Origin of the sequence: Actinomadura spongiicola (assembly GCF_003432485.1) — a bacterium.
GTDB lineage: Bacteria > Actinomycetota > Actinomycetes > Streptosporangiales > Streptosporangiaceae > Spirillospora > Spirillospora spongiicola.
This window is the reverse complement of record NZ_QVNQ01000005.1, coordinates 391,284-506,626: the sequence shown is the minus strand read 5'-3', so window position 1 is coordinate 506,626 and position 115,343 is coordinate 391,284. Positions and strand designations below refer to the sequence as shown.

General features: G+C 68.9%; 90 protein-coding genes and 4 tRNA genes (2 of these 94 cut by a window edge). 26 read left to right on the top strand and 68 right to left on the bottom strand.

From position 1 onward, the window contains the following. The 3 genes from D0T12_RS18730 to D0T12_RS18720 all read right to left on the bottom strand — a co-directional run. Positions 1-608 carry the 5' end (the start) of an NAD-dependent succinate-semialdehyde dehydrogenase gene (locus D0T12_RS18730; protein WP_117400871.1) on the bottom strand. 751 nt of this gene lie to the left of the window's left edge, so the window shows 608 of its 1,359 coding nt (coding positions 1-608); the start codon lies at positions 606-608; its stop codon lies beyond the left edge, outside the window. Positions 609-1,016: 408 nt separating this feature from the next. Next, positions 1,017-3,053 (bottom strand): RiPP maturation radical SAM C-methyltransferase, encoded by a 2,037-nt coding sequence (locus D0T12_RS18725; RefSeq protein WP_158581538.1) that lies wholly within the window; start codon positions 3,051-3,053, stop codon positions 1,017-1,019. A 79-nt stretch (positions 3,054-3,132) separates the two neighbouring features. Continuing rightward, complete coding sequence (locus tag D0T12_RS18720; protein ID WP_117401110.1) at positions 3,133-3,372, bottom strand: ferredoxin; 240 nt, start codon at positions 3,370-3,372, stop codon at positions 3,133-3,135. A gap of 365 nt (positions 3,373-3,737) precedes the next feature. On the opposite strand from D0T12_RS18720, the gene D0T12_RS18715 reads away from it, so the two are divergent. The 7 genes from D0T12_RS18715 (at position 3,738) to D0T12_RS18685 (ending at position 32,831) form a co-directional block, all read left to right on the top strand. Further along, the gene (locus D0T12_RS18715; protein WP_158581537.1) at positions 3,738-9,812 is read left to right on the top strand and encodes a non-ribosomal peptide synthetase; all 6,075 of its coding nucleotides are present in this window, start codon (positions 3,738-3,740) and stop codon (positions 9,810-9,812) included. A gap of 5 nt (positions 9,813-9,817) precedes the next feature. Further along, positions 9,818-10,600 carry a thioesterase II family protein gene (locus D0T12_RS18710; protein WP_117400868.1) on the top strand — a complete coding sequence of 261 codons (783 nt, stop codon included), beginning with the start codon at positions 9,818-9,820 and terminating at the stop codon, positions 10,598-10,600. Further along, positions 10,597-14,445, top strand: a complete 3,849-nt coding sequence (locus D0T12_RS18705; RefSeq protein WP_117400867.1) for an SDR family NAD(P)-dependent oxidoreductase — start codon at positions 10,597-10,599, stop codon at positions 14,443-14,445. Before D0T12_RS18710 ends, D0T12_RS18705 begins: the two co-directional genes overlap by 4 nt. 98 nt (positions 14,446-14,543) lie before the next feature. Then, a complete protein-coding gene (locus D0T12_RS18700) occupies positions 14,544-30,062 on the top strand; it encodes a non-ribosomal peptide synthetase (RefSeq protein ID WP_117400866.1) in 15,519 nt (5,172 codons plus the stop codon). A gap of 21 nt (positions 30,063-30,083) precedes the next feature. Further along, positions 30,084-31,376, top strand: a complete 1,293-nt coding sequence (locus D0T12_RS18695) for a lysine N(6)-hydroxylase/L-ornithine N(5)-oxygenase family protein (RefSeq protein WP_199487530.1) — start codon at positions 30,084-30,086, stop codon at positions 31,374-31,376. A gap of 10 nt (positions 31,377-31,386) precedes the next feature. Beyond that, entirely contained in the window at positions 31,387-31,632 is a 246-nt protein-coding gene (locus D0T12_RS18690) for an MbtH family protein (RefSeq protein WP_117400865.1), read from the top strand. After that, positions 31,629-32,831, top strand: a complete 1,203-nt coding sequence (locus tag D0T12_RS18685) for a cytochrome P450 (protein WP_117400864.1) — start codon at positions 31,629-31,631, stop codon at positions 32,829-32,831. Before D0T12_RS18690 ends, D0T12_RS18685 begins: the two co-directional genes overlap by 4 nt. A 66-nt stretch (positions 32,832-32,897) precedes the next feature. Here the strand turns inward: D0T12_RS18685 and D0T12_RS18680 are convergent, their stop codons facing one another. After that, positions 32,898-34,496: a tryptophan halogenase family protein gene (locus D0T12_RS18680; protein ID WP_117400863.1), complete on the bottom strand. Its 1,599-nt coding sequence runs from the start codon at positions 34,494-34,496 to the stop codon at positions 32,898-32,900. A 222-nt stretch (positions 34,497-34,718) separates the two neighbouring features. Between D0T12_RS18680 and D0T12_RS18675 the strand changes: the two genes are divergently transcribed. Beyond that, positions 34,719-35,246 (top strand): flavin reductase family protein, encoded by a 528-nt coding sequence (locus D0T12_RS18675; protein WP_117400862.1) that lies wholly within the window; start codon positions 34,719-34,721, stop codon positions 35,244-35,246. Positions 35,247-35,260: 14 nt separating this feature from the next. Here the strand turns inward: D0T12_RS18675 and D0T12_RS18670 are convergent, their stop codons facing one another. The 13 genes from D0T12_RS18670 to D0T12_RS18610 form a co-directional block, all read right to left on the bottom strand. Further along, positions 35,261-36,034 (bottom strand): AfsR/SARP family transcriptional regulator, encoded by a 774-nt coding sequence (locus D0T12_RS18670; protein ID WP_199487529.1) that lies wholly within the window; start codon positions 36,032-36,034, stop codon positions 35,261-35,263. 30 nt (positions 36,035-36,064) lie between these two features. Then, positions 36,065-37,087 (bottom strand): methyltransferase, encoded by a 1,023-nt coding sequence (locus D0T12_RS18665; protein WP_117400861.1) that lies wholly within the window; start codon positions 37,085-37,087, stop codon positions 36,065-36,067. Positions 37,088-37,101: 14 nt separating this feature from the next. Further along, entirely contained in the window at positions 37,102-38,292 is a 1,191-nt protein-coding gene (locus tag D0T12_RS18660; protein ID WP_117400860.1) for a cytochrome P450, read from the bottom strand. Positions 38,293-38,316: 24 nt separating this feature from the next. Then, positions 38,317-39,504 carry a cytochrome P450 gene (locus tag D0T12_RS18655; RefSeq protein ID WP_117400859.1) on the bottom strand — a complete coding sequence of 396 codons (1,188 nt, stop codon included), beginning with the start codon at positions 39,502-39,504 and terminating at the stop codon, positions 38,317-38,319. Between the two features lie 75 nt (positions 39,505-39,579). Beyond that, positions 39,580-42,537, bottom strand: a complete 2,958-nt coding sequence (locus D0T12_RS18650) for a non-ribosomal peptide synthetase (RefSeq protein ID WP_117400858.1) — start codon at positions 42,535-42,537, stop codon at positions 39,580-39,582. Positions 42,538-42,572: 35 nt separating this feature from the next. Continuing rightward, positions 42,573-43,403, bottom strand: a complete 831-nt coding sequence (locus D0T12_RS18645; RefSeq protein ID WP_117400857.1) for an SDR family oxidoreductase — start codon at positions 43,401-43,403, stop codon at positions 42,573-42,575. Positions 43,404-43,421: 18 nt separating this feature from the next. Next, a complete protein-coding gene (locus tag D0T12_RS18640; protein ID WP_117400856.1) occupies positions 43,422-44,120 on the bottom strand; it encodes a thioesterase II family protein in 699 nt (232 codons plus the stop codon). 9 nt (positions 44,121-44,129) lie between these two features. Beyond that, positions 44,130-44,837 carry an FMN-binding negative transcriptional regulator gene (locus tag D0T12_RS18635; protein ID WP_117400855.1) on the bottom strand — a complete coding sequence of 236 codons (708 nt, stop codon included), beginning with the start codon at positions 44,835-44,837 and terminating at the stop codon, positions 44,130-44,132. Between the two features lie 257 nt (positions 44,838-45,094). After that, positions 45,095-45,709, bottom strand: coding sequence for a response regulator transcription factor (locus D0T12_RS18630; RefSeq protein WP_117400854.1), 615 nt, complete (start codon positions 45,707-45,709; stop codon positions 45,095-45,097). A gap of 511 nt (positions 45,710-46,220) precedes the next feature. Further along, a complete protein-coding gene (locus tag D0T12_RS18625; RefSeq protein ID WP_117400853.1) occupies positions 46,221-47,066 on the bottom strand; it encodes an ABC transporter permease in 846 nt (281 codons plus the stop codon). Then, positions 47,063-47,992: an ABC transporter ATP-binding protein gene (locus D0T12_RS18620; protein ID WP_117401107.1), complete on the bottom strand. Its 930-nt coding sequence runs from the start codon at positions 47,990-47,992 to the stop codon at positions 47,063-47,065. Before D0T12_RS18620 ends, D0T12_RS18625 begins: the two co-directional genes overlap by 4 nt. Before the next feature lie 68 nt (positions 47,993-48,060). Further along, the gene (locus tag D0T12_RS18615) at positions 48,061-48,549 is read right to left on the bottom strand and encodes a Clp protease N-terminal domain-containing protein (RefSeq protein ID WP_117400852.1); all 489 of its coding nucleotides are present in this window, start codon (positions 48,547-48,549) and stop codon (positions 48,061-48,063) included. Continuing rightward, positions 48,546-48,782 carry a hypothetical protein gene (locus tag D0T12_RS18610; protein WP_117400851.1) on the bottom strand — a complete coding sequence of 79 codons (237 nt, stop codon included), beginning with the start codon at positions 48,780-48,782 and terminating at the stop codon, positions 48,546-48,548. The genes D0T12_RS18615 and D0T12_RS18610 overlap by 4 nt, the downstream gene beginning before the upstream one ends. A gap of 593 nt (positions 48,783-49,375) precedes the next feature. Between D0T12_RS18610 and D0T12_RS18605 the strand changes: the two genes are divergently transcribed. After that, positions 49,376-49,903 carry an LmbU family transcriptional regulator gene (locus D0T12_RS18605; protein WP_233526154.1) on the top strand — a complete coding sequence of 176 codons (528 nt, stop codon included), beginning with the start codon at positions 49,376-49,378 and terminating at the stop codon, positions 49,901-49,903. 129 nt (positions 49,904-50,032) lie between these two features. Here the strand turns inward: D0T12_RS18605 and D0T12_RS18600 are convergent. The 3 genes from D0T12_RS18600 to D0T12_RS18590 form a co-directional block, all read right to left on the bottom strand. Beyond that, positions 50,033-50,107 (bottom strand) — tRNA-Val (locus D0T12_RS18600). A 5-nt stretch (positions 50,108-50,112) separates the two neighbouring features. Further along, positions 50,113-50,183, bottom strand: a tRNA-Cys gene (locus D0T12_RS18595). 40 nt (positions 50,184-50,223) lie between these two features. Continuing rightward, a tRNA-Gly gene (locus D0T12_RS18590) sits at positions 50,224-50,295 on the bottom strand. A 114-nt stretch (positions 50,296-50,409) separates the two neighbouring features. On the opposite strand from D0T12_RS18590, the gene D0T12_RS18585 reads away from it, so the two are divergent. From D0T12_RS18585 to D0T12_RS18565, 5 genes are read left to right on the top strand one after another with little or no spacing between them, the layout of a single operon-like run. After that, positions 50,410-51,114 carry an ArsR/SmtB family transcription factor gene (locus D0T12_RS18585; protein WP_117400850.1) on the top strand — a complete coding sequence of 235 codons (705 nt, stop codon included), beginning with the start codon at positions 50,410-50,412 and terminating at the stop codon, positions 51,112-51,114. After that, on the top strand, positions 51,111-52,130 hold the full coding sequence (locus D0T12_RS18580) for a chorismate-binding protein (RefSeq protein WP_233526153.1): 1,020 nt from the start codon (positions 51,111-51,113) through the stop codon (positions 52,128-52,130). Before D0T12_RS18585 ends, D0T12_RS18580 begins: the two co-directional genes overlap by 4 nt. 7 nt (positions 52,131-52,137) lie before the next feature. Then, positions 52,138-52,917, top strand: a complete 780-nt coding sequence (locus tag D0T12_RS18575) for an aminotransferase class IV (RefSeq protein WP_117401104.1) — start codon at positions 52,138-52,140, stop codon at positions 52,915-52,917. A gap of 55 nt (positions 52,918-52,972) precedes the next feature. Further along, complete coding sequence (locus tag D0T12_RS18570; RefSeq protein ID WP_117400849.1) at positions 52,973-54,181, top strand: CehA/McbA family metallohydrolase; 1,209 nt, start codon at positions 52,973-52,975, stop codon at positions 54,179-54,181. Beyond that, the gene (locus D0T12_RS18565; RefSeq protein ID WP_117400848.1) at positions 54,172-56,940 is read left to right on the top strand and encodes a glycoside hydrolase family 38 N-terminal domain-containing protein; all 2,769 of its coding nucleotides are present in this window, start codon (positions 54,172-54,174) and stop codon (positions 56,938-56,940) included. The genes D0T12_RS18570 and D0T12_RS18565 overlap by 10 nt, the downstream gene beginning before the upstream one ends. Here the strand turns inward: D0T12_RS18565 and ppgK are convergent. The 3 genes from ppgK to D0T12_RS18550 are packed head-to-tail and all read right to left on the bottom strand — an operon-like array spanning position 56,927 to position 58,808. After that, positions 56,927-57,715, bottom strand: a complete 789-nt coding sequence (gene ppgK / locus D0T12_RS18560; protein WP_117400847.1) for a polyphosphate--glucose phosphotransferase — start codon at positions 57,713-57,715, stop codon at positions 56,927-56,929. The genes D0T12_RS18565 and ppgK overlap by 14 nt on opposite strands. 29 nt (positions 57,716-57,744) lie before the next feature. Further along, positions 57,745-58,065: a DMT family transporter gene (locus D0T12_RS18555; RefSeq protein ID WP_117400846.1), complete on the bottom strand. Its 321-nt coding sequence runs from the start codon at positions 58,063-58,065 to the stop codon at positions 57,745-57,747. Then, positions 58,065-58,808 (bottom strand): SDR family oxidoreductase, encoded by a 744-nt coding sequence (locus D0T12_RS18550; RefSeq protein WP_117400845.1) that lies wholly within the window; start codon positions 58,806-58,808, stop codon positions 58,065-58,067. The genes D0T12_RS18555 and D0T12_RS18550 overlap by 1 nt, the downstream gene beginning before the upstream one ends. Positions 58,809-58,891: 83 nt before the next feature. On the opposite strand from D0T12_RS18550, the gene D0T12_RS18545 reads away from it, so the two are divergent. After that, a complete protein-coding gene (locus tag D0T12_RS18545) occupies positions 58,892-59,497 on the top strand; it encodes a TetR/AcrR family transcriptional regulator (protein ID WP_233526152.1) in 606 nt (201 codons plus the stop codon). A gap of 32 nt (positions 59,498-59,529) precedes the next feature. Next, the gene (sthA, locus tag D0T12_RS18540) at positions 59,530-60,933 is read left to right on the top strand and encodes a Si-specific NAD(P)(+) transhydrogenase (RefSeq protein ID WP_117400843.1); all 1,404 of its coding nucleotides are present in this window, start codon (positions 59,530-59,532) and stop codon (positions 60,931-60,933) included. Here sthA and D0T12_RS18535 read toward each other — a convergent pair. After that, positions 60,930-61,337: an SsgA family sporulation/cell division regulator gene (locus D0T12_RS18535; RefSeq protein WP_117400842.1), complete on the bottom strand. Its 408-nt coding sequence runs from the start codon at positions 61,335-61,337 to the stop codon at positions 60,930-60,932. The genes sthA and D0T12_RS18535 overlap by 4 nt on opposite strands. Positions 61,338-61,576: 239 nt before the next feature. Here D0T12_RS18535 and D0T12_RS18530 point away from each other — a divergent pair, with 239 nt between their 5' ends. After that, positions 61,577-62,002, top strand: coding sequence for a TIGR02611 family protein (locus D0T12_RS18530; protein WP_117400841.1), 426 nt, complete (start codon positions 61,577-61,579; stop codon positions 62,000-62,002). A 59-nt stretch (positions 62,003-62,061) separates the two neighbouring features. Continuing rightward, positions 62,062-62,136, top strand: a tRNA-Val gene (locus D0T12_RS18525). Here the strand turns inward: D0T12_RS18525 and D0T12_RS37405 are convergent. The 11 genes from D0T12_RS37405 to D0T12_RS18470 all read right to left on the bottom strand — a co-directional run bounded on the left by D0T12_RS37405 (position 62,093) and on the right by D0T12_RS18470 (position 72,410). Further along, the gene (locus tag D0T12_RS37405; protein WP_407642096.1) at positions 62,093-63,904 is read right to left on the bottom strand and encodes a recombinase family protein; all 1,812 of its coding nucleotides are present in this window, start codon (positions 63,902-63,904) and stop codon (positions 62,093-62,095) included. The genes D0T12_RS18525 and D0T12_RS37405 overlap by 44 nt on opposite strands. Before the next feature lie 173 nt (positions 63,905-64,077). Next, positions 64,078-64,899 carry a replication-relaxation family protein gene (locus D0T12_RS18510; RefSeq protein WP_117400839.1) on the bottom strand — a complete coding sequence of 274 codons (822 nt, stop codon included), beginning with the start codon at positions 64,897-64,899 and terminating at the stop codon, positions 64,078-64,080. A 465-nt stretch (positions 64,900-65,364) separates the two neighbouring features. Then, complete coding sequence (locus tag D0T12_RS18505) at positions 65,365-67,269, bottom strand: type IV secretory system conjugative DNA transfer family protein (protein ID WP_199487528.1); 1,905 nt, start codon at positions 67,267-67,269, stop codon at positions 65,365-65,367. Further along, positions 67,250-67,498, bottom strand: a complete 249-nt coding sequence (locus D0T12_RS34910; protein WP_147339550.1) for a hypothetical protein — start codon at positions 67,496-67,498, stop codon at positions 67,250-67,252. The genes D0T12_RS18505 and D0T12_RS34910 overlap by 20 nt, the downstream gene beginning before the upstream one ends. A 131-nt stretch (positions 67,499-67,629) precedes the next feature. Further along, positions 67,630-68,223: an MT-A70 family methyltransferase gene (locus tag D0T12_RS18500; RefSeq protein WP_117400838.1), complete on the bottom strand. Its 594-nt coding sequence runs from the start codon at positions 68,221-68,223 to the stop codon at positions 67,630-67,632. A 220-nt stretch (positions 68,224-68,443) separates the two neighbouring features. Continuing rightward, on the bottom strand, positions 68,444-69,142 hold the full coding sequence (locus tag D0T12_RS18495; RefSeq protein WP_147339549.1) for a hypothetical protein: 699 nt from the start codon (positions 69,140-69,142) through the stop codon (positions 68,444-68,446). After that, positions 69,139-70,230 (bottom strand): hypothetical protein, encoded by a 1,092-nt coding sequence (locus D0T12_RS18490; protein ID WP_117400836.1) that lies wholly within the window; start codon positions 70,228-70,230, stop codon positions 69,139-69,141. Before D0T12_RS18490 ends, D0T12_RS18495 begins: the two co-directional genes overlap by 4 nt. Before the next feature lie 4 nt (positions 70,231-70,234). Continuing rightward, positions 70,235-71,074 (bottom strand): vWA domain-containing protein, encoded by an 840-nt coding sequence (locus D0T12_RS18485; RefSeq protein WP_147339548.1) that lies wholly within the window; start codon positions 71,072-71,074, stop codon positions 70,235-70,237. A 113-nt stretch (positions 71,075-71,187) separates the two neighbouring features. Beyond that, positions 71,188-71,403: a hypothetical protein gene (locus D0T12_RS34905; RefSeq protein ID WP_147339547.1), complete on the bottom strand. Its 216-nt coding sequence runs from the start codon at positions 71,401-71,403 to the stop codon at positions 71,188-71,190. Positions 71,404-71,843: 440 nt separating this feature from the next. Beyond that, positions 71,844-72,089 carry a hypothetical protein gene (locus D0T12_RS18475; RefSeq protein WP_117400833.1) on the bottom strand — a complete coding sequence of 82 codons (246 nt, stop codon included), beginning with the start codon at positions 72,087-72,089 and terminating at the stop codon, positions 71,844-71,846. 90 nt (positions 72,090-72,179) lie between these two features. Further along, positions 72,180-72,410 carry a hypothetical protein gene (locus tag D0T12_RS18470; RefSeq protein WP_117400832.1) on the bottom strand — a complete coding sequence of 77 codons (231 nt, stop codon included), beginning with the start codon at positions 72,408-72,410 and terminating at the stop codon, positions 72,180-72,182. Between the two features lie 214 nt (positions 72,411-72,624). Here D0T12_RS18470 and D0T12_RS34900 point away from each other — a divergent pair, with 214 nt between their 5' ends. Both D0T12_RS34900 and D0T12_RS18465 read left to right on the top strand, forming a co-directional pair. Continuing rightward, complete coding sequence (locus D0T12_RS34900; RefSeq protein ID WP_147339546.1) at positions 72,625-73,110, top strand: hypothetical protein; 486 nt, start codon at positions 72,625-72,627, stop codon at positions 73,108-73,110. 66 nt (positions 73,111-73,176) lie between these two features. Next, positions 73,177-75,801 carry a tetratricopeptide repeat protein gene (locus D0T12_RS18465; RefSeq protein WP_117400831.1) on the top strand — a complete coding sequence of 875 codons (2,625 nt, stop codon included), beginning with the start codon at positions 73,177-73,179 and terminating at the stop codon, positions 75,799-75,801. 108 nt (positions 75,802-75,909) lie between these two features. On the opposite strand, the gene D0T12_RS18460 is transcribed toward D0T12_RS18465, so the two are convergent. Together D0T12_RS18460 and D0T12_RS18455 are read right to left on the bottom strand one after the other, a co-directional pair. Further along, positions 75,910-77,010 (bottom strand): hypothetical protein, encoded by a 1,101-nt coding sequence (locus D0T12_RS18460; RefSeq protein ID WP_117400830.1) that lies wholly within the window; start codon positions 77,008-77,010, stop codon positions 75,910-75,912. 261 nt (positions 77,011-77,271) lie between these two features. Beyond that, positions 77,272-77,760 carry an ATP-binding protein gene (locus D0T12_RS18455; RefSeq protein WP_158581536.1) on the bottom strand — a complete coding sequence of 163 codons (489 nt, stop codon included), beginning with the start codon at positions 77,758-77,760 and terminating at the stop codon, positions 77,272-77,274. Between the two features lie 343 nt (positions 77,761-78,103). Here D0T12_RS18455 and D0T12_RS18450 point away from each other — a divergent pair, with 343 nt between their 5' ends. Beyond that, on the top strand, positions 78,104-79,546 hold the full coding sequence (locus tag D0T12_RS18450) for a helix-turn-helix transcriptional regulator (protein WP_147339545.1): 1,443 nt from the start codon (positions 78,104-78,106) through the stop codon (positions 79,544-79,546). Between the two features lie 12 nt (positions 79,547-79,558). After that, positions 79,559-80,092, top strand: a complete 534-nt coding sequence (locus tag D0T12_RS18445) for an NUDIX domain-containing protein (protein WP_117400827.1) — start codon at positions 79,559-79,561, stop codon at positions 80,090-80,092. Positions 80,093-80,154: 62 nt separating this feature from the next. Here the strand turns inward: D0T12_RS18445 and D0T12_RS18440 are convergent, their stop codons facing one another. From D0T12_RS18440 to D0T12_RS18330, 27 genes are all read right to left on the bottom strand, one after another. Next, complete coding sequence (locus D0T12_RS18440; protein ID WP_117400826.1) at positions 80,155-81,189, bottom strand: UvrD-helicase domain-containing protein; 1,035 nt, start codon at positions 81,187-81,189, stop codon at positions 80,155-80,157. Next, the gene (locus tag D0T12_RS18435) at positions 81,176-82,771 is read right to left on the bottom strand and encodes an ATP-dependent nuclease (RefSeq protein ID WP_117400825.1); all 1,596 of its coding nucleotides are present in this window, start codon (positions 82,769-82,771) and stop codon (positions 81,176-81,178) included. The genes D0T12_RS18440 and D0T12_RS18435 overlap by 14 nt, the downstream gene beginning before the upstream one ends. A 275-nt stretch (positions 82,772-83,046) precedes the next feature. After that, on the bottom strand, positions 83,047-83,418 hold the full coding sequence (locus tag D0T12_RS34895) for a hypothetical protein (RefSeq protein WP_147339544.1): 372 nt from the start codon (positions 83,416-83,418) through the stop codon (positions 83,047-83,049). Between the two features lie 217 nt (positions 83,419-83,635). Then, on the bottom strand, positions 83,636-84,082 hold the full coding sequence (locus D0T12_RS36635) for a helix-turn-helix domain-containing protein (RefSeq protein ID WP_233526151.1): 447 nt from the start codon (positions 84,080-84,082) through the stop codon (positions 83,636-83,638). A gap of 217 nt (positions 84,083-84,299) precedes the next feature. Next, entirely contained in the window at positions 84,300-85,661 is a 1,362-nt protein-coding gene (locus tag D0T12_RS18425; protein ID WP_117400824.1) for a site-specific integrase, read from the bottom strand. Next, positions 85,661-85,882, bottom strand: coding sequence for a helix-turn-helix domain-containing protein (locus D0T12_RS18420; RefSeq protein WP_117400823.1), 222 nt, complete (start codon positions 85,880-85,882; stop codon positions 85,661-85,663). The genes D0T12_RS18425 and D0T12_RS18420 overlap by 1 nt, the downstream gene beginning before the upstream one ends. Before the next feature lie 263 nt (positions 85,883-86,145). After that, a complete protein-coding gene (locus D0T12_RS18415; protein ID WP_117400822.1) occupies positions 86,146-88,140 on the bottom strand; it encodes a DUF3987 domain-containing protein in 1,995 nt (664 codons plus the stop codon). A gap of 125 nt (positions 88,141-88,265) precedes the next feature. Continuing rightward, the gene (locus D0T12_RS18410) at positions 88,266-88,613 is read right to left on the bottom strand and encodes a hypothetical protein (RefSeq protein WP_117400821.1); all 348 of its coding nucleotides are present in this window, start codon (positions 88,611-88,613) and stop codon (positions 88,266-88,268) included. Positions 88,614-88,898: 285 nt separating this feature from the next. Next, positions 88,899-89,465 (bottom strand): C40 family peptidase, encoded by a 567-nt coding sequence (locus tag D0T12_RS18405; protein ID WP_158581535.1) that lies wholly within the window; start codon positions 89,463-89,465, stop codon positions 88,899-88,901. A 97-nt stretch (positions 89,466-89,562) separates the two neighbouring features. After that, on the bottom strand, positions 89,563-91,557 hold the full coding sequence (locus tag D0T12_RS18400; protein ID WP_233526150.1) for a DNA translocase FtsK: 1,995 nt from the start codon (positions 91,555-91,557) through the stop codon (positions 89,563-89,565). After that, positions 91,558-91,947 carry a lytic murein transglycosylase gene (locus tag D0T12_RS37170; RefSeq protein ID WP_325050823.1) on the bottom strand — a complete coding sequence of 130 codons (390 nt, stop codon included), beginning with the start codon at positions 91,945-91,947 and terminating at the stop codon, positions 91,558-91,560. 80 nt (positions 91,948-92,027) lie between these two features. Beyond that, positions 92,028-92,642 (bottom strand): hypothetical protein, encoded by a 615-nt coding sequence (locus D0T12_RS18390; protein ID WP_117400818.1) that lies wholly within the window; start codon positions 92,640-92,642, stop codon positions 92,028-92,030. A gap of 49 nt (positions 92,643-92,691) precedes the next feature. After that, positions 92,692-93,162 carry a hypothetical protein gene (locus D0T12_RS18385; RefSeq protein WP_117400817.1) on the bottom strand — a complete coding sequence of 157 codons (471 nt, stop codon included), beginning with the start codon at positions 93,160-93,162 and terminating at the stop codon, positions 92,692-92,694. Continuing rightward, positions 93,162-93,320 (bottom strand): hypothetical protein, encoded by a 159-nt coding sequence (locus D0T12_RS35410; RefSeq protein ID WP_158581534.1) that lies wholly within the window; start codon positions 93,318-93,320, stop codon positions 93,162-93,164. Before D0T12_RS35410 ends, D0T12_RS18385 begins: the two co-directional genes overlap by 1 nt. 216 nt (positions 93,321-93,536) lie before the next feature. Then, positions 93,537-93,725 carry a hypothetical protein gene (locus D0T12_RS18380; protein ID WP_117400816.1) on the bottom strand — a complete coding sequence of 63 codons (189 nt, stop codon included), beginning with the start codon at positions 93,723-93,725 and terminating at the stop codon, positions 93,537-93,539. Between the two features lie 75 nt (positions 93,726-93,800). Further along, complete coding sequence (locus D0T12_RS18375; protein ID WP_117400815.1) at positions 93,801-95,039, bottom strand: hypothetical protein; 1,239 nt, start codon at positions 95,037-95,039, stop codon at positions 93,801-93,803. Beyond that, complete coding sequence (locus D0T12_RS34890) at positions 95,023-95,271, bottom strand: hypothetical protein (protein WP_147339543.1); 249 nt, start codon at positions 95,269-95,271, stop codon at positions 95,023-95,025. The genes D0T12_RS18375 and D0T12_RS34890 overlap by 17 nt, the downstream gene beginning before the upstream one ends. Positions 95,272-95,335: 64 nt before the next feature. Further along, complete coding sequence (locus tag D0T12_RS18370) at positions 95,336-95,545, bottom strand: hypothetical protein (protein WP_117400814.1); 210 nt, start codon at positions 95,543-95,545, stop codon at positions 95,336-95,338. A 56-nt stretch (positions 95,546-95,601) separates the two neighbouring features. Next, positions 95,602-96,864, bottom strand: coding sequence for a DNA polymerase III subunit beta (locus tag D0T12_RS18365; protein WP_147339542.1), 1,263 nt, complete (start codon positions 96,862-96,864; stop codon positions 95,602-95,604). A 5-nt stretch (positions 96,865-96,869) separates the two neighbouring features. Beyond that, positions 96,870-97,079: a hypothetical protein gene (locus D0T12_RS18360; RefSeq protein WP_117400812.1), complete on the bottom strand. Its 210-nt coding sequence runs from the start codon at positions 97,077-97,079 to the stop codon at positions 96,870-96,872. 365 nt (positions 97,080-97,444) lie between these two features. Further along, positions 97,445-97,870, bottom strand: a complete 426-nt coding sequence (locus D0T12_RS18355) for a hypothetical protein (protein ID WP_117400811.1) — start codon at positions 97,868-97,870, stop codon at positions 97,445-97,447. Between the two features lie 39 nt (positions 97,871-97,909). Then, on the bottom strand, positions 97,910-98,215 hold the full coding sequence (locus D0T12_RS18350; protein WP_117400810.1) for a hypothetical protein: 306 nt from the start codon (positions 98,213-98,215) through the stop codon (positions 97,910-97,912). Between the two features lie 2 nt (positions 98,216-98,217). Next, positions 98,218-98,364: a hypothetical protein gene (locus tag D0T12_RS35405; RefSeq protein ID WP_158581533.1), complete on the bottom strand. Its 147-nt coding sequence runs from the start codon at positions 98,362-98,364 to the stop codon at positions 98,218-98,220. Between the two features lie 1,117 nt (positions 98,365-99,481). Further along, positions 99,482-99,805, bottom strand: a complete 324-nt coding sequence (locus D0T12_RS18345; RefSeq protein ID WP_117400809.1) for a hypothetical protein — start codon at positions 99,803-99,805, stop codon at positions 99,482-99,484. Then, positions 99,802-100,086: a hypothetical protein gene (locus tag D0T12_RS18340; protein WP_117400808.1), complete on the bottom strand. Its 285-nt coding sequence runs from the start codon at positions 100,084-100,086 to the stop codon at positions 99,802-99,804. The genes D0T12_RS18345 and D0T12_RS18340 overlap by 4 nt, the downstream gene beginning before the upstream one ends. 335 nt (positions 100,087-100,421) lie before the next feature. Then, entirely contained in the window at positions 100,422-101,417 is a 996-nt protein-coding gene (locus tag D0T12_RS18335; RefSeq protein ID WP_147339541.1) for a hypothetical protein, read from the bottom strand. Between the two features lies 1 nt (position 101,418). Continuing rightward, positions 101,419-102,192, bottom strand: a complete 774-nt coding sequence (locus D0T12_RS18330; protein ID WP_117400806.1) for a ParB/RepB/Spo0J family partition protein — start codon at positions 102,190-102,192, stop codon at positions 101,419-101,421. Positions 102,193-103,047: 855 nt separating this feature from the next. Here D0T12_RS18330 and D0T12_RS18325 point away from each other — a divergent pair. Together D0T12_RS18325 and D0T12_RS18320 are read left to right on the top strand one after the other, a co-directional pair. Further along, the gene (locus D0T12_RS18325) at positions 103,048-103,851 is read left to right on the top strand and encodes a GntR family transcriptional regulator (RefSeq protein ID WP_117400805.1); all 804 of its coding nucleotides are present in this window, start codon (positions 103,048-103,050) and stop codon (positions 103,849-103,851) included. A 6-nt stretch (positions 103,852-103,857) separates the two neighbouring features. Beyond that, positions 103,858-104,598: a PP2C family protein-serine/threonine phosphatase gene (locus D0T12_RS18320; protein ID WP_117400804.1), complete on the top strand. Its 741-nt coding sequence runs from the start codon at positions 103,858-103,860 to the stop codon at positions 104,596-104,598. Positions 104,599-105,129: 531 nt separating this feature from the next. Here D0T12_RS18320 and D0T12_RS18315 read toward each other — a convergent pair. Both D0T12_RS18315 and dnaE read right to left on the bottom strand, forming a co-directional pair. Beyond that, entirely contained in the window at positions 105,130-105,933 is an 804-nt protein-coding gene (locus tag D0T12_RS18315; protein ID WP_147339540.1) for a hypothetical protein, read from the bottom strand. A 952-nt stretch (positions 105,934-106,885) separates the two neighbouring features. Continuing rightward, a complete protein-coding gene (dnaE, locus tag D0T12_RS18310; RefSeq protein WP_117400802.1) occupies positions 106,886-110,476 on the bottom strand; it encodes a DNA polymerase III subunit alpha in 3,591 nt (1,196 codons plus the stop codon). An 89-nt stretch (positions 110,477-110,565) separates the two neighbouring features. Here dnaE and D0T12_RS18305 point away from each other — a divergent pair, with 89 nt between their 5' ends. Then, positions 110,566-111,483: a LysR family transcriptional regulator gene (locus tag D0T12_RS18305; RefSeq protein ID WP_117401101.1), complete on the top strand. Its 918-nt coding sequence runs from the start codon at positions 110,566-110,568 to the stop codon at positions 111,481-111,483. 35 nt (positions 111,484-111,518) lie between these two features. Here the strand turns inward: D0T12_RS18305 and D0T12_RS18300 are convergent, their stop codons facing one another. Further along, entirely contained in the window at positions 111,519-112,625 is a 1,107-nt protein-coding gene (locus D0T12_RS18300; protein ID WP_158581532.1) for an outer membrane protein assembly factor BamB family protein, read from the bottom strand. 705 nt (positions 112,626-113,330) lie between these two features. On the opposite strand from D0T12_RS18300, the gene D0T12_RS18295 reads away from it, so the two are divergent. Beyond that, positions 113,331-114,872 (top strand): MFS transporter, encoded by a 1,542-nt coding sequence (locus tag D0T12_RS18295; RefSeq protein ID WP_117400800.1) that lies wholly within the window; start codon positions 113,331-113,333, stop codon positions 114,870-114,872. Between the two features lie 275 nt (positions 114,873-115,147). Here the strand turns inward: D0T12_RS18295 and D0T12_RS18290 are convergent, their stop codons facing one another. Continuing rightward, positions 115,148-115,343, bottom strand: partial view of a hypothetical protein gene (locus tag D0T12_RS18290; RefSeq protein WP_117400799.1) — the final stretch only. The gene runs 341 nt beyond the window's last position; the window shows 196 of its 537 coding nt (coding positions 342-537); the start codon falls outside the window, past its right edge; its stop codon occupies positions 115,148-115,150.

Genomic DNA, 115,343 nt, shown 5'->3' with positions numbered 1-115,343 from the left:
ACGCGTGGGTCGGCGATGATCGTCTCGATCTGCTCGTGCGTCGCGAAGACGTTGGTGTACGCGCCCTCGGGCACACCGGCGTCCCTGAGCAGCCGCTCGACCGCGAGCGCCGAACGCGGTACCGACTCCGCGTGCTTCAGGAGGACGGTGTTGCCCAGCATCAGGTTCGGGGCCGCGAAGCGCGCGATCTGGTAGTAGGGGAAGTTCCACGGCATGATCCCCAGCAGCACGCCGATCGGCCGCCGCTGGACGACCGCCGTGCCGCCCTCGAACGTCTTGATCGGCTGGTCCGCCGCGAGCGACGGACCCTCGGTGGCGAAGTACTCGAAGATCGCCTGACAGAACTCGGCCTCCTCCACACCCTGGGCCGGAAGTTTGCCCATCTCGCTCCGGGCGATCGCCGCGAGCTCGTCCTTGCGTTCGCCGAACAGCTCACCGGCCCTCCTGACGATCGCGGCGCGTTCCGCCATCGGCACGTCCCGCCATGTCGCATACGCGGCGTGGGCGCCGGTGAGCGCCGCCTCGATCTCGGCGTCCGTCGCGGTGGCGAAGGTCTCCAGCACCTCGCCCGTCGCGGGGTCGGTCGTGCGATAGCTCAACCCGGTCATGTCACTGCCACCTCTCATTCGCCGCCGACCTCGCTGCTGCCAGGCAACAGACAATCCTCGCAGCCGCCCCCAAGATCATGTTTTTGGGGGCGAGGCGGGCACGTGGGCTCGGCCCTGCGCCGCCTCGACGGTCATGCCGCGTCCGCCCCGCTCGAAGGGCCGGCGAAGACCGGGCTGCTGAGAGCGATCTGCATCCGTCGCGGACCTCAGAGGGCCGGCCGCAGAGGTGGCCGCCGGCCGTCCGCACGGCATCTCGACCAATTCGAACGGCTAACGAGCTGAGCCCTGACCGTTCGCCTGAATCGGCTCGCCCCGTTCGTCGTGGCCCAGCGCATTCCGCTCGGCATATGGTCCGCGTCCGATCGTTAGATACGAGCCCACTCTTGTCCGGGCTGTTCGGTGGGTGGGCTAGCTGGCGCAGTCCGAGGGTGGAGTTCCTGTCGTGGGTGACGCGCCGGCAGGGGAAAGGAGCGGTAGGTGAATGCGCGGCTGTTCCGTGGAGGTGTCCTCCGGGTCTTCGTCGTTCTCCGTCTCTATCGTGACCAGGCTGATGACGGTGCCGTTCTCCTCGAAGAGGAACTTGCGGTGTCGGAGTTCGGCCAGTTGCGCGTGCACCTGGTCGATCGGCAGGTCCAGTTGCGACGCGAGCTTGTCGGGACGGGCCGGGGAGGTCAGTCGGCGCAGCATCGCTTCCGTCTCGGAGTCGATCGGTGACCAGCGGCGCGTGCCTGATCTGGTGTCCAGGACGCCCGACCTCCCTTCGTTCTCGGTGAGCACCAGCCGGGGCGGCGGTCCGTTCCTCCAGGCGGCGCGCCAGGCGTCGGTCAGCCGCCGCAGCTCGGTGATCCATTCGATCGACTGGACCTGGTACGGCGCGAGGTTCTCGTCGACGAAGAAGTAGGCGAGGTCCTGGAGTTGATCGTCCGGCACGACGGGATAGGCGAGCCGGTAGAAGTCCAGCGGACGCAGGTCGAGGCCGTATTCCTCGCTCTTCGTGAAGTACGGGCTGTACCGGTCGAAACGCACCAGGAACGTGCCGTCGGGCGGTGGTAGATGGACCAGGTGGGAAAGCTCCCGAGCGTATTTACGGTAGACGTCCTCTTCCTCGCCCGGAAAGCCGATGAGGAGATTCCACACCGGCACGATGTCGTACTTCAAGCACTTCTGCAGAAATTGCAGATTGAGGAAAGACGTGGTGCCCTTGCCCATGAGTTTGAGCGTCGACGTCGCCAGCGCCTCGATGCCGGGCTGGACCTCGCGCACCCCGGCCTGGGCCATCGTTTGGAAGTCGCGGTCCGCGATCGGCACCTTCACCTCGTAGAACAGGGTCACGTTCGGCGGCGGGGCCAGCCGCGGCAGCACGTCGCGCAGGTAGTTGCGCGGCATGATGTTGTCCGTCCCGTGGAACGACGTGCACCAGGGGGCGAACTCGAAGAGCCAGTTGAGCTGCTCCAGCGCCTTGTCGGGGGCCATGGCGCGGAACCCCATGCCCATGCCGTTGAGGCCGCAGAACGTGCAGTGCGACCGCTGGCCCCACCAGCAGCCTCGCGACGTCTCGAAGTAGAGGGTCGGCCGGTCCGTGCCGCCGCTCTCACGCAGCGCGTCCTCGGAGTGCTTGAACTTGTCCACGAAGCTCTGGTATTCGGGCTGCACGTAGTCGTCGATGTCCCGGTCCCGGCCGATGGCGCCGCGGAACCGGTCGGTGGCAACGTTCCGCCGGCTCATGATCCCCGGAATGTTCTCGGCCAGCTCCGGCTTGCCGTCCAGGACGCACCGCACGAACTCGGGGAAGGTGTGCAGAGCGGGCCCGGAGAAGATGAAGTCCAGGGCGGTGACGTTCTCGGCCAGCACCGCTCCCATGGGGGCCTCGCAGTTCGCCCCGCCCATGATCGTAAGGGTGTCCGGGCCGCGCTGTTTGATCAACTGGGCCAGCGCGATGCTCGGGATGCTCTGGGAGAACATCGAGGTGAACCCGACGACATCGGCATCGGTCAGCCGGTAGTCGGTGATGACGCCGTCACAGAACTCCGCGAGCCGGCTCCGGATCCGTAGCAGGTGGGCCCGGAAATCGGCGGACCTGTCCTCGGCGAAGTATCGCTGGAAATAGGCCGAGGCGTTGTCGGCGGCGTCCGGGAAGGCCAGCTGCCGGAAGAGCCACTCGCCGATCCCGGTGGTCAGATTGTTGTATTCATTGGCAAGCCGATTGTACTCGCCGGCTCCGAAGAAAAGCGCAAAGTCGATGTTGACGTAGCAGATGTCCACCTGCACCGAATCGCCGAACTCGCGCCGTGTGTGCGCGGCGAGCTGGCTTAACGCGACCGATGGCCGGTACCAGTCCGCGAAAGGCATGTTGATCAGGGCGATCCGCATCGTGCCCTCCTTCTCCCTGCCGAGCCGGAGTCGGCGCTCCGAGGCTCGCAGATGTAAAATCGACATGCAAGACATGAATGTGCGATTGAGCGGAGTTCGTTGCTGCTCTTTTCTGACGCGGCCGGTTCGGGGCTCTGTTCCGGCGGCACCCGCCTCAGTGCTCGCGGGGTGCGAGGACGGTGCCGGTGCGCTCGTCATGGACGAGGATCGCCTCGACGGGGCAGTTCTCGCTCGCTTCGAGCACGAGGTCGTCGTCGACATGGCTTCGCATCGGCCGCGAGATCCGTCCGTCGAGCCTGAAGTGGTCGGGGGCGATGCCCGCGCACATGCCGGAACCGATACAGGCGGACGCGTCCACTTCGACCCGCCAGGGGCGATTGCTTGTCTCTGCCATGAGCGTCTCTCCTCATGTTCGCGGCGCCTCGGACCGGCGGTGGAGAAAAACCGTTCTGCCGCCGCGACGGCTCTGGACGCATGTTCCGCCGCCGACGGTATGCCATGGCCCGAGTCGGTGGAATAGCCGCGATGTCCTGGCGACGGGACAGCGGCCGGATGTCTCGGCGGGCGCGTGCCAGGTGATCCGTGCTTGACCTCAAAGCGCGGGCACTGGACAGTGGGAATTCAAGAGAGACCGGGTGTTCCCCGCACGGATAACGCTTTTACCGCCGCCCGATGATGGTTTTCCGGTTCGACCGGGGCGAGGTCCGGTCGAGCCCGTGCTGCTTTTCTTTCTTCTCCGTTGCATTTCACGGTGAGGTGATGGACGTGCGACGACCGTTGCATCCGGGTCCCACGCGGGAGGTGAGCGGCCCGGAGGCCGTGCCCGGCCACCGCACGAGCGTGCCGGCGCTCGTCGAACGCTGGGCGTCGGCGACGCCGGACGCGGTCGCCGTGACGTTCGGCGCGGAGTCGGTCACCTACCGGGAACTCGACGAGCGGGCCGAGGGCCTCGCACGGGCGCTGGCCCGCCGCGGGGCAGGACCGGAGTCGATCATCGCCGTGGTGCTTCCCCCGTCCGCGGACATGGTGGTGGCGCTGCTGGCGGTGCTGAAGGCCGGCGCCGCGTACCTGCCGATCGACCCGCACTACCCCGCGGAACGGATCGCGTTCATGCTGCGCGACGCGGCGCCGGTGCTGCTGCTGACCACACCGCGGGCCGCTGCCGACCTTCCCCACACGTGCCCGCACGTGACGCTGGAGGACCTCACGGCCGAGGCTGCCGCCGATGACCGGTCGGCGCCCGTCCCGGCGGCGCATCCGGACCGGCTGGTCTACGTCATCTACACGTCCGGCTCAAGCGGGAGACCCAAGGGCGTGGCCGTCACCCACCGGGATCTGGCCGCGTTCGCCACCGACCCGCTATGGCGCCGGGAGACTCAGGCGAGCGTGCTGCTGCACCTGCCACTGGCCTTCGACGCTTCCGTCTACCCGCTGTGGGTGCCGCTGATCAACGGACGCCGGCTCGTCGTCAGTACGGCGGCCGAGCTGACGCCGGGGTCGCTGGCCGCGATGGTGGCCGAACACTCGGTCACCGCGGTCATGCTGATCAGCTCGGTGTTCAACCTGCTCGTCGAGGAGGACGTGCGCTGCCTCGCGGGAATCCGGGACGTCGTCCTCGGCGGGGAGCGGGTCTCGCCGCCGTTCGTCCGGCGCGCCCGGGAGGCCTGCCCCGGAACGGCGTTCGTGAACGCCTACGGCCCGACGGAGAGCACGGTGTTCGCCACGGCCCACATCCTGGAGCCGGCATCGCCGACCGACCCGGAAACCGGCACGGCGCCCACGGACATCGAGACGAGTGGGGAGATCCCCATCGGGCGCCCCTTCGACGGGATGCGCGTCGAGGTGCTCGACGCGAAGTTGCGTCCGGTCCCGGCGGGAACGTCCGGCGAGCTCTACATCGCGGGCGTCCAGCTCGCGCGGGGCTACCTGAACCGGCCGGCGCTCACCGCCGGGAGGTTCGTCGCGTGCCCGTCCGGGCCTCCCGGGGAACGGATGTACCGCACGGGCGACGTGGGGTTCCGTACGCCTGCCGGCGTCCTCGTGTACCAGGGGCGGGCCGACGACCAGGTGAAGCTGCGGGGATTCCGCATCGAACCGGGCGAGATCGAGGCGGCCCTGCTGGCGCACCCCGCGGTGGCGCACGCGGCGGTGGCCGTCCGTTCCGTGGGAGGCTCGGGCACGCACCTGGTGGGCTACGTCGTCCCGGCGGACCCCGAGACCGACACCTGCGACGCCGGGCCGTTGCGGGGGTTCCTGACACGCCGGCTGCCGGAGTACATGGTGCCGACGGCGGTCATGACGCTGGACCGGCTGCCCCTGACCCCGAACGGGAAGCTGGACCGGGCGGCGCTGCCGGAGCCGGACTTCGGCCCCACGACCGGTTACCGCGCGCCCCGCGCCGCACGCGAGCGGGTGCTCGCGGAGCTCTTCGCCGAAGTGCTGGGGCTCGACCGGGTGGGTGCCGACGACGACTTCCTCGCCCTGGGCGGCGACAGCATCCAGGCGATCCAGGTGGCGGCCCGGGCCCGGTCGCGGGGTCTCGTCTTCGGCGCACGGGAGGTCTTCCAGCAGGGAACGCCCGCTGCTCTGGCGCGGGAGGCGGAAGCCATCGGCCAGGGCGGGGCCGGCGAGGTCCTGAAGGAGCCGGCCGGCGGCGGCACCGGGTGGATGCCGCTGCCACCGGCGGCGCGGTGGATCAAGGAGGCCGGCGCCGGGTTCGAGCGGCTGGCGCAGGCGATCGTGCTGGAACTGCCCGCCGGGATCGACCGGGACGGGCTGGTGACGACGCTCGACGCCGTCCTTGACCGGCACGACCTGCTCCGCGCCCGCCTTGAGCCGACCGGAGTCGTCGTGGAACCGCCTGGCCGGGTCCGGGCCGACGGTCTGCTCCGAAGGATCCAATGCGCGGGGCGGTGGGACGAGGAGTCCTGGCACCGAATGCTGGAGGCCGAGCTGCGCGCGGCGGCAGAGGGCATGGACCCCGAAAGGGGCCTGACGGCGCGGTTCGTGTGGTTCGACCCCGGACCCGGAGCCGGCCCGGGTCGGCTGCTCGTGGTGGTGCACCATCTGGCGGTCGATGGAGTGTCCTGGCGGATCCTGACGCCGGACCTCGCGGCGGCCTGGCGGGAGGCGCGGGCGGGAAGGGCGCCGTCTCTTCCTCCCGTGGTCACGTCGGCCCGGGGCTGGGCCTACGCCTTGGAGGACGCGGCCGCCGGCGAGGAGCGCATGGCCGAGCTTCCGTACTGGCGCTCGGTCGTGGACGGCCCGGACCCGCTGCTCGGATCGCGCCGGCTGGAACCGGCCGTGGACGTCATGGACACCGTCGAAACGGTCCGGGTCGTGCCGCCGTCCGACGTGACGCGGGCGCTGCTGACCGCGCTTCCCGTGGCGTTCCACGGCGGCGCCGCCGACCTCCTGCTGGCCGCGCTCGGCCTGACGGTCCTGCGATGGCGCCGCGGGCGCGGGGAGGACGAGCGCTCGGTGCTGCTGAGGCTGGAGGGCCACGGCCGAGAGGAGGAGATCGCACCCGGGGCGGACCTGTCGCGCACCTCGGGCTGGTTGTCGAGCGTCTTCCCGATCCGCCTGGACCTGGCCGACGTCGATGTGGACGGGGCGTTCACCGGGGGACCGGCCGCGGGCGTCGCGATCAGGACGGTGAAGGAGCAGGTGCGCGCCGTCCCCGGCAAGGGCATCGGCTATGGGCTGCTGCGCTACCTGAACCAGACGACCGCCCGGGAACTGCGGAAGTACTCACAAGGTCAGATCGGGTTCAACTATCTGGGCCGCTTCACCACCTCCGATGCGCACGGGCAGGGCTGGGCGCCCACCGGCGACATCGTCGAGGCGGAGACGCTGGCTGCGCTCGACGCCGGCCGCAACCCCGCGATGCCCGCCCTGTCGGAGCTCACCGTCACCGCGCTCGTGACCGAAGGCGCGGAAGGGCCACGGCTCGTCGCGACGTTCACCGCGCCCCGCGGCGTCCTGTCCCCGACGGAGTTGCAGGAGCTGGCGGATCTGTGGAACGTCGCCGTGGAGCGCCTGGCCGGGCACGCGTGCGAGCCTGGCGCGGGCGGGTTGACGCCGTCGAGCGTGCCGCTGGTGGCGGTGGAGCAGGACGAGCTCGACGCCTGGCGCAAGCGCTGGCCTGGCCTGACGGACGTGTGGCCGCTGACCCCGTTGCAGTCCGGGATGCTCCACCACACGATGCTCGCCGGAGACGACGACGTCTACCGGGTGCAACTGGTGATCGACCTGGACGGTCCGGTCGACGTCGCGCGGATGCGGGCGGCGGCGCGGTCCCTGCTGGACCGGCATGCCGCCCTGCGCACCGCGTTCGTGCTCACCGACGCCGGGGACTGGGTCCAACTCGTCGTCGCGAACGCCGACGTGCCATGGAGAGAGGTTCGCCTGGCCGGCGGTGAGGTGTTCGACCGCTTCCTGGCCGAGGACCGGCTCGAGCCGTTCGACCTGGCGGAGCCGCCGTTGCTGCGGCTGACCCTCGCTCACGTCGGAGACGGCGGGGCCGCGCTGGTCCTCTGCGCGCATCACGTGCTGTTCGACGGGTGGTCGGAGTCCCTCCTCGTGCGCGACCTGCTGCGGCTGTACGGCGGGGATGCCGCTGCTCCAGCACCGGGCTCGTTCAAGGACTTCCTCTCCTGGCTCGGCGGGCAGGACCGGAAGGGCGCGGCCCAGGCATACGGGCGGGCGCTCGCCGGCCTGCGCGAGCCCACGCTGTTGGCGCCCTGGGCCGCCGAGGCGAACGGGCCCGCGGGCTTCGGGGAGGTCGCCGTCCCGCTGACCGGCGATGAGGCGGACGCCGTCGCCCGCGAGGCCGCCGCGGCGGGCTGCACCCTGAACACCGTCGTCCAGGCCGCGTGGGCAGTCGTGCTCGGCCGCTTCACCGCGAGCACCGACGTGGTCTTCGGCGCCGCGGTGTCCGGCAGGCCGCCCGCCGTGAACGGGGTCGAGTCGACGGTCGGGCTGTTCCTCAACACCGTGCCCGTCAGGGTCCGCTGCGGACCGTGGGACACGCTCGCCGGGGTCGCGGCGGAACTCCGGACAGCCCAGACCGCCCTCCTCGACCACCACCACTGCGGTCTTTCGGCCGTGCACGAGGCGACCGGGTTCGATGTGTTCTTCGACACCCTCGTGGCGTTCCAGCCGCACCCGGGTGGCGGCGCCGAGATCGCCGCCGCGGCGGGCCTCTCCGTCACCGGATTCCGCTCCATCGGCGGGTCGCACTACCCGATGGTGGTGTTCGCCGAGAACGAGGGGCGGCTCCGGCTGCGGATCCAGTACCGGAACAGCGCGTTCGACCGGGCGGTGGCCGCCCGCGTCGCCGAAGCGTTCGGTCGCGTGTTGCGGGCGTACGCCGACGACCCGGACCGGCGGGTCGGCGCCGTGGACGTCGAGGCGAGCGGGCCCGGTGAGGCGTCCGCCGCCGGGACGGACGGCACCGCGCTCGCGGAGCTGGTCGAGCGCCGCGCGGCCGCGGCCCCCGGCGGGGTGGTGCTCACCGCCGAAGACGGCCCCGTCACCGCGCGGGAGCTGTGCACCAGGGCCGGGCGACTCGCGCGGGAGCTCGCCGGACGCGGCCTGGGACCCGGCTCCGTGGTGGCCGTCCGCTGCGCCGGCGTGGCGGACGGCGTGGTGGCGCTGCTCGCCGCGCTCAAGGTCGGCGCCTGCCTGCTGCCGATCGGACCGGGCGATCCGCCCGCGTGGACGGACCGGGTCCTGGCGGACGCACGCCCGGACGCGGTGATCGCCGGCAGCGGCGGCACGGGCGGCGACCGGGCGGTCGCGCGTGTCGCCCGTCCGGTCCGTCCCGGCGACCTGGCCTACCTGTGCTATCTGCCGGACGAGGCGGGCGAGCCCTACTGCGTCGCGATCACGCATGGCGGGATGGCGGCCGGGATGCCGCCGCCCGCGCCGAAGGCGGACGGGCGGGTGGTCCTCGGCCCCGGCGCGGACCCGCGGGAGGCGCTGCTGGTCCTCTGCGCCGGGCGTGACGTCCACGTGCGGTCGGACGCGCCCGCGGCCGTCGAAGCGGTGCGGCCGCGGGCGCGCCTGCTCGGCCCCACCCTCGCCCCGGCCGGGCCGGGCGCCGTGGGGGAGCTGTACACGATCGGGGAGTTCGCCCGCGGCGTCCTCGCGCGTCCCGGCCCCAGCGCCGTGCGGTTCGTCGCCGATCCCTACGGCCCGCCGGGCGACCGCATGTTCCGCACCGGAGTGCGCGCACGGCACGGCACGGACGGACGGCTCGAACGGCTCGACGGCGCCGGGACGGGAACGGCCGAGAAGGCGGCCGAGACCGTCCTGCGGTCCCACCGCCATGTGGCCGAGGCGCTCGTCGTGACCGGAGAGGGCGGCCTCACCGGATACGTGATGCCGGCCGGCGGCCACGAACCCGACGTCGAGGAGCTGCGGGACCACGTCGCCGCGCGCCTGCCCGCGCATCTCGTTCCCGCCGCCCTGCTGTCGCTGGACCGCCTGCCGGTGTCCGCCGCCCCCGGTCACCGCCGGGACGCCCCCGGAGCCGGCCGACGGGAACCGCGGGACGAGCGCGAGGGCGTGCTGGTCCGGCTGTTCGCCGAGGCCCTCGAAAGGGAGTCGCTCGACGTCGACGACGACTTCTTCGCCTGCGGAGGCAACTCCCTGCGGGCGACCAGATTGATCGGCCGGATTCGCAGCGAGCTGGGCGCGCGGGTGTCGATCCGCTCGGTCTTCGAGTACCCGACGCCCGCGGGGCTGGCCGCGCGCTGGGACGACGTCGCCACGGCGGGCGGCCCCCGGCCGCGCCCGATCACCAGGACCGCCGCGGCGAGCGAGGAGTGACGGCGATGGACATCGAGACCGCGGAACTGGTCCCGGAGAGCCCGTACGTGTGGCGGGCGCCCCGGCCGGGGCATGCGAGACGGCTGATCTGCTTCCCCCACGCCGGCGCCGGCGCCGCCGCCTACGCGGACTGGGTCAGATGGCTTCCGCCCGGCGTCGAACTGGCCGCCGTGCAGTTGCCCGGCCGCCAGAACCGGATCGCCGAGGAGCCGTTCGCCGAGGTCGCCCCGCTCGTCAACGTGCTCGTCCACGCTCTTCGGCCCGTCCTGGACGGCCCGTTCGCCTTCTTCGGCCATTCCTGCGGCGCCGCGCTGGCCTACGAGCTGGCCCAGGCGCTGCGATCGCGCGGGCGGCGAGGGCCGGAGCGGCTGTTCCTGTCGGCGCAGCCGGCACCCGGCCGGCCGGGGATCCGGCGGCTTCACGACCTTCCGGACGAGGAGTTCCGCGCCGAGATGATCCGGCTCGGCGGCATCGCCCCCGAGATCGCCGCCGACGAGGACGTGATGGGGTCGCTCCTCGCGGTCCTGCGGGCGGACTTCGCCCTGTGGGAACGGCACCGGATGGAGCCCGGCCCGCCGCTGGACTGCCCGATCACGGTGCTCGCCGGCACGTCGGACCCGCGGGCGCCCGTCGAGACCCTCGGGGCGTGGCGGGCGTTCACCACCGCCGGGTTCGGCATGCGGCGGTACGAGGGCGGCCACTTCTACTTCCTGGAGTCGGTCGCCGACGTGGTCGCCTTCATCGGCGAGCGGACATTGAGCGAGGCCATGGACGGGAGAGCGCGATGACGGCCCGCGGTGCGATCGACCAGGACGTCCGGGACCGGGAACCGGTGGGCGACGACATGCTCCACGGCATCGCGACCGCCGTCGGCCGGGTCCCCGGTGTCGTCGACGCGGCCGCGGTCGTCCGGAGGCGGGTCCGGCGCGTCGCGGCGCCGAAGCCGGTCCCACCCGCCCCCGCACGCGTGGACGGCGCGCCCAGGCCGCCGGCCGAGCTCGACGGCGGCCCGCTCACCGTCCCGGACGGCGCGCCCGCGACACTCCAGGCGGCATTGCGAAGGGCCGCCGAGACGGCCCCCGACAAGGGCACGGTCTTCATCAGGCGGGACCGTGAGGACGAGACGCAGACCTACCCGGAGCTGCTCGCCGAAGCCGAACGCGCGCTCGCCGGGCTGCGCGCCGCGGGGCTGCGCCCCGGTGACTCGGCCCTGTTCGTCTTCGGCGACAACCGGGCCTACCTCACGGCCTTCTGGGCGTGTGTGCTCGGCGGATTCATCCCCGCGCCCGTCGCAGTCGCGCCGACGTACCGGTCCGCCAACGAGCCCAACCGCAAGCTGCGCAACGCCTGGCGGCTGCTCGGACGTCCGGTGGTCCTCACCGACGCGGCGACCGCGGCCGGGCTTGTCGGCGTCCGGCGGCTGTGGGACGAGCCGGACGTGCGCGTCCTCACCGTCGAGGAACTGCTCCGGTGCCCGCCGGACCACGCCTGGTTTCCGGCGACGCCGCACGACCCCGTCCTCGACCTGCTCACCTCCGGCAGCACCGGCGTGCCCAAGTGCGTCCGGCACACCAACGCGAGCGTCGCGGCCCGGACGCACGCCGTCGCCGAACACTGCGCACTGACCGGTGACGATGTCAGCCTCATCTGGATGCCGCTCGACCATGTCACGGTCGCGATGTACAACGTGCGGGACGTCTTCCTCGGGGCGCGGCACATCAACGCCAGGACCGACCACTTCCTCGGTGATCCGCTCCTCTGGCTCGACTGGATGGACCGCCACCGGGTGACCAACACCTGGGCCCCGAACTTCGCCTTCTCGATGGTGAACGAGCGCGCCGCGGACATGGCCGGACGGTCCTGGGACCTGTCGTGCGTGCGGGAGCTCGTCAACGCCGGCGAGCCGGTCATCGCCTCGACCAGCCACCGGTTCCTCCAACTGCTGGCGCAGCACGGGCTGCGGCCGGACGCGATCGTGCCGTGCTGGGGCATGTCGGAGACGTGCTCGGGGGTCACCTACACCCGGCAGAGCCGGGACGATCACTCCGCGGGCACCGTCACGCTCGACCCCGCGTCGCTCGGCGGCCCCGTCCGGCGGCTGCGCCCCGGCGACGCCGGTGCGGTCGTGCTGTCCACGGTGGGACGGCCGATCCCCGGCGTCCGCCTGTGCGTCGTGGGAGAGGACGGCACCGTGCTGCCCGAAAGGCGCATCGGCGAACTGCGCATCGACGGCCCCACGATGATGCGCGGATACTTCCGCAACGACGAGGCCAACAGCGGGTCCTACGACGAGAACGGCTGGTTCCGCACCGGCGACCTCGCGTTCGTCGACGACGGCGAGGTCGTCATCGCGGGACGGGTCAAGGACCAGATCATCGTGCGGGGGATCAACTACCTGGCGCACGAGCTGGAAAGCGTCGCCGGCCGGGTCGACGGGGTACGGGCCACGTTCGTCGCGGCCGCCGGGGTGCGCGAGCCCGGCGCCGAATCGGACCAGGTCGTGATCTTCTTCGTGCCGGATGAGGGGAGCGAGGGAGCGCTGCCGCGGATCGCCGAGGACGTGCGGAGCGTCCTCGGCCGGGAGGCGGGGCTGGCTCCGGACCTGCTGGTGCCGCTCGGCGAAGCCGAGTTCCCCAAGACCGCCAGCGGGAAGATCCAGCGGTCCGCGCTCGTCGACCGGCTGCGCTCCGGCGCGTTCGCGGACCGGACGATCACGGCGGCCGATGACCCGGCCGGTCCGGGCGTCGCCCGGCGGCAGTGGGCGGAACTGCCGGCGTCCACGGCGACGGCCGACGACGGCGGGGTGCGGCTGGTACTGGCCGAGGACGAGGATCTGCGGTGGCTGGGCGTCGACGGACCTTTCGTCGCGGCGCGCCGGGGCGGGGAGTTCGCGGAGGAGGAACCGGACCGGTACCGCGTCAGCGCCGCCGACCGCACGGACCTGCGCCGGCTTCTGGGGTCGGTGGCGGCGCGGCACGGCCGCATCTCCACGATCGTGTCCGCGCTGCCGCTGTCGTGTGGCGGGGACCATCTGGCCCGGCTGACGGCGGCGACCGCCGAACTGACCGCCCTGATCGGCGCGCTCGGCGAACACACCGGCGATGCGCGCGGCGGCGGCGAGGACGGGTGGCCGCTCGTGCTCGTGCTCACCGCCGGGGCCCTGCACGTCCGCGACGGCGACCGGATCGACCTGGGCGTCTGCGCCCTGCCGGGCCTGGTCAGGACGGCCGCCCGCGAGTCCGTGGGGCCGAGGGTCCGGCACGTCGACCTTCCCGCCGACCGCGGCGGGTGGGCGGACGGGCTGCGGGCGGAGCTCGCCGACCGGGACCGCACGGGAGTCGTCGCCGCGCGTGGACGGCGTCGCTGGCGTCCCGTGCTGGTACCCGTCGCCGAGAGCGGCGGCACCACGGCCCCCGTCGTCGTCGGCGGCCGGTACCTGATCACCGGCGGGCTCGGCGGAATCGCCCACGGCCTGGCCGCTCACCTGGTGGCCGCGTACGGTGCCCGGCTCCTCCTGGTGGGACGGTCGCCCGCCGAGGGGGAGCGCGGCCGGCGGCTCGCCGAACTCGCGGGCCTCGGCGAGGTCCGCTACCACCGGGCCGACGTCGCCGACCCCGGCGCGCTCGAAGCCGCGGTCGCCTCGGCCGAAGCGGACTGGGGCGGTCCCATCGACGGGGTGCTGCATCTGGCCGCCGCCGACCCGACCGGGCAGTGGGCGGACCTGGAACGGCACACCCTCGCCCGCGAGGAGGCGGCCACGTTCGCCGAGCAGTACCGCGCCAAGGTCGCCGGGACGCTCGCCGTGGCGCGGGTGCTCGAATCCCGGCCCGGCGCCTCGCTCGTCCTCTTCGGTTCGGTGAACGGCGAATTCGGCGGCCACTCGTTCGGCGCCTATTCCACGGCGAACGCCTTCGTCACCGGATTCGCCGACCATTGGCACTTCGAACGCCGCCGCGAGGTCCGCTGCCTGGCCTGGAGCATGTGGACGGGCGCGGGAATGAACCGCGGGCGCCCGGCCGAACCCGCGCGGCGCCGCGGGTTCCGTGACATCGACCCGGACGAGGGACTGCGCCTGTTCCTGGGCGCGCTGTCCTCACCCCATCATCATCTTCTGCTCGGTCTCGATCTCTCCCATCCGGAGATCGTCGAGGAATCGGCGCCGGACGGGTTGAGCGCCGGCGAGGTCGTCGTCGCCTACACCGCCGACGGCGTCCGCCCGGAGACGGTGCGCACGGCCCTCGACCCGCATGTCCGCGGCTGCCCGCTACCGGTCAGGCTGGTCGAGTTGCCGCGCATCCCGAGGGACGCCGGAGGCGCCGTCGACGCCGCCCGGCTCCTCCTCGACGCCGCGCCGCACGGGGGGAGACGGACGCTCGCCGCGCCCGTGACCGATCTCGAACGCAGGCTCGTCCGCATCTGGTCCGACGCGCTCGACCGACCGAAGGTGGGCAGAGACGACTCGTTCTTCGAACTCGGCGGCGACTCGCTGCGCGCGGCCCGGCTGCTCGCGCTGGTGGACGACCGGGTCGCGGTCCGCGTGACGACACAGGAGCTCTACGAGAGCCCCACGGTCGCCGGAATGGCGGCGGCGATCGAGCGGCACCGCTCCACCGTACGGCGGCGGCCGACCTGAGAAAGGTGTCAATGGACTGTTCGGCCGCGAAATCCATCAACGATGTTCGGCATTTCCGGGTCGGTGTGCGTGGAATGAAGAAGCAAGGAGCAGAGGCGATGATCCCCATCTCTTTCGCGCAGCGGCGGCTGTGGTTCGTCGACCGGCTCGAAGGGCCTTCGGCGACCTACAACGTGCCGTTCGTGGTGAGGTTCCATGGCGATCTGGACGTCGCCGCGCTGAAATCGGCGTTACTGGACGTCGTCGTCCGTCACGAGAGTCTGCGGACGGTGTTCGCCGAGGACGAGGACGGGCTGCCCGGCCAGCGGATCATCCCGCCCGACGACCTGCGGCTGCCCGTCCCGCTGCTGGAGGTCCCGCCCGATGACGTGGACGCCGTGGTGGCCGAGGAGGCGTCCCACCGGTTCGACCTGTCCGCCGACGTTCCCGTGCATGCGTGCCTGCTGCGCTGCGCGCCCGGCGAGCACGTGCTGGTGTTGGTGATCCACCATGTGGCCGTCGACGGCGAGTCGACCGCACCGCTGGCCCGCGATCTCTCCGAGGCGTACACCGCCCGCGTGGGAGATCACGAGCCGCGCTGGCCGGACCTGCCGGTGCAGTACCGCGACTACACGCTGTGGCAGCGGGAGCTGCTGGGCGACGAGGACGATCCCGGAAGCGTCATCGCGACACAGCTCCGGTACTGGCGGGACGAGCTGGCGAGCGCGCCGGAGCGACTCCGGCTGCCGACCGACCGGCCGCGCCCCCCGCAGGCCAGCCACCGCGGAGAGCTGACGGAGTTCGTGATCGAGCCCGCGTTGGCCGCGGCGGTGGAGGACATGGCGCGGGCCAGGGGCGTGACGGTGCCCATGGTTCTTCAGTCCGCGCTGGCGATCCTCCTGTACCACCTCGGCGCGGGCGAGGACGTCACGATGGGCGCCACCATCGCCGGCCGCACCGACGACTCGCTGGCCGACCTGGTCGGGTTCTTCGTCAACACCTGGGTTCTGCGAGTCGACCTGACGGGGAACCCCTCGGTCGGACGGGTGCTCGACCGGGTGCGGGACAAGGCGCTGAGCGCCTACGACAACCAGGACGCTCCGTTCGAGCGCCTGGTCGAGGCACTGAACCCGGAGCGCTCCACCGCGGACCACCCGCTGTTCCAGGTCATGTTCAGCTGGCAGAACGACGCCCTGGTGGAGCTCGACCTGCCGAAGGTGGCGGCGTCCATGCGCACCGTCCCGACCCCGACCGCCAAGTTCGACCTGGAGTTCAACTTCGCCGCCGACCCGGCGGGGCGGGGCATGGCCTGCAACCTGGAGTACGCGACCGACCTGTTCGACCGGGCCACCGCCGTGACCATCGGAAAGCGGTTCGTGCGCGTGCTGCGCGGGCTGACCGGCGACCCCGGCACGCCGATCGGCGCGGTGGACGTGCTGGCGCCCGCCGAACGGGACCTGCTGACCCGCTGGAACGACACCGCGGCGCCCATCCCGGACGCCACCGTCGCCGGACTGGTCGAGCGCCGGGCGGCACTGTCGCCGGGGGCGCCGGCCGTCGTCTGCGACGGGCGGGAACTGACCTACCGGGAGGTGGACGCCCGGGCCACCCGCCTGGCGAACGCGCTGGTCCGGCGGGGCGCGGCGCCCGAACGCCTGGTCGGCCTGGCGCTGCCCCGGTCGGCGGACCTCGTGGTCGCGCTGCTGGCGATCCTCAAGTCCGGGGCCGGCTACCTGCCGATCGACCCGCGGTATCCGAGCGCCCGGCTGGAGCACGTGCTCTCGGAGGCCCGGCCCGTGTTCGTCCTCACCGATCGGGAGACGGAGGGCCTGCTGCCGGAGGTCGGCGTCCCGCGCCTGTACCTCGGCGACCTGGCGGACGAGGAAGGCGAACAGGGCGGACCGGACGGCAGGTGGCCGGCGCCGCGCCCCGACGACCTGGCCTACGTCCTGTACACCTCGGGCTCCACGGGCACGCCGAAGGGCGTCGCGATCACCCACCGAGGCGTGGTGAACGGGGTGACCCGGCTCGCCGGCACGGTGGGGCTGCGGCCGGGGAGCCGGATGCTGGCCGGAACGTCGGTCGGCTTCGACGTGTCGGTCTTCGAGATCATCACCACGCTGGCCTGCGGCGGGACCGTCGAAGTCGTCCGGGACGCGCTCGAACTCGGCGAGCGCGGCGGCTGGTCGGGCGGCGTGATCAGTACGGTGCCGTCCGTCTTCGCCGAGCTCGTCGAGCAGATCGCCCCCCGGACCACCGTGGACAGCGTGGTGTTCGCCGGCGAAGCGCTGCCGACCTCGCTGGTACGGCGCGTCCAGGAGGCCTTCCCTGGGGTCCGGGTGGTGAACGCCTACGGCCAGAGCGAGAGCTTTTACGCGACCGCCCATGTCGTCGAGGGCCCCCTCCCCGCCGATGCCCCAGGCAGCGCCCCCATCGGGGAGCCGCTCGGCAACATGCGCGCGTACGTGCTGGGCCCGGGACTCGCCCTCGCCGCGCCGGGCGTCGTCGGGGAGCTGTACGTCGCGGGCGAGGTCGGGCGGGGCTACCACCGCCGGGCCGGCCTGACCGCCGAGCGGTTCGTGGCCGACCCGTTCGGGCCGCCGGGGCAGCGCATGTACCGCACCGGCGACCTCGCGCGCCGGGACGCGGGCGGGCGGCTGGAGTTCGTCGGACGGGCCGACGGCCAGATGAAGGTCCGCGGCTTCCGTATCGAGCCCGGCGAGGTCGAGGCGGTGCTGACCGCGCATCCCGGGGTCGCGCACGCGGCGGTGACCGTGCACGACATGCCCGGCGGCCGGCACCTCGTGGGCCATGTCGTCCCGGCGGGGCGCGGCGCCGCCGAGCAGGAGGGCGGCCGGCACGAGAACGTCGACCTGACCGCCGGGGTCTCGACGGCGGAGCTGCGCGCCTTCGTGTCGGCCCGGCTGCCGGAGTACATGGTGCCGTCGGCCTTCACGCTCCTGGACCGGTTGCCGCTGACGCCGACCGGGAAACTGGACCGTGCGGCCCTGCCCGCCCCCGACTTCGCCGGCGGCGACCACCGGGCTCCGCGCTCGCCGGTGGAGGAGGCGCTGGCCTCGGTGTACGCCGGCGTGCTGGGCGTGGAGCGGGTCGGGATCGACGACGACTTCTTCGCCCGCGGCGGCGACAGCATCCGGTCGATCCAGGTGGTGACGCGGGCGCGGGCGCACGGCATCGAGATCACCCCGCGCGAGGTGTTCCAGCGCCGCACGGTGGCGCGGCTCGCGGCGCTGGCCGCCTCGCGGTCCGGCGCCGACCGGGGCCTGGCCGAGCTGGACGGCGGCGGGGTCGGCCTCCTGCCGCTGCCGCCGGCGGGCGAATTCCTGGTGGAACTGGGCGGCGGGCACGACCGCTTCTCGATGTCGATGGTGCTCGACCTGCCCGCCGGGATCGACGAGGCCGGGCTGCTCGCGACACTGACCGCGGTGCTGGACCGGCACGACGCGCTCCGCTCCCGGCTCGTCTCCGGCGGGTTGCTGATCGGGCCCCCCGGCTCGGTGGACGCGGGCGCCCTGCTGCGCCGCGTCGGGTGGGCGGGGCACTGGGAGGACGTCGCCGCCGCGGAACTGGACGCGGCCACCGGTCGGCTGGACCCCGCGGCGGGGGTCATGGCGCAGTTCGTGTGGTTCGATCCGGGCCGGCTCCTGATCGTCCTGCACCATCTCGTGGTGGACGGCGTGTCGTGGAGGATCCTGCTGCCCGACCTCGCGGCGGCGTGGGAGCAGGTTCGCTCCGGCCGGACGCCGAGCCTCCCGGACGTGGGCACCTCCCTGCGCCGGTGGACGCACGCGTTGGCGGAGGCGGCACCGGAGCGGGCCGCCGAGATGCCCCTGTGGCGCCGGATCACGGACGGCCCGGACCCGGTGCTGGGAGCGCGCCGCCTTGACCCCGCGGTCGACGTCATGTCCACGGTCGAGCACCTGTGGGTCCGCATGTCCGCGCGGGTCACCGAGGCCGTGCTGACGGAGGTCCCGAGGGCGTTCCACGGAGGGGTGAACGACGGGCTGCTGGCCGCGCTGGCACTGGCGGTCGCGCGCTGGCGGGGTGCCCGAGGCGTGGACGCGGACTCGTTGCTGATCCGGCTGGAAGGGCACGGCCGCGAGGAGGACGTGGTGCCGGGCGCGGACCTGTCCCGCACCGTGGGCTGGTTCACCAGCATGTTCCCCATCCGCCTGGAGGTCGCCGACGTCGACGGCGCGTTCGCCGCGGGCCCGGCCGCCGGCGCCGCCGTCAAGGCGGTCAAGGAGCAGCTGCTGCGCATCCCCGACAAGGGACTCGGCTACGGCCTGCTGCGGTACATGAACGAGGGCACCGCGGCGGAACTCGCCGCCCGGCCGTCCCCCCAGATCGCGTTCAACTACGTCGGCCGCTACTCCGAGGCCGACCTGCCGGAGGATCTGCGCGGCCTCGGCTGGAACCGGACACCGGGCACGGCCGAGCTGCTCGCCGACCTCGACCCCGACATGCCGGCGTTGTCGGCGCTCGACGTCAACGCCTTCGTCACCGACACCGCCGCGGGGCCCGAGCTGACGGCCCGGTTCAGCTTCCCCCGCGGCGTGCTGACCGCCGACGAGGCGCGCGAGATCGCCGGTCTGTGGCGTGACGCGCTCGGGGCGCTGGCACGCCACGTCGCCGAACCGGAGGCCGGCGGCCTCACCCCCTCGGACGTGCCGCTGGTGTCGGTGCGGCAAGCCCAGATCGAGGAGTGGGAGCGGCGCTACCCGGGCCTGGCCGACATCTGGCCCCTGACTCCGCTGCAGTCCGGACTGCTGTTCCACGCGATGCTGGCCGGCTCCGGCTTCGACCCCTACCACGTGCAGCTCGTCCTGCACCTGTCCGGCGCGGTCGACCCCGAACGGATGCGGGCGGCCGGGCAGGCGCTGCTCGACCGCCATCCGAACCTCGGGGCCGCGTTCGTCCCCAACGGCGACGGCGACTACGTCCAGGTCATCCCGGGCCGGGTCGAGCTGCCCTGGCGGCATCTCGACCTCACCGACCGGGAGGCGGAGCTGGACCGGTTCCTGGAGGAGGACCGCAACACCCATTTCAACCTGGCCTCCCCGCCGCTGCTGCGGCTGTCGCTGGTGATCACCGGGCCGGAGCGGGCCGAGCTGGTCTTCACCGCCCACCACGTCCTGTTCGACGGATGGTCGGTGCCGCTGCTGCTGCGGGACCTGCTGACGCTCTACGGGACGGAGGGAGACGCGGCGGCCCTGCCGCCCATGGGCGGTTACCGCGAGTTCCTCGAATGGCGGGCGGGGCAGGACCACGAGGCGGCGGCCCGGGCCTGGGCCGCCGAGCTGGAGGACGTGGACGATCCCACCCTCCTGGCCCCGCACGCGTCCGCGGCCGGCGCGGCCGGCGGGGCCGACGTCGGCCAGGTCGGCGTGCCCCTGCCCGCGGATCTGGCCCGCGACCTGTCGCAGGTCTCGGCGGAACTCGGGATCACCCTGAACACGCTGGTCCAAGGCGCCTGGGCGGTCCTGCTGGGCCGGCTGACCGGCCGGGACGACGTGGTGTTCGGCGCGACGGTGTCGGGCCGTCCGCCCGCGATCGCCGACGTCGACTCGATGGTGGGCGTGTTCATCAACACCCTGCCGGTCCGGGTGCGTTGCCCGTCCACCGACACCTTCGCCGAACTGCTGACGCGGCAGCAGGACCGGCAGGCGGCGCTGCTCGACCACCATCACCGCGGCCTGGCCGAGATCCAGCGGGCCGCCGGGCTGACCCCGCTGTTCGACACGTTCGTGGTCTTCGAGTCGTATCCGATCGACCATGTAGGGCTGAGCGAGGCCTACGCCGGCACAGGGGTGACCGTCACCGGGCTGACGCCGTACGGAGGATCCCACTACCCGCTCGCGGTGGTGGCCGACGCCGACCCCCATCTCCGGCTCGTCCTGCAGTACCAGCGGCACGTGTTCGAACACGATGCCGTCGTGGACATCGCGGATCGGTTCCACCGGGTCCTGCGGCAGTTCGCGGCGGACCCGCGCCTGCACGTCGGCAGGATCGACGTGCTCGACGCCGCCGAACGCGAACTGGTCCTGACGCGGTGGAACGACACCGCGCACCCGGTGCGACCCACCACGCTCGCGGACCTGGTCGAGGAACAGATACGCCGTTCGCCCGCGGCGACCGCGGTGGTCTGCGGGGACGCCGAGGTCGACTACGCGGAGCTCGGCCGCCGCGCCGACCCGCTGGCACGCCGCCTGGCCGCCCTCGGCGCCGGGCCGGAGACCGTCGTCGCGGTCGCGTTGCCCCGGTCGGTCGAGATGGTGGTCGCGCTGCTGGCGATCCTCAAGACCGGCGCCGCCTACCTGCCGGTGGACCTCGACCACCCCGCCGACCGGATCGCGTCCACCTACGAGGACGCCCGTCCGTTGCTCACGGTCGCGGCGCCGGACGCGCCGATCCCCGACGGTGCGGCCCGCGTCGGGCCGGACGACGCGGCCTCCGGTCTCGACGAGCCCGCCGCCGCCCCCGCCGCCGTGGCGGGCCCACTGCCCGGTAACACGGCGTACGTGATCTACACCTCGGGGTCGACGGGGCGGCCGAAGGGCGTGGCCGTCGAGCACGGCGCGATCGTGAACCGGCTGCTCTGGATGCGCGAGCACTACGGTGTCGACCCGGCGGACCGGATCCTCCAGAAGACCCCGCTCACGTTCGACGTGTCCGTCTGGGAACTGTTCCTGCCTCTCATCTCCGGCGCGACGCTGGTGCTGGCGCGGCCGGACGGCCATCGCGACCCCGCCTACCTGGCCGCGCTGATCCGGCGCGCCGAGGTCACGATCACCCACTTCGTGCCGTCGATGCTGCAGGACTTCCTGCGGGAGCCCGCGGCGGGCGACTGCGGGAGCCTGCGCGAGGTCGTCTGCAGCGGCGAGGCCCTGACCCCGCGGTTGCGCGACCAGTACCACGCGGTGCTCGGTGCACGGCTGAACAACCTGTACGGCCCGACCGAGGCGGCGGTCGACGTCACCGCAGGGCCGTGCCCGCCGGAGCCCGGCGCCGTCACGCTCGGCCGCCCCGTCTGGAACACGCGGCTCTACGTCCTGGACGAGCGCCTGGTCCCCGTCCCGCCGGGGGTGACGGGCGAGCTGTACCTCGCCGGAGCCCAGCTGGCCCGCGGCTACAAGGACCGTCCCGCGATGACCGCCGAACGGTTCGTCGCCGACCCCTTCGGGGAACCGGCCGACCGGATGTACCGCACCGGCGACGTCGTCCGGTGGGACCGGTCGGGACGGCTGGAGTACCTGGGCCGGGCCGACCACCAGGTGAAGATACGGGGCTGGCGCGTCGAGCCCGGTGAGATCGAGAGCGTGCTCGCCGATCATCCGGGCGTCGAACGCGCCGTGGTGATCGCACGCGAGGCCGCCGACGGCCCCCGCCTCGTGGGATACCTGGTGCCGGACGGGACCGCCGCGCCGGCGGTGGCGAACCTGTGCCGGCTGCGCAGGGAAGGGCGGCTCGACGGGCTGGAACTGCACGAACTGCCCAACGGCATGACGGTCCACGCCCGCAACCGCTCGACCACCGCGTTCCTGTACGACGAGATCTTCGAGAGGAACGCGTACTTCAAGGCCGGCATCACGCTGCCCGAAGGCGCCCGCGTGGTGGACGTCGGCGGCCACGTCGGCCTGTTCTCGCTGCTGGTGAAGGCCCGGCGCCCGGACAGCCGGATCTACGCGTTCGAACCCGTCCCCGAACTGGCCGAGATGTTCCGACTGAACGCCGAGCTGCACGACATCGACGTGATCGTGACCCCCTGCGGCCTCGGCCGTGAGCCGGGCGTCGCGGAGTTCACCTACTACCCGGACCTGTCCCTGCTGTCCGGGCGCTTCGCCGACGAGCGCGCGGAGCGCGACATGCTGCGGCAGGTCGTCGGCGCCGAGGGCGAGCACGCCGGACTGGAGGAGGGGGACCTCACCGAGCTGCTGACCGAGAGGCTGCACGGCGAGCGGATGGAGGTCGAGCTGCGGACGCTCTCGCAGATGATCCGGGAGCACGACCTCCCGGTGATCGACCTGCTGAAGATCGACGTGGAGAAGAGCGAGCTGGACGTGCTGCTGGGCATCGAGCCCGACCACTGGCCGATCATCCGGCAGGTGGCGGCCGAGGTCCACGACATCGACGGGCGCCTGGACACCGTCTCCCGGCTGCTGCGCGACCAGGGCTTCCAGGTCGTCGCCGAGGCGGCCGACGAGCTGGCCGGCACCGGGATGTACTCCGTCCACGCCACCCGCTCCGGGGAGGCTCCACCGCCGGACTCCCCGGCCGGGGCCGAGGGCGAACAGCGCTGGTACACCGCCGAGCGGCTCGGCGCGGACCTGCGCGCGTACGCGGCGGCCCGGCTGCCGGACCAACTCGTCCCGGCGATGCTGGTGGTCGTGGACGCGTTGCCACTGACCGCGAGCGGCAAGCTGGACCGGGCGGCGCTGCCCGCCCCCGTGTTCGGCGCCGGCGCCGGGCAGGGTCGTGGACCGCGCACCCGGCGCGAGGAGCTGCTGTGCCTGCTCTTCGCCGAGGTGTTGGGGCTGGAACGGGTCGGCATCGACGACGACTTCGCGGCCCTCGGCGGGCATTCGCTGCTGGCCACGCGGCTCGTCAGCCGGATCCGCTCGGCCCTCGGCGTGGACGTCCCGATCCGGGTCGTCTTCGACGCGCCGACCGTCGCGGAGCTGGTCGAGCACCTCCCCACCGGGCCGTCGGAGCGCCCGGTGCTGCGGCGCGCGGAGCCGCGCCCCGACCGGGTGCCGCTGTCGTCGGCGCAGCATCGCCTGTGGTTCGCGCACCGGTTCGACGGCGCGTCGGCGACCTACAACGTCCCGATCGTGCTGCGGCTGGCCGGCGCGCTGGACGTCCCGGCGCTGCGGGCGGCGCTGCGCGACGTGGCGTCGCGGCACGAGAGCCTGCGCACGCTGGTGGGTGAGGACGAGAACGCCGTGCCCTACCAGCGGATCCTCCCGGCCGACGAGATGCCGCCGGAGATGCCCGTCGCCGAGGTCGCCCCGCCCGAGCTCGACGCCGCCGTGGCGGCGGCGGCGGTCCATCCCTTCGACCTGGCCGCGGAGCCGCCGGTACGCGCCCGGCTCTTCCGGTGCGCTCCCGAGGACCACACCCTCCTGCTGCTGATCCACCACATCGCCGGGGACGGCGAGTCGGTCGCCCCGCTCATGCGCGACCTGAGCACGGCCTACGGAGCCCGGAGCCGGGGCACGGCACCGGACTGGTCGGAGCTCCCGGTGCAGTACGCGGACTACACCCTCTGGCAGCGGGAACTGCTCGGCGACGGCGACGATCCCGACGGGGTACTGGCCGTGCAGACCGGCTACTGGCGGGCGGAGCTCGACGGCGCGCCGCAGCCGCTGCCGTTGCCGACCGACCGCGCCCGGCCCGCTGTGGCGGGACACGAGGGCGACCTGGTGACGTTCCCGCTCGACCGGGAACTGATGGCCGGGGCCGAGGAACTGGCGGCGGTCCATGGCGCGACGCCGTCCATCGTCCTCCAGACCGTGCTGGCGGTGCTGCTGCGCGACCTCGGCTGCGGCGACGACCTCACCATCGGGTCCCCGATCGCCGGCCGCACCGAGGAGGCGCTGACCGACCTGGTCGGCTTCTTCGTCAACACGTGGGTGCTGCGGGTGAGGACGCCGGAGAACCCCACGTTCGCCGAGGTCCTGGAGGAGGTGCGGCGCCGCGCGCTCGCCGCCTACGACCATCAGGACGTCCCGTTCGAGCGGCTGGTGGAGCTGCTGAACCCCGAGCGGTCCACCGCCTACCATCCGTTGTTCCAGGTCCTGTTCTCCTGGCAGAACGTCACCGACGACGACTTCGAGATGCGCGGGCTCCGGGCGGTCGTGGACACGGTCGACACCGCCACCGCCAAGCTCGACCTGTCGTTCATCATGGTCGACATTCCCGGGCGTGGCGTGGTGGGCCACGTCGAGTACGCCACCGACCTGTTCGACCGCGCCACGGTCGAGGGCCTCGCGCACCGGTTCGTGGAGACGCTGCGCCGCGCCGTGGCCGATCCGGACGCGCCGCTCGGCCTCGTCCAGGGGCCGGCGCGCGCCACCGCGAAGCCCGCCCCGGCCACCGCCGGTCACCGGGAGCCGCGGACGGCGACAGAGTTGGTCCTGGCCGGTGTGGTGGCCGAAGTCCTCGGGCTCGAACGGGTCGGCGCCGACGACGACTACTTCCTCGTCGGCGGTGACAGCATCCGGTCGATCCAGGTGGTCTCGCGGGCCAGGGCGGCGGGCGTGGAGATCACCCCCCGCGAGATGTTCGAGCTGCGCACCGTCGCCCGGTTGGCGGCCAGAGCCGACGAGCGCACCGGTCTCGCGTCGGCGCCGGCGGTGGACGATGCCGGGGTCGGCGCGCTGCCGCTGCCGCCGATCGGCAGGTTCCTGGCCGAGCACGGGAGGACCGGCCGGTTCGCCATGGCGACCATGCTGGAACTGCCCGTGGGCATCGACGAGGCGGGCCTGGTCGCGACGCTGACCGCGGTGATCGACCGGCACGACATGCTGCGGTCCCGCCTCGTGGGCGACGGGATGCGGGTCGAGCCACCGGGCACGGTCGACGTCCGGGCCCTGCTCACCCGCGTCGACCGTGAGGGCCCCGGCGGGCCGGCGGGCCCCCAGGAGGAGCTGGACGCCGCCCTCGGCCTGCTGGACCCGGCCGCCGGCGTGATGGCGCGCTTCGTCTGGATCGACCCGGGTCTCCTGATCGTGGCCCTTCACCATCTCGTGGTGGACGGGGTGTCCTGGCGGATCCTGCTGCCGGACCTCGCCGCCGCCTGGGAACGAGTCCGGGCGGGGCGGGAGCCCCTGCTGCCCGCCGTCGGCACCTCGTTCCGTGCGTGGGTGCACGCGCTGGCCCGCGAGGCGGTCGCCGTGCGGCGGGTGTCGGAGCTACCGCTGTGGCGGTCCGTCACCCAGGGGCCGGACCCGCTGCTCGGCGCCCGGCCGCTGGACCCCGCCGTCGACGTTCAGGCCACCGCCGGCAGCGTGGACGTGCGGCTGACCCCCGGCCTGACCGACACGTTGCTGACGACGCTTCCCGCCGTCTTCCGCTGCGGGGCGGGCGATGGCCTGCTGGCCGGGCTGGCACTGGCGATCGGCCGGTGGCGGCGGGCACGCGGTGTGACCGAGCCGTCGGTCCTGCTGAACGTGGAGGGGCACGGTCGCGAGGAGACGGTCGTCCCGGGCGCCGACCTGTCGCGGACGGTGGGCTGGTTCACCAGCCTGTTCCCCATCAGGGTCGAGATGGCGGCCGCGGCGCTGCGTCCGGCGGGGGACGGCGCTCCCGACCCCTCAGTCGGGGACGTGGTGAAGGCCGTCAAGACGCGGCTGCTCACCCTCCCCGACAAGGGCCTCGGCTACGGGCTGCTGCGCCACCTGAACGACGAGACGGGGGCCGTGCTGGCGCGGTGCCCCTCGGGCCAGGTGACGTTCAACTACCTCGGCCGGTTCTCGGCGGCCGACATGCCGGCACCCCTGCGGGGACTGGGCTGGACCGAGGCGCCCGGCGCGCTCGGCCTGGTCGCGCGGCCGGACCCGGGGCTGCCGTTGACGTCCACCCTGGAGGTCAACGCGTTCGTCACCGAGACCGGCGAGGGCGCGACCCTCACCGCCCGGTTCGGGTACGCGACCGGCGTGCTGTCGAAGGACGAGGTGGGCGACCTGGCCGAGCTCTGGCGGGCGGCCCTCGACGAGCTGGCGCGCCACGCCCGGCAGCCGAACGCGGGCGGCCTGACCCCGTCCGACGTCCCCCTGGTGAGGGTGCGGCAGAGCGAGATAGAGGCCTGGGAACAGCGCTACCCGGGACTTGCGGACGTGTGGCCGCTGACGCCCCTCCAGGCCGGTCTGCTGTTCCAGTCGAAGCTGGCCGGCTCCGGATACGACCCCTACCACGTGCAACTGCTGCTCGACCTGACCGGCGAGGTGGACGCGGCCCGGTTGCGCGCGGCGGGGCAGGCGCTGCTGGACCGGCACGCGAACCTGCGCGCCGCGTTCACCGGGCGGGCGACCGGAGATCTGGTCCAGCTCGTGGTGGACGGCGTGGAGCTTCCATGGCGCGAGCTCGACCTGCGCGACCTCCCGCGGGTCGAGCGCGAGGAGAGGCTCCGGCGGTTCCTCACCGAGGACAGGTCCGCGCATTTCGACCCTGCGCTGCCGCCGCTCCTGCGGTTCGGCCTCGTGCGGACCGGCGCCGAGACGGCGGTGCTGGTCCTTACCGCGCACCACGTCCTGTTCGACGGATGGTCGGTGCCGTTGCTGACGGGTGAGCTGCTGCGCCTCTACGAGGCGGGCGGCGACGCCGCGGCGCTGCCACCGCCCGGCGCGTTCCGTGACTTCCTCACCTGGCAGGCCGAGCGGGACCGGGACGCGTCCGCCCGAGCGTGGGCGCGGGAGCTCGACGGCGTGGAGGAACCCACGCTGCTCGCCCCAGGTCCGGCGTCCCCGCCCGGCGGTGAGGCCGGACGCCGGATGGAGGTTCCGCTGCCGGAGGACGTCGCCCGCGTCCTGCCGCGGAGGGCCGCGGAACTCGGCGTCACCCCGAGCACCCTGGTGCACGGGGCCTGGGGCATCGTCCTGTCCGGTCTGACCGGACGGCGGGACGTGCTGTTCGGCACGACGGTCTCGGGCCGGCCGCCCGCCGTCGCGGGCGTGGAGTCGATGGTCGGCCTCTTCATCAACACCGTTCCCGTCCGGGTCGCGTGCACGCCCTGGGACACCTTCCGCCGGGTGCTGACCGTCCTTCAGGAGCGGCAGACCGCACTGCTCGACCATCATCACCACGCGCTGACGGACATCCAGCGGGAAGCCGGCCTGCCCGTCCTGTTCGACACCGTGGCGGTGTTCGAATCCTTCCCGTCGCCGGAAGAGGGCGGCGCGGACGCCGCCGGCGTCACGATGACCGGCGCGGCCTCGCCCAACGGCACGCACTACCCGCTGGGCGTCGCGGCGTCCGCCGATCCGGCCCTACGGGTCGTCGTGGAGTACCAGGAGTCCGCGTTCGGCCCTGACATCGTGGCCGGGATCATCGCCCGCCTCTCCCTGGTCCTGCGAGCGGTGGCGGAGAACCCCGACGCCCCGATCGGGGCGGTCGGCCCGGAGGCTCCCGCCCGCGAACCCGCACCGGAGACGCCGGACGCCGCGACCATCGCGGAGCTGTTCGGCGCGCGGGCGGCGGAGACGCCGGACGCCGTCGCCGTGGCCTTCGGGCCGCACGAGCTGACCTACAAGGAGCTCGACACGCGGGCCGGCCGGCTCGCGGCCGCGCTCGTCCGGCGTGCGGTGGGAGCGGAGTCGGTGGTGGCGGTCGCGACGCGCCGCTCGCCGGACCTGGTCGTCGCGCTGCTGGCGGTGGCGAAGGCGGGCGCGGCGTACCTGCCGGTCGACGCCGCCCAGCCGACCGCGCGCATCGCCCACATGACGGCCGACTCGGGCGCCCGCCTGACGCTCGCCGACGCCACGACGGCCGAGGCGATGGCGCGGGTCCCGGTCCCGGTGCTGCGCCTGGACGAACCCCTCCCCGTGCCCGACGACGCCACCGTCGAGGGGGCCCGGAACCCGAACGGGCTCGCCTACGTCCTCTACACCTCCGGGTCGACGGGACGGCCGAAGGGCGTAGCCGTCTCGCATCGGGGCATCGCGGCCCTGGTCGCGGCGCACGCCGAGCGGCTCGCGGTCACCGACCGCAGCCGGATCCTCCAACTCCTCTCGCCGAGCTTCGATGTCTCGCTCTGCGAGATCTACACGGCGCTCCTGTCGGGTGCGACCCTGGTGATCGCCGACGAGGCCGACCTGACGGCCGGGCCGGTGCTGGCCGCCACGGTCGCGGGCAACGCGGTGACGCACTTGATGTGCCCGCCCGGGATGCTCGCGCAGCTGCCGTCCGGCGCGCTCTCCACCGTCGAGTCCCTGGCCACCGGCGGCGAGGCGGTCCCGCCGGAGACGGTGGCCCGGTGGGCGCCCGGTCGGCGGATGGTCAACATCTACGGCCAGACGGAGACCACCGCCGCGACCCTCATGAGCACACCGCTCTCCGCGGACGGCGGCATCCCGCCGATAGGACGGCCGATCACCGGCACCGGCGTGTACGTCCTCGACACCGCCCTGCGCCCGGTGCCCCCCGGGGTCGCCGGCGAGCTGTACATCGCCGGGCCGGGGCTGGCGCGCGGCTACCTCGGCCGGCGCGGGCCGACGGCGGAGCGCTTCGTCGCCTGCCCGTACGGGACGCCGGGGGAGCGGATGTACCGGACCGGCGATGTCGTCGTCCAGGCCCCGGACGGCCAACTGGCCTTCCGGGGGAGGCGGGACGACCAGGTCAAGCTCCGCGGGCTCCGCATCGAGCTCGGCGAGGTCGAGGCGGCCCTGCTGGAGCATCCCGCGGTCGGCCGCGCGGTGGTGGTCGTGGACGGGCGGAACGGCGACCGGCGCCTGGCGGCGTACGTCACCCCCGCCCCGGAGGCCGGCGGGAACGGAGCGGCGGAACTGCGGGCCCATCTGCTCGAGAGGCTGCCGGAGTACGCGGTTCCCGCGGCGGTGACGGTCGTCGGCGAGATCCCGCTGACGGCGACCGGGAAACCGGACAGGCGGGCGCTCCCCGCCCCGGACTACGGGTCGGCGGGCGGCGGCCGCCCGCCGGCCACACCGCGCGAACGCATCCTCTGCGGCCTGTTCGCGGAGGTCCTGGGGTTGGAGCGGGTCGGCGTGGACGACGGCTTCTTCGCGCTCGGCGGCCACTCACTGTCGGCGGCCCGGCTGGTCAACCGAGTTCGCGGCGTGCTCGGCGCCGACGTGCCGATCCGCACGGTGTTCCGGTCCCCGACCGTCGCCGAGCTCGCGGCGTACATGGACGGGGACGGCGCACCCCCCGGAACCACCGACCCGTTCGCGCCCGTCCTGCCCATCAGGACCGGGGGCGACCGAGAACCGCTGTGGTGGATCCACCCGGGCGGCGGGATCTGCTGGCCCTACCTGGGCATGGCCGGGCTGCTCCCGCAGGACCGGCCGGCCTACGGGATCCAGGCGAAGGGACTGGACGGGGTCTTCTGCCCGCCCGGATCCATCGAGGAGATGGTCGCCGATTACGCCGACGAGATCCTGGCCGTCCAGCAGGAGGGCCCCTACCACGTGATGGGGCACTCGGTCGGCGGCACGCTCGCGCACGCGGTCGCCGCGGAGCTGCGGCGGCGCGGGCACCGGGTCGGGCTCCTGGCGCTGCTGGACAGCGCACCGGCCGGGCACCTCGCCGCGCAGGGGCCGCCCACCGCCGCCGCCGTCCGCGACTACTTCGCCGAGCATCTGGTCACCACGGGCACGGCGGGCACGGCGGACGGCGACGCCCGCTTCGTGGACCGGGCGGTCTCGGTGATCGTCGATCACACCCGCCTCATGGGGGAGTTCGACTCGCCCGTTTACAGCGGCGACGCCGTCCTCTTCAACGCGGTGCCGAACCCGGACGGGTCCTTCGCCGAGCTGTGGGGCCCGCACATCCTCGGCGCGCTGCGCCAGTACGACGTCCGGAGCGCGCACGAGGACCTGTACCTGCCCGGTCCCGCCGCTGAGATCTGCCGGATCATCGGGCGTCATCTCGCCGGAGAATGAAGGACGAAGGGATACTGCCCGGTGGACGTGCCAGAACCGAGAACGTACGACGTCGCGGGCATCGGCTTCGGGCCCGCCAACCTATCGCTGGCCATCGCGCTGGACGAGCGGCCCGAGCCGATCTCGTCGGTGTTCCTCGAACGCCGGGCCTCGCTGAGTTGGCACCGCGGAATGCTGGTCCCCTCGGCGAAGATGCAGGTCTCCTTCCTGAAGGACCTCGTCACCTTCCGCAATCCCGCTTCGCCGTTCGGCTTCGTCTCCTATCTGCGCGAGGTGGGCCGGCTCGCCATGTTCGTCAACAACCAGGACTTCTTTCCGACGCGACGGGAGTTCCACGGCTACCTCGAATGGGCGGAGGCGAAGCTGCGCCCGAACGTCGTCTACGGCTCGGAGGTCGTCGCGATCCGGACGCCTCCGGGGGAGCGGGGGCCGGTGGACCGCCTGCTGGTCGAGGTGCGCGGCGACGGCCGGTCCGGCGGCACCCGGCTGGTGGAGGCGCGCAACGTCGTCGTCTCGACCGGCCTGGTTCCGAGGATGCCCGCCGGGGTCGAGGGCGACACGTCGGTATGGCACAGCTCGGAGTTCCTCGACCGGTTCCGGGCGCACGACCGCCCGATCCGCCGGGTGGCGGTCGCGGGCGGGGGCCAGAGCGCCGCCGAGATCGTCCGGTTCCTGTACGACGCGCTGCCGGAGGCGGAGATCCACGCGATCGTGCCGGCCTACGGGTACTCGATCGCGGACAGCACCCCGTTCGCCAACCAGATCTTCGACCCGGACGCGGTCGACGACTACTACGACGGGACGCCGCGGTCGCGCGACGCGTTCTGGAAATACCACAAGAACACGAACTACTCGGTGGTGGACGCCGAGGTGATCAAGGACCTCTACCGGCGCGCCTACGACGATGGGCTCGCCGGGACGAACCGGTTGCGTTTCCTCGGCCTGACCCGGGTGGTCGACGTGAAGTCCGTCCAGAACGACGTCCGCGTCACGCTGCACTCGGCGTCGCGCGACGAGAGCCACGACCTGGACGTCAACGTGCTGGTCTGCGCCACGGGCTACGACCCCATGGACCCCTGCGCGGTCCTCGGCGACCTAGCGTCCCGGTGCCCGCGCGACGACGCCGGCCGGCTCCGGGTGGACCGCGACTACCGGCTCGTCACCCCGCCCGACCTGCGGTGCGGCATCTACCTGCAGGGCGGGACCGAGCACACGCACGGGCTGTCGTCGTCGCTGCTGTCGAACCTCGCGGTCCGCAGTGGTGAGATCGCCCGTTCCATCGCGGCCGGCCTGGCCGCCCAAGAGAAAAGGTAGGGAGCCCCCCATGAGCGCCAATCCGTTCGACGCCGAGAACGGCGAGTTCTACGTGCTGGTGAACGACGAGGACCAGCATTCGCTGTGGCCGACGTTCGCCGACGTTCCCGACGGCTGGCGGGTCGTGTTCGGTGCCGCGCGCCGCCGCGAGTGCCTGGACTACGTCGAGGAGAACTGGGTCGACATGCGCCCCCGGAGCCTGCGCGAGGCCATGGCGAGGGAGGACGCCGGTGCCTCCGGCGGGACCGATCGATGACCTCTCTCGCCGCCCGGTGGGGCATCCACCCCGGCCAGTTCTGGCTGTACGGCCGCCCGCCCGAGCACGCGGTGCGGTACGACGAGGAGATGGACGCGTGGAACGTCTACGGCCACGCCGAGGTCCTTGAGGCGCTGAGCCTTCCCGGCGTCTTCTCGTCGGCGGAGACGGCCCGGCTGATGCCCGACAACGCCGAGGACGCGTTCACCGAGGGCGACCTGCTCCAGATGGACCCGCCGGACCACCGCTGGCTGCGCAACGTGGTCAGTCACGCGTTCACGCCGAAGGTCGTGGCCGACCTGGAGCCGCGGATCACCCGGCTCGCCCGCGAACTGCTCGACGCGGTGGCGGGAGCGGAGGAGTTCGATCTCATGACGGCGCTCGCCTACCCGCTGCCGGTGACCGTGGTGGCCGAACTGCTGGGCATCCCGGCCGCGGACCAGCACCTGTTCGAGGGCTGGATGACCGGCGTGGTGGGCGAGATGGGCGGCACGTCGCTCGCCGACAGCGCCGAGGAGCAGGAGCGCGCCTTCGGCGCCGCGATGGAGCACATGCGCGCGATGCTCGGCTACCTGCGCGAGCACATCGCCGAATGTCGGCGCGGCCCCCGGGACGACCTTCTCGGCGGGCTCCTGGCGGCCGAGTTGAACGGGCGGCGGCTGAGCGACGAGCACATCGTGGGGTTCGCCAAGATGCTGCTCATCGCCGGGTACCTGTCGACGACGATGCTGATCGGCAACACGATGCTGTGCCTCGACCACTTCCCCGATCAGATGGCTCGCGTGCGCGCGGACCGGGCACTGGTGCCGGGGCTGGTGGAAGAGTCGCTGCGCTACCTGAGTCCCGTCGCGGCGACCTATCGCGCCACCGCCGCCGAGGTGCGCCTGGCCGGACGGCGAATCCCGGCCGGAAAGATGGTGCTGGTGTGGTTCGGAGCGGCGAACCGCGACGCGCGGGTCTTCGCCGACCCGATGGCGTTCGACCCGGCCCGCACGCCCAATCCCCAACTGGGGTTCGGGCGCGGCATCCACTTCTGCCTTGGCGCTCCGCTGGCCAGGATGGAGGGCCGGGTGGCGTTGAACGAGTTGTTCGACCGGTACTCGGAGATCCACGCCGACCCGGACAAGCCGCCCACGTTCATGCAGGCGCCGGACACCACCGGCGTCACCTCGCTGCCGATTCGCGTCCGCCCGTGCTGATCGCCCGCCGGCGGCGCCGCGAGGCGCCGCCGGCGGGGTCGGTCCGATCCGGTGCGGGTTGCCCGGCTACTCTCCGCCGTGCAGCCGGCGCAGGTATTCGTAGGTGGACGGCAGGCTCTCGGAAAGCTCCGCCTGTCGCCGTTTGACATCGGTGAAGACGGCCTCCGCCGTGTCGGCGGCGTCCGGCCGCAGGGACAGCGCCGGCAGCGGATGATCGGGCAGGACGCCGAGGCCCGCGAAGACGCAGTAGTAGTTGGAGTTGTTCCAGAAGTTGCGGAACTCGGCCTCGAAGTTGCCGTAGTAGTTGTTCTCGTCGGCCACCGGCGTCTCCACCGGAAGGCCGGCCTTGTACATGGCCACCTTCTCCTTGAAGTCGTCGGCGAACTCCAACTCCTTGCAGGTTCGCCAGAACGGCGTGTCGTCGCGGGGCGCGAAGCCGAAGTGTGCCTGGATGAAATCGCGCGTGTCGTCGAACATCTTCTCGATCTCGTGGTTGAACCGGTCGATGAGGATCGGCTCGAACCGCTTGTCCGGGAAGTGCTTCACCAGCTGGTAGAGGGCCGCGTAGGTGAAGTAGATGCCGGTGGACTCCAGCGGTTCCAGGAAGCACGAGGAAAGCCCGATGCCGACGCAGTTGCGCACCCAGGCCCGCCGGTTGCGGCCCACCCGGAACCTGATCTGGTTGAGCGGCTGGTCCTCCGGGTCGAGGCCCCACATCCGGCAGAACTCCACCGTGGCCTCGTCCTGCGACTGGAACCGGCTGGAGTAGACGTATCCGGTGCCGAACCTGCCGAGCATGGGGATCTTCCACGTCCAGCCGGACGACATCGCGATGGCCGATGTGTAGGGCTCGACGCCGTCGGCCGCGTCGTCGTTCTTGACCGCCGTGGCCACCGCGCTGTCGTTGAGCAGGTAGTCGCTCATGTCCAGGAACGGCTCGCGCATGGCCTGATTCATCAGCAGACTACGGAAGCCGGAGCAGTCGACGAACAGGTCGCCCTCCAGCCGCCGGCCGGTCTCGGTGTTGATCGCCGTGACGAACCCGCGGTGGTCGAACTCGGCATGGGTGTAGAGGTCCTGGACGTGCGCCACCTCAAGCTTGCCGGTCGCGAAGCGGCACAGGAACTCCGCGACGAGGTTCGCGTCGAAATGCCAGGCGTAGTTGGCCCACTTCGTGCCGTCGAGGAAGCGCGGGGACAGGTTGGCGTCCATGACGGCCGGCTGCGGATAACAGGCGCGGTCGAAGGGCTCGTCGGTGGCCCCGGTGAGCTTCCGGTACGCCCAGTAGTGGGACAGCGGCAGGTTCTCGTGGTCGGGCAGGAGCCCGAAGAGATGATCGAAGCGGTCGGGGCGGCCGTCCGACCCACGGCGCGCGAGGGCCTCGCCGGCGCCCGGGGTGCGCCAGTTGAGGAACCTGATGCCGAGCTTGAAGGAGGCGTTGCATTCCCGCATCCACTCGTCTTCGGAGAGGCCGAGGAAGTCGAAGAAGACCTTGTGGAGGTTGGGGACGGTGGCCTCGCCGACGCCGATCCGAGGGACCGCGGGAGCCTCGAGGACCGTGACGCTCACGGTGGGGCCCAGTGCTTTGCCCAGATAGCACGCGGCCATCCAGCCCGCGGTTCCGCCGCCCAGGATCACGACTTTCCGAATCCGAGTGTCGTCCATTGGACGCTCCTTCTCCCGATCGTTGGGAAATGGGATTCAAATGCCCTCATGTTCGCATGGCCGGTCACATATTTTCTATTTTTCCAGGGTCCGTTCCGTAGGGTGCCGCGGCCCGGGCGCCGCACTCGCCGGAGTAGAGAAGTGTCTGGGCCATGGCGTATTCATAGAGGTCCGATGGACCGTTGTGCGATCGTTGGGCAACGCCGTTGAAATGAGGGCGCAATGACGGAATCGATCGGCATGGTCGGCCGCGTGGCCGGGGCGGCGGCCAGGGGCGAAGAGTTTCGCGCGATGATGGGCGCCTTCCCGACGGGTGTCGCCGTCGTCACCGCGCTCGACGGCGCGGGCCGGCCCTGGGGGATGACCTGCTCGTCGCTGTGCAGCGTCACGCTCGACCCGCCGACACTGCTGGTCTGCCTGCGCGGGGAGAGCCCGACGCTGGCGGCCGTGCTGGAGCGCGGCGAGTTCGCGGTGAACCTGCTGCACGACGGCGCGCAGTGGACCGCCGAGCTGTTCGCCTCGGGCGCCCGTGACCGCTTCGACCGCGTGGCCTGGCACTTCGACGGCGGCTGCGCCGGGCCGCACCTCCGGCGGGACGCGCATTCCGTCGCCGACTGCCGGGCCCGTACGCCCCTCCGGGTCGGAGACCACGTCGTGGTGTTCGGTGAGGTTCGCGGCGTCACCCGCGGAACGCCTCGCCCGCCGCTGCTCCACGGGCTGCGCCGCTACACCGCGTGGCCGCACGCGTGACGGTTCTCCGCGGCTCAGACCGCCGTCAGGTCGGCGGGGCTCCGGAGGGCGGGGTCGGCCGTCAGGATGGCCCGGTGCACCTCGCGGAGCAGCTGCCCCGGCTCGACGCCGAGTTCCTCGGCGAGCATCCGCCTGCTGCGGTCGAAGATCGCCAGCGCGTCGGCCTGCCGGTCGCACCGGTACAGCGCCGTCATGAGCTGGGCCTGGAAGCGTTCCCGCAGCGGGTAGCGCGCCGCCAGCCTGATCAGTTCGGGCAGCGCCTGCGCGTGCCGGCCGAGGGCGAGGTCGGCCTCGAACAGGGCTCCCAGCGCGAACAGGCGGGCCTCCTCGATCCGCGGTCCCTCGGCGCCGGCCAGTCGTTCGGAGACGTTGGCGAGGGCGGGCCCGCGCCACAGCGCCAGCGCGTCGCGCAACAGGCCGCCCGCTTCGCCGTACCGGCCCGCCCGCAGCGCCGCCTGTCCGTTCGCGCTCAGCCGCTCGAAGTCGAGCAGGTCGAAACGGGCCGGGCCGATCCGCATCTGGTACCCGGGCGAGCGGCGGACGATGCTGGCCTCCGGCCCCAGGATCTTGCGGAGCCGCGACATGTGGTTGTAGAGCTGCGCGTTGCGCGTCGCGGGCGGGTGGGCGCCCCACAGCAGCGCACTGAGCTCGCTGTCGGACAGGAAATTACCGTGAGCCAGGAGCAGAGCGGCGAGGGCCGTCCGCTGCTTGGTTCCGTCCAGGGACACCTCGGTGTCGCCGTCCCGTACCTCCACGGGACCCAGAATCCGGTACTCCATCTCTCCCATCCCCCTCTCGTGCCCGATGGCGGCGCGGTCTCAGCGCGCGGGTTCGGTCTCGATGACGTTGTAGTCGGGCAGCCCGTCGGCGGCCGGTACGGCGATCGTCGCGAGATGCGTCAGCCCCGCCGCCTCGACGAGCCGCCGGTACTCCTCGGCGGTGCGTTCGCGGCCGCCGGTGTAGACCAGGTTGTTGAGGTCGGTCAGCCCGTAGGAGGCGGAGTCGGCGGACGTGAGGACCGGCGGCATCACGGTCTCCAGCAGGAGCAGCCGGGCCTCCGGCGCCATGGCGGCCCGGCAGGCGGCGAGGAGCGCGGTCGCGGAGTCGTCGTCGACGTCGCGGACCAGATGGTTGATCAGGTAGGCGTCGGCGCCGGGCGGCACCGGTCCGGCCGGGTCGCGTTCGACGACCTCGCAGCGGCCGCCGACCCCGGCCGCCTCCAGTGTGGCGAGCGCGTCGCCGCGCGCCTCCGGCAGGTCGTACAGGACGCCGTGGAGGCCGGGCGTGGCCGCCAGGAGCGCGGCCATGAGCGCGCCCCCGTCGCCGCCCAGATCCGCGATCGTCCCGAACCTGGAGAAGTCATAGACCTTGGTGAGACCGCTGCTGAACTCCCCTGTGGCGTGTGCCTTGGCCGTGCGGTACAGGGCTGACAGGCGTGGATCGCGCAGGGCGGCTTCGTGCGCCGTCAGCCCGGTGGCGGGGTCCCGCCATGGCTCGCCCGTTCGGACGACCCGGGTGAGCGCACCCCACGCCTGCCACAGTTCCGGCGTGATGGACAGCAGGACGTGGTCGCGGAAGGAACCGGGCTCTGCCGTCCGCAGCGCGCCGCCGGCCTCGGTGAGCGCGAAGCGGTCGGCGTCGACCTGCTCGACCAGGCCGAGGCCGACCAGGGCCCGCAGGAGGCGGCGCAGCGCGGCCGGTTCCGTCCCGGTCCGTTCGGCGACCTTCACGTGCCCGTGCGGGCCGTCCGCGAGCGCGTCGGCGATGCCGAGCTCCGCGGTGGCGTAGAGGATCTGCGCGGGCACATAGCCGGACACCATCGCGGGCAGTTGGGCTTCCATCGTCGCCTTCCTGGTCAGGTGGTGCGGAGGGGGAGCCGGTTGACGCCGATCATGTCCGGCGTGTCGAAGAAGCCGGGCGGGGACGCCGGGTCCGTCCGCAGCGCCGGGAAGCGGTCGAGCAGGGCGTTGAGGGCGATGCGGCCTTCGAGGCGGGCCAGGCCGGCGCCGATGCAGAAGTGGATGCCCCAGCCGAAACCGAAATGCGGGTTGGGATCGCGGGCGGGATCGTAGCGCCCGGGGTCGGTGAACTCCCGCGGGTCACGGTTGCCCGCGCCCAGCCACAGGAAGATCAGCTGGTCCTTCGGTATGCGTTGCCCGCCGATCTCGGCCTCGGTCTCGGTGGCCCGGGTGAGGACCGTCGACGGCGGCAGCAGCCGCAGGGCCTCCTCGATGGCGCCGGGCACCAGGGCGCGGTCCGCGCGCACCCGTTCGGCCTGTTCGGGGTAGGCGTCCAGGCACAGCACGGTGTTGCCGAGGACCATAGAGGTGGTGATGTGCCCCGTGATCAGCATGATGTTGGCGATGTTGACCGCCTCGTTGTCGGTGAGCCGCTCGCCGTCGATCTCGGCGGTGGCCAGCTGCGTCATCAGGTCCTCACGGGGATGGCGGCGGCGCTCGGCGATGTGGCCGGCGAGGTACTCCAGCAGGGGCTGCAGCCGCTCGGTGCCCTCCCGGATGTCCTCCGCCCCCTGCTCGGTGTCGAGCGAGGAGAACCCGCTGAAGCTCTCGATGACGTTGTCCGCCCAGCCCTTGAACATGTCCCGGTCGCTCGCGGGAACGCCGAGCAGTTCGGCGATGACGATGACGGGCAGCGGGTAGGCGAGGTCGGCGACCAGCTCGATCTCGGGCTTGCCTTCGACGCCGTCGAGCAGCCCCTCGGTGATCGCGGTGATGCGCGGCTCCATGGCCGCGATGAGCTTGGGGGAGAAGGCCGGGGTGAGCAGCTTGCGGAACTTGCGGTGCTGCGGCGGGTCCATCTGGGAGAGATCGCCCTCGATGAGCGAAGCCTCGACGCTGACCGGAAGCAGCCGGGCCGTGCCGGACGAGAAGGTGCGGTGGTCGCCGAGCATCTCCCGGCATTCGGCGTACCCGTAGACGTTCCACAGCCCATCGGACTCGTCGAACACGATGGCCCGCTCGGCGCGCTCGCCACGCAGCCAGCGGTGCTCGGGGTGGACGTCCCAGCGGTCGACGACCGTGGTCATGACGTTTCTCCTTCCGCCGGCGGGTCAGGCGACCAGCACGGGCATGCTGTCCATGCCGCCGGCGTCGGCGATCTGGATGAACGAGGGCGGGCGGTCGGGGTCGGTGCGCAACTCGGGGAAGCGGTCCATCAGGACGTTCACCGCGATCCTCGCCACCATCCGCCCGAGCCGCCGCCCCACGCAGAAGTGGACGCCGCGCCCGAAACCGAGGTGGGGGTTGGGCGTCCGCGCGGGGTCGAAGGCGTGCGGGTCGTCGAACACGCGCTCGTCCCGGTTCGCCGCTCCGTTCCACACCATGACGAGCTGGTCCTTGGGGATGCGGGTGCCGGCCACGACGACATCGGTGGTGGTGGCCTTGCCGACCGTCGAGATCGGGGAGAGGAACCGGAGCGACTCCTCGATCATGGTCGCCAGCAGGGAGCGGTCCGCGCGCACCCGCGCCGCCTGCTCGGGGAAGGCGTCCAGGATCAGCATGGTGTTGCTGAGGAGCATCGACGTGCTGTGGTGACCATTGATCACCAGCCGGTTGGCGATGTTGAACACCTCGGTCTCGGTCAGCCGCTCGCCCCCGACCTCCGCCCGCACCAGGTGGCTGAGGAGGTCGTCGCCCGGCCGCCGGCGGCGCACGTCCGCCAGGCCGGTCCAGTACTCGCGCATCTCCCGCAGCAGGTCGAAGGCCCGCTGCAGCTCGTGCGGCTTCTCGACGGCGGCCTCGGGCGGTTCGAAGTCCTCGGAGTCGTCCACCATCCGGTGGGACCAGTCGTGGATGCGGGCGCGGTCCTCGCGCGGCACGCCCAGCAGTTCGCAGATCACGGTCAGCGGCAGCGGCGTCGACAGCTCCGACACCAGATCGAAACCGTCCCTGCCGTCCAGTTCGTCGAGCATTTCGTGGACGAGCGCCTCGACCCGCGCCTCCAGGCCGGCCACCAGGTTCGGGGTGAACGCGTACTCCACGAGCCCGCGCACCTTCCGGTGTTCGGGAGGATCCATCTGGGAGAAGTCGCCGGCGCAGATGTCCGCGGGTAGTTCGATCGGGTCCAGCCGTCCGCAGTCGTTGGAGTACACCGTGGGCTGGGTGAGTATCTCGACCGCCTCCGGATAGCCGTAGACGTTCCACATTTTCAGCTCGTCGTCGTAATCGACGATCTGCTCCGGGCGCCCGCCATGTATCCAGACGTGCTTGGGATGGACATGCCAATCTTCAACGCGCATTTCCGAGTACGACCTTTCATGGGAGGTTCCGGAAATTCGAGTCACGGTCGATGGTTCAGCGGCGCTTTCCCCATGTCAAGGAATCGCTTCGGCCTCCTCGCCGCGGCGCCGCGCTTCCACCAGGCTGATGAGGCGGTGAGCCGTCGAGTTGGCGTAGAAGTCCCGGACGCTGATCTCGGGCAGTCCCTTTTCGCGCATGGCGGTGATGGCCTGGAGCACCAGCAGGGAATTGCCGCCCAGTTCGAAGAAGTTGTCGTCGCCGGTCACGGCGACGCCCAGGCAGCGGCTCCAGATGCCGAGGATCTCCGCCGCGGGGCCGCCGGGGCCGATCCCACCGTTCGGTCCCTCCGCGCCGCCGTCCGGGCCGTCCATCCGGCCGGTCGGCGCGGGGACCGGGCGGGCGGCGGGCGGCGGGAGCCGTGCCAGGTCCGGTTTGCCGTTGGCGGTGAGCGGGATCTCCGGGATCGCGGTGAGCGTCGCCGGCACCATGTAGTCGGGCAGGACCCGGCGGACGTCGGCGAGGACGTGCCGCGGATCGCAGGTCTCGGCGAGCACGACGTACCCGTCGACGCGGGTGCCCGCGGGATCGTCCGCGGGCGCCCGGCGAACGGTGACCACGGCCGCGACCACCCGGGGATCGGCGGCCAGCGCCGACCGTATCTCCCCGAGTTCGACACGGTGGCCGCGGATCTTGACCTGGTCGTCGAGCCGCCCCAGGTGCTCCAGGCGGCCGTCGGGGAGCAGCCGGCCCCTGTCGCCGCTGCGGTAGAGCCGCTCGCCGGTGACGCCGTCGGGGACGAACCGCTCCGCCGTCAGCCCGGGCCTGCCCAGATAGCCGTCCGCGACTCCGGCGCCGCCGACGTGGATCTCGCCTGCCGCGCCCGGAGGCAGCACCCGCCCGCGCAGGTCGCGGACGGAGATCGTCCAGCCGGGCAGCGCCCGCCCGACCGACCGGGAGCCGGCGACCGCGTCGGCGGGGGTGACCGGATGCGCGGTGACGTGCACGGTCGTCTCGGTGATCCCGAACATGTTCACCACTCGGCACCGCGCCGGGGAGTACCGGGCGAACCAGGGGGCGAGGAGGCGCGCGTCCAGCGGCTCGCCGCCGAAGACCAGCAGCCGGACGGAGAGGTCGTCCCGGGCCCGCCGGTCCGCCCGGACCAGGTGAGAGAAGGCCGACGGGGTCTGGTTGAGTATCGTGATCCGCTGCTCGGCGAGCAGGCTCCGGAAGGCGTCCGCGTCGCGTGCCGTCCAGTACGGGACGACGACGAGCCGCCCGCCGGTGAGGAGGCAGCCCCAGATCTCCCACACCGAGAAGTCGAACGCGCTGGAATGGAAGAGCGTCCAGACGTCGCCCGTGCCGAGCGCGAAGTCCTCGGCGGTGGCGTCCAGAAGGGCGCCCACGTTCCGGTGCGGAACGACCACCCCCTTGGGGCGGCCCGTCGACCCTGACGTGTAGATCACGTAGGCGGGATCGTCGGCGGACCGGTCGTCGGGGCCGGCGGAGCCGCCGCCCGCGCCGGCGCCACCGTTCTCACCCAGGTCCTCGAGGTCGCCGAGGCTGAACGCCCGGACGCCGGGGATCGCCGGGAGGCTTCCGGAGCCGGCGATGACCACCGGGAGCCCGGCGTCGTCGGTGACGTACCCCAGCCGCTCCCGTGGATGGTGCGGGTCCATGGGAACGTACGCGTGCCCGGCCTTGAGGACGCCGAGCATGGCGATGATGAGGGACGCGTCGCGCTCCAGGCACACGCCGACCCGGCCGGCCGGGGGAAGCCCGAGGGCGCGCAGTCCGGCCGCGACGGCATCCGCTCGCTCGTCGAGCCGCCGGTAGGTGAGCGTCCCCCCGTCGTCCACGACCGCCACGACGTCCGGCCTCCGGCGCGCCATCTCCTCGAATCGCCGGTCGATGCGCGTGCCGCCGGTGCGGGAAGGCGGTCCGGCGCTTCCGCCGAGCCGCAGGACCCTGGCCGTCTCGCCCGCGTCCATGAGGGGGATCGTGGCCAGCGCCGGTGCTCCGGGAGCCTTCGCGAACCGGTGGGCGAGCCGCTCGACACACGCGCGGAAGGTCGCGGAGACCGCTCCTTCGCCGACCCAGCAGCACGCCTCCGGCGGGCCGTCGTGCCGCTGGGCGACCTGCACGGTCAAGGGGAACGGCGGTGCGAGGAAGGGCAGGTGGACGCGGTCGGCGGGACCGCTGGAGAACACGACGCCGAGTTCGGGGAAGGGCTCTCCCGAGCTGGACGCCGAGCCGGATGCGCCGCCGCGGGCGGCGTCGAGTGCGGCGCCGACCCGGGCGAGAAAGCGCGTCGTGCCTTCCTCCTCGTCGATCGGGTTCATCTCCACGACGGCCGGTTCGTACCGGTGGCCGTCCGTGTCGATCAGTCCCAGCCGCGCGGTCCCCTCGCCCGAGTACCTGGATTGAGCGAGGGCGAGGGCACCGACCAGCACACGCTCCAGGCCGGGGTGGAGCCGGGGCAGGTCGAGCGGGCGGACATCGACCGTCCCGGCGCGGCCTGGATCGCCGAGTTTCCGGTCGAGGCGGGACCACCACGGCGTCCCGGGCTCGACCGGCGGGACGGACGGCGCCACCGGTGGCGCTCCGCCGGACGCCACGTCGACGATCTCGTCGAGTACGGCACGGGGAACCCGGGAGCGGAGGGCCACGAGCACGAGGTCCGCGGAGCCGTCGGAATACCGCAGCAGCACCGCGCGCAGTGGGGAGCGCTCGTCGTGTACCGGGCGCAGCGCCTCGCGTCGCATCCGCTCACGGCTCGCCGGCGCGTCGTACGGCGCCGGGACGCGGGTCTCCCAGAGGCGTGCCCAGGTCGGGCCGAGCCAGCTCCGCAGCACGCCGTCCAACCGGCCGGCGGCCAGAGGGGCGGGTGGCGGGCCGGGCAGCCGCGCGATGAGGGCGTGGCAGGCGCGGCCCTCCGCGGGAAGCGGCCGGCGGAACGCCGCCACCCGTGCGAGCGAGGCCGCGGGCGGCACGTCCTGGCAGGCCGGGTCCGTGGGTGCCGTGGTCGTCGCCATGTTCGATCCCCTGCCCTGTCGGAGCGGATGCGCGGTCATCTGCTGGTGAACCCCGCGTCGACGGTCAGTACCGTGCCGGTCACCCGGCATGAGCCGTCGCCGGTCAGCCACAGCGCGGCGCTCGCGACGTCGCCGGGCTCGACGAGCGCGTTCATCGGCTGGTCACGCAGGAAGACCTGCTCGTACTCCTCGTCCGGCAGCTTCAGCGAACGCGCGATCTCCACGAGCATCCGGCCCTCGACCAGCGGGTCGTCGCGCACTGAGCCGGGGCACAGCGCGTTGACCCGCACCCGGTGCGGCGCGTAGTCCAGCGCCGCCGCCTTGGTCAGCCCGATGAGCCCGTGCTTGGCGGCCACGTAACCGCTGAAATGGCGGTAGCCGACGAGCCCCGCCGTCGAGGAGACGTTGACGATGCTCCCGCTCCGGCGTTCCACCATGCCCGGCGCCACGGCTTTGATCATCCGCCAGGCGCCGGACAGGTCCACGTCGAGCATCAGCGCCCAGTCGGCCTCGCTCATCTCGTGGACCGCGACGCCCGCCGGCGCCGCGATGCCCGCGTTGTTGACCAGACCGTCGATGGCGCCGAAGCGCTCCAGCGCCGCGCCGACCGCGGCCGGGACCCCGGTCGGGTCGCGCACGTCGACCGCCGCGGTGACGACCGCGGCACCGTCCGCTTCGCAGAGCTCGGCGGTGTGGGCGAGCTGCTCGCGTGCGCCCAGCGGATAGCCCACGCCCACCAGGTCCTCGCCGATGTCGAAGAGCGCGAGGTCGGCGCCCTCGCGGGCGAACCGGACGGCGCATTCGCGGCCGATCCCGCGGGCGGCACCCGTGATCACGATGGCCCTGCCCTCCAGTGACCTGCTCATGAGCCCGTGTCCGCCGGCCTAGTCGCGGGCGAGGGCGCGCAGGAGCACGTCCGGTGCGTCGGCCAGGTACATGTGACCCCCGGGGAGTTCCCGGTAGGAGAACGGCCCCCAAGTGATCTTGCGCCACTCCCGCGCTTCCCGCGCGGTCACGAGGGCGTCGTCGGCGCCGCGCAACGAGGTCACCGGAACGTCGAGCGGCTCGTTGGAGGACGGCTTGTAGTTCTCGTGCATGGCGACGTCCGCGCGCAACGCGGGCAGGAGCAACTCCCGTAGCGAGGGGTCGTCGAAGGCCGCGTGCCGGTAACCGGCGAACTCCTGGACGCGTTTAAGGAACTCCTCGTCGCCGAGACCCGTCGCCCGGTCGTCGCGCCCGGTCCAGGGGCCGGGGGAGCCGCTGACGTACAGGTGGGCGAGACCGGGCCGGCCGAGCCGGCGGAGCTCACGGGCGATCTCGTACGACAGCACGGCTCCGAGGCTGTGACCGAAGATCGCGAACTGGGGGGCGCCCGCGATGAGCTCGGCGACCCGGGGGGCGAGGCTCGCCGCGGCATCGGCCACATCGGTGAACGGTTCCTCGGAGAAGAGCTCCTCACGGCCCGGCAACTGCACCGGGACCACGGGGACCCCGTGGCCCGGCCTCCTGCTCCAGGCGCGGTAGAAGCCCGCCCCGCTCCCCGCGAAGGGGAGGCAGACCAGTGGACGTGGTTCTGCGGTCATGGTTCCTCGCTAGTCCGTGCGCGGAAGGGACGGCGGGGCAGGGGAGGAGCAGGCCTCGGCGAGGTCGCCGGCCTTTGGCTCCAGGCGGTCCATCAGCGACGCGATGGCGCGGTGGTGGGTGCACGCCCGCTGCGCGAACGCGTCCCGCACACGCCCGCGGATCTGCGGGGACTGCTCCTGGCTGAGCTTGAACATCCCGTCGGCCCGGGTGACCGCCACCCGGAAGGCACCCACACCGGGCAGGATCCGCCGGAAGTACCCGAGGGAATCCGTCATGGACCACCCGGCCCCGAACCGGCTCTCGAATGTCCGTACGGTCTCCAGAACCGTCGCCAGGGTCTCGTCGGCGCTGTCGACCTTGTGCAGCGTTCCGTGCGCGTGGACGGCGGTGAAGTCCCAGGTGGGCGCGGTGGGCGTGGATCCGTACACGGCGGGCGACACATAGGCGTGCGGCCCGGTGAACGCGACCACCACGGGAGCGGCCGTTCCCAGTGCGCTCCAGTGGGGGTTCTCCCTATTCATGTGGCCCCACAACGTGAGTCCGCTCAGATCGCCGGGGGGCCGGGACGCGTGCGGATCCACGATGATCGGCACATGAGTCATCCAGGGCGGTTCCGGTCCCTTTCCGTTGCTCACCAATTGAGCCAGGGGATTCCCGTGGACCAGGTCATGCATCCAGGACTCGTCGGGTTCGCGGTAGGCGTGAGGAACGAACATGGGACGCTCCTTCTGTTCTCCCGGACGGCTGGTCCTCCTGTTCGTCCATAAGGATCCGCCGCTTTGTCCTGGCGACGGGACAAGAGGCCGTGTGAGCCGGGGAGAGCGATGTCGACGGTCAGCATCCGGTGCGGGCTCCGGTCGAGGTGACCGATTCTTCTGGTACTCGTGAACGCGGTCACCGTACTGCTGAAGGCGACGATTGACCATAGTACGGGGGGAAGGGCGGTCGGAGCGCCGTGGACAGCCGGGATCGGTCAGGATATCCAGCCGGCCTCGGTGGCAATGCGGACGGCGTCCACCTTGTTACGCGCGTTCAGTTTCGACACCACTGCTGTCAGGTAATTGCGTATGGTGCCGACGGATAACTGAAGGGCGGCGGCTATCTCGATGGGCTCGGCCCCCTGCGCGACATGCTTCAGGACCTCGACCTCGCGGCCCGACAGGGGATTGTCGCCGGCCGCCCAGGCGAGCGTGGCCAGCTGCGGGTCCATGAAGTGCCGGCCCGAGGCGATCTCGCGGACGGCCTCCGCGAGGCGTTCCGAAGGAGCGGTCTTGAGCAGGACACCTGCCACTTTGGCGGCGAGCGCCCGTCTCGCGACGCCAGGTCGAGCCAGCCCGGTCAGGATCATCGTTCGACACGAGGGGAGCGTCTCGTGCATCCTGGCCGCGAGTGACAGGCCGTCGACGCTCGAAATGTCGAGCTCCATGATCGCTACGTCGGGCCGGCACTCCCGGGCGGACGGGATGACGAGATCGCCGCGCCCCACGCTGGCCACCACGCTGAGATCGGGTTCGGTTTCGAGCAGGGCGACGAGAGCCCCGCGGACCATGTGCTGGTCGTCGGCGACGAGCACTTTCAATGCCCGCATTGTGCACCTTCTGGCTCAGTAGGACTGCTGATGTTAAAAGCGACACTGAATTGCGGGCGACTGGAAAGTCGTGTGTGCGCGCGGCTACGGTCCGCGATGTATTCGAGCGGTCGCGCCGCTGGCATGCCGAATGACTCGGCATGCGCCGGCCAAGTGGATTTCGGCCTCGACACCATAGTGTTTCCCCGTGGCAACGGCACTTTCGGTGGCTCAGGGGATACCCTCCGTAAGGGTGGCTTCCCTTGGGCTCGTCGCATGACGGTTTGGAGGGCCTTCGAAACCGCCGTCGTTATCCATCTGATGCTACGTTGAGATCGTTTCGGTGTGCCAGAAAATGGCCGAGAGTGGCCGCCTTTCGGTGTCCGAATGGTGGTGGGGAGGCGATGTCGCGGCGCGGACGAGGGTGTTCTGAGTAATTGTTAACAGGATAAAGGGGATGCCGAATCGCCGCTCCGGGGGACGGGTGGAGCGGCGATTCGAAATCGTGAGGTCGATGGGGGTGCGGCTGCTCCTATCCGACGCGTTGCAGGGCCTTTTCGCGGTACTCGGCGACGCGGGAGCCGGACTCGCGCCGTGCCATCCGGCGCAGCACGATCGGCGCGAGGACCAGGCCGATCGCGGCCCATGCCCCGAGGACCCCGAAGGTCTCCAGGTGGCGCCAGGAGTGGTGGAGTTCGACGGCGGCCATGTCGTCCGGCAACAGCGCCGACCGCATGCCCAGGCCGAGCCAGTAGATCGGGAAGACCTGTGCGATCGCCTGGAGCCAGTCGGGCAGCGACGTGATCGGGTAGAAGATCCCGGAGATCCCGATCAGTGCCATGACCGGTACCGACATCACACCCGCCCCGCGCGGGTTGGAGATCAGTGCGCCGAGCACGGACCCGATCGACTGCGTGGCCACCAGCCCGAGTGCCAGCACCCACGCCAGCGTGAGCCAGGAACCGGCGGTGCCGAGCCTCAACCCGTCGACGATGAAGGCTCCGGGGACGAGCAGGATCATCAGGTACACCAGGATGCATCCCGATGTGGTGACGAGCTTGCCGATGAAGTAGCCGCGGATGCCGTGGGGGAGGGTCTTCGCTCGCAGCAGCGTGCCGTCCTCGCGCTCCACCGTGAGGTACTGGATCACCAGGATCATGCCGAGCGCGATGAACATGCCGAGGACGCTGGGCATGACGAGGGTGCCCAGCTCGAACCCGGTGTCCCGGAACTCCCGGTCGCGGAGGAAGAAGACCGCGACCAGCGTCGCCACCGGCCACAGCAGCTGGTTGATCAGCTCGAAGCCCGCGAACGCCTGGCGGAGTTCGATCAGCCCGCGTCGGGTGCCCGAGCGGATCACCATGACGGAGGGGGTCATCGCGCCGGCTCCTTCACCCCGGCGCCGATGGCCGGATCGTGTGTCGACTCGGCCTTGCGCACGAGCGAGAGGTAGGTGTCCTCCAGCGACGAGGGGCGGACCACCAGGTCGTTGATCGCGTCGCCGTGCGTCTTGAACAGCTCGTGGACGAACCGGGTCGACGCACGCGTCGACCGCACGTACCGCTGGCCGTCCAAGGTCCAGCGCACCTCGTCCTCGCCGACGAACTGCTCGGCGAGTTCACCCGGGGTGCCGTCGGCGACGATCCGTCCCTCATTGAGGATCATGATGCGGTCGGCGAGCTTCTCCGCCTCCGCCAGGTCGTGCGTGGTGAGCATGATCGTGGTCTCGCCCGATGCGGCCAGCCCGAGGATCAGATCGTGGAACGCGCGCCGCGCCTCCGGGTCGAAGCCGGCGGTGGGTTCGTCGAGGAACAGCATCTCGGGGCGTCCGACCACGCCGATCGCCACGTCCAGGCGCCGCCGCTGCCCGCCCGACAGCATCCGGACCTGCTTGTCGCCCTGATCGGTCAGGCCCACATGCTCGATCAGGTCCGCGGTGTCCCACGGGCGCGTGATCTTGTCGGTGGAATAGGCGGCATAGTACGACCCCAGATGCGCCAGCAGCTCCCGCACCCGCCATTTTCCATGATCGCGCCAGGACTGGAGGACGATGCCGATCCGGGCCCGCCACGACTCGTCGCCGTGCGGTGGATCGGCCCCGAGGACCTCGACCCGTCCCCCCGAGCGTCCGCGGAACCCCTCCAGGATCTCGATCGTGGTGGTCTTGCCCGCCCCGTTCGGGCCGAGCAGGGCGAGCACTTCTCCCCGGTGGGCCCGGAACGTCACGTCCTTGAGGACGTCGTTGGTCCCGTAGCGCATGCGCAGGCCGTCCACCTCCAGAGCGATCTCGTCGCTCAGTTTCATCGGCTTGCCTTTCGTGTCGTCGTTCACCCGTCCCAGGGAGGCGACGCGGCTCGGCGGCCACGCGTGCCTTACGCGCTCTCACCAGAGAGCGATCGCCGAGCGCGTTCTTTCAGGGCGGCCGTGTCGACGCCCGCGAGTTCGAGGGTGCGTGGGACGGTGCCGTATCTCAGTTCCAGGACGCCCAGCAGGAGATGTTCCGGGCGCGCGTCGTTCTTGCCGTGGGCCGCCGCCATGCCGCGTTCGAAGACGAGCTTGGCGGACCGGCCCATCCGCGACGGGCGTACGGCCGCCTCGCGCGGCGACAGCAGGGAGCGGTCGGTGACCGAGACGCCGACCGTGCGGAGGCTCTGCTCGAACTCCCGCCGCAGCGCGTCCCGGATCGTCTCGTGGTCGAGCCCCGCCGAGCGCAGAAGCTCCCGGGAGGCGTTCTCCGGTCCCGCGGCGATGGCCAGGAGCAGGTGTTCCGCCTCGATCGTCGCCGATCCCGACCGCTGGGCCTCGCGCGCACCGCCTTCGAGGACCGTGCGGACGTAGGTCTCGAAGGTCCGCCCCTTCACTTCCTTCTCCTTCTCAGCTCGACGCCGTTGGCGATGAGGCGTTTGGCGTGCTTCTTGTGGACCGCCTGCCGAGTGACGCCGAGCGCCTCGGCGACGTCCAGCCAGTTCCAGCCCGCTCGCATGGCCCTCTCCACCGCGACGTCCTCCAGTTGGTCGGCCAGGCGGCGCAGCGCCACCACTGCCGCCAGTTGGTCGGTGGGGTCCTGCGATGCGGGTACCTCGACGCCCGTCATGCAAGCAACGTAGGTTGCCTAGGTCGATGTTGTCAACCGAGGTTGCTTGCCGTGGACGGCTTCGCCTGGTCAGGGCCTGAGTCGCCGGGAATCCGGTACGCCGCCGGCCCGCGCTCGGCGGGGACGGTCGCCCGTCGCTCCGTGAACTATTCATAAAGAACACATGAAATGATCAGTTGTCGCTGTCGCGGTGACTGGTGCATGCTGTGCTCCATGACACCCCTTCAGCGCGGTCTCTCATAAGAACGGGGGCGTGTCCGGTCAGTCGGTGAGCCGACACTTCTTGTTCTTGTGGCGTGGCGAATTCGGACGCGTACGGTCCGGTGGTCTTTGGAGATCGACTGGAAGTATGCCGTCCATTTTCGGCGGGGTGCGTTCCGTGGCCCGCCGCCCGGGGCCGCTGAACGCGCGGCCCGCACATCGATCAGTTTCAGCCGGGGGAGTGGATTATGGACCTCGCACGGATCGAGCTTCCGCAGGGCCGACGGGGCGCCGAGGGGAACGGGAGAAGCGCGGGCCGCCCCACGGGGCCCAGGGAACGGTGGTCCGTCCAGGCCGGACTCGGGGGCGACGCCGGGATCAAAGCGCGCCGCGTGGAACTCGACATGCCGCCGGGGCTCACCTTCGAAGCCTGGCGGCATATCGGGCGCAACCTCAACACGATCACCAACTCGTCTGGTTGGTGGCTAGGCGATTGGCTGGTGTACGGGCAGAACCGCTTTCCCGACCGGTATCGCGTCGTTATCGAGGAGACGTCGCTCGACTATCAGACGTTACGCAACTATGCGTGGGTGGTGCGCCGCTTTCCGGTCTCCCGCAGGCGCGACGGCCTGAGCCTTCAGCATCATGCGGAGACCGCGGCCCTCCCGGAAGACGAACAGGACCGCTGGCTTGAACTCGCGGAAAGGGGAAAATGGTCTACCCGGCGGTTGCGGAAGGAGATCCGCCAAGCGCGGGAACTGCCCGCCGAAACCGCGGAGAAGGACGCCCGGACCAAGGTCATCGTGAGCCTGCACATCGACCGCAAGGACTTATGGACGCAGGCGGCGCAAGCCGCCGAGATGCCGTTGCTCGACTGGATCACCAAGATCCTCGACGAGGCGGCAGTGGCCGGGGAATGACCTGTCACCGCTCCTCGCCACGGAGGACGAGGCGGCGGACGAGGCGGCGGACGAGAACGATCATCGCCCAGGCGGGCTTGAGACCTTGTGTCGACGACACGAACCAGACCCCTGACCTGAGCAGAGGTGTGGTGGGCGATACTGGGATTGAACCAGTGGCCTCTACCGTGTCAAGGTAGCGCTCTCCCACTGAGCTAATCGCCCTTGCGAGGTGGAGACGGGATTCGAACCCGTGTGCACGGCTTTGCAGGCCGCTGCCTTGCCTCTCGGCCACTCCACCAGAAAGAGCCTTCTGGGGTTCAGCCTGAAAGGCCCCACAGAGCGGAAGACGGGATTTGAACCCGCGACCCTCACCTTGGCAAGGTGATGCTCTACCCCTGAGCCACTTCCGCGTGCGCCTCGCGGCGACGTGGAAAACCTTAGCGCGTCCCAGGCCGTTCCCCAAACCGGTTTGTCGGGAGGACGCTTCGACGCTGGTCGAAGGACGGGTCGCCTAGGGTCGGGCCATGGGCTCGGATCTGGTGCTGAACGCGGACTTCGCGCCGGTCGCGGCGCTGCTGGCGGACCGGGGGCGCGCGGCGATGTTGACGGCGTTGCTGGACGGGCGACCGCTCGCGGCGGGGGAGTTGGCGCGGGTGGCGGGGGTCAGCGCGCCGACCGCGAGCGCGCATCTGGCCCGGTTGCTGGACGGCGGTCTCGTCACCGTGGTGAAGCAGGGACGGCACCGGTACTACCGGCTGCGGGGGAGCGAGGTCGCGCAGGTGATCGAGGCCCTGTCGCGGCTCGGCGCGCCGGTGGAGCCGCGGAGCCTGCGGCAGTCGCGGGACGCGCGGCGGCTGCGTGAGGCGCGGACGTGCTACGACCACCTGGCCGGGAGGGCGGGCGTGGCGCTGTTCGCCGCGCTCGTCGACGGCGGGCTCATCGAGGCCGACGGTGACGACGGCTTGGACGTGACGGCGAAGGGCGAGGAGCGGCTGGCGGCGCTGGGCCTGGACGTGGCGGCGTCGCGGCGGGCGCGGCGGACGTTCGCCGGGGCGTGCCTCGACTGGACGGAGCGGCGGCCGCATCTGAGCGGGGCGCTCGGGGCGGCGCTGACGGCGCGGATGATCGACCTCGGCTGGTTCGAACGGGGCACGACGCGCCGGGCGTTGGTCGTGACGCGGGTGGGGTCGGAAGGGCTCGCCGGTTCGTTTGGTTGTGTACTGGTGTGAATTTCGCTTATGCGGGGGGTCTGTTCGCGACGGGCCTCGCCGACGTGACGAGCGACCTGGGCGCGCTGGACTCGCGGGGCTGGTGGGCCGTGGTGGTGACCTACGAGGGGAAGGTCACGTGCGCCCGGTTCGAGAGGGTGCGGCGCGCGCCGCATCCGGGGGGCGCGTGGGTGCGGCCGGGGGAGTGGCGCAGTTCCCTCGACGAGGCCGCGTACGTCGCGGGCGTCGAGAAGATCCGCGACGCGATCGCGGACGGTGTCGTCTACCAGGCCAACCTGTGCCGGGTGCTGTCGGCGGAGCTGCCCGCCGGGGCGACGATCGAGGGGCTCGGCGCGCGGCTCGCCCGGGGGAACCCGGCGCCGCACGCGATGACGGTGAAGGTGCCCGGGTTGGAGGTGGCGTGCGCCTCCCCCGAGCTGTATCTGGCGCGGGACGGCGACGTGGTCGAATCCCGTCCGATCAAGGGGACGGCACGGACCCCGGACGGGTTCCTGCCGAAGGACCACGCCGAGAACGTCATGATCGTCGATCTCGTCCGGAACGATCTGGGCCGGATCGCCGAGGTCGGGTCGGTGGAGGTGCCGGGCCTGTGCGAGGTGGAGGAGCATCCGGGGCTCGTCCATCTGGTGTCGACCGTCCGGGCGCGGCTGGCCGGGGGACACGGCTGGCCCGAGCTGATCGCCGCGACGTTCCCGCCCGGGTCGGTCACGGGAGCCCCGAAGTCGAGCGCGCTGAAGCTGCTCGGGATGCTCGAACCCGTCCCGCGGGGCCCGTACTGTGGGGCCGTCGGCTGGGTGGACGCGGACTCCCGGCGCGGTGGGCTCGCGGTGGGCATCCGGAGTTTCTGGGCGGAGGAGGGCCTGCTCCGGTTCGGCACCGGCGCGGGGATCACCTGGGGGTCCGATCCGCTTCTGGAATGGCGTGAGACCGAGCTGAAGGCGGCTCGGCTTTTGGAGGTGGCGTCCGGTGAGGGAGCAGGCCAGGGTCTGGCTGAACGGGGAGCTCGTCGACCATGAGCGGGCGATGGTGTCGGTGTTCGATCACGGCATGCTCGTCGGCGACGGGATCTTCGAGACGCTGAAGGCGGTGGACGGCGCGCCGTTCGCGCTGACCAGGCACCTGCGACGGCTGGCCCGGTCGGCGGAGGGGCTCGGCCTGCCCGCCCCCGACGAGGAGGCCCTCGCCCACGGGACCCGCGAGGCGCTGGCGGCGGCGCCGCGATGGCCGCTGGCCCGCGTCCGCATCACCTACAGCAGCGGTCCCGGCCCGCTCGGATCGGCGCGCGGCGACGCCGGGCCCACGGTGTCGATCATCGTGGCGCCGCAGAACCCGTTCCCGGCGACGGCGGACGTGACCGTCGTGCCGTGGCCGCGCAACGAACGCGGCGCCCTGTCCGGCCTCAAGACGACGTCGTACGCGGAGAACGTCCTGGCCCTCGCCTACGCGAAGGAACGCGGCGGCGCCGAGGCGATCTTCGGCAACACGGCCGGAAACCTCTGCGAGGGGACGGGCAGCAACATCTTCGTCGTCCTCGACGGGCGGCTCGTCACGCCGCCGCTGTCGTCGGGCTGCCTCGCCGGGGTGACACGCGCACTGACACTGGAGTGGTGCGGCGGCGAGGAGGAGGACGTCGCGCTGGACGACCTGTACCGCGCGGAGGAGGCGTTCCTGACGTCCACGACCCGGGACGTCCAGCCGATCCGCGCCGTCGACGGGACCGTCCTGCCGAACGCGCCGGGTCCGATCACCGCGAAGGCGATGGCGGCGTTCGCGGCCCGTTCCGCCGAGCACATGGACCCTTGACCGGAGCCGTTCCACGTCCTAAACCCGAACCGAGAGCCGAGGACGGGGGACGCGCATGACCGTGCATCGAGGCCGTTGGACCCTGGAGGACCGCCTGGAGCTTGGCCTGCGGGAACTACCCTTCGACGTCCCGCCGGGCACGGCGTCGATCACGGTGGAACTGACCCATGAGGGCGGCGTCCTCGACCTGGGCTGCCACGGGCCGGGCGGGTTCCGCGGCTGGTCCGGTGGGGCGCGCACCCGGTACACGGTGGGCGTGGACCGGGCCACACCCGGCTATCTGGCGGGCGATCTCGAACCGGGCACCTGGCACGTCTGGCTCGGCCTGCACCGGATACCGCCCGAGGGCGTCCCGTACGAGGTCACGATCACCACGTCCGGCTCCCGACCGCCCCGCCCCGACGTCCCGGCGCCGCCGCCCCGGCCGGACCGTCCGCCGCGCCGGAACCTCCCCGCCGCGGACGGCATGCGGTGGCTCGCCGGTGACCTGCACTCCCACACCGTCCACAGCGACGGGACGCTCACCGTCCACGAAGTGGCGTGCCTGGCCGCGTCCCGCGGGCTCGACTTCCTCGCCGTCACCGACCACAACACCGTCAGCCACCATCCCGAGCTGCCCGCCGCCGGGGCCCACGCCGGGATCACGCTGCTGCCCGGTCAGGAGGTCACCACCGACCGCGGCCACGCCAACGTGTTCGGCGCCACCGGCTGGGTCGACTTCCGGCGCCCGAGCGCCGACTGGGCGGCGTTCGCGGACGCCCGCGGCGGGCTGATGTCGATCAACCATCCGCTGAGCGGCGACTGCGCGTGGCGGCACCCGCTGCCGGAGGCGTCCCGGCCGCCGTTCGTCGAGATCTGGCATCCGACCTGGTGGGACCGGCGCTGGGGCGCGCCGCTGGCCTGGGCGGACCTGTGGCGGCCCGCCGGGATCGTCCCGCTCGGCGGCAGCGACTTCCACGACCCGGAGCAGTTCAAGAACCTCGGCGAGCCCGTCACCTGGGTCCTCGCCGAGGACGATGGAACGGAGGCCGTGCTGGCGGCCCTCGCCGCGGGCCGCACGTCGGTCTCCGCCGGGCCGGACGCGCCCGTCCTGCTCCGCGTCGACGGCGAGCTGACGGCGGTCGACGCCGACGGAACCGTGCTGGTCCGGCCGGACGGGCGGCGCGCCGCGATCCGCGGCGACCGCGTCCGGATACCGGCGGACGGACCGGGAATGCATCGCCTGGAGAGCCACGAGAACGAGGTGATCGCGCTGTGCGGGTAGAGACCGTCGCGCCGGAGATCGTCATCGTCCCCCACACCCACTGGGACCGCGAGTGGTACCTGCCGTTCCAGCGGTTCCGGCTCCGGCTCGTGTCGCTGCTCGACGGGGTCGTCGACCGGATGGAGGCCGACCCGCGCTGGCGGTTCACCCTGGACGGCCAGATGGCGGCCGTCGACGACTACCTGGAGATCCGTCCCGAGCGGCGCGACCGGGTGGCGGCGCTGGTCGCGGACGGCCGCCTCGCCGTCGGGCCCTGGCAGATCCTCCACGACGAGTTCCTGTGCTCGGGGGAGAACATCGTCCGGAACCTGGAGCTCGGGATCCGCCGCGCGGACGAACTGGGCGCGGCGATGATGGTCGGCTACCTGCCCGACCAGTTCGGGCACTGCGCGCAGATGCCGCAGATCCTGCGGCTCGCGGGAATCGAGCACGCGTGCGTGTGGCGCGGCGTCCCCGACCGGGTCAGGACGCGGGCGTTCGCGTGGGAGGCGCCGGACGGCACGACCGTCCGCACCCAGTACCTCCCCGAGGGCGGTTACGGCAACGCCGCCTCGATGTTCGAGGAGTTCGGGAACGGAGCGTCCCTGGTGTCCGACCGCGCGGCCGGGTTCGCGGACGCCATGCGCCGCTGGTATCCGGACGGCGGCCCGCTGCTGGCCATGTACGGCGCCGACCACACCGCGCCCGCCGCCGACCTCCCCGACCGGGTCCGCGACGCCGGTTCCGGCATGAGGCTCGACACCCTCGCGGGCTACTTCGCGGCGGAGGACCCGTCCGTGGACGGGCTGCCCCGCGTGCGGGGCGAGCTGCGGTCGCACGCCCGCGCCAACATCCTGCCCGGCGTGATCTCGGCGCGCGTCCGGCTCAAGCAGCTCATGGGACGCGCCGAACGGCTCGTCGAGCGGTACGCCGAGCCGTTGACGGCCCTGTGGTACGCGGGCGACGCGGGGACGTTCCTCGACCTGGCGTGGCGCAGGCTGATCGAGGTGAGCTGCCACGACTCGGTCACCGGCTGCGGCGGCGACGAGACCGCCGAGCAGGTCGCGGCGCGGATGGCGGAGGCCGAGCAGCTCGGCCGCGCCGTCTGCGACCTCGTCACCGCCGAGCGCGCCGCGTCCGTGCCGCTCGGCTCGCACCTGGTGTTCAACCCGACGCCGGCGCCGCGGACCGGCCTGGTCACGGTGGAGGTCCCGGCCGACGGCGAGCCCGGCCTGGTCACAGGTGACGGCCGTGCCGTGCCCGTCCAGACCCTGGAGATCGCGCCGACGGTGCTGGACGACTCCGTGCATCCCGCGTCCGAGCTGCCGATCGTGCTGGAGCGCGTGTACGGGCGGGTGCTGTTCGGGCAGGAGATCCGCGACTGGGCGGTGTCACGGGACGACCGCACGCTCACCTTCCACGTCACGGCCCGCGCCGACGCGCCGTTCGACATCGGCGACGTCCGGGCGGCCCTGATCGGGGCGGAGGGGGAGTGGCGTGTCCGGATCCTGGCGGACCCGCGCCGCACCGTCGCCGCGCTCGTCGACGTGCCGCCGCTCGGCCTCACGACCCTGAGCCCGGTTCCGTCCCCGTCCTCCGACGAAGCGGGTGGCCCCGTCACGGCCCGGGAGAGCGTCCTGGACAACGGCCTGCTGCGCGCCGAGATCCACGCCGACGGCACGCTCGGGCTGCGCACGCCGTCCGGACGCGTCGTCGAGGGCGTCGGACGCGTCGTCGACGGCGGCGACCTCGGCGACACCTACAACCACGCGCCGCCCGCCCACGACCGACTCGTCGGAGACCCGTCGACCGTCCACGTCGAACCCGTGTGGAGCGGGCCGCCCTCCTGTGGGGGGACGACCCCCCACGCCCCCCGGAAGGGCCTTTTGCTCGCCGCGTACGACATCGTCCGGACCTACCGGTGGCCCGTGTCCGGAGACGTCGACGGCGACGCGAGATCGGAGGCCGAGGAGGACGTGACCGTCACGACCCGTGCCGAGCTCCGCGCGGGCGAGCCGTTCCTGCGGTTGCGGGTCACGTTCGACAACCGCTGCGAGGATCACCGGGTCAGGTTCCACCTGTCGCTGCCGCGCACGGCCCGCGCGTCGTTCGCCGAGGGCCAGTTCGCGATCACCGAGCGGGGTCTGACGGCCGAGGGCGGTTTCGGGGAGCGGCCCGTGCCGACGTTCCCCGCGTCCGGGTTCGTCGCCGCCGGGGGCCTGGCCGTCCTGCTGGAGCACGCCACCGAGTACGAGGTCACCGGCGCCGGGCGTGAACTGGCGCTGACCCTCCTGCGCTCGGTCGGCTACCTGTCGCGGGACCGCAACGCCTACCGCGACCAGCCCGCCGGCCCGCAGCTCCCGACCCCGGGCGCCCAGTGCCCCGGCGAGCGGACGGCCGCCTTCGCGGTCCTGCCCTACGACGGGGAACGGCCCGGCGCCGACGTCCTCCGGGCCGCCGAGTCGTACCGCCACGACCTGCTCACCGCCGCCGGGTACGGGCCCGCGACCGCGGCGCCCCCGCCGCCCCGGACCGGGGTCGAGATCTCCGGCGACGGTGTCGTGCTGACCTCGCTCCGGAACCGCGACGGCTGGATCGAGACGCGGCTGGTCGCCCAGACCGCCGAGCCGGTCACGGCGGTGCTGCGGGGCCCGTTCACCGACGCGGTCCGTGTCGGCCTGCGCGGACGGCCGGGGCCGCCGGTCGACGTCCATGACGGCACGGCCACGCTGGCGCTGCGCCCGTGGGAGATCGCGACCGTGCGCCTCAGGCGGACCTGACCCGGGCGTCGGCCCCCGGGCGCGCGGCCGTGTGCCCCGCGGCCGCGGCCATGGCGGCGCCCACGATCCCCGCGTTGTTCACCAGCCGTGCCGGGACGATCTCCGCGCGGACGCCCTCGATCAGCGGCAGGAAGTGCGCGGATTTCCTGCTCACCCCGCCGCCCAGAATGATCAGTGACGGGGAGACCAGCGCCTCCAGATGCCGCAGGTACTCGCTCAGCCGCTTCGCCCACCTCGTCCAGCCGAGCCCCTCCTCCTGGCGGGCCCGGGCGGACGCCCGCTCCTCCGCCTCCCGACCGTTCAGCTCCAGATGCCCGAACTCGGTGTTGGGCACGAGGACGCCGTCCGTGAACAGGGCGCTGCCGATGCCCGTTCCCAGCGTGAGCACCACGACGGTCCCACGGTGGCCGCGTCCCGCGCCGAGCCGCATCTCCGCGATTCCGGCGGCGTCGGCGTCGTTGAGCAGCGTCACCTCCCGCCCGGTCGCGTCCGCGATCATGGACGCCGCGTCCAGCCCGACCCAGCGCTTGGACACGTTCGCCGCCGACAGCGTCACACCGTCGATCACCACGCCCGGATAGGTGACGCCGACCGGGCCGTCCCACCCGAAATGCTCCACGATCTCGGCGAGGACCTTCACCACCGCCTTCGGCTTCGACGGTTGAGGTGTCGGGACCCGGAAGCGTTCCCGGGCGAACGAGCCGTCCGACAGTTCGACCGGCGCGCCCTTGATCCCCGACCCGCCGATGTCGATCCCCAGCATCTTCCTCGCCATGACTTCACTGTGCCCGTTCCGCGCCGGGCCTACGAGTCCTCGACGATTTGCAGACCGACGACGCCGACGAGAATGATCGAGAGGAACAGCACTCGCGCGGGCGACGTGCTCTCGCCGAGCGCGACCATCCCGGCCAGCGCGACGCCGACGGCGCCGAGCCCGACGAAGATCGCGTAGGCCGTGCCGACCGGCAGCGTCCGCAGCGACAGGGACAGCACGACCACGCTGAGCACCGCGACCGAGAGCCCGATGACCGTCGGCCAGAGCCTGGTCAGCCCGTCCGACTCCTTCAGCGCCGTCGCCCACACCAGCTCCATCAGTGAGGCGACGACGAGGAACACCCACGCCATCAGGCCGCGTACCCCCCGTCCACGGCGACCGCCGCTCCCGTCACGTAGTCGCCGCCGGGCCCGGCCAGGTGCGCGACCGTCGCGGCGATCTCCTCCGGGCGACCGTAACGGCCGAGCGCCGTGAAACCGCGCTCGAACTCGGCGTCCGGCGAGTCGGCCGGATTCATCTCGGTGTCGGTCGATCCCGGGTGGACCACGTTCGCCGTGATTCCGCGCGGGCCGAGGTCGCGGGCGAGACCGCGGGTCAGGCCGGTCAGCGCCGACTTGCTCATCGCGTACAGCGTCCAACCCGGGTAGGGGACGCGTTCGGCGAGGCTGCTGCCGATGTTGATGATCCGCCCACCCGGACCGAGGTGCCGGGACGCCGCCTGCGCCGCCACGAAGGCCGCCCGCACATGGACGGCGAGGGTCAGGTCGAGCTCCTCCGCCGTGACGTCCGCCAGCGGCCCGTAGGGCGCGATCCCGGCGTTGTTGACCAGGATGTCGAGCCGTCCGAGTTCCGCCGCGGCCCGGTCGACGGCCCCGGCGACGGCCGCCGGGTCGGCCGCGTCCGCCGCGACCGCCAGGCCGCGCCGTCCGGCCGCCTCGATCCCGCGCACGACCTCGGCGGCCCGGTCCGGGGCACGCACATAGGTCACCGCGACGTCGGCGCCGTCCCGGGCCAGCCGCAGCGCGATCGCGGCGCCGATGCCGCGCCCGCCGCCCGTGACCAGGGCCACCCGTCCCGCGAGGGCCTCGCCCATTGCATCCTCCTTAAATGGAAACATCTCCGCTTAGAGGTTAACCGGAGGATTCTCCGGATACAACTCCGATACGCTGCCGTACCGTGCGGAGAGGAACCGAGATGCACGTCGTGGGCAACCCGCCCGCCGAACGCGCCGACGCGGCGGCCAACCGGCGCCGCATCCTCCGCGCGGCCGCCGACCTGCTCGCCAGCGGCGGCCCCGAGGCCGTCACCATGGACGAGGTCGCCCGCGCCGCCGGGGTCGGCGTCGGCACCGTCTACCGCCGCTTCGGCGACCGCGCCCGCCTCGTCCACGCCCTGATCGACGACCTGGAGCGCGACTTCCAGGCCGCGTTCATCCACGGCCCGCCGCCGCTCGGCCCCGGCGCGCCCCCGGCCGACCGCCTCCGCGCCTTCCTGCACGGTCTCGCCGACCGCACCGACGCCCAGGCCGACCTGCTGTTCATGGCCGAATCCGGCCCCGCCGACGCCCGATTCAGGGAAGGCTCCTACGCGCTCTACAACCGGCACGTGGCGATGCTCCTCGGCCCCGGCGACGACACCGAGTACCTCGCCGACGCGCTCCTGGCCCCGTTCGCCGCCAACCTGTTCATCCACCAGCGCCGCACCCGCGGCCTGTCCCTCGACCGCGTCAAGGCCGGTCTGGACGCACTGATCGAAGGCCTCATCCTCACCCGAGGCCTTTAACGGGACGCCCACCGCCCGCCAGACTGGAGAACGTGAACGACTACGATCTCCTCGTCCTCGGCTCGGGCCCCGGCGGGCAGCGCGCCGCCATCGCCGCCGCGAAACTGGGCCGCAAGGTCGGCATCGTCGACCGCCGCGACATGATCGGCGGTGTCTGCATCAACACCGGGACGATCCCGTCCAAGACCCTCCGCGAGGCCGTCCTGTACCTCACCGGCCTCAACCAGCGCGAACTCTACGGCCAGAGCTACCGGGTCAAGGACGACATCACGGTCGCCGACCTCGGAATGCGGACCCAGCACGTCATCGGCCGGGAGACCGACGTCGTCCGCAGCCAACTCGCCCGCAACCGCGTCACCGTCCTGCCCGGCCACGGCCGGTTCCTGGAACCGAACACCATCGGGATCAGCAGCCCCGGCGACCGCGAACAGAAGGTCACCGCCGACCGCGTCGTCATCGCCACCGGCACCCGCCCCGCCCGCCCCGACACCGTCGCCTTCGACGACCGGACGATCATCGACTCCGACGGCATCATCAACATGGAACGCATCCCGGAGACCATGGTCGTCGTCGGCGCCGGAGTGATCGGCATCGAGTACGCCTCCATGTTCGCCGCCCTCGGCACCAAGGTCACCGTCGTCGAACGCCGCGAACGCATGCTCGACTTCTGCGACCTGGAGATCGTCGAGGCGCTCAAGTACCACCTGCGCGACCTGGCCGTCACGTTCCGGTTCCGGGAGAGCGTCGCGTCCGTCGAGCGGATGCCACAGGGAGCGATCACTGTCCTGGAGAGCGGCAAGCGCATCCCCGCCGACACCGTCATGTACTCCGCCGGACGGCACGGCATGACCGACGAACTCGGCCTGGACGCCGCCGGCCTCACCGCCGACCACCGCGGCCGGATCAAGGTCGACGAGAACTACCGCACCGACGTCCCGCACATCTACGCCGTCGGCGACGTGATCGGCTTCCCGTCCCTCGCGGCCACGTCCATGGAACAGGGCCGTCTCGCCGCCCACCACGCCTGCGGGGAGCCCGTCTCGGAGATCCACGAGACCCAGCCCATCGGCATCTACACCATCCCCGAGATCAGCTTCGTCGGCCGCACCGAGGACGCCCTCACCGAGGAGAAGATCCCCTTCGAGGTGGGCGTGTCCCGCTACCGCGAACTGGCCCGCGGCCAGATCATCGGCGACTCCTACGGAATGCTGAAACTCCTCGTCTCACCCGACGACCGGCGCCTGCTCGGCGTCCACGTCTTCGGCACCGGCGCCACCGAACTCGTCCACATCGGCCAGACCGTCATGGGCTGCGGAGGAACCGTCGACTACCTGGTCAACGCCGTCTTCAACTACCCAACCTTGGCCGAGTCCTACAAAGTCGCAGCCCTAGACGCCATGAACAAAATGCGCCACATCGCACGCTTGTCGTCCTAGGACGGCCAGAGCAGATTCTCCAACTCCGCGTCGATGTCGATGAACTCGCTCTCCTCGCCCGCCGGGACGGCCTGGTACGTCCGGTGCAGGAAATCGGCCAGCGGCGACAACGGCACGTCGAACAGCGCGTCCCCGAACGGAGACGACAACGCGATGTGCAGCGTGCCGTCATCGGATCCCGGCCAGACCTCGACGTCCCCGTCCCCGACCCGCCGCACGATACCGACCGTGAGGAGCTCCCTCGCGAAGATCCACTCCACCGGCTCGTCATCGCCCACGAAGAAGGCCATCCGGATCGCGTACGGGTCGTCGGCCGCGTACTCCAACCCGGCGAGCAGGGGAACGGTCGTGCGGTCGGGGACGACGAGTCGAAGGCCCAGCTGCGCTGAGACGGTGGTGTTCATAGGCCCAATCCCTCTGACGTCGATCCCGCGTTCGGGGCTCCCCGGTGAGTGCTTCCCCTTCTCACCGACATCCCCGCGAACTATGACGCCTAACTGCCTGATCTCCTCCGAACATTCCACCGACCCGGTCTTCTGTGACCCATATCACCGCCCTGACCTGCGCAAAGACGGATCTTCCACCCCCCGCCCCCACCCACGGAGCGCGCCTCCTGACCGCCGACCTGCCGTAGAGTAAAGCCGTGGCAATCAAGAACGAAGAGGCGGCCCCGCCGACCGCGCCGCGCCGCGTCCACCGGTTCCGGGCACGCATCCGCCGCAACAGGCTCCTCAACACCGTCTGGCGCCTCGGCGTCTTCGTCGTCGGCACCACCGTCATGCTCGGCGGCCTCGTCATGATGGTCACCCCCGGCCCCGGCCTCCTCGGCATCATCGTCGGCCTCGCCATCCTCGCCACCGAGTTCGCCTGGGCCCAACGCGCCCTCCACCGCGCCAGAGCCGCCGCCGACCGCGCCAAGGAAAAAGCCCTCGACCCCCGCACCCGCCGCCGCAACCTCATCCTCGGCGCCCTCGCCACCGCCCTCGCGGCCGGCGCCATCACCGCCTACCTGGCCATCTACGGCTTCGTCGTCCCCTGGGCCATCGACGACCCCACCTTCTGGACCTGACCGCCCCCGATAACGATGCTCACCCCACCCCGGACATGCGCTAGAGTTTGCGACGTCCAGGGCGATTAGCTCAGTGGGAGAGCGCTTCGTTCACACCGAAGAGGCCACTGGTTCGAACCCAGTATCGCCCACCACACCCGTCCTACTGGAACCCTTGGCCTTCCAAAGGCCACCCAGTAGCACGCCAAGCGAGTCCGAGACAGCACCTTCCTCCGCCAGGAGGAAGGTGCTTCTTTCGTTCCGGGGTTCCTCCAGCCCCACACCGCCGTCCCCTGCGGGCAGCGCCACGTCCTCCGAGGTTGTCTGCGAGCTGCTGCCTACTTCCGTCACCTGCGCCTGCTGCAAGGCATGCAGCTCCGCGAACGGCTCCTTGAGGCGGTGGGCCACGGTCAGTTCCCCGTCGGCCTCCTCCTCGACGTACAGCCCCTCAAACAGCGCTTGGTTCAGCATTCGCCGCTGCTCGTCGTTGCAACGCAGGTAGAGCGCCTGCGGATCTTGCAGCAGCCCCAAGCACACCTCGATGAGCCGTGCCGCATCGCCAAGCTCCTCGGTCGCCTGCCCCAGCCGGCCCTTGAGGCGATCCCGCTGCCGGGCGATCCCGTGCAGCTTGCTGCGGATCTTGGCCTGCGGCAGGCTCCCATCCGCCGCCAGGTCGATGAGGTTCTCCTCCCGCACGTCCAGCTCCCGCAGTTGCTTGCTGAGCTGCTCATGCAGCAGCCGTGCCGAGGCTTCCTCACTGTCGATGACCTCCGCCAGGTGCGCCCGCACGTCAGAGATGAACGCCTCGTTGAACCCCACCGTCCCGTAGTGCTCCTCGATCGCCCCCTCCACCCGGCTCACGTTCAGATACGGCAGCTCACAGACATGGTCATACCGCCCCGTACAGAAGAAGTAGCGGTAGACGTTGCCGTAGCGATTCTTCGCGTTCTGGAGGATCAGGCGCCGTCTGGTGCCGCTGTGGTCCTGGCAGGCCCCACAGAACAGCGACCCCTTGAGGTAGTGGTGGTGCACCCGGCGTCGTTCGTCGGCCACGCTGCGCGAGTTGATGGTCTCCTGCACCCGCTCGAACAGCTCCTCCTCGATGAGCGCCTCATGCCGCCCCCGGTACTTCTCACCCTGGTAGGTAATCCACCCCAGGTAGTACTCATCCCGCAGCAGGTCGGACAATTTGCTCAGCGAGATCTGCCGTTCCGGGTACTTGGCGCTGCGCGGCATGCGCAGGCCCCGCTCGTAGAGTTCGTCACACAGGTCTGCCAGCGTCCATTCGCCCGTGGCGTACAGCTCGAAGGCCAGCCGGATGAGCGGCCCCCGCACCAGGTCAATAATGACCGTCCGCACCTGCCGGTCTTCAATACGCTCGATGGTGTTGAGGTAGCCGATGGGCGCCCGGGAGATCGTCCCCCCGCTCTTGGCCTTCTGTCCCATCTTGTAGCGAACGTCCTCCCCATTCTGGTTTGAGGAGTACTCGTTAATAACCGCCAACATCCCATGCAGCATCCGCCCCGTCGGGGTGTCATCGATATTCTTCTCGACCGCCGAGATGAGCTTGACCCCCAGCTTCTCCAAAGTGGCCACCATGATGGCGTCGTCCAGCCGGTTCCGGGCGAACCGGCTGAGCATGTAGACGATGACATACCGCACGTTGGGGTGCTCCCGCAGGTAGGTGATCATCTGCTGGAACTCGACGCGTTGGTCGATGGACTTGGCGCTACGGCCCGGGTCGATGAACTCGGCTGCCTTGGCAGAGCCCAACTCTTGTCCACGTTCGTGCACCTTTTCCCGCTGTGCTGGGATGGATATGCCCTCCGGGTTGTAGTCGGTGTTGACCTGTCCCTTCGAGGAGACCCGCAGGTAGGCGACGTAGTCGTTGCCGGTGATGCGTTCCAGTGCTTTTTGCTTCATGACGATCCTCCTTTTCCATTACTTTCATATTTCTCTGTCTCAGCTATTTGTGGGCTGCGGTTGCTTTTATCTCTCATAATATACCTCCAATATTGCCCAATTCCCAGTGTAGTTATATGGCTACTTTCCGGCGTCTCGGGGTTTCGGCGACGCTGCCAAAGCAGCGCAACCGGTTACGTGCCACTGTCCGCCTCATTGCTAGATTTGCCGGTGATCGTGTCCCGGAACTTTTCTTCGGTAATGACCCGGAACAGGTCGCGCGGTACTCCTTTTGCATCCTTCAGTGCAGCCGCGATTACCTCCTGCCGCTGCTCACAAGGCACCACCCACAGCACAACGGGGAATACTCCGTAGGTAGCTTGGTGAGCCCCGGTGGCGGCGTACCGCTGGTACACGCTCGCCTTCCGCAGCACCGTCCCCGGATGCTCGGTAGCCCTATCCACCTCGATAAACCAGTGATCCTCAAACTCCCCGTTGGCGGTGATGACGAACAAATCCGGTTTGAGCCACGACCGAGCCCCGTGCGGTGCCAGGAACGCCCGCCAGCAGGCCGGTTCCGTCTCCAGCGTCACCAGTTCCACCACGCCTTGCCGGTCGAGTTCGCGCACACAAACGGCCGCCGTAGCGACCGCCAACGTGTGCTCGACGAACACCGCCGAGGGCTCCACAAACCGGCGCCGCTTCGGCTCACCGTGCAGCACCCGCAGCAACCGCTCCCCGGTAGCCCCGAGCTGCCACACGATCCCCGATGACCCAGCTCGCACGCCCCCGATCCGCCGTCTGAGCCGAGCCACCAGGCCACGCGCCTTCAACCGGGACAGCACCCGCATCGCCGCCACGGCAGCAGCCGCCTCGGTCGCGTGCCGCTCAGGAGTGAAGTGCAACCGGCGCAGTAACGCAGTGGTGAGCAGCCGGAGCTCGCTGAGGGAGCGCAGCACGGCCAGATCCCGCTCGGATAGGTGCGGCAGCAGATCGGCCACACTCTCCCGCGTCATGGCCGCCTCCTGCTCGCCAGACAGCCACCGCCCGCCGGGATGCAGGACGGAGCGCGAGAAGCACAGTCAGTCCCATCCCGAACCACCGAACACAGCGGGTATGACCTGGGGAAACCTGACCGCCCGCTCAACGCGAAGCCAGGGGCGAGGAGACGGCCGAGGCCACGGGGCAGGGCCCGCGCATCCATACCACGGCAGCGCCTCATGACCGGCCTCCGCTGGGCCGCCGCCTGCGGCCGATCATGGTCAGTGGCGGGCTCGCCGCGCTCGGTGCTGGCGCTGCGGTGTCGGATTGTGAGCGTACAGGGGCGTAGTTGCGGCGCAGAGCCGCCCGCGTAGCCGCCGGATCTGCCGTGGCTGGTGGCGGTGGCAGCGTCTTCACCAGTGCCCAGCCGGACGGCGCGCCGTCAGCGACCAAGTCGGCGTAGGCGTGGAAACGACCCAGGGCCATGAAGTCCTCCAGTGTCAGCTCCGGGGCGAGCTTGGCCATCTCCCGCGCGTCGTGATGCTCAGTGGCGAAGACGAGCTTGCTGCGGGCGTTACTATCCACCGCAGCCCGCAGGGCAGGCGGAAATTGATCTCTGAACTGGGCGGCCAGGAACCAGCCCACGTCCAGGGAGCGGGACACCGCCAGCGCATCGGCCAGCGATACGGGAAGCGAGAGGAAGCGGGGGCCTCGTCGACCACCACCAGGCCGGGCCGCTGCGTTGCGCCTCGTTCGTTCGCCCGCTCCTGCGTGGCCTGCCAGACCTCGGCAATAACCAGGCTCCCCAGCAGTGACGCCGTTCCCGGCCCGATAACCCCCTCGTTAGTCGGGATGAGCACCACTTTGTTATCCCGGAAGACGTCACGCAGGCGGAAGCCTCCGTCCCGCTGACCAAGCATCCGCACCATCGCCGGCCGCAGCAGAAGCTGCCGCAATTTGTTCATACCTGGGGCTATTGCCGCCGCTTGCGCAGCCGGTGACTGGCTCTCGTACCAGGCCCAGAAACCCGCCAGTCCGACATCACCTTGTATGCGACCGACGCGCGAGCGCCGGAACTCCGGATCGGTCAATAGCTGGGGCAGGTCGACTAGGGTGGTCGGTGCCGTGGGGTTGCTGGTGCGCGCCAGCGTGCGCAGGGAGGCCGAGAAGATGTCGGCTGTACGCGGCCCCCAACCGTCGGCGAACACCGCCTGGAAGACCTCGAGTACGCCGTCGACCACCACATCCGGGTCACGGCCGATAACGTCCAGCGGATTGAAGCAGACTGGTGCCTTATCCGCGGCGTTCAGCTCCACCACGTCAGGTATCCGGTGCTCGGGCAGGCGGGCCAGGATGTCGTCGATCAGCTGCTGTTTGGGGTCGAGCACCACCACCGGCCGCCCAGCGGTGATGTCCGCCAAGATCAGGTGCAGCAGCGCCGAGGTCTTCCCTGATCCCGATGGCCCATACGCCACCCCATGGAACGTCTGATCCTTCGGGCTAATGCCCACCAGCCGGTCATCTCCAGGCGCCGCACTTCGCGCGAAGACCCGTGGCCCCTGGTGGACGTTCGGGGCGGCCCGCAGCGGACGAGGATGCAGCGGCGGCAGGCCCGGGAAGTCACCGTCACCGATAGGCCAACCCAGCACGCTCACCAGTTCTCCTGCCGCCAGGCCGAGAGGCCAGCGCCACGGTCGCCGGGCTGCGTGTAGCCCCGTGGCCGAATCGCGCAGCAGATCGATCCGCACGCCGGGGCTCTGGAGCACCTTGAGGGCGCTATGCAGGCTCGTGAGCAGCCAGCGTCGCCGCTCTTTCTCCGGGCTGGTGACACCCAAGCGGATGGTGACTGCGCGGCCGGGCTGCTCGTGGCGCTGCTTCAACCGGGTACGAACCTCGCGACTAGCCGGGCGAGCGCCGCCGGTCATTAGGTCCAGCAGCGAGAGATGCGGGTCGAGGGCGTCCTTGGGTACGGTGCGGGGTGCCCGACGTGGCCCCAGGACGAGCTGCACCACCATCACTTCGTTATCCCGGAGCTGGGCGGCCAAGGCGGACAGCAGCGCCCTGGAGGTCACCTCGGCGGCATCAGTGCGCAGGGGCAAGCCGGAAGGCCGCAGCCGGAGGCGTGCGGCGACAGTGACCGCTGTCCGTTCCTCATCGGCGCCCAGCGGGACCAGCACGCTCCCCGGCAATAGATCGGTGAACAGCCGCGTGAGCCGTGGCAGGTCAACCTGCCGGGCGCCGAGCAGGTGACGCACCCCGTGGGCGTCGGCCCGTACTTCCAGCACGACCGGCGCACGCAGCGGTTCAACCGCCAACCGGGTGACGAAGGTGCCCACCATCGCCTCGGTAAGCGGGCGGGGCAGATGCAGCCGGACAAAGGTGATCTCACTGTTCCTCCAGGCCATCCGCGTCACCTCCCTCAGCGTTTGGTTGTGGCCTCTCCTCTGAGGACTGCTGGTCTGTCTGGTGTGCGGCGTGCTGCTTCTTCGCCTCGCGTTCAGCTTCGGTCTGCGCTATTTGGATAAGGGCCCGCCCGAGCTTGCGTAGATCCGCCGGCTCGCGGCGAACACCACGCACCACCAAGCGGCGTTCATGCTTCCTCTGCGGCGCCTTACCGTGCTTTCGTTTTGCCATATACCACCTCCTTTCTATTTATTGACGTGCTCAAATGTTGATGCCCGCCAATACCCTCCTCTCCACTTACGGATAATTTGTCGCAACCGTCAAGTGACTCGTATGCTGCGCATGTAACTGTTCGTCAGCCGTCACCACCGCCGGTCACTCGGCACCGGATAGCCCGGAATGGAGATATCCGAGTCGGCCATCTCGTTTCCCCAGACATACCAGGGCCCGTTACTCGGTGGCCGTCTGCGCGCAAACAACTCCAGATATGGCCCCGGCGACAGCCGCTCGATGATGGCGAACTGCTCCTCCGGTTTATGGCTGTGCTCCTGCACGGGCGCCACCATCCAGGTGGGCTGGGACCGGAACCTCACCGGTGCCTTGCCGCGAGTGGCGAAGAGACAATGTTCAGTCATGTGCCGCAGATACGTCCCGAGTCCGAGTCGGAATTTGACCCAGGTTAGCGGCGCCCGCACTGTGAAACCCCATGCGTCAGCCACCTCGTAACCTTCACGCAAAGTGTTGTTAGTGCACCACAGCCACAAATGGGCGTCATCCTCGGCCAATGCTTCGACTGGCATGGCCTTAATGCGCTCCAGCGTCATGAGCGGGTAGTGCTGGACCGCACCTCTGGCGCCCGTCTGGTGAATATCCCACGGCGGATCGGCCAAGATCGTCCGGAACCTTTGCGGAACACCCTCCACGTTTTGAGATGTTTGTGCTTCGTCGTTGGTCACTTATCTTGCTCCCTCCTTTACTCCCGACTTGCTTCCTTGGTCGCCGGGATCTGCGCTCACTTATGGCAGAGTGCGGGCTACTTGAAAACCGTTTGTTCGGGTGTCAGTTCGGACGAAAATTCGCCCGAAGAAATGGGATAGTCCTTCGGCTGACCGAGGTATCTCGGCGCAACTCGGTTCCCACAAAAATCTGTTGTGGAATGAGCGACGAGCCAGCTATTTAGCCCGGTTCCGGATACACCAAGCTCCCCGGCCGGTGCTTAACCAGGCTGGCGAACACCACCCGCGCCACCGCTCCCGGCGGATCTTCCCGCCGAACGGATGTCACGGTGATGCGGCGGTCGAAGGCGTCTCGGGTGACGTAGCCGCCGAGCACCACGGCGTGCACCGCCCCCGGAAAAGTAGCCAGCTCCGCCAGCGCCGCTGTTGGGTTGGCATCCAGTAGCAGGAAGTCCGACAACACCACGACCGTGACTTCGTGCTCGGCATACGCCTCGGCCAGCGTGACCGCCTGGCGCAGGCTGGGCAGCAGGGCGCTGCTCCCGGCACCGTCCGGAGGGATCTGCAACCCACTCCGTAGCCGCGTCAGATTCGCCCGGTGGATCGCCAGCGGCGGTACGTCGCCCGTCGTCGGGGAATCGAAATGCAGCACCGCCCCCAGCTCGTGCGGCTTGCCCTTCCGGGCCACCCGGGCGAAGGCGTATTCCACCTCGGCGAATCTGTTGGCCAGGGGATCACTGCCTGCTGGGCTCACCACCGAGCCGGAGTTGTCGAACACCACGATGAGCAGCGTCGGCACCGGCGCGGGCCGTCCGGCAGCACCCAGCCGGAACTCCTTCGGCGACGGACGATGCTTCGTGCTGGCCGGTGCCGCGGTGAGCAGGGACGCTGGACGCAGGGCCGAGGGGAGGAGCGTCACCGCGCCACCCCGTCCCAAGCGTCAGGCGAGGGGCGATCCCGCCGCCCGACCACGTGATCCTCAGCCGGAAACCCGTGCCCGAATACCTGGGGATTGTTGCGCTGGATCCGCCAGGACAGCGACGCCACTCGCCGAGCGGCCGCCTGCCCACGCAAGGCGCACTCCATCCGTACCGACCGGGCCGCCTCCTCAGTCTCGGCCCGCTGCATGATCGCTTTTGACTTTGCGACCTGCAGATACCGCCGCTCTGCGCGCCGTGCTCGCTTTCCCAGAGTGGCGACCAGGTCGGCTACCTCGTCGGCAGCCCAGTAACCCAGGAGGAACGAGGCCAGCGCGGTGGCCGCAGCCAGGAGGCCGAACATCGCTCCGGCCGCTATGCCTTCGGTGCTGGTACGCAGGAGGGCGATGCCTACCGCCAGCAGCGCAGCCACGACCAGGGAAACAACGCCGACCAGCCCCACCAGCCCGGCACCTCGGTCGGTACCGGCGAACAAGCGTTGGTAGCGCCGCTCATCCTCGGTGAGGGAGTCCGGCTCGCGTACCCGGGCACGGGCCATCCTGAGCGCCTTGAACTCCGAACCCACCAGCCCGGCACAACCGGCCGCAACCCCCGAGGCCAGCGCCTGGCCAAAGGCGATGACCGGCACCTCGCCGTGCATGACCGCAGCCGCCCAGACCCCGGACATGTCGCCCAGCACCAACACCGGCCAGCAGAGGGCATACCGCCACTTGGCTCCCGGCTCACGGCGGGCATAGGGCAGCAGCACCCGGACCGCGTGTTGGTAGTCGGCCTTCGCTTGCTGAAGCTCCTGCGCGCACGCAGCGAGTACCACCTGGTCGGCCGCCACCGCCGCGGCCAGCCCGTGCGCCCGGATGAGCCACGGGCGGGCTCGTTGCTCGCCCTCGGCCGCCCAGGATGCCTCTTGCTCGCCAGCCAGCGCCGCATACTCCCGCTCGGCGTAGCTGACCCCGATGTTGCCCGGCCGCACCAGCCCGCCGACCTCATCCAGCCGGGGTAGCGAGACTGCATCCGCCTCATCTGTCCAGGCCGTCACCTCGGCGCCCGCCTTCACCGACCGCGTGACCATGCCCCTACACCTCCACCGCATAGGCGGTCACGGAGGTGCACTTGGCGGCCTCGGTACGCCTACACAGCGCCTCGTAGTAGGCCACCAGGCCCTCGACCACGGCGGATACCGGCGGGCGACCGGCCACCCGGCCCAGCCCGGCCACCGTCACCGACGCGCTCGGCAACTTGGGCACCGGCGTCTTGGTGGCGAGTTCCGTCGCCGCGGCCTTGCTCAGCGGGGCCTGACCGAGCTTGCGGCCGACGGTGTGGAAACCATCGGTGAAGAGGTAGAGGTGCAGCCGCCACCTGCCACCGAGCTGGCGCTGCCACTCCGCCGCGTGCTGAAGCTGCCCCGTGATATCTGAGCCGCCGCCCGGCAGCGACTTCATGGCCGAGGCGTAGCCCGTGCGGATGGTGACTGCGGCCTGATCCACCAAGGCGGGCAGGCGCTTGAGCCGGGCGTTGACCGTCGCCCCATACGGGCGCAGCACCTTGTCCAGCAGCGTCACCGTGGCGACGTTGGAGGAGGAGAAGGCCACCACCTTCACCCGTCCGCCACACACCGCGGTGCGGGTGATGAGCTGCCTCACTGCGGTCAACCGCTCACCCGTGATCGCCGCCGTGTTACTCGAACCCGTGGCGTCCATGGCCACCAGAACAGCCGGCGGCCGGACCGCCTCACAGGCGGCGTGAAGACGCTTGTATTCGGCCAGTTCGCCATGAGGCGACGAGCTGATACCGCAGGCGGTCAGGGCGACGGTCGTCACGGTGGCCGTCACGAGCATCTGCGGGCGGGAGAACCGGCGCGAGGCTGGCGCTGCGCGAGCGACCTGGCGGATTCCGGGGTGTTCGTTCTTGGACACAGGTTCATACCTCCTGTCTTGGTGAGGGGTGAGTTGGATAGATGGAGGCGGGCGTTCGGCCTCGGGTGATTCTGACGGCGGAGCCGTGGCCGAGTGCCTCGGCTACGGCTGGCTCAGGTCGTCCGCTTGGAGGCGTCCGGCCGGTCGCGCTGCTTCCGGGCCAGGCGGCTGCGACGGTGTGCCTTGTCCTCGTGATCCGGGGCGGTCACAGGCACCGGGTCTTCTCGGCGGCGCAGGGTTCGCGCGATACGAACCAATTCCCGTTCCTGCTGGGCGAGCTGGGTACTTTCCGCTTGGTGGATGAGCCGGGTGTAGCGGTTTCGGGGCATGGGGCCTCCTTCCAGCGAGCGGGGACGACATGAGATGAAGGGAAAAGCGAAGAGGAACCGGGAGATCTGGCGGGCGACAGTGTGCGACCAGGCTGGCCGCACACTGGTTCTCCGCTCATTCACCAGCCGTGCGCCTCCGGTGCTGGCGGAAGTACCACCACGCGGCCTTGAAGCCGATGAAGGCCACGAGGCCCACGACCAGGAAGGGCCAGGCCAGTAGAAACAGCTTGGCGAGGAGCCACAGGCAGAGGGCGACCAGGGCCAGGGTGCCGATGACATAGAGGCAACCGAGTTGGGCTTGGTACCACAGATCGTTTAGTGGGCTCGGGAACGTGATGCACCTCCTTTGTTGGTGGAGACGGGCAGGGCGCAAGCGCCCTGCGTGGGCATGGTGAAGAGAGACAGGAAGAAAGACCGAACATGGAGGGTGTTCGGCTTGGCTACCGGCGGCCGAGGATGACCCAGACGATGAGGGCCAAGACGAGGAGGGCACCGATGGAAGGCAGTGCGGGACTGATAGCCGTGTACACCTGATTCCAGCCGTCGGTGAGCATGGTCATGGCCGACGCTGGGAGCAGGGATTGAAGGGCGCCCTGAAGGAGCTTCAGGACGATACCTGCGAGGCCGAGGACGGCGATTACGCCGAGGATCTTGAGGAGTAGATCCCAGGTGCTGGAACGTGGCATGAGGGGTGCCTCCCTTCAAGGGTGGAGAGGGCTTCGCGAGGGAGAAGAGGTGGGCCTGGCCACCACGGGGCGGCCAGGCCCAGACGAGCGTCAGTCGCTCTTGTTCTTGAGCGGGCAGTGGTGGTGCGGGCAGGTGGTGACCTGGTGCTCCAGCTCGGTCTGCTTGCGCTGGATCTCCATGGCCTTGCGCTGCCAGTCACGGGAGCGACGCGTGCGAAGCTGCTCTAGGAGGACGCCCGTGGAGGTGCGGACAAACGAGGCAACGATGACGCCGGCCAAGGTGCCGGTGCCGAAGCTGCCGAAGATGATGAGGGTGAGCATGGGGTGTCCCCTTCGCGTGGTTCCCCTCGTCAGGGGAGGAAGGGGCGGCGCCGCCAGAGCTGGGTGGGCTCGTGGGTCGATTGCGCCATAGGGCCCCATGGCCGTGCATCGCATCAGACGGCCGATCTGACGGCCACTGAGTGGCCGTGACCCCCGTTCGACGGCCAGCGGCCATTGACAAAGTGATCAAAGTGCATTTCAATTAAGCGTGTATATGACGCACGAAGTACCACGCTCAGCGCCAGAACCAGAAAGGAAAGAAGGTTCCGAAAGAACCGGCGTCTTCAATCTGGCCAAGCTGAGTGATGCGGAAGTCGTGGAACTGGCTGAGGCGTTAAACGCTTCTACCTATGAGGAGGGCAGTAGTAATTTAGATTCACTACTGCTTAACGACCTCGGCGTCTTAAGCGACACCGACCCTGAGAGAGCAGATCGCTTATTGCTCAGTTTGAAGGAACGGGGTACGGATGACGCACAAGAAGTAGCGGCCTTTTGTGCTAGGTCGATTGCCAAGCGAAATTATCCACTGGCGAGAGACGTGCTCCTCCACATTCGATATGGTGAAAAGAGCGAGGAGAACGCCGAGGCAAGTGAAGCGGCGGGGATAACTATTTCTAGTCTGGAGCGAGAGCTCCCCACTGAACAGGCAAAGGACCTCAAGGCCCACGATCTGGATCTCCAACGGCAACGGGGCTACTAGCTACACGGCCCTCCATAGGGCATACTTAGTTCAGTTGTATCCCCTGAGAGTGCTTGGGGCGGCCACATGACGCGCAAGGTAACGCCGCTCGGAAAGGAGATTACGCGAGCAACGGATCGACTCCTCGCGAAGGTATTCATGAATCCCAATCGCGGGGACGAGGATAAGTTTCCCGGACTTGCGAGGATTTGCAGGACTGTCGAGCCTGAACTTTGGAACCAGAACAAGAAGACATTAGCACTGATTGCCGTAATTCAGGTAGCATTGCAGCATTGTTCATTTGATAGAATTCATTCTGACTGCGATGTGCCATGGCGGCATATTAGCGAAACGCTATGCGGGCTGCGTCCCAAAGATGAACTTCCCCCACCGGCTAATGGTGTCCAGCACACATACAAAGATTTTCGCGACGCTCTCTACGTCGAGGTCACGGCTAGAGGGTTTGTGGGGAGCAAGGATAATGTCTTCAAAACAAAGGTCACGCGGCCATTCCGTCAAATGCTCGCCGATAGACTCCTGGAAATGGAGCGGGATGCTCGGCAGATATCAGAATCATCAATTGGCGAGCAAGAATCTGAGCCAGCACCTGAACCCAAGAACAAAAACCCCTGGCCCGAATACATCCCCCGCCAAAAGCTTCATGCCCGCTTCAATGAGTTGGTCACTGCTGGCCACAAACTCATAGTCCTTGTCGGCCCTCCAGGCATGGGAAAAACCTGGCTCGCCAAAACACTCACCGTGAACGCCGACGGCACCTTTGCTCCCATCATCAGGATCATGGATGCTGAGATCCATCTCCCCGACCTTCAAATAGCCCTTAGCTCATGTGGCATTGTGAACCAGCTCGAAGTTGGCAACGATCCCAAAGGCCGTCTATCGCTTCTCTTCAGTAGCGAGAATGCTCCAACATTTGTCATCCTCGACAACCTACAAAGTGCGGATGAAATCCGCCGCATGCTTCCCACTGATCTGGCCCGTATCAAGCCGACTGTGGTGGTAACTGCCCGTCGCAAAGGACAGGCCCCACCGAGCTATGCTTTTATTGATGTGGGCCACATGACCGAGCTTGAAGCCGTAGAAGCCATCCAGAATCGGTTGCCTCGCCTATCTGAAGATGAGGCAGTTCATTTGGCATCACGGCTCCATACTCATCCTTTGCTGATTAGCTCCGCTTGTACGCTACTCGCTGAGTACGATGTGCCGGTTCACGAATTCTGCGATGAACTTGAGCACGAGAGTCGGATACTTTTGGAACACGTGCCTACAGAAGAAGGAGAAAGTCTCCCAACACTCATACAAAATGTTGTACGACTCATCGGGGAGCATGATCCGCTCGCTCTTGAGGCTCTGGCTTGCATAAGCTTGCTCACGCCACCCTATGTCGATATGCAATTGGTTCGAGAATATCTGGAGCATTCTAACTCTGCGTCTGGCGTTAGATACGTGCAAATGATTCATACGCTAGAGGCTTTCTCCATCGTGCAACCAGTAAACCCACGCCGCACGTTTGTTCAAATCCATCCGCTGGTTCAACTTGTCCTGCGGGACATCCTGCATGACAAAGCTGAGCACGTGATCGCCAGCATTTATCCGATTTGGCTGGATAGAACAAGGAAGTTGGAGGTTGCCGTGAGAGAGCTACTCGCAGATCAAGAGAAAGTCATATCTCCTCGCCGCTCTGATCTGGTAGCAACTGCGCGAGATGTCATTCTCCTCCTAAATACCTTCGTCTACTTTGTTGTGTCCACGCGCGAGCGGATAGCAGAGGCAGAGAAGAACACGACACTCGGCCTAATCCGAAAGGACGTCGCAAACTACGCCAAATTGCTACGACTACTGAAGGCTGGCCAGTTCAGAGATCTGGGCTTCATTTACGAGGTTGGGCCAGATTGGCAAACGCTCGATTGGATACGCGGCAATCTCACGCCGACTGATTATGGTTTCAACGAGTTCGCGGTACGCTACGCCGTGATGTGTATGGCAGAATCTGAAGGTATCATTCCCACTGTCGAATGGATAAGAGAACGCTTTGGTCAAACCGCCGAGATTAGCGACTTTATGTTCCGCTATGCCATAAGGCGACGGGCTGCCGACTCGCGTGCTGGACAAGACATTATCCCTAAAGTTCTCAGGCTTGCTCCAGCCGAGCAACACATAGCCAAGGCGATGACTTTTTATCGCGAGGGCAGGTTCGATGATGCGGCCTACCAGTTCAGGATGGCCCTTGCAATTCAAGATGAGGTTCTGGAAGAGTGGCACGCGGACACGCTGGCTACTCTACTCAACCTTGCCATTATCCTAGGAAAGAAGGGAGACTTTGTTGCTGCCCATACCCGGATGTATAACCTCCTGGAGGTCAGTACCCGCGTGCATGGCGAGGAGCATCTTACAACCTTGCATATTCAGCATAATATGACCTGGGTGCTGACGGAGTTGGAAAGGCTTCGGGAAGCAAGCGATATGTGCCGCGTACTGCTTACAAAAGAGAGGAATGTGCTGGGTGATGAACATAGCCTTACGCTACTAACCCGCATAAATCTAGCAAGGTGTCTCGGGCTGGACGGCCAGCTAGTCGAGTCCAGAGAAGAATTCGAGGACGTAATTTCAATTCTGGAGCGGACGCTTGGTCGCGATAGCGATTACGTGGAGCGAGCAAAGCAAATCTTTCGCGATATTCATGGCGAAAGCTGAGCGTTCAACTTGCCTGTGCCGCTCCCCGCACCCCCGCGTATGCCCTACCACCGCTTCGCCCGCACCCGCCGCAAGGTCGGCTGCTGCACCGAGGAATCCCTGGCCGCCCTACTCCAACCTCCACGCAAACACCACCCCCGACCTCGGCAACACCCACCCATCAAAACTGAGCTCCACCGCCGGAGTCGGCACAGACTCCGGTGTCTCCGCCAGCCGTGTCGGTTCCGCACTCGCAATAAAGTCCAATGTGCTGACACTTCGGATCCCACACCCGCCATACCGCAAAGCCACCTTGAACCCGTTGGTGAGCGCTCCAACTTTGAGTGCGAACAGGTGCCCATGCCGGCGGACCAACACCTTGTAGGTGTAGGCAATCGTCACCTCGCGCGGTGACGCCGATGCAGCAGGCTTCTCGTCGCGAACGGCAGCCAGATCGACCATGTAGGTCTGGCTGGTCCTCCGCTTGCTGTGGCGGATACGGCACGACTCGCCATCCATAGTGAACTGGACAAGCTGGAAGGCTTCGGCTGACCCACCATGTAGCTCGCTGGTGGGCTTGAAGAACCAGGCCAGCGACGAGGTCGGATCATCCAGGAGTTCACGGTACTCCTCCGGATCAGACACGGCAGAGAACCGCATGACCGGGCTGGGACGTGCAGTGCGGTATTCCCAGCGCACCGTCGCCACGAACATGGCATCCTCACCGCTGGCCGGACCGTCCTCCCACGGTGCCAAGTCGATCGACACATCAGCGTCAGAACGGCGTTCAGGGGAGCGGATGACTTGCTGGCGGAGATCGCCATGAACGTCCTCGGCGAGCTGACGGTCGCCGAGCTGGAGCGCCAGGACGTTGCGGCTGATTTCGTCCAGGGTCTCCGGCGAGGCAACCCGGGCCAGGTCATCGGCGTTGAAGGCGAACCCCTGGATGACGGCATCACGGATCGCTGGCGCCTTCGCCGTGATTGCCTGGTCCAACCGTCGCATCGCGCGGGCCTCGCTGTCCTCGCGGTCGAGATACTCAAAAGCGATAACAATGAGTCCGGTGCTCAGCAGCGTCGCCCCGATCTCGGTGAGTGGCCAGGTGTGCAACCAGAGCGGACCAGCGTTCGTTGCCCACTGCGCCAGGAACAACATCCCAACGCCAGCCCCGGTAGTGATCGTGGCGAGCAGCGCGAGTTTGGTCCGGTAGAGGCGTTGTAACGTGTGCATACTTCAAGATCAAGTATAGCAAAGATGATCTTGTCGTGAACCACACAGTTCGCCACTGAACGAACATGGGCAGCGGCCCGAGGCGGGGGAATGCCTCGGGCCGCTGCTTTCTCATGAGGGCGGATCAGCCGCCCTGGCCGCCGTCACCGTACATGGCGGTCACCTCCTTTCCTGTCCGAACTGCGGGGGTCGGGTACAAGGGCTCCGACGCATGTCGTGTCCTTGCGGCTATGGAAGGCCGTAGTGCAGATACGCCCTCACTCACGGCTGCACCAGCTCCGCCCACACGACTTTCCCGGATTGGCGCGGTTCGCCGCTCAGATCGGTCGTGAAGGTGGGATACCAGCCCCACTTTTCGCAAAATGCCCGCACCACGAACAACCCACGTCCGTTCTCGGACTCAAAGTCCGGCAATTGCTCGACGGGTGGCTGCTCGTTGCTATCCCAGACCTCAATCAGGAGCAGCCCGCTGCCGTAGTACAGGCGAAGCTTGACCTGTTCGAGCTGCGCCAGCTCGACATAGGAAACGGCGCGCGGCTCCTGGACGTATGCCGCCTGCGTCTGGACATCCAGCGTGCCCACGACCCGTACCGCGTTGCTGATGAACTCGCTCACGACCAGCTTGGCGTCGGTCTGCAATGTTTCGGCCTGCCACTCAGCAAGCACATTCTCGACGTGGCGTCGCGCCCAATACGCCGCGTTCGGCATGGCGGCGAGCGTCAGGTGGCTTTGGTGCGGCCAGGTGTTCATGATGCAGCCCTCAATGAAGTGCCGGCGGGGTGGCGGCAGGGCCGACGCCGGAGCATGGCTCGCGCAAATCCCGTGCATGGGGGGACGAGAATTCGCATACGGCGTCGGCCCTGCGCTGAACACGGCTGGCAGACCCCTCCCTTGCCAACCTGCCAGCCGTGCGCATGTGCCCTCCGCTTAGGTGGTGCCTTGCGGTGGGTGACTAGCCTGTGGCCTGGGGCCGCGCCGGGCTACGCTAGTTGCGCATACGGGCTATACGCCCGAGGTATAACAGTGGGACAAGCCACTACCAGGCGGCATTTACTTACCGTAATCGACCAGGCGCAGGGAGTTACTGTCGGTTATGAGTACCGAGAATGCCCGCATTTGTCACATGTGCGGCACTCGCCTTGCCCGGGATAATCCTGGATCACAATGCGCGCCATGCCAGGCGAAGGCGCGCGACCGGTTCGTCGCCCCGCCCGCTGTGCCTGCGGACTTCTGGGACGCCGACCCCCTCCGCGCGGCCCTGGACACCTGGCACATAGGGAAGGTCATCCGGGCCTACCGTCACCACCCGCACCACGGGCCTCGGCCGCTGTCGCAGGGCTTGGTCGCCCAGTGGCTGCACATCACCCAGGCCCAGCTCAGCCGCATCGAGAGCGGCCCGCCGGTCACCGACCTAGATCGCCTCATTCCCTGGGCACGCACGCTCGGTATCCCATCAGGATTGCTCTGGTTCAAGCTGCCGGAGAAACGCCAGGCGACGGCGGGTGTGGTGCCGAGTCCCCGGCAGCCCGCGCCTCCGTCACTGCCGACCGCGGTGCAGTACGCGACCCTGAGTCCGCTTGGCGAGATCGTCCCGGCGACCGACGACCCGGACATGGCTACCTTGCATGCCTTTCGAGCGGCAGACCGCCAAGTAGGCGGCGGACACCTCTACACCACCGTGACGGGCTACCTGCAATCGGCGCTCGCGCCCCGGCTCTTCGGGAGTCGCGCCGCCAAGGGCAGCATGAGCGTCTTCACCGCCGCCGGTGGCTTCACCGAGATGGCGGGCTGGATGGCCCATGACGCCGGTCACGACGAGATCGCCCGGCAGCACTTCCGACGTTCGCTCGACCTGGCCCAGGTGGGCGGCGACCCGCAGCTCAGCGCACATGTCTACGCCAGCTTGAGTCATCTGTCCCTGCACCTGGAAGAGCCGGACGACGCGATTGCGTTCGCCCGACGAGGCCACACCGTGCTTGCTGATGCGCCGCCAGCACCGGCGCTCTCAGCCCGGCTCTACGCAATGGAGGCACGCGGACGGGCCGTGCAAGCTGACGATGCCGCCTGCACCGATGCGCTGAAGCGCGCCGAGAAGGCCCTGGCGCGCGCCTCTGCCGAAGCTCTGTCGCCGTGGGTCAGTCCCTTCGATGCCGGTTCGCTCGCCAGCGAGACCGCACGCTGCATGCGTCAGCTCGGTGACCTGAAGGAGGCTGAGCGTCAAGCCAGGCGCATCATCGAGCTGCGGGCCGACGGTCACACCCGCAGCCGGGCCTTCGCCAAGCTGCTGCTGGTCACGGTGCTCATCGCCCAGGGCAGGCCCGACGAGGCGTGTGCGCTGGCCCGCGAGGTCGTCGACGTCATCCAGGGGTTGAGTTCGCACCTGGTCGTGCAGCAGCTCCAGGAGCTCCATGCTTTGCTGGAGCCTTACTGCTCAAACACCACGGTCGCTGAGTTCCTACCCTCTCTTGATAAGGCCGTCCGCGGCCGACTTGGTCTCTACAGTTGGCTCGGCAGCGACGCGAGCACGGGCGGATGAGCTGAGGAACAGATGACCGCGAAGAAGCCGCTTTACGAGCGCGACCCCGAGGCATGGCGGGCACATCTCGCCGAGGGCAATGCCACTCAGCCTCGCAAGCGCGTGGGCGCGGACGTGCTTATCCGTGACGACGACGGCCGGCTGCTCCTGGTGGATCCGAAGTACAAGCCGGATTGGGATCTTCCGGGCGGCATGAGCGAGGCCAACGAGCCACCGGCCGAGACCGCACGGCGGGAGCTCAAGGAAGAGCTGGGGTTCGACATCCGCCCTGGGCGTGTGCTGTGTGTCGACTGGGTGTCGCCGCATGGGCCTTGGGACGATTCGCTGATGTTTATCTTTGACGGTGGCGTGCTCAGCGACCAGCAGATAGCAAGCCTCACCCTGCATGACGACGAGCTGAGGGCCTTCGTCTTCTGCGCTGAGGACGAAGCCGCGAAACGGCTACGGCCGTATGTGTGGCGGCGGGCGGCAGCAGCGTTGGAGGCGGTGCGGTCGGGGATGGCGGTGTACTTGCAGGATGGGTGGTCAACCCGTAAATTGAGGTAAGCCTTTGGTGAAATAACAATTCAGATGTATGCATAAACGTCATGAGAAACTAGTGTACCGCGCTAAGGAATCACGAACGCTACACTGTGTCGAGCGCGAGTGGCTGCGACGTACAGCGCCGCGCGATTGCCTGCCCTGCTTGGATCGCGGCTTCGAAAGTACTCGATCATTGGCTTCGTTGGGAAAATAAGAACGCGATCGTAAGTACGCCCCTTTGACATGCCAAAGTTCAGAGCCTCAAGCCCTTGTGTGTCTGAATTCTTGTTGAGCCGGAGTACCTTCGGCGCATACGTCTCGACGTATGCAACAACTTCGGAAGGCTTGACCGAGAAGACTCCGTCGTGTCCGGTGATTTCGGAATTCTTTGCTACGGTCTTCGGTAGGTCCGGGTAAAGTCCATCAGCGAAATCGCAGATATGCTGATTGCAGCGATAGCTCTCGACCCGCTCTTCAATGGCACAGAGATCGGACCTCTTGGACAGCCAATCAGCGATCCCGCTTCCTCTGAATTTCTTGTTCTTGGAGGAGTCATTGGTTGAGTAAGTTGATTGTCGCGGATCGCCCACCACGGTGACGCCTAGCGGTGACTGCATCAAGAGTTCAAGGAGCTCCAGATCATAGCCAGCCATGTCCTGGACTTCATCAACGTAGATGTGATCGTAGATCTGTGAGAGACGGTTAATCACCTTGCCGTTGCTAAGCCGGTTTGCTTCAACTGCAAGGGCTGATGCTTCATCTCGATAAACGGCGCGGTGAGGATCGAGGTAGTACGTGAGGGGTCTATCCTTTCGAGCGAACTGAGGGCGTTTCCCGATAAAGTTTAGGCCCCGGACGATGCCAACCTCACCGAGGACTGCGCTCTGGTAGGGCTTTACGCAATCACTTAGAAGGAAGGAAAACCAGCCCATCACGGCAACATGCGAGGAGACCAGCCCCCGCCCAGCGCTCAGCCGGTTCTGAAGTTCGTGAAGATTTTCATTGGTATACGTTGTCACCAGCGCGCGCTGGTCAGGCATACTGAGCACACAATCAACGATATGTTGCGTCTTTCGAGATCCAGCCGCCGCGATAACGGCAAGATTTTTAGGCGACTGCATCTCTGATGTACTCCGGCATGTTGATAGTCTGCTCGCTGGCGAAGATCGCGAGGGCGCAGGTCGTTTTGTTGGCCTTCATGTACTTCAGGAGTTCTTCCTCGGAACCGAAGTTTTGGTTGAGGATGCTGTTCATCGTAGCGAGGCCATTGGCTCCAAGGAGCTGTGGCTCAAGCGTTGGCCGGTCCTTGCCCTTGCCGACGCAGATCGAGATATTGGGATAAGCCGTGTAAGCGGCATACTTGGCCTCCACGTCTACGGCATCTTTACCATCGTTATCCGTGACAACCGTGACCATGTTTGCTTTGAGAAGCGTGGCGATATCAAGGAAGCGGCTGAAAGACAGGCCACGAACATTAATCACGTCAACGCCGTCCTCGATCGGCAGGCAGTCATGAACATCGCGGTAGGCTCGCTGGACGATGAGCTCGTCGGAGGGACCTTCTACGAGGATGGATCGCTTCGCCAGCACCACGCGTAGTGTGTCGTAGCCCGAGAGTTTCCGGAAATAGTCCCGCGTGTCAACCGGAAGGCTATCCAGCCGAAAGCCTGTTGTCGGCGAGAGCAGTACAAGATTCTCCAAACCCAACTTGTTCAGCACATACGAGCTGTGCGTGGTGATGAAGACCTGCTTGCCCTTGCATTTATCGCCGATTTTCTTAACCAACTTGCCAAGGTTGGGGAACGAAAGGTGATTCTCTGGCTCTTCCACTAGCACAATGTGAGCGTCTTCGACATGCCGATTAAGTGCGAGAAGCACCTTCAGTGTGCTCTGTTCCCCCTTGCCGACATATTGGAATGGCAGATCGTCAAGGTGGGGTACGATGTTGCTCTCCCAACTCGACTTTTGTGAGACGTCTATGCCTAGCGTGAGTTCCAGCTCACTAACATCCCGTGGTGCACCGCGGAGTTTCTCGTTGATTTTGACGATAGATTCGTCGTCGGCAAATGCCTCGCGAAGACTGCGATATGCGCGAGACAACTCCACTCTTTCGCGCGGGTCTAGATGATTGCTGATGATCCCGTTGAGGTAATAATCGACACCACTCTGGAGCTGGATATTGGACGCATCGATGAGAGAGGCAGTTGCCGGCACGCTTCGGAAAGTGATGGCGTTGCTTGAAAAGGCCAACCATTCGACCCGGTAGTACTCGGTCGGCACTAGCCGAACTTGGGTCGGGTCTTTGACAAATTCTGCATACTCCGGAAGATAATCGGGATTGAGGGCCGCGCGAATGCGCACACCCGGTTCGTCGAGCTTTAGAAGGTTGTTGGTGCCCTTAAGGGTGGCAGGCGCTTCCTTGCCGAAGAATAGATCGATGATGAGCTCAGGTGGCGTGGCTGTTTGTCCGTCCCGCAATGCCGCGATGTACTCTTCGGTTGCTTCTTTATTGAAAAGGTAAGGGGACAGGACTTGCGCCAACGGCCGGCCATTAATTCGCCCAGTGAGCGCAAGCTCGATCGCCTCTAGGATTGTCGTCTTTCCTGCATCATTATCGCCGACCAAGATGTTCATGTCTGGATCGAAATCCAGCTCAAACCTTCGGAAACCTCTATAGTTTTGGATGACAATTTTCGCGAGCATGTTTCTCAAATCTGCGTTAGCTGTAGTTTCCGTGATGCTATTACCCGAGGGGGCGGGAACGTCAGGGCGTCCGCACTGCCTGGGGTCGACGGCTCTCTTGGGGTTAGAGTTATCGCTCGTGTGCTAACGTGGATCGATCCAACGAGGAAGATCGCCCAAAATGACTAGACGAGAGTAGTCCGGGGTCCCGGACATCCCGGTCTGATAGTGCACCTCCTCGCCGAACTGGATTCGGTATTCTTGCTTGGACAAACATCTCAGATGCGTAGTTTCGTCTACGTATCGGCACTCTTCCCCCGCCGACCACCCCGGCCAGTGCCACCGCCCTCCGGTGCCTTTTCGCTCGGAGTAGCTGCCGACCCCAACACCTTTGCAATTGCGTCACGCCGGTCTTGTAGTCTGCGCTCTTCTTCCTCGATTCCTTCCATGGCCTTGGCGCGTACATCTTCGTCACCAAGCTTGCCCTCGACCCAGCCCTGGAGGGCTTCTTGGCCCACTTCATTGACAGTTTGTCCTGTGATGCCTCGTATCCCTTCGATCTGCTCTCGTAACGTTGGGTCGATGCGTGGAGCAAAGACGACGAGCTTGCGCTCGGTTTCACCTTCATTAGGCGGGTCTGGTGATTGACTTGCTGCTTCCTCGGCCATATAGTCTCCTTGTTGTGCAATGTAACGATAACTATTCAATTTATAGCGCAAGCAATGGAATTGCGCAATGAATAAGGGACTGCCTTGCATTGCTTGCTCTATGTGGCTGCCAGAAATTTCTAATGGCTGTATTCGGTGTCGATGGGAGAAAGTGCGTGCCCCGCTCGCTGACCCAAAGGGCGAGGAGCGGAGGCGGTACGACCAGCGCCTGGCCAGCTCAGGAACGCTTTCGCTCGTGCGGCCCACGCATCTTCACCCCGCGCTTGCGGAGCTGGTAGCGGACACCGTCAGCGCTCACGCCAAGTTGTTCGGCCACGCGAGCGAGCGACAAGCCCTCTTCGTACAGGCAGGCTGCTTCGTCGATGTCTTCCTCGGTGAGGCGACGCCAACGGGTCTTCACACGGTGGCGGTTGAGGATGTTGCTTACTGTGGCCCGATGGATACCGAACCGTGCGGCAAGCTGATGGAGGGTGGCGCCTGCTTCGTACGCCTGGACCAGTTCCGTGGCTTGCTCGGCCTTGAGCTGTTTGGCACGGCGAGGGGTGGGGCGTTTCTGCTCGACAAGCGGTGCGGTGATGTCGGGGAGCTTGGCTATGAGGGACTCTAGGGCGCTGACCTGGGCTGTTGCGTTCCAGTGGGTTGGCTTGTGGCCCACCCAGGTCACAGGCCGGTTCCGACCAAGGAACCGGCCTTTTCGGTCTCTGTACAGCTACGAAATACAGCAGTAAGCGGCCAGGATCCCGCAGGGGAGACGCTCAACGCACCCGTGTTGCCCTCCAGGGACATGTCCCACGCCACCAGTCCTACCTGTCGCATGGCCGTCGAAACGACGAAGACCGGCCAGCCGAACGTGTGGGATGACCGGCCCTCAATCGCTCGGACTATCGGGTTCCGTCGGCCGGTCGGCCGTCCAGGCAACTGCCTAGCTTCCGAAGCGCTTCTCGGGTGTCGTCGTCGGTCGCCTCGGTATAGATCTCCATCGTGACTGCGATCTTGCTGTGTCGGAGGATCCGCATAGCGATCCTGGGGTGCACATCCAGTGCGGCCAGGAGTGTCGCGCAGGTCTTGCGCGTGCCGTGGACGGTGATCCGGGGCAGGCTGAGGTGCTCGATCCATCGGTCGAAGCTTCGGTTGAAGTTCCGGGGTTCGATCGGTGTGCCATACCGCGTGGTGAACACCAGACCAGTCTCAGTCCAACGGTCGGCGAACTGCTCGCGGTCCGCGTCCTGCTCCTCCTTGCGTTGCCGGAGCGCGGCGATGCAGATCGCAGGGATCGGCAGGCCGTTCTCCGACGCTTCGGTCTTGACCTGACGGCGCAGCAGCTGCCGACGGACTCGTTGGAGCTGCTCGCCCACCCACAACTCCCCGGCGTCGAGGTCGACTTGCTCCCAAGTGAGCCCGAGAACCTCCCCCTTCCGCAACCCCAGGATGAGGGTGAGCACGAAAGCGGCGTACAGCGCTTCTCCCGCCTCCCGCGTGGCTTCCAGGAACCGGCTGGCGTCCTTGACCGACCACGGCTTGACTCGGGTCCGGCGAGGCCTGGGCAACTTCAACTTCGTGGCCACGTTCTTACTGATGATCTCCTCGGTCACGGCGTTGGACAGGACACTTCGCAGACAGCCGAGCACGTCTTGGACACTCCGCTCGGACAGGACCTGCTTGCAGCACTTCCGCTTCTCCAGCGCGCAGCATCGCCGCTTAGCCGGTCGTCGGGCTGCGTCCTTGCCCTGCTTGCAGCACTGGCACGTGGTGCGCAGTTTGTTGATCCACGAGCGGACGTCCCGGATGGTGAGCCGGTCCAGTCGCTTGGATCCCAGGTAGGGGCGGATGTGCAGCCTGGTGTGCGTCTCATAGGTGGAGATCGTCAGCGGCGCGTAATCGGGTTCGATCACCGCCTCGGCCAGCCAGTATGCGACGTGCTGGTCCAGTGTCGGAATGGTCGTGGTGATCGGTCCGTCTGCCGCTTCGGCCAGGAGCTTGACGTACTTGTCGTGGACGGCGTCGCGGGACTGGCCGTACCGCCATTTCCGGCGGCGATCACCGGCCGGAGTGGTGACCCAGACGTAGCAGGCCCAGCCGTTCCGGTACGGGAAGATCGATCCTTCGCCGTTCGCGCGGCTGCGCTTGCGCGCTCGTGCCTCCTTGCCGAGTTCCGTGTCTTTCGGGTTCGTGCGCCTGCTGCTCTTCGGCGCCCGGCCCGGCTCGTCTGGATCATCGGGTGTGGCGAGGGCTGTCTTGGCCATCAGGCCACCTCGCCCTCGGCCTCGCGCTCCAGGAGTTGGGCGTACTCGGTGAGGGCGGTGGCGGGGACGAGGCGGGTCCGCCCACGGGTCACGGTACGGAGGCGGCCGCTGCGGATCTCCTCATAGATGACGCTGCGGCTGAGGGACAGCAGGTCCATGGCCTCGGTGATTCGGTAAAAGATCTTCTGCTGCAGCTGCGGCTCGGCGTTGGCGGCGTTCATGATGGGCGGTGCCTCCTTCGTGGGGGTGCGGCCCGGTCGGATCCTCTTGGCGGTGGGTAAGGCCTGGTCGCTTTGGCGTGTGGTCGGGTGATTGGGCGCGATTACGGATGGTGTGGAGCGTTGGCACCTGGGCGGGGCCCTGTACGGCTGCAGGCCTGCAGGAAATGCAGAACAATCAATTTCTCTGCATTTCCTGCAGGCCTGCAGGGCGCAAGGCTCGATTCGAGCCCTCGCGCTGGTCACTGCGTGTAGCGGCCGCGGAATCACGAACTCGGCCCCGCATCCACTGCGGAGGTGAGCGCAAGGGTGTCCGGGTGGACCTCGTAGAGGGCGGCGCGGCTGCGTCCAGGACCTTTCCCACGGGGTGGTGTTGGTAGGCGGCGGATCCAGTTGTGGGCTTCCAGGACGCGCAGGCCGGGGTCGAGATCGGCGACCTTGCGGAAGCGTGGCCGGAGGGCCTGGACGGCGTCGCTCGCGGTGAACCTGTGGGTGCCGGTGCGGGCGATCCAGTCGCGCAGTGCGCGGGCGTCGGCGAGGTCGGGGTCGGCGCCGATCAGGTCGTAGGCGGCCTGGGCGTGGGTGAGGAAGTACTCGCCGATGTGGCGGGCGGCGGTGAAAGTGGCTTCGGTGATCGGCTGGGTCCAGGTGCCGTGATGGTGGTGGGCAATGTGGAGGAGCCCGGCGATGCGGACGACGGCGCCGGGGTATTTGCCGCCCCAGTCGGGCATGTGGGCCAGGTCGTTGCCGGGACGGTAGCGGGGTTCGGTATCGCGTAGCAGGTCGTGGACTGCGGCGTTTGCTGCTCTGTCGAGGGTCAGGGTGATCGGTTCGGGTAGGGCGTGCAGTCGGGTGATGAGCTGGGTCAGGGTGGTGTCGTAGGCCTGGGTGATGTGGTCGGGTACGAGTTCGGGGTTGGGGTCGCGGTAGCCCAGCAGCGAGTCCGGGACGGCGTACAGAATCCGGCCGAGCAGGCCTTGGCCGCGGAACTCCGGCGTGGCGGCGAGCCCGGTGAGCACGTCCGGCTGGGTGCACACGCCGAGGGTGACGTGCGCGGAGTCGATGGTCTCCGACGCGCGGCCGACGCGGTCGATGCGCATCCCTTCGCCGGCGTGCCCGTGCTTGAGGACGGCGAAGTTCGGAGCGCCGCTGTAGCGACCTGCGGCGATGGAGAAGACCTCCCCCTCCGGAGACAGCACCGCCATGCGCCCTCCCTGCCGGGCCAGCAGGGAGGTGAGCACCTCGGGGGTGGCGTCGTCGGAGAACAGCCGCGGCTCGGCCGGTACCTGGAGTTCCTGCAGCTTCTGCGCGGCGATCTTGGCGTCGTCCATATGCTGCTGACGGACGACGTTGTCGATGGCGTTGATCGCGGCCTTCTCGGCCTTGTCCAGGTCGGCTTCGGCCACGCGCCGCTGGAGCGCGATGTCGTCGATCTGCGGCTGGGCCTGTTCGCGCAGGGCGGCCTCGGCCGCGCGGATCGGGGCGGTCATCACCTTGAACACCTCGGACTTGCGGTTGGCGGGGCCGAGCGCGATGACGATGAACAGGTTGGTCGGCTCGCTCCAGCCGCGGGGGCCGACCCAGATCTTGCCGCCGGCGGCGACCGCGAGCACCGCGAGCGCCAGGCAGCCGGCGAGGTCTGTCGGGGTCTGGGTCTGCTCGGCCAGCCGGGCGGCGTACTCGCCGAGCCAGTCCGGCAGCTCCCACAGCGGGAAGTCCGGCAGTGTGCGGGCGACCTCCAGCGGCGTGGGGTCGGCCCAGCCGCGGCTGTTGGGGGTAGTGATCTGCTGGACGGCGGCGGTGACGGCGGCGCGCAGGTCGGCGGTGTCGCCGTCGGCGGCCTGGTGGCCGAGCTGGGTGAGGCGGATGCCGGTGGTGGCCACGTCGCGGGCATAGGCCAGGTCGGCGAGCCGGTGGGCGTAGAAACCGACCTGGGCGGATGACACCGTCTCCGTAATCAGGGTGTGCAGGTAGGGGCCGCCGCCGACCTTGTCGAGTGGGCGGGGGCCGAGTTCGGCGGCGACCGCGGTTGGCTCGCACGGGTCGCCGCGGTCGGCGAGAGAGCAGATCGCCTGCCAGATCACCTGGTGGGCGGGTCGGTAGAACTCGGTGCCGTCCAATAGCTCGCGGGCTTCGGTGACGGCGCGAAGGGAGAGCATCATCGCGCCTAGCACTCGCTGCTCGGCGCCGATGTCGTGGGGCAGGGTGCGGGAGAAGTCGGCGTTGTCGTCGGGGTCGGCGACCACCGTGAGGTTGGCCATGCAGATTGCCCCCTTGGAGTCCGGCAGGCGGTGGATCTTCAGTGACGGAGTGCGGGTGCCCGCGGCGCTGAGGTTGTCGGTGAACCCACCGATGCGGCCGGGTGGCCCCGGCCCGAGACGGGCGGTCAGGTGGCCGGGATGGTGGCGCGGTTGCGGAGGTCGGCGAGGTGGGAGCGGACGCCCTCGTAGACGGTTGCGGCCTGCTCGTAGGCGGCCAGGGCGCGGCGGACCCGGGCATCACCGGGGGCCTTCTGTGCAGCGTCGGTGAGGACGAACTCGATCGGTGCGGCGTCGGGGCGGCCAGTGGCGCGGCGCAGCCCAGTGGCGGCGTGGCGGAGAGCGGAGACGGCGCACCACTCGTCGACCTTCGTGGCCTTCCACTCTCTTTCCAAGGCGGCGATAGTGTCCAAGGGCACCAGGCCGTGGAGGGCCTGGTCGAAGGGAATGAGTGACTCGTCGAGATCGAAATGCATGGCGAGTTCCTCCGAGTCGGATTGAGTTGGCGGTCGAGTGGTCACAGCACGTGGCGTGGAGCCGATCGCTGTGGTGGCGGCCCTGGTTGACCGAAAGCGCAACGGAGTTCTCGGCGACCTTGGTCCTCAGTTCGCCAGCGCAGCAGGCCGCTTCATGCGGGCTGAGGCGCGCCATAGGCGCAGGGTGCGTACCGGAGTGATCGGCGTGGTGGCCTGAGAAGCTGAACCCGCCAGATCTGCCCATCGGTCTGGTCGCCGCGGATGGGAGGGGCGTCGGAGGGCTGGTCAGCGGAGTCGGCGGATGATCCAACGCTGATGTTTGCGGGATGCCAGGGATGACACCTTGACGACGTCGCCGGTTTGGGGCGCGTGTACCATGCGGCCGTCGCCGACGTAGATACCGATGTGGGTGACGCCTTGACCGTGGTCGAAGCCGATCAGGTCGCCGGGTCGCATCGATGCCCTGGTGACGGGTTTGCCGCGTCGGACTTGGTCGTGGGCGACGCGCGGCATGGTGATCCGGCCGTCGGATGCCTGGTAGACCGCGTATTGGACGAGTCCGGAGCAGTCGAACCCGGTGGTCTTACGTCCGTCGTATCCGCCGGGTGAGCAGCAGATTCCGCGGCTCTTGCCATTGGCGCCGCCACCGCCCCACGAGTACGGGACTCCGCGTTGCGCTTTGGCTTCGGCGACGATGCGTCGACCAAGTCCGGCCCCGGCCTCGGTCGTGGCCTGGGGACGAGTCCCGTCGGTGTCGTCGCCCTTGGCGTCTTCGCGGGCGATGGTGCTGACGTGATAGGCCAGCACGCTGACCAGGGCGATGCGAACGAACCGGCCTGCGGCGTTGGCCACCGGAATTACCTCCTGAGCAGATCGGGGGCGAGCTTTTGCGCAGGGCGCGGCGGGGGCGCCGGCGCTGCCGTCGCCCCTCGGTCAGGTGCCGCCCCGGTTAAGGGATCTCGTAGTGGTCTGCGGTTTTGACCAGGTAGCCGAATCGGGTGAGCTGGCTCAGCAGCTCTTCGACCTGTTGAGCGGGCAGCCCGGTGCGGGTGAGGATTTGGGTGGTGGTCGCCGGCGCCGCTCTGATCACCTGCATGACCTGCTCTTGGGGTGTGGTCAGCGGGTCGGTGGCGGTCTGCGAACCTGAGCTGTTAGTGGCCGCTCTGTTGGGGGCCGGCGGGTGCAGGTCGCTGTGCGGTGGGGTGACCGGATACCGGGACTTGGCGTGTTCGACGACCTGGGTGATCTGTTCGCTGGTGATGAGCGCGCCTTGCAGGCGGATGTGCTGGTTGGCCCCGGCCGGTGCCAGCAGCGCGTCACCAGCGCCCAGCAGTTTCTCGGCGCCCGGCTGGTCGAGGATCACGCGGCTGTCGGCCAGGGAGGAGACCGCGAACGCCAACCGGGACGGCACGTTGGCCTTGATCAACCCGGTGACCACGTCCACGCTGGGGCGCTGGGTCGCCAGCACCAGGTGGATCCCGGCGGCGCGGGCGAGCTGGGTGATACGCACGACCGAGCCCTCCACATCGCGTGGCGCGACCATCATCAGGTCGGCGAGTTCGTCCACGACCACCAGCAGGTAGGGGTAGGGCCTGTACACCCGGTCCGAGTCGGGCGGCGCGGTTAACCTGCCCGTCTTGACCGCCTGGTTGAAGTCGTCGATGTGCCGGTACCCGGAGGCGGCTAGGTCGTCGTAGCGGCGGTCCATTTCCCCGACCACCCATTGCAGCGCCTCGGAGGCCTGGCGGGGGTTGGTGATGATCGGGGTGAGCAGGTGCGGGATGCCGGTGTAGGCGGCCAGTTCGACCCGTTTGGGGTCGATGAGCACCATGCGGACGTCGGCGGGGGCGGCGCGGATCAGGATGGAGGCGATGATGGCGTTCAGCGCGGTGGATTTGCCCGCTCCGGTGGCGCCCGCGATCAGGATGTGCGGCATCGCAGCCAGGTTGACCACCACGGGGCGACCCTCGACGTCCTGGCCCAGCCCGACGATCATCGGATGGTGCTCGCCGGTGGCGGCCGGTGAGCGCAGCACATCGGCCAAGTGCACGCTGCGCCGACGGGGGTTGGGCACTTCTAGGCCGACCACGCCCGGTTGTCCGGGTACGGGAGCGATGAGCCGCAGGTTGGCGCGTCCCAGTGCGACGCCGAGGTTTTCCACCAGAGCGCGGACCTTGGAGATCTTGACGCCATCGCCCAGCGCGAGGCCGTAGCGGATCACCTGTGGGCCCGCCGTCGCCCCCACCACGGTGGCGCGCACGCCATGGCGACGCAGTTCCTCCACGATCACCTTGGGGGCGGCGTCATCGTCATCGACCTCTACGTCGACCGCGGGGCTGGTCATGTGGTCGTCTACGAGGCCCTCCGCGGCCATATCTCCCATGTCGTCTGCGGAGTCCTCTGTGGGGTTGGCGGGTACCGGCAGGGCGACATCGAGGGTGGCGGTGGTGTCCGCCTTCCGGATGGGGGGCACGGCCGGATCCTGAGCCGGTTCTGGGGCCGGTCGGGTGGCTTGGGGTTGGGCGCCGGTGTGTGGCGCGGACTGGGATGGGTCGGGGTGTCCGGGGCGGCAGTGCTGCCACCAGCGGGCGGCCAGCATGATCTCTGTCGCGATCAGCACCGCGACCAGGACCAGACCCATGCCGAGGGCCGCAGCGGCCGTCAGCCATCCGGCCGCCGCGGCGCCGGTGATGGCCACGCGTGGGATCCAAGGACGCCATGGGGTCGACCTCATCCGCCACATGATCACCCCTGCCACGGTGGCGGTCAGGCATGTAATCGCTAGTGCGGTACTGGTGGTCGACACGTGCGCTGGCAGGTTGGTCACGGTGAGGCCTGCCGCCAGCACGGCGGCGGTTAGGTAGTGCGGCAGCATCTGCTTGCGCAGCCGCCACTCCACGGTGGCGTGCAGGTCCCGGCCGAGCCGCAGGAGTTGTTCGTTCACTTAGGGATTCCCCCCTTCGGGTGCTGGTCGATTGGCGGTTAGCGCAGCCGGTCGGCCACGGCCAGGACGTTGGCGGCGTAACGCCAGGAGTGGTTGTAGTGCCACAGGGCCGCGCAAATTGGTCGCAGCGCCGTGCGCGCACAGGTACCGGGCGGCGGCCGGAATCGCGTCCGCGGGGTTGTGGACGTCCTTGCGTCCGTCGCCATCGCCGTCGCGGCCGTAGGAGCGCCAGGTGGCCGGGATACCGGCCTGGTCGTCAGCACTGTCGGCTCTGTCTGGACCCTTACTGTCGCCCACCCCGGGGGCGCCTGTACTGGGGCTACTGCCGCCTTCACCGGCACCGGGGGCGGCGGTGAAGGCGGCAGCGACGGTGACCAACTCGCCCAGCATCGGGACATCGCGGAACACGCCGGGGTTGATGCAGGCCACACCGAGCGTGCCCGCTATCGCGGCGGCCGTGATGACCCTGCTCATCGGCCCTGCTCACCCGTGTCCGAGCCGCGCGGCTCGTCGTCCTGACCGGGCTTGTCGCCGGAAGGTTGTTCGGCCTCGCGGTCCTGCACATCCGTCTTGGCCTGGTCCACGACCATCCGGACGGTTTGACCGGCCTGATCGGTGATCTGGTCGACGACCACCGGTGCGACCCAGACCAGCAGTGCCAGCAGTGGCACCGGCGCCAGCCACAGCAGTGGCCGATCGACCTTGCCGTCCATCAGGTCGCGGGCCATCACCAATCCCTTGACCAGCAGCACCGCCACCACGATGACGCCGACGACCGCAGGAGCCGCCTCATTCACACCGGCGACCAGTTCGTAACCGGCCCGCGCCAGCGGAACCAGGCCGAGCCCGGCCGTCAGCACGGCCACGATGGTGACGAACGAGGCGACCTGCCCGCCGGCTCGCTGCAGGTGCGCCTTGACTTGGCCGCCGCGCCCGCCGCTTTCCGTCTCGCCGGGGAACCCGCCGGGGTCTTGGCCGGGGCTGCGGAACCGCTTCAGGCCCTTCGCCAGGGCCAGTCCGGGAATCGTCAGGAACACCAGGTTAAGCGCGATGCCCGCCAGGTCCAGCCCGTTGAGCGCGGCCACCAGACCGGTAACAGCATCCATGTGATCGACTCCTTCCTGTTTTGGTGTTTCACAGCAGGTGGAGGAAGACGGCCATATTGAGCAGCCACCACCAGACCTGGACGATCAGGACCGGTACGCCGCGCATGGGACGCTCCAGCGCCCACGCTTTCCAATAGGCCCACGCAGTGATCGGCAGGCACACCAGCCGAAACCACCAGATCTGGCCGGTGCGCAGCGGCCCGTCGGCGGGCGCACCGCCGCCGTGACGGGCGTAGGCAGCCAGCTTGGCCACCCCGGGCCGGTCACCCCAGATGTCGGGCGGGTGGACGCCGGCCATCAGCCAGGAGCACAACCTCCCGATCCGGCCACCAGCAACTTCTGCGGCCCCCTCGGCGGCATCACTTTCCGGCACGTCACCGGTGGGCACGCGCCGGGGGGCACCGGCGCGTTGCGAAGCGTTGACGGTGGGTAGGGGCGAAACGTCAACGGAATCCACCGTCCGGTCCGCCCCTTGCACCGTGTGCGGCTTGGCCGCCACTACTTACCGCTTTCCTTGCTGTCGCCGGACGTCGCCCACAGCGCGGCGGCGGTGCCGGTGGCCAGCGCGATGACCAGGAACACGCCGTTGAGGTTCCATTCGTAGGCGATGATGGCGGCGAAGGCCCAGAACACCGGCAGCCAGAGCAGTTTGAACATCACAAGATCCCCTTTTGATTTGATGGAAGAGAGAACTTCGCTTTTCTGTGCAGCACAAAATGACCGGGCGGGCGCCAACGCCCGCCCGGTCATTTCTGGGCACACGAACACGGCCGGGTCGCCCCGGACTTTGGGAGGTCTTTGGTCGGCGGGATGAAGCACCGGGACACCGAGGTGGATGAGTACCCCATCGCCGGTCTAGGTGCTATTGGGTAATTAGCGCTGCGGCCTGGGCAACTGAACCCGCCAGGACTGCCCGTCGGCGTAGCCGAAGTTCCCCCGGAAGGTCTCGATCCAGGTGCCTTCCGGGTCGTGGTGGACCTCGATCACCTCATCACCGGAGGCGAGAACGTCACCTTGGCGGAGATCCTGGCCGCTGATTAGTTTGGTCTTAATCTTCCTCATAAGCCTCCAGATGGAATGGGGAAGGTGACCGGTCTACAGTTCGCCTGGTTCCACGCCCCGCGACTTAACGCGGTCTTACCGGTGCCGCCCGGAGCCGTTCGCGATGGTTTTCGGGGTAATCTTCCGAATGGTCGCCGCCCTGGCCTTGCTGATACTCAGCGCGTACGCGATGTCAGAAATGGCCATGGGTTTACCGGAGGCTTGTTCGACCTCGGCGACGATGCTTGACATCCGCTCGTCGCTGACGTTGTGGCCAGATTCGAGCAGCTTTCCCACCCGCCCTCGGATCGCCCCCGGATCGCCCCCAGCTTGGACATCCTCCCCGGTCAGCGCCGGTGCACTGCGCCCCCGGATCGCCCTGGGATCGCCCCCGTCGTGCCCGCTAAGCAGTGCGGCCAGGGGGTCGGTTCCGGAAATGGTGTCGGTTGCGGTGCTGGCCATCATCGCCTTTGCGGCGTCGACGAGGAGGCGGCGGGAGGCCGTTTCGTCCAGGCCGGTTTCGCAGGCCCGTTCGATCGCCGCGACGGGCAGGGTGCCGTCCCGGCACGCCCGCATGATCGCCGCTCGCACTTTCTTGGCTTTGGTGCCCTTGTATCCGGCGTCTTCCTGGGCGGCTTCCACCACTCGGGAAACCGCCTTGATTTTCTCGTCCCGCATCACCAGGGCAGAAGAAACAGGAGAGCGGTGCCGCAGCCGGTACATGTTCGCCTCACGCCACGCGCCGGGATTGGTCAAGCACATCACCATCGGGACGCGTTCCACACCGATGGCGGCGTCGATCCGGGCCCGCAGCAGCCACGCCACACTCTCGGCGAACACCGCCAGCGTGACCGCCATCAGCGCGTGCGCGGCGACAAACCAGCTGAACCATCCGCCCCCGACCGTGCGCCCGTACCAGGCGCCGATCCCGGCGCTGATCACCACCAGTACGATTCCGTAAAGCCGGGTCACCAGCTGGCCGCGCGACTCGCGGACGGCCAGCACCAGCGACAGCGCCACCAGCACCGTGCCGGCCACATCGAAGCCCAGCGGCAGCAACTCCGCCAAATGCCGGGGCTCCCCAGCCTCCAGCAGCGCCGTCCTGGCGTTGGTGTAGGACACCCACATGAGCACCACGTACAGGGCGCCCACCACCACCAGAACGGCCTTACAGGCCAGTTCGCCCCGCTTGCTCAGAATGATGCGCCCAACGTCCGGCAGCCCGGCCGCTTCGTGGTCAGAGCCTTCCGGCCGGGCATCGCCGCGGCTGTCATCACCCGGGCCGTTATCGCCCGGACTGGTCGGCCAGGTGGCCGTTTCATCCATGCTGTCCATCGGGGTCCGGTGCTCCTTCCAGGAGGAATCCGGGGCTGCAGGGATGTGCGTCGCGGGCTGCGCAGACCCGATTGGCCAGGGCGCGGTGCCGCCGCGTGGCCCGGGTCGCGATCTCGTAGTCGGGCACTGTGACCGCCATCCCCGCCACCCGGGCGTAAACGTCGGCCCGCGCATTCAAAGCTCGCGCGATCAGTTCCAGTTCAGTGGCGGTGAACGCGCAATTGCTGGTCATGGTCGTCTCCCTGGGAAAGGTTTCGGCCCAGAAGAAAAGTAATGGGGAACCTGTGCGGCCGAACTTAGTGCGGAATGCGGTTCGGCTCGGCGCTGAAGAACATGACGTTCCCGCTTTGGAGTTGGCGGGGCATCGACTTGAAGACGTGCTCGAAGATCGCTGATCGCGTGGTGCCCGTGCTGACACGCAGGGTGCGCGTCAACGTGCTATGCATGGCACCGGTACCGTTGTTGACCGGAATGCTGATCGTGATAATCACGAAGAACTCGGTCATGACACAGGCCTCCGTCTGTGCAGCCGCGTGGCGGGTGAGGTCGGCGAGGGCCGAGGTCAGCAGGTGGCGCGGATCGGCATTAGGTAATGCCGATAGGCCGGTTCAGCGGCGTCGTCTGGCGCGGCACCGCATAGCAGGGCCGCCACAGCGGGTTTATCGGCGAAGCACAGGTAGGTGATGCCGGGGCCCAGCGCACCTAGGGCGGCCGCCAGGAAGTCGGGGTTGAAGGCGATGCCGGGTGGAACGCCGCCGGTATCGCTCTGGATAAGGGCGGGTAGGGTGTCGCGGCCAGTGGCTTCGTCGCCGTACCCGGCCTGCAGGGTCATCTCTCCAGCCGGGTCACCATCGCCGTCGTCCTGCTGTGGGGTGGTGGTGAAGGTCAGATGGATGGGTGTGTTGCGTTCGGCGACGACCGCGACGTTGCGGACGGCGTTCAGGAACGCGGTCGTGTCGACCCGAACGCGGTGCGGCCGCGGCTTGTCCAGCAACTTGGCGTAGTCCAACGCGGCGCCGTCCAGCGTCCGGGTTATGAGGGTCCGACCGGCTCCCCGAATGCTGAGAAGCTGCGGCTTGCTGTCGTCGTTGAGTGTCAGCCCTAGGGTGAGGTGGCCGTCGCCTGTCATGGTCTTGGCGATCTCGGCCATGGTCGACCAGTACACGAACACCGGCTCGGCCCCTGCGTAAAGCCCTGTGGCGCTGGCCGTGCGGCTGCCGGAACCGTCGTCGGCATGGTGAACGGCGGTGTCGTCGGGGTTGGCGATGGCGGGTTGCCAGCCGTGGACGGCCCCAAGCGCGACGCGGTACCGGTCGGTGGCCGACAGCGCTGGCGGGTTGTCGGGCCGCAGGTCGATGCGGATCGAACACAGCGCCGGGACGGTGGTGTCGTGGCTGGCGGCGACGACGGTTTGCCCGATCACGTGGGTGAGCACGGCGGCGTCGATTTGCCCGATCGCCGGTGGTTCGGGCGGCGGGCTGGGGTAGTCCTCCACCGGCATGGTGAGCAGACTGAAGGCGGCACGCCCGGCACGCAGCCACACTGTGGCACCTTCGCAACTGACCTCGCAGGTGCCTGCGGTCAGCCGCCGCGCGATCTCGGCGAGTAGCCGACCGGAGACCAGTACGGTGCCGTCCTGGCCGACGTCGGCGTCGGTCTCGGCGTGGGCGCACACCTCGTAGTCGAAGGTGGTGACGGTGAGGCGGCCGTCGTCGGCGCGCAGCCGGATCCCGGCCAGGACCGGTACGGGGGGCCGGGCGGGTAGGAAGCGCGAGGCCCAGCCGACGGCGTTGGCGAACGCGGCGGTGTCGATCACGAACTTCATGCTGGTCACTCACCCTCGTCGTGGTAGTCGCAAAGGTCGCGGTAGGGGTCGGTGGCGGTACCGGCCAGGTCGGGGTGCACGAACCACCACAAGGTCGCTTCCAGGTCCCGCCGGGTGTCGTCCAGCCACACCGGAATGCCGTGCCGCTCGCACACGGCGACGATGTCGTCGGCGAAGGCCGCGAACGCGCGATGGTGCATCGGCAACGGGGCCATATGCGGAGGGGACGCTGGCGGAGTGGGGCGGGTCTGCATCGGGATCAGCTCCTTCCCAGCCATGGACTGCCCGGGGGCAGTCCATGGCTGTGTGGCCTCTGTCAGCGGACGTGCTCGGGCTGAGTGGCATGGGTGGGTGTAAGGCGGTGCTCATGATCGATGTCGGCGGCGTGCACGTCGCACTGGCAGGCCGGGAAGTGTCGGTCGACCACGGCGAAAGGCTCGGCCAGGCGACCGGAACGATCACGGTCGCCTTCGGGGCTGGCGAGCGCTGGGAATCATCTCGTCGCGAGGAGGGCGAAGCTCAGCGGGGAACCGGTGAAAGCATCCCTGCCTCGTGTGTCCCGGTGCCTGGATGCGGTTGTTCAGCCCAGCGCGGCTTCCAGCCCGCGGACCGTCGACTGGGCCTCGCCGAGCAGGCGGCCCAATTGAGACGCGGCGACGGATGCTTCGCGTGTGACGCTGGCCAGCGCGCGGGCGGCGGCGTTGGCGTCGCCGTCGTAGGGCCCGTACTTCGGATGCTCCCGGGCCTGACCGCTACCGACCTGGTTGGTGATGAACTCGTCCATCTGCTGCAGGGCCTGGGGCAACTTGTGAATGGCGGACGACAGTTCACCGAGCACGCTGTAGACGTCGCTGGGGTAGGCCAGCCCGGTCGGGCTCATGGTGGCGTAGTTGAGTAGCCGGAACGCGGTGTCGATCCCGGCCGCGACCGCGCGTGTCCGCTCGTGATTGTGCGGGCCGTCGGCGGTGATCGGTTGGTCGTGCTCGTCCGCTCTGATCTCGATCATCTGTGGTCGTCCTTTCAGAGATAGCGGGGTGTGGGCAGGTCAGCGGGCGTGACGCGGCCGGTAGGTGAGGCGGCGCAAGGGGCCACGCAATGCCGTCCGCAGCCGAGTGACGGCGATGCGGGTGCGCTGGCGCGGGTTGGCCGGGAACGCTTCGGTGAGCAGCTGCTGGGCGGTGCGGCAGGCGCAGCGGGGACAGTAGATGCGGCCGCTGGTAGTGCGGGGAATCAGCCAGCTGTCCAGTCGGCTGAGCACGGTTTTCGCGTCACACTGGTCGCACAGCGCGAACCATTCGGCGAAGCGGGTGTAGTCCGGCTTTCCGTCAGGGGAGCGCAGCGGGATGATCACGGCTACTTCTTCTTGCCGTGCTCGGTGTCGTAGGCGTCGCGGATCTCCTGCGGCTCACCCTCGGGCCAGTCGCTCGACTTGCCTGCGGCCGCGTCGTTCTCCTTGGCGCGCAGAATGCCGAGCTCGGCGGGGCAGGGGATGATGAACATCAGGCTGGTCCTTCCAGGTGGTTGCTGGATGTGATCGGAGGAGGGCTCCGGGATGGTGCGGCTACACCGCCCGGAGCCTGCTTGGTCTCGGAGCTATGCCGTGCCGCCGTCGGGCTTTCTGGGCGCTCGCCGGACCGGGTTTGGGGTCGTGGGGGTCCAGCGGTGTCCGCACCCGCACCGGTGCCGCCCGCTGGGCAGCACTCGCACGCTGGCCACGCTTCCGCAGTTGGAGCACCTGCCCGTTCCGGCGCCGCCCGTGGCACCGGTCGGGTAGGTGAGAGTGGCCGGGATGGGGTGTGGCTCGATCACCATGTCCGGCATCGCGCACAGCGCTCCCTTCTCCCGCATCGCGGGGATCGGATGACGAAGGTCTGGGCGTCTGGCACCGGGTGCGACGGCCCCTTCCGCGCGAACAGCTGCCGCAGCGGGGTGGGGCCGCCCGGACTCGGAGTCAGCAGTCCCGATTGGGATTGGCCGGGGGCTCGGCCACGGGGGTGAAGTGGTGGCGGCGGACGTGGATCACGCGACGGAAGCTCATGTGGTGTGGACGGTTCGTCGTTAGGCGGGCCGGTGACGTCGGAGTGGTTCTCGTCGCAACCGTCGTCGAAGGCGCTCGTCCCGTCGTAACCGCACAGGCCGCCGTAGAGGCAGAAGCCATGCAGGTCGGCGAGGGTGCCCTAATAGCGGACGGGTGTCCCCCACGGACGTTGGGCATGTAGTCACCTCTCGGGTGTCCACATTCGTACGGTGCGGCGGCGCCGTTCCTCCCTGGCCGTGAACTCTGCGAGGTCGCAGTGGTACACCTGGCCGCGTACCCCGGCGGGCGGACCTCCCTCGGCCGGGGGTGTCGCGTCAAGCCAGAACGCATAGAACCCGATGCGGTTCATAGAGTCGGGCCGGGGGCGTAGACCTCCACGAGAACCTCGCCCGGCGCGAGTTCGTCCCTGCGGGGGATCGCCTTGGCCGGCATGCGGTCCTTTCGAGTTGCCCTTGGCCGGGGCCGCGAGCGCGGAGCGTGGCCCCGGCCAAGGGAACGGACGACGAAGGGGCCAGGATTTGGCCCCACGGGAGACGGCCCACCGGCACGAGCACTTGTCGCGGCGGGGTCGAAGTCCTGCTAGGCGGCTAGCCCGTCACCGGCTGCGGGTATGAGGGCGTTCAACGTCCCCATCGGCAGCGCCTGGTCCGGCGGTGCGGTCACTTGGACGACCGAGAACCGCCACCACTCCCCGCCCCGGTGTCGGGCCGCCACGAACTCCCGCACCAGCGGCACATGGGCGTGTGCGGTGCCACGGTCTGCAAACGGGCCCAGCACCAGCGACGATTCGCCCATCCGGGCACTGGTGCGCACCGAGACGTAGAACGCGGCCACGGGCTCGGGCCCTGTAGCGGGCATGCGGTCGGTGAGATCGGAGGGCAGCCGGGCAGGCGGACCGTTCATCGGCACGGTCCTGCGCCCTGCTTGTCCCCAGTGATGGGCCATCCCGGCCAGTCGGCGGGCTCATCCGCACCGCGAATCTCCCAACCGAAGCCGAGCAGCCGCCCGGACTGCTCCAGTTCGGTCAGCCACTCGTGCAGCTGATCGCCGCGGGCGATGGACTTGCCGGTCTGCTGCCCGTACTCGTAGTGGTACAGCTCCCACATCGGGACACGACCGAGCTGCACGCCCGGCTCAACGACGGTGGCCTTCGGCGCCGCCTGTAGCTCCTCGGAGGTCGGCATCACGCGCCTCCGGCGAGGACGTGGCGGGCACCCAGGGCGCGTGTTGCGAAGATTTTCACGAAAGGGTTCCTTCCATGGAGAGGTCCGGCTGGGGCCGCGAGCAGGGGTGCGGCCCCAGCCGGGGTGGGTGGTAGGTCGTCAGAGACGGGCCGTCAATGCGGACGTGGACGGCCTCGTGATCGACTGGAGGCGGTGCCGCCTTCAATCGCAGTCGTCGGTGCCGAGGTCCTTCACAGGTGCCGGCATGCCACTCGGGCGCGCCGCGCGGCTCGTAGCGGGCGATATTCCGCTGCGCGGCTTGGGTGTGGTCGATCTTGGACGTCAGCTGATCTTTGTCATCGCGATCTTTGCTGAGCGTGCAGGTCGCTGATCGCGGCAGGACGGGTGATCCACGGCGCACCCGGTGAGACCGTGTCGGGGTGGTCGTCGGCCATGGCGTCCAAGGCGAGTCCGAGTGCATGCACCCGATCGGCGAGGTCGCCGCCCACGTCGGTGGGGTTGACGCCCCAGTCGTGGGAGAACCGCAGCGGGTCCAGCACACCCTTGGCCGGGGCGGCGTACCACCGGCCGTACCACACGTCGAGCGAGTACCAGGTGTGCTCTGCCAGCCACCCGGACGGCTGGGGCAGGTGAAACGCTCCCGCCAGGTTGCGCCGGATCAAGGCGGCGTCCTGCCAGCAGATGACGGTCAGCATCCCATCGGTCGGCAGTCCCGCACCGGCCAAGCGCCGCGTGATGCTCGCGAACGTCTCCTGAGCTTGTTTCTCTCGGGCGGCGGGCGATCCGGAGGGCGGCGGGTCATTCGGCGACGGCAGCCGCACGTCCAGGCGCAGGGCGGAGCCGGTCATGACCAGCCGCTGGGGACGGGCCGGGTTGTCCACCGCCGCCAGCACCGCCGTACCGGCCCGCAGCCCCTCGCGCAGTACGCGGGCGAACTCACGGCTGTCAAGGTGAAGGACGTAGTTCCGGCGGACACGCTCACAGGGGCCGCAGACACGGCCCTTGCCCAGCGGCACCGGGTCGCCGTACTCGTCGGTCTCGCAGCCGTCGCAGAGGCGGCACACCCGCTGCAACTCGCGGGCCCGGTCCAGGGCGGCACGCTGGGCGGGCGACACTGGCCGCTTAGTGACTGTGTCGTCCAGTGCGTACAACGGCGCGTAGCTGTTGCCGTGATACAACACCTGGCCGCGGGGCTTGGCATCTGGCCCAGGCTTGCGTGGCGGGTCCATTCGGGCCAGCTGCGTGCGGGTGTACCAGCCCTTGGGGACCTGCTCCCAACGGGTGTAGCGGGGCACGCCGTCCAACGGCGCCCGGTAGTCACGAGAGGGCATGTCAGACCGCCCCCACCGCAGCCGCACGTGTGCGCTCCAGGTCGTTGGTCAGTTCGTCGGCGATCACACCGACCACGACCCGCTCATCGGCGCGTATCGTCGATTCCCAGCACTGCCCGCACGCCGTCTTACCGATTCGCCGGCGCATGGTGTGCTCGCGGGCGTCGCACAGCTTCCGGGCCCTGCGGGCCAGCGGGTGCGTGGAAGCCAGATAGTCCGGCTCCCAAGTGAAGTCGGCGGAGGACCCGGCCTTCTTACGGGCGGCCCTGCGGGTACGGCGGACCGCTGCGACCGCGTCGCTTGCGGTGAGCTCTCCCGTTCTTACCTTGGCGCGGGACGCCTCGTCCAGCTCCAGCAGTGCCAGGTGGTACGACACGGTCGAAGAGGCGATCCCCGTCTTACGGGTGATGTCGGATGCGCTGTAGCCCCGGTTGACCAGGGCACCCATCGCTTCGGCCTTCTCCATGGAGCCCAGCTCGCGGCGCTGGCAGTTCTCCACCAGCATCAACTCCAGGACCTGACCGTCATCGACGCCGTGCCGGACGGTGACCGGCACCCGGTCACATCCGGCGAACCGGGCGGCGGCATACCTGCGGTGCCCGGCCAGCAGTTCAAACGCCTCCGAGACGCGCGGGTGCGGCCGCACCACCAGCGGCTGCAGCACGCCGTGTGAACTGATGGAATCGACGAGCTCTGTCAGGTCACCCAGGTCCTCGCGGACGTTGGCCGGGTGCGGATGAATCAGGGACACATCCAGGTAGGCATTGCTACCCATGGAGTTCTTCTCCCTTCCGAAGATTTACGGGACACGGCAACGCCCCGGCCGAGATCCCATAGGGAGCCCAACCGGGGCGTGATCGACGCGAAGACCTTTCGTCAGCTAGCGCTTGGGGGCACCGCGGGCGGCGGCGATCTGATGGATTGCCGGGACGACCGGCGGGGCCTGTTGGTAGCCCTCTCGCGGGCTGCGGGCGATGGTCCATGCGTGGGCTGCCGCGCCGACTCTCATCTCTCGGAGTTGGTCAGCTGTGAGGTCGATGAGCACTCGCTGATGGGAGCCGGGGCACTTGGGTGAGGTGACCTGGTTTGGACGAAGCGGGTGAGCCTTGATCAGCCCGCGTTTCCATGACTGCCAAGTCCTGCAGTCCGGGCACAGCAGCAGCGGGCTACGGTCCTTGGGGATCGAGATCTGATCGAGGGGTATCCGGCTGGCCAGCAGTGTGCGGCGGCCGTTGCCCGACGTCATGAACGCCTCCTGGGTCGAAGAGAAACAGTGCGTGTGTTCTCCGCCCGCCACGGGCGCACCCGGCACAACCAGGACGTGTCTTCCGTGGCGGACAGACAGCACAGGCGCTGCCTGACAGACGGGGCGCTGCCGCGACCGACGCTCATCCGGGGACTGAATCGACCCGGACACTCAGAGGTTCCGCACTCGGCCGCCAACGCCATCTGAAGTTGTGTGGGTCTCTTCCTCCTCCCGGCGAGAGCGGGAAGGGGCGTCCATCTGCGTCCGCCAGACTCCACTCAGTACCGGTACTGAAGAAGGATGAGTACCGGTACTGATGATGAAGCCTTCGGGGGACTGTGTCAACAGTCCCGGTACAGATAGCCTTCTGTGAAGGAGGTCCATGTGACTGCGAGATACCGCGAGATCGCCGCTGAGCTACGGAGAAAGATCGAGAGCGGCGAGTATCCGCCAGGCAGCAACATGCCCGGCTATGACGAGTTGACCAGCGCGTACGGTGTCGGACGTGGTGTGATCCGGTCCGCGTTGTCCTTGCTCGAAGCAGACGGTCTCATCCAGGTGATCAAGAAGCGCGGCATCATCGTCCGGCATGGCACTATGCGGCTGCGGAGGCCGAGAGGGAACTTGGTCAAGCGGAATGTCGCCACCGGCAGCCCCGGCTACTCCTTCCCTTCCGCGTCCGGCCAGGAGGTGTGGGCCCACCACATCAAGCCCAAGGCATCCTTCGAGCCGCTGACCGACCCACGGATCGCTGGCCTCCTGGGGGTCCCGGTCGGCGCCGAGGTCATGCGGCGCTTTCGAGTTACCGGGCCGGTAGCCGAGCCTCCGTTCCAGATCAACATCTCCTGGATTCATCCGCGCGGAGTCGAGGACGCCCCCGAGGTGGCCTCGCAGGCCGAGGGGCCGGGGGACTGGCTCTACCGTCTGGAGCGGGCCGGCCATTGGCCCATTTCCTGGATGGAGATCCACCGCGCCCGCATGCCTACCCCTGAAGAGGCGGCGCTGCTGCAAATACCGAGCATTCTGCCGGTGCTGGAGATCGTGCGGGTTGGCACGTCCGGCGGTGATGGCAAGCCAATCGAGGTGACCGAGTACATCGTGGCCAGCGACCGTGTCGAAACCGTCCACGTTCTGCACCGTGATGAATCCGCCCAGGATCCATGGCCCGACGACGAAACGAACGAGTGATCAATCGTGAGCCTCGCCATCGAAGCCGCCCTCGGCACCCATGTCGGCCTTAAACGCAAGCGCAACGAGGACAGCGGCTACGTCGGCCGCCGACTGCTGGCTGTAGCTGACGGCCTCGGCGGACACGCCGCCGGCGACGTAGCCAGCACCACCGTGATCGACACCCTGAAACGGCACGACCGGGAGGTCGCCCCCGAAGACCTGGCCACAACACTCGGCCATGCGATCTTTGATGCCGGCGATGCCCTTCGCGCCCGAGCTGCGGGGGATCCAAGCGTGACCGGCATGGGAACGACCCTGGTAGCCGTGCTGTGGTCTGGGAACCGCGCCGTCTTCGCCAACGTCGGCGACTCCCGCATCTACCGACTACGCGACGGCCAGCTCCTGGGCTTCAGCGAGGACCACGTCTACGAGCGGCTGGTCTTCGATGCCGGGACCGTCCCGGACCTCCCGCCAAAGCTCGCCCGGTTCCTCGACGGACGAGCCGATGGCCGGTCCCCTGATTTGACCGTCCGCGAACTCAAAGCCGGTGACCGCCTCCTGCTCTGTTCTGACGGCCTCAGCGGCGTCGTCGACCAAGAGGACATCCGCGACATCTTGGCATCCGTCAACGACCCAAACGAGACGGTCAACCGCCTGGTCCAGGCGACCCTCGCCCGGGGCGCTCCCGATAATGTGACGGCCATAGTCGCCGACATCCAGTCGAACCAAAACAGCAATTGCCGAAGTGCTGATGCCGACGAATGACGCCGGAAGGGTCTGCCGCGCCACTCGGGCGGCCTCTCGGGGGTCGTGCTTCGAGACTACGGATGCAGCTTCGCCATCGACCGCACCGATGACGATAGATGGGTCCGCCCGGTGGTGTCCTTGGTTCGAGCGAGTCGCCGATGGCGTTGTCCGCTAGGCGCCGAGGAGCCCGCGTGGAGGTCATGCCTGAGCGGCTGAGGGCGTCAACAAGAACCTGAAACAGGGCAAGGCCTCCTTGGCCATCGCTTGCCCGCCCGCCAGGCGGACCCCATACCTCCGACGAAGCACCTCAGTCGCCTGGTTCTTTCCTCCGAGCAAGAGGCGATGCCCGAAGCCCGTGCCACCTGTGTGATGGAACGCTGAGGAACGATTGCCCGTTTATACGCGTCCATGACGGCACGTAATTGTTGTAGTCGAAAGGCAGCCAAGAGATCCGGCCGCGACAGCGAAACAGCGCCCAAGTGCCCCGGATTCTATGGACGGGGCCATGAGAATCCGGGGTGCGGGGCACGGCACAGTCAGCCCGTGAGTTCAATCCTCGGTCTCGGTGCTTTGGGCGGTGAGGCCCGGATGCCGGTTGCTCACGTATAGGAGCTCGTCGAGGGCGTCTGCAAGCCGCTTGAGTCGAGAGAGAATTTCGGGGTCCACAGAGTGGAACGTGGGGGCCGGTGCTGGAGCAGGTTGGGGCGGCAGCATGGCCCACGCCATGAAGAAGGAGTCCTCCTCGCTGTTGACCGGGAGCGGCTTGTTCTCGACCACGAATGGCTGGAAGTCCTTTTGGTCGATCAGCCCCATGCCCCAGGTGACCACACGCTCGTAGACGTCCTTGGACACGATCAGAGCGAGGTCGCCGTGCTCAAACCGGGCCTTCAGAATGGGGGCGTTAAGCAGCCGGAACAACATGTTCAGAGCAGGGCTGATCACACCGTGCTCGTCGCGGACGAGTTCCCCGTGGTGGACGGCCATCCGCAGGCGCAACTGGCGGCTGGGCGGAAGGGCTCGGTTGACCTGGGCAAGCCCAGCTCGGATCAGCGGTACCAGTGGATCCACCAGGCTGTAGGCGCTACAGCCGGGCGGTGCTAGCAGGAAGAGTCCGTCGCCGCGGTCCTCGTGCTCGCAGTTGTTCCAGGGCATCTGTGCGGTCGCCGACGCCTCCTTGACGACCTGGTACATCGAGTCGCGCATGAGCCGCATCACATGGGGGTCGGCACTGCTGCTGAAGCCGCAGATGTCGAATGCCGCCATGGCCCGGTGCTGCGGCGCTGGCGCGGAGGACGTCTGTTCGGCTTCCTCTCCGGCGAGAGGATTGCGAGACAACGGCTCGATCGGAATCACCTTCTCTGTCGTGCCCGTCGATCAGTGGCGCGCGGATCAATGCTGCCATAGGCCGAGGGCCGTGTCTGAGCTTTTCAGCAAAACCGAAGGCAGCGCACTAAAGGCCACGAAACCGCAGCTCATCGGCTCAAGGGTCGAGTCAGAAGCGTCCAGTGACACTGGGAAAACACATCAGAGACGACAAAGGACGGCTTTTAGGATATCTCTCCTATGTCCGATAGATGAGGTAGTACGTTTCGGTATCCGGGGACTGCTGAACCGATCCGTTCCTCCCTTGTGCGGTGCCCGCGCCTCCCTGTCGTTACCGGGCACGGGTTACGGAGCACCTTCGGCCCGCCTCATCTGATGTCCCCTGACCGGAACCAGCGGCCCCGACTCCCGGGATGCCACATGATGACCGCCGAACCCCTTCACAGCCTGAGCCCCACTGGTGTGTCTACGGCCTGTGTCGCGTCCTCGTTGTGGCGGAGCGGCGCTCCACGCCGAAGGATCAGGCCGAGCTGCATGAGAAGGATTGATCGTCTGAGCTAGTTATGACCTGTTCGGTGAGTGAGTCAGGTCGGGTGTCGTACAGCAAAGGAGTACAGCGACCGCCGTAGCTGCGGGCGGATCGCGGTGGACGTCCATGGACTGGAATATGCCGATACCACTGAGATTGATGGTGTCGGCAGGATCGTGCCGATAATTCACACCGAAGAGGTCACTGGTTCGAACCCAGTATCGCCCACTCTGGACCTAGGGCCGGCATGGTCAGCGACTTTGTCGCTTTCCCTGCTGGTCCTTCGTCGTGTTCATCCGGGGGGCGACCCCCGGACCCCCGATGTGGGGGCTCCGCCCCCACGCCCCCTGCCGGTGCGGGCTGTTGAGCAAGTGTCTGTGGGGTCCACTTCGAGGGTCGTGTGGTGTGGGGCGTTGCTTCTGGGGTGGTCGGCTCGTGGGGGAAGTGCCGGGGTTAGGTGTTGCTCTGCCAGGTTTCGGAGCCGAAGGCGGCTTTGATGTCGGAGGCGATGGTCGCGGGGTTGACGGTTGCCTGGAGGGCGTAAACGGTGGTCTTTCGGGGGCCGCGGACGCTGAGGTGTACGGGGCTGGCACCTGGGTGGGCGGCGAGGATGTGTTTGAGTTCCCTGACGGTCTGTTCGGTGACTCGGTGCAGGGGGAGCATTAGTTCCACGGGGGGAAGGGCGCCGTTCGTGGCCGAGGAGATGTCGAGGACGGAGACTTCGCGGCCCGCCATGTTCAGCGTTCCGTCACGGTCTTCGAGCTTGCCTTTGACGGAGATCACGTTGTCCTCGGTCAGTGCGTGCCGGACGAGTAGGTAGGCGGCGGGGAAGAAGAGGACCTCGATGGCGGCGTCGCGGTCCGTGAGGGTGACGATGGCCCAGGGCTTTCCCTGTCTGGTCATCTTGTGCTGGACGTCGGTGATCAGTCCGGAGAGCCGTACGTCGCCGGTGGGGCGGCCGGAGGCGAGCAGTTCGGTGATGGAGCAGTCCCGGGCTCGGGACAGGATGTGCTCTGCGCCGTCCAGCGGGTGTGCCGAGACGTAAAGGCCGAGCATCTCGCGTTCGGTCGCGAGGAGTTGTCGGCGTGGCCATTCCGCTTCGTCGATGGGGAAGTCGAGGGCCGGTTCGTCGCCTGCGGTGCCGGTGAGACTCGTGAAGAGGTCGTCCTGGCCGAAGCTCGCCGCCTTCTTCACGGGGACGGTCGCGTCGATGGCGTCCTCGTGGACGGCGGAGAGGCCCTTACGTGAATGGTGCAGGGAGTCGAAGGCGCCGGCCTTGATCAGTGAGTCCACGGCTCGCTTGTTCAGGGCGGGCAGGGCGACCTTGTCGAGGAAGTCGGCGAACGAGGTGAATCTCCCCTTCCGGCGGCGTGCGTCGACGATGGCGTCGATGACGTTGTCGCCGACGTTGCGGACGGACCGCAGCCCGAACCTGACGTCGTCGCCGACGGCGGTGAACTCGGCGACGGACTCGTTCACGTCGGGTTGGAGGACCCGGACGCCGTTCCTGCGGGCGTCGGCGAGGTAGACCGCGGCCTTGTCCTTGTCGTCGCCGACGGAGGTGAGCAGGGCGGCCATGTACTCGGCGGGGTAGTTGGCCTTGAGGTAGGCGGTCCAATAGGAGACCAGGCCGTAACCGGCGGTGTGGGACTTGTTGAAGGCGTACCCGGAGAAGGGGAGCATGACGTCCCACAAGGTTTGGACGGCCTCCTCGCTGTAGCCGTTGCCGCGCATGCCGTCGTGGAACTTCTCCCACTCCGCTGCCAGGGCCTCCGGTTGCTTCTTTCCCATCGCGCGGCGCAGCAGGTCCGCGCCTCCGAGGGTGTATCCGGCGAGTTCCCGGGCGATGGCCATGATCTGCTCCTGGTAGACGAGCAGATGGAAGGTGTTGCCGAGGATCGGTTCCAGCGCGTCCCGCAGTTGTGGGTGGATCGGGGTGATCGGCTGGCGGCCGGTCTTGCGGAACGCGTAGTTGGTGTGGGCGTTCGCCGCCATCGGCCCCGGCCGGTAGAGCGCGTTGACCGCGGCTATGTCCTCGAAGCGGGTCGGTTCCATCTGCCGGAGCAGTACTCGCATGCCGCCGCCGTCGAGTTGGAAGACGCCGAGGGTGTTGCCGTCGGCAAGCAGCCGGTAGGTCTTGGCGTCGTCCAGCGGGATGACGCGCGTGGACGCGTCGCCGTCCAGCGGATCGACCGTGGCCAGGCTGACGCCCCGGTTGTGCCGGATGTTCTCGATCGCCTGGTCGATCACACCGAGGTTGCGCAGCCCCAGGAAATCCATCTTGATCAGGCCCATGGCCTCGCAGGACGGATAGTCGAAGCCGGTGATCTTCACGCCGTCCGCGGCCCGCATGTGCAGCGGGATCCGGTCGGTGAGCCTGGTCTTGGAAAGGATCACGGCCGCCGCGTGCACCCCGGTGCCCCTGGTGAGCCCCTCGACCCCGCGTGCGGTGTCGATGACCCTCTTCACGTTGGGGTCGTTCTCGTACAGCCGCCGGATCTCGCCGGTCTCGTCGTAGCGCTCGTGGGACGGGTCGAAGAGGGCGGCCAGCGGAGCGGGCCTGCCGTTCTGGTCCGGCGGGAGCGCCTTGGTGATGCGCTCGCCATGGCTGTAGGGGTAGCCGAGGATGCGCGACGAATCCTTGATGGCGTTCTTGGCCTTGATCGTGCCGAACGTGTTCACCATGGCGGTGTACTCGCCGCCGTACTTCTCGGTGACGTACTGGACCATCCGGTCGCGCTGGCGGTCGTCGAAGTCCAGGTCGACGTCCGGCGGGTTGACGCGTTCGGGGTTCAGGAACCGCTCGAAGAGGAGGCCGTGTTCCAGGGGGCACAGTTCGGTGATGCGGGTGGCGTAGGCGACGATCGAGCCGGTGCACGAGCCGCGGCCGGGACCGAGCGGGATCTTGTTGGCGCGGGCGTGGCGGCAGATGTCGGCGACGACGAGGAAGTAGGAGCTGAACCCCATGGGGCCGATGACCGACATCTCGGTCTCGAAGCGTTCCAGGACGTGCCGGGGAATCGGGTCGCCGTAGCGCGTCGCCAGGCCTTTGAGCGCCTCCTTGCGCAGCCACGACTCCTGGCTGTCGCCTTCGGGCACGTCGGGGAACCGCGGCATCTCGTCGACGTGGTCGAAGACGTCGTCGTAGGGCTCGACGCGCTCGGCGACCAGCAAGGTGTTGTCGCAGGCCTCCGGGAGCTCGGAGAACAGTGCGCGCATGTCGGCGGCGCTCTTGAGGTAGTAGCCGGAGCCGTTGAAACGGAAGCGGCCCGGATCGTCCTTGTTCTTGCCGACGCCAATGCAGAGCAGGCTGTCGTGGGCGTCGGCCTGGTCCTGGGTGACGTAGTGGGCGTCGTTGGTCGCCAGGAGCGGAATGCGCAGGTCGTGGGCGAGTCGCAGCAGGGCATCGCGGACGTCGCGTTCGATGTCCAGGCCGTGGTCCATCAGTTCGAGGAAGTAGTTCTCGCGGCCGAAGATCTCCTGGTAGGCGGCGGCGGCCTTTCTGGCCTCCTCGTACTGGTCGAGGCGCAGCCGAGTCTGGATCTCCCCGGAGGGGCAGCCGGTGGTGGCGGTGATGCCCTCGGGCCTCTCGGCGATCAGTTCGCGGTCCATCCGGGGCTTGCCGGCCGGGAACTGACCCTCGTAGCTGGCCTTAGTGCTGAGCCAGAAGAGGTTGCGCAAACCTTCGACGTCCCGTGCCCACATCGTCATGTGCGTGAAGCGGCCGCCGCCAGAGACGTCCTTGGACCCTTCGCCGTCCTCGCTCATGGCACGGCGCCCGCCCGGCCCCCAGAACTCCTGCCTACGGGAGAACCGCGACGAAGGCGCCACGTAAGCCTCGATACCGATGATCGGGGTGATGCCGTCATAGCCCTTGGCGACCTGCGCGAATTCGTACGCCCCGAACATGTTGCCGTGGTCGCTCATGGCGATCGCGGACATCTCCTGCCGTGCCACCTCGGCGAGCATGGGCTTGATTTTCTGTGCGCCGTCGAGCATCGAGTACTCGGTGTGGTTGTGCAGATGGACGAAAGACTTCGGCATTGCACCATGAAAGCCAGGTAATAAGGGGGTGAGCAAACAACCATTGACTTGATTGAACAACCGGTGGTTGTACACCTAGGGTGGTGGTCGTGGATCTCAACGCCGTGGCCACGTTCGTCGCCGTCGCCGACGCGGGACAGTTCCAGGAGGCCGCAGTCGACCTTTCGGTGACGCAGCAGGCCGTGTCCAAGCGCGTCGCGGCCCTGGAGGACTCACTGGGCGTGCGGCTTTTCGTGCGCACCCCCAGTGGGGCGCGCCTCACCATCGACGGGCAGGCGTTCCTGCCGCACGCTCGGGCGCTGCTGGACGCCGCGGGGCGCGCGGCGGCCTCGGTGCGGCCCGGCAGCAGGGCCCTGCGGGTGGACGTCGTCCACCGGCAGGTCGCCGCGGCAGGGCTCCTGCGTGCCTTCTACCGGGCGCACCCCGATACCGCACTCGACATCGTCACGCTCTACGGCGGCGCCGAGGCGGTCGAGGCCGTGAGCTCCGGCGCCATCGACGCGACTATCCGCGCGGTCACTCTCCTCGACCGGCCACTCCCCGAAGGCGTCGTGTCCGTCCCTGTGCTGGACGAGCCGCTGCACCTGTTCACAGGTCCGGGCCACCCGTTCGCCGAGGCCCGCTCGGTCACGCCCGCGCAACTGGCCGGTCACCGCATATGGATGCCGGGCAACGCCCCCGGCACCGAGTGGACTGCCTACTACGACCGGCTCGCCGCCGAGTTCGGGTTCACCATTGACACGATCGGCCCCGACTTCGGCGTCGAGGCGCTCTTCGACACCATCGCGGGATCCTCGACGGTGGCCACTTTCGTCGGAGAGGAGACGCCGCTGGTGTGGCCGGCCGGGCACGCCCTTCGGCGCATCCCGCTTGTCGACCCGACTCCCGTTTACCCCGGCGAGTTGGTGTGGCGCACCGACAACGCTCACCCCGTCCTCGCCGCACTCCGTGGCCATCTGATTGCCAGGTATCCCGGACGTGCCGGCAGCGGTGTGTGGACTCCGTAACCGACTCACTCAGCACAGCCGGAACACGCATGACCTCAACGAAGGTCGAAGGCCAGGGTCCGTTTTCGTTCCTGGACTATCAGGACGCCGTCCCCGATGGTCACGTCACGGCCCCAGGAGTCGCTGACAACGCCGGTAAGTGTTGTGGAGATGTTGCCACGGTGCAGGTTGAGTACGGCCAGTCCGGGCCGCTGGGAGATCGGGGCGTACAGCAGCCCGCCGGAGGCGGCCGATGCCGAGAGAACGGGGAGGTTCGGAGTCGGTGCGGTCCAGTCCACCGTTCCGTCGGCCATCCGGTAAGCGGTCACCCGCCTTTGTGCGGCGATCAGCAACCGCTCGTCCGCGACCGTGAAAGTCGCGCCGTCGTGCCAGCGAGGGGATGGACGGGACCACAGAAGCTTCCCGTCGCTCGTTCGATGGCCGCGCAGGCGGTGCCGATCCGTGATCACCACGCGTTCGTCGGCTATGCCCAGAACCGTCCGTTCGGGCAGATCGACGGCGTTCGGTCCGGGGCCGGCCCGGTCTGTGATCTCCCAGAGTGGGCTGCCGTCCGAGAGCCGCAGTGCGCTGACCTGGGTTGTGGTCTCGCTGGCGCTCAAGCCTCGGGTGGGATCGTCGGGGTCGGTTGAAGCGACCACCACACCGTCACCGGTAACGGCGTGCTGGAACCGCCCGGTGACGGGACTGCGCCACAGCGACGCGCCGTCACGAAGTCGGACACGTGTCAGTCGGTCGGGCGTGATACCCACGGCCGTACCGTCGTCAAGGATGCGTGCGGGGCGTGGAAGTCCGCAGGCCGATGCCCGTCCGGTCTGCAGGTCGAACGCACCGAAGGTACTGAGGCCCGTCTGACCGGTCGAAGCCGCCAATACCCTGGTGCTCGCCGGTCCGGTGCGGGAGAAGGAACCCGGGCGTTGCCATAACACCTCACCGTCCCGCAGGCGGAGTACGCCCACGTGGTGTTGTGTCGGGGCTCCGTAGTCGGGCTCGGGATCGCTGCCCCCGGTCACCGGCACGATTCCCTGCCGGGGCGTGCCGACCGCGCCGGACGCTTCGATGATGTCGTGTTCGGCGATCCAGCGCAGCCGCCTCACGTAGCGGTCACCGGTGAAGCGTGTGCCGGTCGGGGCGGCGGAGTGCAACCTCCCGTCCTCGCCGGGTTGCCGCCGGCAGGTGTCCTCGGCGGAGCGTTCCCGCGCACCGCCGCACCCGGCGATCACTAGGCATCCCACGGCCGAACACAAGATCATTTTCTTCACCACGCCAGTGTAGAAAGCGATCCAGGACGAATCCGCTCATATTGAGAGTCGGCCTCGGGGTGAGCCCCGGACTTCCCGATGTGGGTGTCATTCGCTCGCACCGACCGTGCGGCGGGTAGTGGTGGCCGCCCCACCAGGAGCTGTCACCCGTCCCGTTGATCATGCGGCGCGTCCCCTGGGAGGCGCCGTTGGACACCGGTACCGCGTGCACCTCACGCCTGGGGAGGCTTGACGCGCGACGACCTGCCCCATGAACAGGGTCTCGTCATCCTGTCAGGACTGTAGGGCGGTCGGCGGGCGGGGTACCGGGTCGGTCGGTTTGGAGGCGTTCCTTCGACATCGTCCACGCTTCCGCGGTCGCTTCGTTCATCGTGCTCGGGCATCGCCGGACGTCCGGCCTTGGCCCGGCGAAGGTGAGGGTCTCACTCCGCGCGTTACCTAGGTCGTGCGGCCGAGAGAGTACGGGACCTTTGGCCGAGCGGGGGCCATGGCGGAATTGATGGCCCTGCTGATGACTTGTCCACACGTAGCGTCTGGCGGCGGTACGGCCGGACGCTTGGGCTGTCGGGCGATGAAGGGATTCGGATAATGGCGTCTGCGCGCAGGCGGTGGATCGGGTTGGCTGTGCTGACGCTGCCCACGCTGCTCATCTCGATCGACATGACCGTGCTGCATCTGGCGATTCCGCAGCTCGGCGCCGACCTGGAACCGACCGCGAACCAGTTGCTCTGGATCCTCGACATCTACGGCTTCATGATCGCGGGCTTCCTGGTCAGCATGGGGGTGCTGGGGGACCGGATCGGGCGGCGCAAGGTGCTGCTGGTCGGGGCGGGGGCCTTCGGGGTCGCGTCCCTGGCGGCCGCGTACTCGACCAGCGCCGAGATGCTCATCGCGTCCCGTGCCCTGCTCGGTGTCGCGGGGGCGACGTTGATGCCGTCGACCATGTCGCTGATCCGGAACATGTTCCCCGACGACGCGGAACGCACCAAGGCGCTGGCCGTGTGGATGGGCGGTTTCATGGTGGGGTCCGCGATCGGGCCGTTGGTCGGTGGGCTGCTGCTGGAGTTCTTCTGGTGGGGGTCGGTCTTCCTGCTGGGCGTTCCGGTGATGGTGATCCTGCTGGTCGCCGGGCCGTTCCTGCTGCCCGAGTACCGCGCCCCGAAGGCCGGGCGGCTCGATCTGCTCAGCTCCGTCCTGTCGCTGGGCACGGTCCTGTCGCTCATCTACGGCGTCAAGCGCATCGCCACCCATGGCGTGGACGGGACGGTCGCGTTGGCCATCGTGCTCGGTCTGGCGCTCGGCATCGTGTTCGTGCGACGGCAGCAGCGGTCGACCGACCCGATGATCGACCTGCGGCTGTTCCGCTACCGCAACTTCAGCATCTCGCTCGCCTCGTTGATGGTGGGGCTCGTCGCGATGGGCGGCGTGCTGCTTTTCGTCAACCAGTTCCTGCAGCTCGTCCGGGGCCTGTCGCCCCTGGAGGCGGGGTTGTGGATGCTGCCGCAGGCCGTTTCGGTGCTCGTCAGCATGCAGTTCGCGCCGAGGATCACCGGCAGGTACCGTCCGGCGGTGGTGTTGGCGGGTTCCATGGGCGTCGTGGCCGTGGGCGTGCTGCTGATCAGCGTCGGCACGTTGGCGTGGGTCGTCATCGGGATGACCGTGATGGGCCTGGGCTTCGGCCCATGGATGCTCCTCGCGCTCGACCGGATCATCACCACGGCCCCGCCCGAGCGGGCGGGTGCGGCCTCGGCGATCTCGGAGACCGGGCAGGAGTTCGGGCTCGCCGCCGGGCTGGCGCTGCTCGGCAGCCTCGGTACGGCGATCTACCGGGGTAGGTTGGACTCCCTTCCGGACGGGCTCCCGCCCGCGGCCGAGAACGCGGCCCGCGAGAGCCTTGCCGGTGCCGTGGAGACCGCCGAAGGGCTCCCCGGACCGGTCGGCCCCGCGATGCTGGACGCCGCACGGGACGCCTTCACCACCGGCCTCCAGGTGACGACCCTCGTCAGCGCCGCCATCGTCGCCGCGGGAGCCGTCGTGATCGGTCTGCTGACCCGCCATGAGCAGGCCCCCACCCAGGAGTCCGTTGGTACGACCGAGATCGTCCAGGAGACTTCGGATGCCCTCTCCTGAGTGAGCCGGGGCGGCGATTGCGGAGACTGCTGTCGTCTGCCTGAGCCACGCGGGCGTTACCGTCCGGGCGCCGCTCTCGGACGCATTCCGCCTGCGACGTCCACCGGTCGACCAGCGTGGCGCTCTCTGGCGGAGGTCCGGCGGTCGGGCGGCACCTCCGCCACCGCTTCGTTGACTTGTGGCGGGACGGGGATTCGGCGTGTCGCGCACCCCCCGATTTGCCGGAAGTCGACGGGAGTTCGGGGGCGGTGCGGGCTGACATGCCGCGGGAACACTCAGGCGCGGTCGTTCGGCAGCCAGTCCTGGTCGAGGAGACCGGTGAGCCCCCGGAGGTCGCCGTCGACACCGGTGAACGCCACGCCGCCGAGACGGGACATCTCGGCGGCGTAGCTCCACCCGGCCGTCTGCAGGGCCGTGAGGAACTCGAGAGCGGGCGCCAGCCCGCGTCTGCGGACCCGTCCCGCCGGCAGC

Bases quoted from the DNA above. Each gene is read 5' to 3' on its own strand.
- D0T12_RS18725 (WP_158581538.1), bottom strand. From the start codon at position 3,053: ATGTCTTGCATGTCGATTTTACATCTGCGAGCCTCGGAGCGCCGACTC.
- D0T12_RS18720 (WP_117401110.1), bottom strand. From the start codon at position 3,372: ATGGCAGAGACAAGCAATCGCCCCTGGCGGGTCGAAGTGGACGCGTCC.
- D0T12_RS18715 (WP_158581537.1), top strand. From the start codon at position 3,738: ATGGACGTGCGACGACCGTTGCATCCGGGTCCCACGCGGGAGGTGAGC.
- D0T12_RS18710 (WP_117400868.1), top strand. From the start codon at position 9,818: ATGGACATCGAGACCGCGGAACTGGTCCCGGAGAGCCCGTACGTGTGG.
- D0T12_RS18705 (WP_117400867.1), top strand. From the start codon at position 10,597: ATGACGGCCCGCGGTGCGATCGACCAGGACGTCCGGGACCGGGAACCG.
- D0T12_RS18700 (WP_117400866.1), top strand. From the start codon at position 14,544: ATGATCCCCATCTCTTTCGCGCAGCGGCGGCTGTGGTTCGTCGACCGG.
- D0T12_RS18690 (WP_117400865.1), top strand. From the start codon at position 31,387: ATGAGCGCCAATCCGTTCGACGCCGAGAACGGCGAGTTCTACGTGCTG.
- D0T12_RS18685 (WP_117400864.1), top strand. From the start codon at position 31,629: ATGACCTCTCTCGCCGCCCGGTGGGGCATCCACCCCGGCCAGTTCTGG.
- D0T12_RS18680 (WP_117400863.1), bottom strand. From the start codon at position 34,496: ATGGACGACACTCGGATTCGGAAAGTCGTGATCCTGGGCGGCGGAACC.
- D0T12_RS18675 (WP_117400862.1), top strand. From the start codon at position 34,719: ATGACGGAATCGATCGGCATGGTCGGCCGCGTGGCCGGGGCGGCGGCC.
- D0T12_RS18670 (WP_199487529.1), bottom strand. From the start codon at position 36,034: ATGGGAGAGATGGAGTACCGGATTCTGGGTCCCGTGGAGGTACGGGAC.
- D0T12_RS18665 (WP_117400861.1), bottom strand. From the start codon at position 37,087: ATGGAAGCCCAACTGCCCGCGATGGTGTCCGGCTATGTGCCCGCGCAG.
- D0T12_RS18660 (WP_117400860.1), bottom strand. From the start codon at position 38,292: ATGACCACGGTCGTCGACCGCTGGGACGTCCACCCCGAGCACCGCTGG.
- D0T12_RS18655 (WP_117400859.1), bottom strand. From the start codon at position 39,504: ATGCGCGTTGAAGATTGGCATGTCCATCCCAAGCACGTCTGGATACAT.
- D0T12_RS18650 (WP_117400858.1), bottom strand. From the start codon at position 42,537: ATGGCGACGACCACGGCACCCACGGACCCGGCCTGCCAGGACGTGCCG.
- D0T12_RS18645 (WP_117400857.1), bottom strand. From the start codon at position 43,403: ATGAGCAGGTCACTGGAGGGCAGGGCCATCGTGATCACGGGTGCCGCC.
- D0T12_RS18640 (WP_117400856.1), bottom strand. From the start codon at position 44,120: ATGACCGCAGAACCACGTCCACTGGTCTGCCTCCCCTTCGCGGGGAGC.
- D0T12_RS18635 (WP_117400855.1), bottom strand. From the start codon at position 44,837: ATGTTCGTTCCTCACGCCTACCGCGAACCCGACGAGTCCTGGATGCAT.
- D0T12_RS18630 (WP_117400854.1), bottom strand. From the start codon at position 45,709: ATGCGGGCATTGAAAGTGCTCGTCGCCGACGACCAGCACATGGTCCGC.
- D0T12_RS18625 (WP_117400853.1), bottom strand. From the start codon at position 47,066: ATGACCCCCTCCGTCATGGTGATCCGCTCGGGCACCCGACGCGGGCTG.
- D0T12_RS18620 (WP_117401107.1), bottom strand. From the start codon at position 47,992: ATGAAACTGAGCGACGAGATCGCTCTGGAGGTGGACGGCCTGCGCATG.
- D0T12_RS18610 (WP_117400851.1), bottom strand. From the start codon at position 48,782: ATGACGGGCGTCGAGGTACCCGCATCGCAGGACCCCACCGACCAACTG.
- D0T12_RS18585 (WP_117400850.1), top strand. From the start codon at position 50,410: ATGGGCTCGGATCTGGTGCTGAACGCGGACTTCGCGCCGGTCGCGGCG.
- D0T12_RS18575 (WP_117401104.1), top strand. From the start codon at position 52,138: ATGGTGTCGGTGTTCGATCACGGCATGCTCGTCGGCGACGGGATCTTC.
- D0T12_RS18570 (WP_117400849.1), top strand. From the start codon at position 52,973: ATGACCGTGCATCGAGGCCGTTGGACCCTGGAGGACCGCCTGGAGCTT.
- ppgK (WP_117400847.1), bottom strand. From the start codon at position 57,715: ATGGCGAGGAAGATGCTGGGGATCGACATCGGCGGGTCGGGGATCAAG.
- D0T12_RS18555 (WP_117400846.1), bottom strand. From the start codon at position 58,065: ATGGCGTGGGTGTTCCTCGTCGTCGCCTCACTGATGGAGCTGGTGTGG.
- D0T12_RS18550 (WP_117400845.1), bottom strand. From the start codon at position 58,808: ATGGGCGAGGCCCTCGCGGGACGGGTGGCCCTGGTCACGGGCGGCGGG.
- D0T12_RS18535 (WP_117400842.1), bottom strand. From the start codon at position 61,337: ATGAACACCACCGTCTCAGCGCAGCTGGGCCTTCGACTCGTCGTCCCC.
- D0T12_RS37405 (WP_407642096.1), bottom strand. From the start codon at position 63,904: ATGAAGCAAAAAGCACTGGAACGCATCACCGGCAACGACTACGTCGCC.
- D0T12_RS18510 (WP_117400839.1), bottom strand. From the start codon at position 64,899: ATGACGCGGGAGAGTGTGGCCGATCTGCTGCCGCACCTATCCGAGCGG.
- D0T12_RS18505 (WP_199487528.1), bottom strand. From the start codon at position 67,269: ATGGCCTGGAGGAACAGTGAGATCACCTTTGTCCGGCTGCATCTGCCC.
- D0T12_RS34910 (WP_147339550.1), bottom strand. From the start codon at position 67,498: ATGGCAAAACGAAAGCACGGTAAGGCGCCGCAGAGGAAGCATGAACGC.
- D0T12_RS18490 (WP_117400836.1), bottom strand. From the start codon at position 70,230: ATGGTCACGCGGTCGGTGAAGGCGGGCGCCGAGGTGACGGCCTGGACA.
- D0T12_RS34905 (WP_147339547.1), bottom strand. From the start codon at position 71,403: ATGCCCCGAAACCGCTACACCCGGCTCATCCACCAAGCGGAAAGTACC.
- D0T12_RS18475 (WP_117400833.1), bottom strand. From the start codon at position 72,089: ATGCCACGTTCCAGCACCTGGGATCTACTCCTCAAGATCCTCGGCGTA.
- D0T12_RS18470 (WP_117400832.1), bottom strand. From the start codon at position 72,410: ATGCTCACCCTCATCATCTTCGGCAGCTTCGGCACCGGCACCTTGGCC.
- D0T12_RS34900 (WP_147339546.1), top strand. From the start codon at position 72,625: ATGACGCACGAAGTACCACGCTCAGCGCCAGAACCAGAAAGGAAAGAA.
- D0T12_RS18465 (WP_117400831.1), top strand. From the start codon at position 73,177: ATGACGCGCAAGGTAACGCCGCTCGGAAAGGAGATTACGCGAGCAACG.
- D0T12_RS18460 (WP_117400830.1), bottom strand. From the start codon at position 77,010: ATGCACACGTTACAACGCCTCTACCGGACCAAACTCGCGCTGCTCGCC.
- D0T12_RS18455 (WP_158581536.1), bottom strand. From the start codon at position 77,760: ATGAACACCTGGCCGCACCAAAGCCACCTGACGCTCGCCGCCATGCCG.
- D0T12_RS18450 (WP_147339545.1), top strand. From the start codon at position 78,104: ATGAGTACCGAGAATGCCCGCATTTGTCACATGTGCGGCACTCGCCTT.
- D0T12_RS18445 (WP_117400827.1), top strand. From the start codon at position 79,559: ATGACCGCGAAGAAGCCGCTTTACGAGCGCGACCCCGAGGCATGGCGG.
- D0T12_RS18440 (WP_117400826.1), bottom strand. From the start codon at position 81,189: ATGCAGTCGCCTAAAAATCTTGCCGTTATCGCGGCGGCTGGATCTCGA.
- D0T12_RS18435 (WP_117400825.1), bottom strand. From the start codon at position 82,771: ATGCTCGCGAAAATTGTCATCCAAAACTATAGAGGTTTCCGAAGGTTT.
- D0T12_RS34895 (WP_147339544.1), bottom strand. From the start codon at position 83,418: ATGGCCGAGGAAGCAGCAAGTCAATCACCAGACCCGCCTAATGAAGGT.
- D0T12_RS18425 (WP_117400824.1), bottom strand. From the start codon at position 85,661: ATGGCCAAGACAGCCCTCGCCACACCCGATGATCCAGACGAGCCGGGC.
- D0T12_RS18420 (WP_117400823.1), bottom strand. From the start codon at position 85,882: ATGAACGCCGCCAACGCCGAGCCGCAGCTGCAGCAGAAGATCTTTTAC.
- D0T12_RS18415 (WP_117400822.1), bottom strand. From the start codon at position 88,140: ATGGCCAACCTCACGGTGGTCGCCGACCCCGACGACAACGCCGACTTC.
- D0T12_RS18410 (WP_117400821.1), bottom strand. From the start codon at position 88,613: ATGCATTTCGATCTCGACGAGTCACTCATTCCCTTCGACCAGGCCCTC.
- D0T12_RS37170 (WP_325050823.1), bottom strand. From the start codon at position 91,947: ATGCTGGGCGAGTTGGTCACCGTCGCTGCCGCCTTCACCGCCGCCCCC.
- D0T12_RS35410 (WP_158581534.1), bottom strand. From the start codon at position 93,320: ATGTTCAAACTGCTCTGGCTGCCGGTGTTCTGGGCCTTCGCCGCCATC.
- D0T12_RS18380 (WP_117400816.1), bottom strand. From the start codon at position 93,725: ATGAGGAAGATTAAGACCAAACTAATCAGCGGCCAGGATCTCCGCCAA.
- D0T12_RS18375 (WP_117400815.1), bottom strand. From the start codon at position 95,039: ATGGACAGCATGGATGAAACGGCCACCTGGCCGACCAGTCCGGGCGAT.
- D0T12_RS34890 (WP_147339543.1), bottom strand. From the start codon at position 95,271: ATGACCAGCAATTGCGCGTTCACCGCCACTGAACTGGAACTGATCGCG.
- D0T12_RS18370 (WP_117400814.1), bottom strand. From the start codon at position 95,545: ATGACCGAGTTCTTCGTGATTATCACGATCAGCATTCCGGTCAACAAC.
- D0T12_RS18365 (WP_147339542.1), bottom strand. From the start codon at position 96,864: ATGAAGTTCGTGATCGACACCGCCGCGTTCGCCAACGCCGTCGGCTGG.
- D0T12_RS18360 (WP_117400812.1), bottom strand. From the start codon at position 97,079: ATGGCCCCGTTGCCGATGCACCATCGCGCGTTCGCGGCCTTCGCCGAC.
- D0T12_RS18355 (WP_117400811.1), bottom strand. From the start codon at position 97,870: ATGATCGAGATCAGAGCGGACGAGCACGACCAACCGATCACCGCCGAC.
- D0T12_RS35405 (WP_158581533.1), bottom strand. From the start codon at position 98,364: ATGTTCATCATCCCCTGCCCCGCCGAGCTCGGCATTCTGCGCGCCAAG.
- D0T12_RS18345 (WP_117400809.1), bottom strand. From the start codon at position 99,805: ATGAACGGTCCGCCTGCCCGGCTGCCCTCCGATCTCACCGACCGCATG.
- D0T12_RS18340 (WP_117400808.1), bottom strand. From the start codon at position 100,086: ATGCCGACCTCCGAGGAGCTACAGGCGGCGCCGAAGGCCACCGTCGTT.
- D0T12_RS18335 (WP_147339541.1), bottom strand. From the start codon at position 101,417: ATGCCCTCTCGTGACTACCGGGCGCCGTTGGACGGCGTGCCCCGCTAC.
- D0T12_RS18330 (WP_117400806.1), bottom strand. From the start codon at position 102,192: ATGGGTAGCAATGCCTACCTGGATGTGTCCCTGATTCATCCGCACCCG.
- dnaE (WP_117400802.1), bottom strand. From the start codon at position 110,476: ATGCCGAAGTCTTTCGTCCATCTGCACAACCACACCGAGTACTCGATG.
- D0T12_RS18295 (WP_117400800.1), top strand. From the start codon at position 113,331: ATGGCGTCTGCGCGCAGGCGGTGGATCGGGTTGGCTGTGCTGACGCTG.